The sequence below is a fragment of the Mesobacillus sp. LC4 genome (genome assembly GCF_053543455.1).
In genome coordinates, this window is sequence record NZ_JBGCUB010000005.1 from 287625 (window position 1) to 398904 (window position 111280).

The window sequence follows — 111280 nt, forward strand, 5'->3', positions numbered from 1 at the left end:
ACGGACAAGTAGACGCAGAAACGGTCTTTTTTGAGATCCTTCGTAAATGTGAATCATCCTTCCTGGCTATTGACCTTGAATCCAATAAATATGGCTGGCTGAAGCCGATAAAAGAACGAAAATATGTCTAGTCAACGCAAATAATACGATAGATGACTATCATTAAAGGCTGATTAATACAAAAAGTTTTGAATTTGAATTGTTTTACTAGAGAAAAAAACCTGCAGATATTGTATAATAACTGTTGGTTTAGTACACTGTATGTTAGACAACATGAAGGAGGAAGTTTTATGTGGGAACTAATTCTAGTTGGTATACTGGCATTGGTTGTCGGTGTAGCGCTAGGATTTTTCATTGCTCGTAAATACATGGAGAGCTACTTGAAGAAAAATCCGCCAATCAACGAACAAATGCTTAAAATGATGATGATGCAAATGGGTATGAAACCATCCCAGAAGAAAATCAATCAGATGATGTCAGCAATGAACAAGCAGACAGGCAAATAAAAACGGACAAGCACTCATTTTATGTGAGTGCTTTTCTTATTTGTGAGAACAGGAAATTTAAGAAATAATAGACATTTTGAACTCTGGCTGCACGTAAATTGTCTAAGAAATAGGATTTAATAGACGTTTCAAAGAGCAACCGGGATTGAAATGTCTAACAAACGGACTTTAATGGACAGCTTCAAGTATGGTTGAGTTCAAAATGTCTAATAAACAGGCATTCATGGGCATTTTGGTTTATGGCTGGATACAAAATGTCTAAGAAGAGAGTCTTTATAGACGTTTTGACTTATGGGCGAGTTTAAAATGTCTAATAAGCAGGATTTAATGGGGAATTTTCACTATCGTTAGTCAAAACGTCCAGAAAGAACCAATAACGAAAATGGAGAAAAATAACGCCGGGAAGGGCGTTATTTTTGTTTAAGGGTTTTGTCAGCAGATTTCTCTTTTGTGCCTTGCTGAAAGATGGAATCGAAAAATTCGTCCGCGGTTTCCATGACGCCTCCATGAAGCTGGCCGTCGACACCAACTTTGTTTTTATTCCCTTTAACCGGATTATGGATTCTTACCATAGTAAGCTCACCTCCTATATTTAGGCTTTGTCATCACAGACTAAAATAATCTGATAGCCATTTGTTAAACTATGGCAGGACATCTATTGGCAAATACAGAATAAGAAACCAAAGATATTTAAAAAAGGGGATTATTTAAATGTATCAATACTTCAACGGGCTGGTCATTCGCGAAGGCACAGAAGGGGTACCGGCAGAAAAAGTGGAGAAACTTTTTGAGGATGCAGGATGGGCACGAAACACACCTGAATGGCAAAAGGAAAAGTACTCACTGATGTTCAATAATTCAACCTGGGCTTTTACAGTCTGGGATCAAAACGAAATGGTCGGGATGGTCAGGGTTATCTCGGACAAAATTATGGCTGCGAACATTATGGACCTGGCAGTTTTATCAGATTACCGAGGAAAAGGAATCGGCCAGAAGCTTGTGCAGCTATGCGTACAAAAACTCCCGCATGGAGACTGGTTTGCCCATACATCTGCTAATAATTTCAGCTTTTATGAGAAGTGCGGTTTTGAGGTGAAGGATCTTTCTCAAAATGGAACCTGCGCGTATTATGGGTATATCCAATCCCGTAAAGATGGACATAGATAGGAGAGCTGTAATTGAATAAACAGGAATTTGAAGCAGTCATTCGGCTGCCAGCACCGATTAGGTATGAGTATTTCATCAAAAAAGCAGCAGATTATGAAGAAGTTTGGGGGTTATATAATGAAGGGTGGGCATCTGCACAAGATGCCGAGGGCAATGTTCTGCTGCCTTTTTACCCTAATGAAAAGTTTGCAGAGGCATTCGCTAAAAATGAATGGGAAGGCTGCAGGCCGAAGAAGATTGAGTTGAGAGATTTCCTTGAAAAGTGGCTTCCAGGGATGAAGGTGGATGGATTTAAGCCTTCGATTTTCCCAACCGACACAGATTCTGCTGTAATGGATGTGGATACGCTGTGTGAAGATATAGAAGAGGAGCTGGAGAAGTACTGATTTTTTTAAAGATGAATGGAAACTATACCTAAAGTATACCCGATGTGGTATAATATGAGCATCTTGATTTCAGAAAGTGAGTTTTGAATATGACGCGTCAAAGTGATGAGGCTGCTGCCGTTGAAAGTCAACCGGAGTGGCTGCAAACTTATGTAGAATCACCAGAAAAACAAAAAGCCTTATATAAAAAAACATTATTAATAGTCGTTTTATCACAGATTTTCGGCGGAGCAGGCCTTGCTGCCGGGATAACGGTCGGTGCCTTATTAGCGAAGGATATGCTTGGCACTGACATAGTGGCCGGCTTGCCGACTGCGCTTTTCACATTGGGTTCTGCCGGGGCTGCACTCATTGTCGGACGCCTGTCACAGCGTTATGGCAGGCGCGCAGGTCTTGCCTCGGGATTCTTAACTGGTGGAATCGGTGCAATTGGTGTCATCATAGCTGCAGTGACGAATAATATCTTTTTGCTTTTTGCGTCACTATTGGTCTATGGTGCGGGAAGTGCGACGAATTTACAGGCACGCTATGCAGGAACGGATCTGGCCAGTTCAAAACAGCGTGCGACTGCAGTCAGTATTGCAATGGTTTCGACTACGTTCGGCGCTGTAGCAGGCCCTAACCTTGTAGAGGCAATGGGGCAGTTTGCGCTATCTGTAGGAGTTCCGGCACTGTCTGGACCATTCATTCTCGCAGCTGCTGCCTATATTGTAGCGGGCTTGGTGTTATTGATATTCCTTCGGCCAGATCCATTTGTGGTTGCCAGGGCGATTGCAGTAGCTGAGCGAAATGCCAAAACCAATTCGCCTGATTATGTTGAGGAAACCCTCGTTACGGATAAACGGGGAATCGGAGTGGCCGCACTTATTATGGTACTCACTCAAATGGTGATGGTAGCGATCATGACAATGACTCCGGTCCATATGGGAAGCCATGGGCATGGTTTAAGTGCCGTTGGTATGGTCATTGGATTCCACATCGGAGCAATGTATCTGCCGTCTTTATTAACTGGTGTTCTGGTTGATAAAATCGGGCGTGCGACAATGGCAGCAGCTTCAGGGGTCACACTGCTGATATCAGGTATTATGGCGGCTGTTGCTCCTGGTGAATCTATGTTCTGGATCACCCTCGCTCTCATTCTTCTCGGTCTTGGCTGGAACTTCGGCCTGATCAGCGGAACCGCTCTCCTTGTTGATGCGACAAATCCGACGAACCGTGCAAAAATGCAAGGAACTGTGGATGTGTTAGTCGCGCTGTCAGGGGCAACCGGCGGAATGCTTTCCGGCATGGTTGTGGCGAATTCAAGCTTTGCTTTCTTGTCGCTCGCAGGAGGAGTGCTGTCATTAGTTTTAATACCATTTGTAATATGGTCAAATAAAAAGTAAGTAATGATGAGTCTGAATTATTTCAGGCTCTTTTTTCTTTGGTCAATTTGCCGGTTTTTATAGCGCCCTTGGCGAACTTGTTTTGAAGAAATTTAGCGGAAAGAGATGGTCCTGATGACTAGATTAGTGCTTTTAAGTGATTTGAAAAATCTTAATGGCGATATAAAGAAAAGAATTAAGGAATTAACAAGCCGGAAGCTTTTAAACTGGCTTATATTCCATCGCAAACGGACGAAAATAGATTATATTTTGAAAAAGCCAAGCCGGAGTTTAAGGAATTGGGTATTACGGAATTCTTTTACTTTGACGTAGACCAAGAGTTTGATTGGTCTCAGGTTGAGGAGTTTAAAAGCTGCGACGGCATTTTTCTGTCAGGGGGGAATACGTATCTATTTTTAAAAAAACTGCAGGAAAGAAACATCGTTGGTTTTATAAAGGAAATGGTACTTGAAGGGAAACTTTTAATCGGAGTCAGTGCCGGAAGTGTAATTATGTCAGAAAGCATCAAGATTGCCGAATTCCATGATCTAAATGAGGTTCAGCTAACGGACTTAACTGGTCTAGGGCTGGTGAATTTTGAGTTTATGCCACATTGGGAAAGAGAGCAAGGTCATAAAGATGAACTGTTAAAATATTCGTTTCATCAGGAAGAGAGTATTTATACATGCAATGATGGCGATGGAATCGTCATGGATGGAGATAAGGTCGAGTTTTTTGGGGATATAAATGAAATTCAAAAAGGTGCATGGTTATAAAAATATTTGAATGATAGCTCTATCGGCCAAACGGAAGGTATTAGACCGAAAAAATGTCCGATAAAAAGGCTCTATCTTACAAACAGAAGGCACATGTCGGAAAAAGTGTCCGATAGAGAGGCTCTATCGGACAAACAGAAGGTGTTAGACGGAAAAAGTGATCGATAGAGAGGCTCTATCGGCCAAACAGAAGGTGTTAGGCGGAAAAAGTGTCCGATAGAAGAGCTCTATCGGATAAACAGAAGGTATTAGACCGAAAAAATGTCCGATAGAAAAGCTCTATCGGACAAACAGTAGGCAATTCCGCATAAAGACCTTTAGTTTAAAAGCTCTTTTATTTTCGACACGACTTCTTTTGGGCTGAACGGTTTTAGAATGTATTCGCTGGCTCCCAATTCTTCTCCTCGTTTTAGGTCATGGGCTTCCCCTTTAGCTGAAAGCATGATGACAGGTATGTCTTTTGTTTTCCTGATTTCTTCCAACACAGAAAAACCATTCATTCCAGGCATTAGGATGTCCAGGATAATGACATCAAAGGAATCCTCCATTGCTTTTTCCAAAGCTGCTTCTCCGTTGTCTGCAACTTCAACCACAAACGATTCTCTTTCTAGGTACATTTTTAATAATTGGCTAATTCTTTGTTCATCCTCAGCAACTAGCACTCTCTTTCCCATGTTTTCCCCCTGAAATATCTTTGTTTATTGTAAGTATACACTATTGGTGAGTTGTTTTCTTCATAGATCAGGGAAATTAATGACGATGAAAAAATTGATTTTGAAAAATGAACGTGATAATATGTGACCTATAATGATTTAATTCATACTATACATATAGGAATTATAATAATTAAATCGGAGTGAATGATTATGGGTCGGGAATTTATCCCCTTATTTGACGATTGGGCCGAATTTTACGAGGACACGGTATCAGGACAGGATATTGAATACAAAGAGGTATTTGAAAATTACGAGAAGATTTTACAAACCGTTGCCTTGAAGTCAAAAGGTACAGTTTTAGAGTTTGGTGTCGGTACAGGGAACCTAACCGAAAAGCTATTATCCTTAGGAAGAGTTGTATACGGGGTAGAACCTTCCAAAGTGATGAGAGAAAAAACGAACGCTCGATTCAAAGATTTACAGCTATATGATGGAGATTTCATTACTTTCCCGGAGCTTCCTGGAAAGGTGGATTCAATTGTTAGCACATATGCTTTTCACCATTTAACAGATGAGGAAAAGGATGCAGCTCTTAAAGTTTACAGCACACTATTGGATGACCAAGGAAAGATTGTTTTTGCGGATACTGCTTTTGTGAATGAAGAAAATCGGAAAGAACGGCATAGAATCGTAAAAGAGCAGGGATTTGAAAATCTGCTCGCTGATCTAAAAAGAGAATACTATACAACTCTTGAAAATTTGGAGAGGCTTTTCGCGAAGAACGGATTTCAGGTAACTTTTGAAAAAATGAACTCCTATGTGTGGCTGATGGAAGCTGTTAAAGTGAACAAAAATTAAGATGGAATTGGAGAGTTGAGGCATGAGAGTTGGCATTATCGGTGCAATGGATGAAGAAGTTGATTTACTGCGCAGCAGGCTAGAAGAACGGAATGATACGATTCTAGCTCGAAGTGAATTTTATGAAGGTAAGATTAATAGTTTAGAAGTAGTCCTTTTGAAATCAGGAATCGGAAAAGTGAACGCGGCATTGGGAACGGCTTTGTTAATTGAGAAGTTCAATCCTGATGTCATCATCAATACGGGATCTGCAGGCGGTTTCCACAGGGATCTCAATGTAGGTGATGTCGTCATTTCTACGGAAGTGAGACACCATGATGTGGATGTGACCATTTTTGGTTATGAATATGGCCAGGTACCGAGAATGCCTGCCTACTTTGCTCCGGATGACAGTCTAGTAGATGCGGCAGTTAGAAGTGCTGAAAAAATTAATGGTATACAGGTTGTTAAGGGCTTAATCGCATCTGGAGATTCTTTTATGAATGATGCTGAGAGGGTAGAATTCATCCGGAACAAGTTGCCTGATTTGTTTGCTGCGGAAATGGAAGCAGCCGCAATCGCCCAGGTGGCCCATCAATTTGATAAACCATTTGTCATCATCAGGTCACTCTCCGATATTGCAGGGAAGGAATCCAATATCTCATTTGACCAGTTCTTAGAAACAGCAGCGAAGAATTCCGCAGAATTAATTTTACTAATGTTAGAGGAGTTGAAAAAATAATGGTGAAAAAAATGAATGTTGAAAGCTTTAATTTAGATCATACGAAGGTGGCCGCACCATATATCCGTTTGGCAGGAACAACTCAAGGGGCAAATGGCGATGTCATCCATAAGTATGATATTCGCTTCTGCCAGCCAAACAAAGAGCATATGGAAATGCCGGGCCTTCATTCACTTGAACACTTAATGGCAGAAAATATTCGTAATCACCATGGAAGTGTAGTGGATATTAGTCCTATGGGCTGCCAGACTGGGTTTTACCTGTCGGTGATCAACCATGATGATTATGACAATATTCTTGAAGTGTTGGAAAAGACTCTGAAAGATGTGCTTGAGGCTGATGAAGTGCCAGCCTGCAATGAAATCCAGTGCGGCTGGGCTGCGAGCCACAGTCTTGAGGGAGCAAAAGAAATTGCAGCAAAAATGCTTGCCAAGAAGGACGAGTGGCGTCAGGTATTTGCTGAATAAGGAGAGTAAAATGAGATGACGGTTTACCGCAGTATCCATGAATTGATTGGACATACCCCAATGGTTGAACTTACTCAATTCCAATTGCCTGAGGATGTTCGTTTATATGCCAAGCTGGAATACTTAAACCCAGGAGGCAGTGTAAAAGATCGGCTTGGGTTGGAGTTGCTCGATGAGGCATTCCGTACAGGCAAATTGGCGAAAGGCGGTACATTGATTGAACCTACTGCCGGAAACACGGGAATCGGGCTGGCGCTGGCAGCAATCAACAAAGGTATTGAGGTGATTTTTGTGGTGCCCGAGAAATTCAGCATTGAGAAACAGACGGTGATGAAGGCTCTCGGCGCAAAGATCATACACACACCTACAGCCGAGGGGATGGCAGGCGCAATTAGCCGAACCGAACAATTGCTAAAAGAAATTTCAAACTCCTACTCACCATCCCAATTTTCTAATCCGGCAAATCCGGATACTTATTATAAATCGCTGGGACCTGAGATTTGGGAGGACATGGAAGGACAGATTGATATTTTCGTAGCTGGTGCGGGAACCGGAGGAACCTTCATGGGTACTGCAAAGTTTTTAAAAGAGAAGAATCCAATGGTAAAAACCGTCATTGTTGAACCCGTAGGATCGATATTAAATGGAGGCCAGTCTGGTCCCCATAAAACAGAAGGAATTGGAATGGAGTTCCTGCCGACATATATGGACACTTCTTTATTTGATGGGATCTATACCATTTCCGATGAAAATGCATTCAACGCCGTGAAGGAACTTGCGGCTAGAGAGGGAATACTTGCTGCAAGCTCATCTGGCGCAGCTCTTCACGCAGCTTTGCTAGAAGCACGAAAAGCCCCTCCTGGCACAAACATCGTTACTGTCTTTCCAGACGGAAGTGAACGTTACTTAAGCAAGAAAATCTACGAGGGGGGAATTTAAATGAAACGCAAAACGAAGATGATTCATGCAGGCATTCCTGGCGATAAGGTTACGGGCGCTGTTTCTTTTCCAATTTACCAGGTTAGTACTTACAAGCAGGACGACGTAGGAGTCCATAAAGGGTATGAGTATTCTCGGACAGGCAATCCAACCAGGTTTGCATTAGAAGAATTGATCAAGGATCTGGAAGAAGGGAAAAGAGGTTTTGCCTTTGGTTCCGGAATGGCAGCAATCACGGCTGTGATGATGCTTTTCAACTCTGGTGATCACATCATTTTGACCGATGATGTTTATGGTGGCACATACAGAGTTATGAACAAGGTCCTAAACCGGATTGGTATTGAATCTACATTTGTTGACACAACGGACCTGGATGCGGTAAAGGATGCGATTCAGCCAAATACTAAGGCACTTTATATTGAGACACCAACCAATCCACTTTTAAAAGTAACCGACATTAAAGCTTGTGCGGACTTGGCAAAAGATCATAATTTACTGACAATCGTCGATAATACGTTCAGTACACCATACTGGCAGACACCGCTGACTTTGGGCGCTGATATGGTGCTTCATTCTGCTACAAAGTATCTCGGCGGCCACAGTGATGTAGTCGCAGGGTTGGTCGTCGTGAATGATGATCAGTTGGCTGAAGACCTGCATTTCGTCCAGAATTCCACTGGTGGAATATTAGGGCCTCAGGATTCATGGCTGCTTGTGCGTGGAATTAAAACTCTAGGCCTTCGAATGGAAGCACACGAGGAAAATACGGCGAAAATCGTCGAGTTTCTTACAGGACAAGAAGCAGTGAAGAAGATCTACTATCCAGGCCTTGAAACGCATCCTCAGCATGCAATTGCAAAGGAGCAGGCAGAAGGTTTCGGTGGTATGGTCAGCTTTGATGTAGGAAGCGCAGAAAAAGCGGCTGAAGTGTTAAGTAGGGTAAAATTCTTCACACTTGCTGAGAGTCTCGGAGCGGTGGAAAGCTTAATTTCTGTTCCAGCCAAAATGACCCATGCTTCCATACCGGCTGAGCGCAGGGCGGAATTAGGAATTACAGACGGATTGATCCGTATTTCCGTAGGGATTGAAGATGCAGAAGACTTAATAGAGGATTTGAAGCAGGCTTTGCAATAGAAAGCTTGACTGAATTGGCGGATGAAAAATGGAGATTCACGAAAAAAGGTTACAACGGGGCTGTTGGCGCCCAAAAACTCGAGGTTGACTAAATGAAGCCGATTGGCGCCCAAAAACTCGAGATTTATGAAAAATGGGTCACTAATAGAATAATAGAATGATAATAGGCACCGGGTTCAGCCGGTGCCTATTTTATATTCCTCTATTTAAGAAGCTTTCTGCTCAGCAAAAGAAACTTTATGGTCAGCTTTATTAGATTTAAATACATTAAACACTAAATTCAATCCAATCGCTGTTAAGCTGCCGGCAACGATTCCGTTATCTGTCAGGATTCTGATGCTTGTAGGCATTTGTGAGAATAATTCTGGCACGGCTGTCACACCGAGTCCCATTCCGACTGAGCAAGCAATGATTAATAGATTCTCCTGTGATGCGAAATCTACCTTGCTGAGCATTTTGATTCCATAAGCGACGACCATGCCGAACATCGCAACCATAGCCCCTCCAAGAACAGGGGTTGGAATAATTGTAGTTAAGGCACCAATCTTCGGCATAAGTCCAAGCAGTACAAGGAAGGCACCTGCTGTATAGATGACGTTCTTCGTCTTCACTCCGGACAACTGAAGCAGTCCGACATTTTGTGAATAGGTGGTATAAGGAAATGCATTAAAGAACGCACCAAGTATAATCGCAAGTCCCTCGGCACGATAACCGCTCGCAAGATCTTTCTCTTCAAGCTTTTCTTCACAAATATCCCCAAGAGCAAAGTAAACTCCAGTTGACTCCACCAGGCTGACCATTGCTACAAGGATCATTGTCAGTATAGCTGAAACTTCAAAGGTTGGCAGGCCGAAGTAGAATGGAGCTGGCATGTGAAGCCAGGAAGCCTCCTCAACAGCAGTGAAACTGACCATTCCCATAAAATAAGCAACGACCGTTCCCCCGGCCAATCCCAACAAAATCGCTATTGCTCGAATAAATCCTTTGAAAAAACGGAACAGCACAATAATAAACAGCAAAGTGCCGAAAGCGAGTCCGATATTCGTAAGAGAACCAAAGTCAGGGCTGCCCTGTCCGCCTGCCATGTTATTCATCGCCACAGGAATTAAAGTGATTCCGATGATGGTCACGACAGATCCGGTCACTACTGGAGGGAAAAACCTGACAAGCTTTCCAAAGTACTTAGAAATCGTAACGACAAATATCCCTGAAACAAGGATGGAACCGTAGATTGCTGATATTCCGTATTGTCCGCCAATCGCTATCATCGGCCCAACGGCTGTGAAGGTACAGCCTAGAACCACAGGCAGGCCAATACCGAAGAATTTATTTTTCCATACCTGCAGAAGCGTAGCAATCCCGCACATGAAAATATCAATTGAAACTAAGTAAGTCAACTGTTCTCCTGTTAAACCGAGAGCACCGCCAACGATCAATGGAACAATTACTGCTCCTGCATACATCGCCAGTACATGCTGAATTCCTAATGAAGCTATCTTAAAAGGATTCTGTTTCATCGCGTCAATTCCGCCTTTGTCTCTGTAGTAGGTTGTTCAAATCTGACTAAGCCATTTTCAAGCGAGCTAATAATAGCCAAAGATTCAACGGTGTAGCCTTTATCTCTGAGCAGAGAACCGCCATCCTGGAATCCTTTTTCAATCACAATTCCGATTCCTGCAACGGTGGCTTTTGCTTTGTTGGCTATTTCTGCGAGACCCAATGCTGCTTGTCCATTGGCCAGGAAATCGTCGATGATCAGTACCTTATCTTCTTCCGAAAGGTAATGACTAGAAACGGAAATTTCGCTGTTTTCTTCCTTCGTAAAAGAGTAGATAGATGCTGTGATCAAGTCATTTACAAGAGTCAAAGATTTTCTTTTTCTGGCAAAAACAACTGGTACATTCAGTTTAAGTCCAGTCATGACCGCAGGAGCAATTCCCGATGATTCGATTGTCAGGATTTTAGTAATGCCACAATGAGCAAACCGCCCGGCAAACTCTTTCCCAATCTCATCCATCAGCTGAGGGTCAATCTGGTGGTTAAGGAATGAATCCACCTTTAGCACTGATGATGACAGGACAGTTCCTTCATTCTTGATTTTTTCAATAAGCATTTTCATCGTATTCCTCCTCCTAGATGAGGGCTCAAAAACATAAAAAAGCCCAAAACCTTGCATTCACATCATAAAATGAGTGAAGCAATGGCCTTAGGCTTATCAAAAAGCTACGGGCAAATAAAGGTTGAGTTCAACCTTTGCACTGCTCACTCATAGTCGGATTATTTACGGTAATCCGGTAGAAACTTGCAGGCCATATCCCCGCGATTATATGAGTGAATGTTTAATTTATAGATATTATATCACTATTTTATTTTGATTCAACAGATTATACAGAAAAACCGAACGAATTACCCATCTTTATTTTTATTATTCGTATTATAGTTATTTAGTTATTAAAAATAAAAAATCTTCCCCATTTTACAAATATTTGATAAACTATTTAAGCATTTGAGGGGTTTGGGGGATATACATATGAGCGTATTCAAGGATTTATTATGGTATTTCAAGTCGGAGAAAAAGGCTTATTTGACAGGGATTTCACTACTGTTATTTGTGGCACTCCTGCAGCTTGTTCCGCCGCGGGTCATTGGAATAATAGTAGATGAGATAACAAATGGGACGCTGACGGCCGGGAAACTAGGGAAATGGATTTTAGTGTTAGCGGCATCAGGACTGGCAATGTATTCTCTTCGTTATTATTGGAGAATCATGATTTTTGGTTCCGCGGTAAAGCTGGCGCGATTGTTAAGGAATCGTCTATATGCCCACTTTACGAGTATGTCGCAGTCTTTTTACCAAAAGAGAAGGACAGGGGATCTGATGGCTCATGCCACAAACGATTTATCTGCCATCCAGCAGACAGCAGGTGCTGGTGTCCTGACATTTGTTGACTCTGTCTCCACCGGAGGCTTCGTCATTATCGCGATGGCAGCGACAATCAGCTGGAAACTGACCTTGATCGCTTTGATTCCAATGCCGTTCATGGCTTTGCTGACAAGCTGGTACGGGACAATGCTTCATAAAAGGTTCCATAAAGCCCAGGAAGCATTCTCAGATTTGAATGATAAGACCCAGGAAAGCATCACAGGAATTAAGGTCATTAAGACATTTGGCCAGGAAAAAGAAGATATTGAGGATTTCCGTAAACAATCTGAGGATGTTGTGAATAAGAACATTTCCGTCGCAAAGGTTGATGCTTTATTCGACCCGACGATTTCAATCATTGTCGGAATCTCGTTCTTCTTATCCATTGCTTTTGGAGCAAGGTATGTGTTGAACGGCGAATTGACTATTGGACAACTGGTATCGTTCACTTCCTATCTTGGCTTGCTTGTTTGGCCGATGCTGGCGTTCGGCTGGTTTTTCAATATTGTTGAACGTGGAAGGGCCTCGTATGACCGCGTTTCCGCGTTGCTTGATGAAAAAATCGACATTCAGGACAAACCTGATGCCTTGGATATGGTTCCAAATGGTGACATTAAATATGATATCGAGACTTTCACTTATCCTGGTGATCAGGAAGCTTTATTGCAGGATATCAAGTTTGCACTTGGAAAAGGGCAGACGCTTGGGATCGTTGGAAAGACTGGTGCGGGGAAAACGACTTTATTGAAATTGTTAATCCGGGAATTTGACCTTTCGGAAGGCAGCATCAGCATTGGAGGAAGAAGTATCCTGGACTATAAGATGGATCGATTGAGACAGGCGATTGGATACGTCCCGCAGGATCATTTCCTTTTTTCCGCAACGGTCCGGGATAACATTGCCTTCGCAAATCCTGCTGTCGATGAGGAAGTCATCTATAGTTCTGCCAGAGTGGCGAACATCCATGAGGATATTCTTGAATTTACGGAAGGCTATCAAACGGTTGTCGGAGAGCGAGGGGTTTCACTGTCAGGTGGGCAGAAGCAGCGGATTTCGATTGCCCGTGCACTGGTGATGAATCCCGAGATCCTCATTCTCGACGATTCCCTATCGGCGGTCGATGCGAAAACGGAGGAACAAATACTATCAGCTTTGAAAGAAAATCGAAAAGATAAGACAACCATCATTACGGCACACAGATTGAGTGCAATCCACCATGCCGATTTGATCGTCGTCCTTGAAGATGGCCGAATTGCTGAACGCGGAACTCACGATCAATTGATGGAGCATGACGGTTGGTACAAGGATATGTATTTGAGACAGCAGCTTGAAGAGCTTGTCGAGCAGGGAGGGTGACCAATGGAAAAAACGCCTGTATTAAACGCGAAAGAGCAGCGTTCTGTGCTGTTCCGGCTTCTTGCCTATGGAAAACCGCATCTAAAGATGATTTTTGTCGCCTTCGGATTCTTGCTGCTCGCAACAGTTGGTGATGTGCTAGGACCGATATTGGTGAAAATTTTCATCGATGATTACCTGAGGGAAGGCTACTTGCCTTTCCAGCCATTGTTGATGCTCGGAGCTGCCTATATTGGCATCCAGATTCTCAATGTGCTCGTTTCATATTTTCAGCTTTTGAAGTTCCAGGAGATTGCGCTGAAAATCATCCAGCAAATGAGGATTGATGTTTTTACGAAGGTGCAGCAGCTTGGATTGAAATATTTCGATAAAACCCCTGCTGGCTCACTTGTATCAAGGGTTACGAATGATACCGAAGCGATCAAGGATATGTTCGTCAGCGTCATTGCGACTTTTATCCAAAGCGGATTCCTGCTCTTCGGGATCTTTGTCGCGATGTTCGTCCTGAATGTAAAGCTGGCACTGTTCACGATGCTGATATTACCGTTCATCGTGTTCATCATGAGTTTGTACCGCAAGCTTAGTTCAAGGTTTTACCAGGATATGCGCGAACGCCTGAGCCAGCTGAATGCAAAGCTCAGTGAATCTCTTCAGGGCATGTCGATTATCCAGATGTTCCGACAAGAAGAAAGATTGAAAAAAGAATTCGGAGAAATTAACGACAAGCATTTTGATGCTGGGATGAGAAACATCAAGGCAGATGGACTCCTGCTGCGCCCGGCGGTTGACCTTGTCTATATTTTAGCTTTAATTATCGTGCTCAGCTTTTTCGGCATTACTTCTTTTGACAGTCCAATTGAGATTGGAGTGCTGTATGCATTCATCAATTATCTCGATCGCTTTTTCGAACCGGTCAACAATATGATGATGCGGCTTTCCATGTACCAGCAGGCGATTGTCGCAGCCTCGCGTGTATTCAAACTGCTGGATGAAGAGGAACTGGCTCCGGGACAGACTGGGACGGAAGCCGACAAAATCAATAAAGGTAAAATTGAATTCAAGGATGTCAGTTTTTCATATGATGGCAAAAGGGATGTACTGAAGAACATCAGTTTCACCGTCAACCCAGGGGAAACTCTTGCCTTTGTCGGCCACACTGGAAGCGGGAAAAGCTCGATTATCAATCTGCTGATGCGGTTTTATGAATTTGAACGCGGTGATATTCTTATTGATGACCATTCAATAAAAAGCTATCCGGTAAGAGAGTTGCGGCATAAAATGGGGCTTGTCCTACAGGATCCGTTCTTGTTCTATGGAACAATCGGAGATAATATCAGGCTGCACAACAGCGACCTGACTGAAGAGGATATAAGGAGGGCAGCTGAATTCGTCCAGGCGGATTCCTTCATTGACAAACTGGAAGATGGATACTCACAAAAAGTGACCGAGCGAGGCTCCACTTTTTCAAGCGGTCAGAGGCAATTGATCGCTTTTGCCAGGACAATTGCGGCTAATCCGAAAATCCTTGTGCTGGATGAAGCGACTGCAAACATTGATACAGAAACCGAAGAGGCCATCCAGACGGCGCTTGCCAAGATGCGAAAGGGCAGGACGACAATCGCCATTGCCCATAGACTGTCGACCATCCAGGATGCGGACCAGATTATCGTCCTACATCATGGTGAGATTGTAGAACGCGGTACACATCAGGAACTGCTTGTCCAACAGGGGCTTTACCACAAGATGTATCTCCTGCAGAATGGATCAGTCGAACGATTGGAAGATGTTGTTGGATAAATAATCATATTATGTAAATTGGCGATTAATAAAAAGAATATAAAATAATACCTTACGAATACTCTACAAATGTTATCTCTGCCAGGTGTAGACCACAACAGCTCAATATAATCATATCAGGCAGATATGAAACTTTTCGCCTTAGGAATCGTACTATTATTGGTCATCCATTAATGTAATCGAGGAAGAGGGAAATAAGATGGGATTGAAGGGTATGATAAAGAAGGAGATTAAAAAACAAGTGAAGAAGCAAATAACAAAGAAAGCTGGAAAGAGTGCAGGTAAAATAATCGGAAAAGTTATGAAGAAGTTTTAGATTTTGTGTGAGAAAAATAAAACAGCTATACGCTTATGGCGTTTAGCTGTTTTTTAGTGGGCTGCTATCTTTTTTATATATACCCGGTTATATTCATTGAGTAGTTCATCAAGTTCCTGGCTGTAAGTGATGGCAATGGAGGAATTCAGGCCGTTCTGTGAAGCGATCTGTATCAGCTCTTCGCGTTTCTTTTCAATAAGGGTGATCAGTTGCTCTTTAGACAATGTGAAAATCCTTTCTTGTTTTATCTCTCGGCAGTATATTAAATAAGTTTATGTAAATTCGTTATAAATATAGCAATTATTACAAGTGCTATATTAGTATATAGCATATACTGCCAAATTTCAAAAGAAACATTTGTAAAATATTTTCCTGTAAAAAATATACACCATCATTTATTACCCAGTTTTTTAGAAGGTAAACACCTTTTTAATAGAAATTAATAATTTGTTCACAGTTAAACTATAATAATAGTAAATGGTTTTGTTAGAATGGGACTAACGAATATGGACTGGAGATGGAACGATGACAGATATAAATATTTTCATTGCAATGGGCGCGGGCTTCCTGAGCTTTATTTCTCCATGCTGCTTGCCCCTTTATCCGGCATTTTTATCTTATATTACCGGGATGTCCGTTGGAGAACTGAAGAGCGAAAATGCAATGCTGCAAAAGCGCAGCCTGCTCCATACCTTATTTTTCCTGCTGGGCTTTTCGGTGATTTTCATTGCGATTGGCTTCGGCACTTCATTTGTAGGCCAATTTTTCATTCAGTACCAGGATCTTATCCGTCAGCTCGGTGCGATCTTCATTGTTGCATTCGGGTTAATGGTCATTGGTTTCTTTAAGCCTGAATTTCTGATGAAAGACCGCAAAATAGAATTCAAGAACCGCCCATCAGGTTATTTTGGGTCCTCTTTAATCGGTATGGCATTTGCAGCCGGATGGACGCCATGTACTGGTCCGATCCTTGCTTCGGTCATTCTGCTTGCGAGCTCTAACCCTGGGTCGGGTATGCTGTATATGATCGCCTATACACTTGGTTTTGCGATTCCTTTCTTCATTCTTTCTTTCTTTATCGGAAAAATGCAGTGGATTCGTAAGCATAATGTGAAAATCGTTAAAATCGGCGGCTATATCATGATCGTAGTCGGAATCATGTTGTTCTTCGACTGGATGACAAAGCTGATTTCGATTCTTTCCATGTTTTTTGGCGATTTTACAGGTTTTTAATAGGCATAAATATTATTGAGTTCTGGGGCTATATGAGAGGTTCCTCATAAGTGTTTTTTCGATGTGAGAATTTTGTCGGTGTCTTTACATTGAAAATAATGGTTAAATATAGTTATATAGTAATTGAGGGAAGAACTTAACAGAGTAAGATACTTGTTGTGATTGTCGGGGAGGATACAGCGATGGCCAGAATTTTGATAGTTGACGACGCAAAATTTATGAGAATCACCTTAACCAATATTCTGAAGAAAGCGAATCACGAGATAGTAGGGGAAGCTGAAAATGGAAGAGAAGCAGTCGCGCTGTATCGCGAACTGAAACCCGACCTTGTGACAATGGACATTACGATGCCGGAAATGAGCGGTCTGGATGCTGTAAAAGAAATCAAGAAGGATTTCAAGGATGCAAAAATCATCATGTGCTCAGCCATGGGGCAGCAAAAAATGGTGGTTGATGCAATCGAGGCTGGAGCGAAGGATTTCATCGTTAAGCCATTCGATGATTCACAGGTAGTCGATTCGGTATCAAGAGTATTAAGATAAAAAAAGCCATTTAAGCCTATCTTAAATGGCTTATTTTCATTATAATAATGTGGAAAACTATAATAAGGGATGAAGTAAAAAATGAATTATGTTCTGGCGTCAACCGTAGGGGCAGTTGGCATGGCCATCTTTGTGACATTCATGAGAATGAAGGCTGCCAAAAAGCCTGCCTCAGCCAAGAAAATTATCTTACCGCCAATCTTCATGAGCACTGGTGCGCTCATGTTCATTTTTCCAATGTTCAGGGTACATTCCTTACAGATCATAGAGGCACTAACAGTTGGGATGCTATTTTCGATTCTGCTTATCAAGACCTCTAAATTTGAAGTGCGAGGCAGGGAAATCTTTTTAAAGAGATCCAAGGCATTTGCCTTCATCTTAATCGGTCTGTTAATCGTACGTGTAATCGCTAAACTAGTGCTAAGCAGCTCATTCGATGTCGGTGAACTGGGCGGCATGTTCTGGATTCTCGCATTTGGAATGATCGTTCCTTGGCGAGTCGCGATGTATGTTCAATTTAAAAAGCTTCAAAATGAATTGCATAGTGGAACAAATATGAATTAATCAGAACCCTTGCCAGGCGGCAAGGGTTTTTTGGTTTTCGTTCAGTAATGGAAATTTTGGATATAAATGTATTTTGCTTAATGGTATGATGGAATTAATTGAATTTTAAAAATGTTGTTGCTGGGTAATCGGGTGTTTGTGTTTGAAAGGAGAGATATTGTGTTAGATATCCAGGCTGTTTTTATAGATCGTGACGGAACACTAGGTGGGAGTGACAAAGTGATATATCCTGGGGATTTTGAGTTATTTCCCGGTGTCCAGGTTTCAATCAATCTTTTAAAAGACAACCATATACTAGTCTTTTCTTTTACGAACCAGCCAGGTATTGCGATGGGGGAAGCTACTGTTGATCAGTTTGAATATGAGTTGAATTCTTTTGGGTTCCATAAGTTGTACCTATGTCCTCACCGCCATGATGAAGGATGTGTATGCAGGAAGCCTTCTGCTGGCATGTTGAAAAAAGCTGCTGATGAACATGCCCTTGATTTGGGGCGATGTGTGGTGATTGGGGACCGGTGGACGGACGTGCTGGCTGCTGATGAAGCAGGCTGTTTAAAGATTTTAGTCAAAACGGGCAGCGGACAAAAAGCCTACGATAAATACATAAACAACCAATATTATGGGCGATGGGGTGAAGTTCATCCAGATTTTATTGCCGCGGATTTAAATGAAGCTATAAGCTGGATCATGAGGGAGGGGTAAAAAATGACCGTCATTATAGCCATTCTTTTATTTGGACTTATGGTCGATTTTACTAAGCTCAGGAAACAAAATGAGAAAATGATTGAGCAAAACGAAAAAATGATTTCATTGCTTGAGGAACAAGCGAATAGAGGGAAGGAATGAGCCGGAGGAATATAAGATTGTTGGTGATGATTTTTTCTATCATACTAACCATATTTTTGGTGAGTATTTTTGGAATCCTTAAGCTGTTCCAAAAGGAGCTGAATGCAAGTACAGGAGGAAATGAAACTTTTTATACAACAGCTAAAGCTTTTTTTACTTTAAATTATGACAGTGAGTTAGAGAAGAAACTGAAAGCTGAAAGCATGAAGCGTAAGTACGAACATGTTTCGATATTTTATCAGGAAGAGAATGAGAAGTTGATTCCAATGACAGTTGAAACACTGCAGTGGGCAGAAGAGATGTCTAGTGGATTACTTGGAAGGTACGAAAAAAATCCTATCGATCTGATTTTTATGGATAGAGAGCACTTACAAAAACTTTCGAATTTGGATGGTGTATCCGGATATTATTCCAATTTTGATAAAGTAATGGGGATCCATGTTCATCCTGAAAATGTGGAGAGCATTTTAGAAACACCGCTAAGTTATTTTCAAAGACCGATTCTTCATGAATACGCGCACTATGCTACCTTCAGAAAAATAGAGGAAGCCGGCGCGTTTGCTGATTTGTTTCCGCTATGGTTCATTGAGGGGATAGCAGAATATGTTGCGAGCGATCAGACTGAGGTACATTATGATGTAAACCAATACGAAATCCTGCCTCTTGAAAACATCACCTGGGGAGATGGCTGGAAGGAAGCACGCCAAATCGAAACAGCAGACCCTTATATTCAAAGTTATTTGTCAGTAAACTATTTGATACAGGTGTATGGCAAGGATATATTAGTGGAATTAATCCAGAAGACGAACGATACCAATGGGTTTTACAGAGTATTGGAAAAAGTCACTGAAAAGCCAGTTGCAAAATTTGAACAAGATGTACTTGATTACTATCGTTAGAAGAACTCTACGAAAGATGGCGATTGAGATGGAACAGGCGAGAAAACTCAGAGACATCAGAAAAATAATGGAGAACATCTCAGCGTAAATGAATAGGGAGTGCTCGATGTTCTCAAAAAAATTGGAGGAGCATTCATGTTAAATAAACAAGGATTTGATTTGTGGGCAGACGGCTATGACCAAACAGTCCAGGTTAGTGAAGAAAATGGAGTATACCCATTTGCGGGGTATCGTGCCATCTTGAATACTATTTTTAATGATGTGATGGAAAAGGAAAATGCGAGAGTACTGGATATCGGCTTTGGAACAGGTGTTTTAACATCAAAGCTGTATGAAAATGGCCATCATATCGATGGAATCGATTTTTCAGAGAGAATGATCGCTCTGGCACAGGCAAAAATGCCGAAAGCCAATCTAATAGAATGGGATATTGCTAACGGCTTGCCTGCAGAAATAAAAGGTTTGAAGTATGACTATATTCTAAGTACATATGCACTGCACCATTTAACTGACGAAGAGAAGGTTTCTTTTATTAAGGGATTAATGCCATTGCTAATGGATGACGGCAAAATCCTGATCGGGGACATTGCCTTTGAAACGAGGAAGCTTCTCGAAATCTGTAAAAATGACAGCAAAGAATTCTGGGATGATGATGAGTTTTACTTTGTATTCAATGAGATCTGTTGTGATTTAGAGAATAGCTGCAAACTGGAATTCCTGCCGATTTCCCATTGTGGCGGAGTGATAGAAGTTACGAAGAAATGATTGAATTAGCACTGTTCACGTTAGGCAGTGCTTTTTCTACTTTGAAAAATGGAGGCAGATTGAGGGTGAAAACTAGGCTAATAACTATTTCTTTGGCGGTCATTCTTTTGGCAATTGGGTTAACTACATTCCCAACAGCTAGCCAAGCTTGCAAATGTGTCGAAGAGAAAAGTATTGAAAAAGAATTGAAAGCCTCCAAAGCGGTATTCAGCGGGAAGGTCATTGAAATTAAAACCTCATTTAATAATAGAAAAATATTATTTGAGGTTGAAGAAACGTGGAAAGGCGTATCACAAACAGAAATCATACTGGAAGATGAATGGTCCAGCTGTTCTACTGATTTTTTTGAGGGAGAATCTTACTTGGTGTATGCCCATGAATTCCAGGGTGAATTAACAACGGATATATGTGACCGAACTAGGGAGTTAAGAAGCGCAGAGGGAGATTTAGCAACACTGGGAACAGGGGCAACGCCAACTGAGGAAGTGGATTTAAGAGAACAATTACGAAGCCCAGCCTTCCGCTACATCTATATCTGGCTTCCGTTGGTTAGCTTAATAATTGTGTTCGTCATATTTATTAGAAAACGGTCCGCAAAATGACGTGATGATGGACAGAAATAGTAGGATTGAGGGAGAAAGTGTCCGTCAGATTTTTTTATTTATAGTGATAATACATGAATATTTCAAGAAAGCGGTTTTTAAAAGAAATCGCTTTTAGTTTTGGAAAAAAGAAGGAAATGAACTGCTTCTGTCGAATTTTGTTTAACTAGAAAATTTTACTAATCAGGAGGAACTATGGGATACATAGATGATTTACGGAGGGTTATTGGTCATCAGCCGCTTATCTTGGTTGGGGTCGCAGTAGCAGTTATAAACGAGACAGGAGAATTCTTGTTGCAAAAACGCCAGGATGGAAAATGGGGAGTTCCAGGCGGATTTATTGAGTTAGGCGAATCTACGGAGGATGCAGGCAGAAGGGAAGTCCTTGAAGAAACTGGGCTTGAAATCGGAAAGTTGAATCTGGTTGGTGTTTTTTCGGGTAAGGAACACCATGTCATACTGCCAAATGGGGATGAATTTTATCCAGTTACTGTTGCCTATGTAACAAGGGATATTATTGGGGGAGTGCTTCAGGCGGATGGCGATGAAACTACCGAAGCCCGATTTTTTAATGTGAATGAGTTACCTGAAAATCTTAATCCGTTAATAAAGAACCTAATGAAGCAATTTACGGTCACGTTGTGAGGATTATAAAAAAAGTTCAGAAACAAATATATTTTTTAAGGGGAATGAAAAATGGATGCAACTTTTTACATGGAAAAGGCTGTTTTTAACTATCGGGTAGCGGCAGTTATGATCGTTGATAACCATGTACTGATTCATAAACAAGCGAAAGACGAACACTGGGCATTGCCAGGAGGCAGGGTCGAACTTCAGGAAGATTCACAAACAAGTGTGGTTAGAGAAGTAAAAGAAGAATTAGGAATCGATGTAAAGGTGGACCGTCTGCTCTGGTTTACAGAGAACTTTTTCGACTACAACAATAAAGACTATCATGAAATCGGTCTGTATTATAAAGTTTCCCCTCAACACGGCAGCTTCAACTTCCACAAAGAGGAGTTTTATGGTGAAGAGGGAGAGCGGTTGATCTATCAGTGGGTGCCAATCAGCAGCCTTGAGAAAATTAAACTTTACCCTGAGTTTATCAGGACGTCATTGGAAGATTTGCCAGTGGTGCCACAGCATCTTGTTATTCGAAAATATAGCATATAAAATCGGTGGAATACATAATCTTCACATGATTCGATACACATGTAGCTAGGAAAAATTATGAGGTGAAATCGTATAAATGAATAACCCTTTTGAATAGTTGTATGAGCAGCCACCTCCCACTGGATGCAAGGTGGCTGTCGATTACAAACTTACTTTACCCCTTTTATACGACCAATTTCAAAGCTTCTAAAACTTTAGAAACGTGGAGGTCATCCTTCATTGATTCAAGTGAATGCCATTTTACTTCTTTTAGGGTTTGTTTGTTGCCAAGTTCAGGATCGTAACCGACCGAGGCTTCTTTGTCGTTTAATGTGCGGACTAAAAAACATCTTTCTTCGCCATGGGTGTATTGACCAGTAAATAGATAGTCAACTACCTCCACATCCAAATTTACTTCTTCTTTTACCTCCCGAACGACTGCGTCTTCGAATGTTTCACCTGCTTCAAGACCTCCCCCTGGGAGTGTCCAAAAAGAACCGTCCGGATAGACATGCTTCGTCATAAGTATATAATTGTTTTTGATGATCGCAGCAAACGCTCTTGGTCTAGTCAAAAAATTAAGCACCTCACAAGTAATAATATAGAAATTTTACTATATTTTAACATATTAAAAGAATCTATCGGACAAATAGATGTTGATATCGTATAAGGTGTCCGATAGGTGGTCTCTATCGGACAAACGGAAGGTGGGTACCCGGAAAAATGTCCGATAGAAGGGGTCTATCGGCCAAACGGAAGGTGGCAACCAGGAAAAATGTCCGATAGAAGGGGTCTATCGGCCAAACGGAAGGTGGCAACCAGGAAGATTGTCCGATAGAAGGGGTCTATCGGCCAAACGGAAGGTCGCAACCAGGAAAAATGTCCGATAGAAGGGCTCTATCGGACAGACGGAAGGTGGAAACTGGGAAAAGTGTCCGATAGAAGGGCTCTATCGGCCAAATGGAGGGTGGAAATGGGGGGAAATGTCCGATAGCAAGGCTCTATCGGCCAAACGGAAGGTAGAACCGCAATCTCATTGGAAGGGGCTGGACAGATGGTCAACTCAATAGACAATCCAGATATAGCGATTATCGGTGCTGGCATCGGGGGACTTTCTGCGGCGATTGCCTTGCAGCAGCTTGGCCAAAAGGTCAGAGTTTTTGAAAGAGCTTCGGAACTAATGGAGATGGGGGCGGGAATTGTATTGTCTGCCAACGCAATCAAGGCATTGGAAAAGCTCGGTATTGCGGATCAGGTGCGCGAGGCTGGTTCGCCAGTAAAGAAGGCGGAAATCAGGACTCCGGATGGCCAACTTCTTGTTAATATGCCGGTGCATAAGCAAGCTGAACGATATGGCACTTACAGCTATTTGATTTACCGGCCAGACTTACAGAGAATTTTATACGAAAAATTAGCACCTGATACTGTAATACTTGGTAAAAAGTTTTCTCGACTGGAACAGCATCGGGAGAATATAACTAGTATGTTTGAAGATGGAGAAATAGTATATTCAAAGTTTCTCATCGGAGCGGATGGCGTTCATTCTCGAGTAAGACAAAATATTCTTGGGGACTCTCCGTTACGTTATTCGGGCTTCGCTGCTTTCAGAGGGATCTCCCGCTTTGAAGATGATCGTTTTCCAGTGGAGCTGGGTGGAGGGTTTGAAGCGTGGGGCAATGGAAAGAGATTTGGTTTTTCGCATTTAGGAAAAGGCCGCGTGTTTTGGTTCGCAGCGATCAACACGCCACAAGGGAAACTCCTGGCTGCCCCAAATAAGAAACAAGTGGCTTTGGATCATTTAAAAAGCTGGTGGGGCCCCATCTCTAATGTCATTGATTCTACCGATGAGGAAGATATCCTTGTGCATGAAATATTTGACCGTAAGCCAATCAAGAAATGGCATAAAGGAAGAGTGACACTGTTGGGAGATGCAGCTCATCCGATGCTGCCTAACCTCGGACAGGGTGGAGCCCAGGCGATGGAGGATGCTTTAATGCTCACACGATATCTCAAGAGATTTCCTCAAGATGTAGAGCAGGCATTGAGCCGATATGAGCAAGAAAGAATTCCGCGTGTTACTAAAATTGTACATGGTTCCAGAATGATGGCAAGAATGATGCAACTGGAGAACCCAATGGCAGTCAAAGCCAGAAATCAATTGTTGCGGAAAGTGCCAGATGAATTGAAAATCAAGAGGCTGGACTGGATTCTTGGATACAAAGTGTAGATATCAAACGATAAATTTAATCGTACTTCATGAGTGAGGTGGGATTCTTTTGTTAAAAAGAAGGAATATCGATTGTTTGTACAGAATCCTTCTATAAAAAATCGGAGGGCGTTTATGGATACGAAACATGTACGGACATCCGGGGCTTACATTCTCTATAACGGATTTTTTCCCTTCCAGGTTGGACCAACCCGAATAGGGGATAAACTGGGCGTGGTCAGGCTTGGGGGGCATCGGGAAGGTAATGAAACGGCATCTGATACCGTATTCCGTGAAGTCTATGAAGAATCCAGAATGAAAATAAATATCTTCCACTCTCCCATCACTTTTTTCAAGAAGGATTGGGATGGCGTGGCAAGAAGAGTAACAACAAAAGAAGCCGTTGCACCCATCCTGATAAAAGGGACAGACCCAGAAGGTTCTACAGCAATGTATCTGGCTTATTCAGAAAGTGAACCAGTTCCTTCTGAAGAGACAAAGGGCTTGCTCCTGTTAACTCCAAATGACATTAAACAAATCTGCGAGCAGCAGATCACCTTGAAAGAGTTTATAAAGCATGGCGGTTCCACTTTATTAAAGAAAGAAATGAACCAGGAATTGACACTAAAGCCGTTTCCTCAGTTGTTATTTTTACATGAACTCTTTGAAAAAGAAAAAACTTTCATGGATAGGTTCATGCTTGGAAAATGAATAGTTACCTGGAGCAGAAGGAGGCGGAAAAATGATTTTCGAAATGACCTATCAGGTGCGTGTTCCGCACTTTAAAGAAGGATTAGACTGGTATAGAACCTTCCTGAACAGCGAGCCGGATTTTACTCCACATGATGGATTTGCTGAATGGGAACTGATTCCTGGGGCTTGGCTGCAGTTGGCTGAGGGAACAACAGCGTCTGGGAGCGGTCCCTTGCGTTTGGGGGTCAGGTCGATTGAAGCTGAACGCATCAGATTAGACAGAGAGCTGGATGTTCAATCATTCGAGATTTTTGCAAGAGTGGAAGTCCCTGTAAAGTGGGCGACATTTTCCGATCCATGGGGAAATCAAATTGGCTTGTTCGAATACATTGATAAGACAGAAATGCAGGAGAGAATCACTTCCGTCTTGGGGAGCAAGAGATAAAGGGGTTGCAATAGCTGTTGAAATTCATTGAGGCAGGGATCGGAAACACATGGACGGTAAGGACGGAAATTGAAATGGAGAACGGAAGTGAATATGAGGTCCGAGGAATCCATGGCCCGATACATTTTCATTCAGCCTATATACGATTGTGGATCCGTAAAACAGTAATCATACTCGATTCCAGAGAAGGTTTTAAAAAAGTACATAAGAACCATAAGGATTTCAAACTGCTGCTAGGAATCGTCAGCAAGCAATAAGGCTTGTCTTAAGAATAGAAGGAGAAACCTTCAGATTTGGAATCTGAAGATTGGAATACGGCTTTCAATATCGTCGACTTCTACCTCCGTTATAGAGAATATCAGAAGTTAGAAAAACCCCTACAGGAGGTAAGCCTGCTGTATACATTGGTGCACCAGTCAATACCGTATCAGTCGTGGCAATCCAATTGCCGATTTCCCCGGCTTGCAAGGATGGTGGCTTCATCAGGAACTGTCCGTTTAGCATATGGTGACGGACAAATATACCTGGGTCATCAAAAATACTTATTTGACCTGTGAACGAAGCATAAGGTGAATCGAAGCGAAGTTGATTTGCATTTTCATCCCAGATCCCCTGAATCGGCAGGGGGGTTCCACGGAAATTAGCAGTTCCTGTAAAGCTATTACCTGACAAAGCATTAATGGTAAAGGTACCACGGACAATTGGTTTGCCAGCGATTTGCGCATCAATCCCCCAGCGCGAAGGAACGGGTAAAATCGTTGTTCCATTCTTTCTGATCTGCAACCTGATCTCTCCTTTATTTATAGGTTCATAGCCTAATAAAAAGTATATGCATCATGTGATGAAGTGGGGAATGTAACCTGAGCGAGCAGAACAAAGAAGGCAGTTTTTCCATTAAGAAAACATAACTTTTCTGAAACGAATGAAGGAGTAACTTATGTCAAAAGAAACAGTATCCCTGGAGTTTTATGTACCTGAATTCAAAAATGCCTTATTGGATTATGACTTGCTTAAAGAACAGAGGAGGTTCACTGCTTTTCCTGCAGATGCTCTGGAAAAGTGTAAAGAAGATCCGGAGAGACTCCCTGTTGTCATTCTTTATGGCAATCAGCCAGCTGGTTTTTTTGTGCTTCATGGCTTGTCAGGAGTGAAAGATTACAGTGATAACAAAAATGCAATGCTGTTAAGAGCGTATTCGATTAATCTTTCTTTTCAGGGAAAGGGAATTGCTTCTAAGTCCGTCCTGTTATTGAAGCGCTTTGTAAAGAATCATTTCCCTCTAGTGGACGAAATTATATTGACTGTGAACCAATCAAATATCGTGGCGCAAAATGTTTATAAAAAAGGCGGTTTCGTTGATCAGGGGAAACGCGCTATGGGAAGAGAAGGAGAAATGTATATTTATCATTTGTTCCTAAATGAATTTTCCGGATAAAAATTTAATTTTAAAAGGAGGAGTGGACAATGCCAGAGGTAAAACATTGTACTGAAATAAAACTGGTAGGCATCCGGGTTTTGTGCCCTGGAGATGAGTATCTTAAAGAAATCCCGAAAGCTTCCAGGCAGTTGAGCGAGCGGAGTGACGAAATAAAAAATGTGGTGGACCATTCTTTGCAGCATGGGGCATTTGTAGTGGATAATAGCTCAGATAAAGAAGATGGGTATTGGGTTTGCGTGGAAGTATCCGACTATGAGAATATCCCTGCAGGCATGGTGACCCTGACGATCCCACCACAAAGATATGCTGTATTGCGGCATAAAGGCTCTAATGAAAAAATCAGGGAAGCATATAGCGAGCTTCATCAATGGATTCAAAAACATGGATATAAGAGAGTAACGGACAAATGGCATTTGGAAGTGTTTCAAAATTGGACAGATTCTCAGGACATAGATGTTGAACTTATGGATACTATAGGATAACTTGGAATAATTTGAATCTTTTTCCCATTTTGAACCGTAAAGATATACAGACATTTAGCTTTAATGGGGAGTGGATGAATCATGGTAGAAGCACCAGGAGATTTTATGTTTACATTTGGCCCTATTTTTATGGGAGCAATCTTTTTTTTAGTATTTGGAATCATTATTTTTACAATTAATAAAAGCATAGGGACTTGGAGCAAAAACAACCAGTCGCCGCGTGTGAATTCTTATGCTCAAGTAGTGACAAAAAGAACGAGCGTGCGTGGCGGAGGAGAAACGAATGCCCGCAGTCTGTATTATGCTACATTTGAATTTGATAGTGGAGACCGGCTTGAGCTTCAGGTTGACGGTCAGGAGTATGGCCAGTTGGTTGAGGGAGATTATGGAGAACTGACTTTCCAGGGAACACGTTACTTAGGATTTATAAGGCATCGTTAATGTTCAAAAGACCAAATCATCTTGAGATTTGGTCTTTTTTCTGCCCTAATCCACGGATAAATCATCCTTGTTAATCATACGGATGGCGGAGATAATGCCTCTACAGACTAGCAATTTAATTGCTAAACTGATAAATGAGTGCTGCCAGCTCCAGCCTTTTTTCCAGGTAATTAAATTTGTCTTTTTAGCAGCAAAGGTCTCAACTAACACTTGAGGGATAATGAACGGAAAAAGTTTCAAGATGATCCCGCTAGGTTTGCTATTGAGTGTCCATTGATTGTAATAAAGAAGTATTAAAGGGTAATGGACATAGTCAAAAGGCAAGTGGATCTTAAAATTTCTCCTGAATGGCCGGATATCGTATTTTAAATAGCCTTTCGAGACAAGGTACCGGTCCGCCCATGAGTTGCCAATGATACTGACAAGATAAACAATGATCCAATCCTTGAATGAGCGTTTTACGATTGCAAATGGTAAAAGGAAAATGCCTATGATAGTTAAAATATTAAGAAATCCTACAGATAATGTTCTTCGGTTTTTACGCAAGAGTACCACCTCATCTTTAAAGTGTAACTATGGAGATAATTTATGTATGCCAATCTCTTCAATAAAAAATGTGATTGAGGGAATAATTCATTTATCAGATATAAAAAGAAGGTGAGACCTTGCCGCGAAAAACTACAGATCATCCAGAGGAAAAAGAACAGGTGGGTAATATGCCACAGAATGACCAATCAAAGGAAGAAATCGAAAAATTAAATCATATGTTGGCAGCAGTACTTAACTATATATCCGATGATGAAGTCGAGGTCATTGATATAGAATATTTGCTCAACAACACGGAAGGCCTCAGGGACTGGTGGGATCAATATCGTGAAAGAAACAGAAAAGAAATCGAAGAAGAAATATCAAAAGCACTTGGTGATCTTTCGATTGAGGAGTTAGAAGATCTTAGGGAGAAAATTAAGGGGAAAGACAAAGAGTGAAGGATTCTGCTTATGATCGGACTGCTTTTGTCTGTTGTTTTTTTTAACATCATTGCATTCAAAATAAATAAGAGGCTTACCCTTGTCCAAATTGTGCAAATTTGGACATTCACTATCGCCTTGCAGCTGCTTTTTGACTTGATCATTGAGTTCAAATTTCTAAGCTATTGGTATTTTGGCGAGGGAATTGACTGGAAGGGACTGATTCCCAGAACGGTGCTCATTCCGCCAGTCAATATCATCTTTCTGAATTTATACCCATGGGGCAAAAGTATGATATTGAAAGGTGTTTATGTGATCAGCTTTGTTGCCGTGATCTTAATGTATGAACGTGCGACATTGCTGCCGGCACCCTGGGGTTATTTCCACTATGGATGGTGGAAAATCTGGTATTCAGCACTCATTGACCCGATTCTTTTATACATTTTGCTTGGCTTTTACAAATGGATTCTGTGGTTGGAAAAGAAGGACCGTCGTAACGCACTCCCAAATTAGGGGGTGCTTATTTATTTGGCTAGGAAAACATAGATCATTAAGAAGGTGATTTCCAGAAAATAGAGAATTTTTATAGAGAGGTGAGGCGAATGAAAAACCAAATAATCAGGGTAGGGACCATTTATATACCGGTAGAGGATCCAAAGGAATCGTCGAATTGGTATAGAGAAATGCTAAAAGCTAAGTTGAATTATTTGGATGGAGACAAGGCAATTATGGATATGGCTGATATCAGCCTGTTTTTGGTGAAGTCTCAAGGTCAGACTTCAAATTTCACGGACATTAATGGGGAGGAAAGATTTCTCCTTACCTATGAAGTGGATGGTCTTGAGGTTCTTGAAGCATTACATAAAGAGTTTAAGGATCTCGGAATCAAAGTCGGCAGCATCGAAAACCGTGGGCACGCTGGCCGGAATTTTGTGTTTTATGATCTCGACGGAAATAAGTTCGACGTGTGGAGTGAGCTGAGTCTATTGTACAGAGAAAGACTCGAGGTGGAGTAAGAATGAAGTTTGTTTTAATATTTGGCCCTCAGGCTACAGGGAAGATGACAGTTGGACATGAACTGGAAAAAATAACGGATTTAAAGCTTTTTCATAATCATATGACGATTGAACTGGTTAATCCCTTTTTTGACTACGGTACAAAGGAGGGGAAAAGGCTAGTTCGCTTATTTAGAGAAGAATTATTCAAAGCGATGGCCAAAAGTGACCAGGAAGGAATGATTTTCACCTATGTATGGGCATTTGATATGCAGGAAGACTGGGCGTACGCCGAAAAAGTTTGTGAAATCTTCGAGTCAGAAGGCGGAACGGTATATTTTGTTGAGTTGGAGGCGGATTTGGACAAAAGGCTTGTGCGAAACAGAAGCTCGCATCGACTCCAGCAAAAGCCATCAAAACGAGATCTGGAATGGTCGGAGCAGGAACTGGTGAAGTCCATGGACCAATACCGCCTAAACTCAGATCAAGGTGAGATTGAAAGAGAGAACTATATTCGAATAAATAACAATAATTTAAGCGCAACAGAAGTTGCCAAGCATATCAAGGATTATTTTGATTTGTGATTGAAAGGAGATAGGAAGATTTGAACTTTATCAATCAATTAGAACAGGATATAGAACGCAAAGAGAATGAGTTAATGAAGTTGAAACAAGAGCTGGCTGATTTAAGAAAACAGCTTCCTTCATTTACAGTAGAAGATTACACCTTAACTAATACAGAAGGCGAAAAGGTTCTGTTGAGTGAGCTTTTTGGAGAGAAGGATGAATTGATCGTCATTCATAACATGGGGAAATCCTGCTCATACTGTACTCTTTGGGCTGATGGGTTCAGCGGTTTTACAGGTCACCTTGAGAACAGAGTGGCATTTGTTTTGACAAGTCCGGATGACTACAAGACATTAGCGGATTTTTCAAAGGACCGAGGCTGGGCATTCAAAAGCGTTTCGACAATGGGGACAACTTTTAAAGAGGACCTTGGTTTTAAAAATGTGGAGGGATTCTGGCCAGGAGTTTCGATACTGTTAAAGGAAAAAGACGGAAACATCAAACACTATACTAAAGCTTCTTTCGGACCCGGAGATGATTACTGCAGTATTTGGTCACTTTTTGAGTTACTGCCGGATGGTAGCAAAGGCTGGGGACCAAGACAGAATTATGGACGGTAGGAACGTTTTTCTAGGAGGCTAAATTATGTGCCAGGTTGTGAAAAAAGAATTTAAAATCATAGCAGAGAAACATACAGGTCTTTACAAAGATTATGCAGAGTTAGTCCCGAAGGCAGCGCAACAATTTTTGCGGAGAGCCACAAATCTAGCGGGAACCGAGGTTACCGTGTACGAACCCAAAGCGAGTGAGAGCCATATTGAGGGGGCTTTCTATGTAGGGGTACTGGTCAATAAAGAGATGGATATCTTACCAGAAGGAGCGGTATTTCTGGATATTCAGCATTCATATGGAATGATTCGAGGAAAAGGGACAGAGATGGGTCGTTTATATTCTGCATTGGATCAGTGGATTGATGAAGAAGGGTATAAGAGGGATACCCTGGAGAATTTCATTTTAGAAACCTACCATTCAGTGGAAAATGATGGGGAAGAAGTAGAAATATATATTCCTGTTAAAGTCTAAGACAATCCTTTCTATATATGGTAATATATTTTAGATTTGTCTGTCTTTAGAAGGTGGAGGGGATAGGATGGAATTCAGAGGTGCATCTGTTTATGACGAAGGGGAATTTTACGAGAATTATATGAAGCGGAGAAACAGGCCGGAAAGTCCAAACAACATCATTGAAAAGCCCATTTTACTTGAGTTGATTGGAAATGTGGCTGGAACAAGGATATTAGATTTAGGTTGCGGCGATGCGGAAATTGGGGTTGAGCTATTACAACTAGGTGGAGCTTCTTATCTAGGTGTGGAAGGCTCTAAAAATATGACCGTGGCAGCAGCGGGAAATCTGGAAGGAACTATTGGCCAGGTAATCCACTCTTCAATGGAAGCATGGCAACCGCAGCCAGAACAATACGACCTTGTTCTTTCACGTTTTGCCCTCCATTATTTAGAGGATTTAATGAGCGTCTTCAATAAGGTACACGACTCACTGGCGCCTGGTGGGAAGTTCATATTCACCGTTCAGCATCCCATTCTTACTTCTTCGATAAAAAGTGCAGAAGGTTCAGGCAGGAGGACCGATTGGGTTGTGGATGATTATTTTAACCAGGGAGAACGGGCCGAGCCTTGGATCGGAAAAAAGGTGATTAAATACCATCGGACGGTGGAGGAGTATTTCAGCCTTTTGTTGGCATCCGGTTTTATGGTAGAGGATTTGCGGGAAGGCACCCCGAGACCGGAGAATTTACCTAATCGAGAAGAGTATGAGCGTCGGATGAGGATCCCGCTGGTATTGATGATTTCCAGTACGAAGCGTGGGGAGTGACAGCCAGATGGAAATTCGGCCAGCAAAGCAAGAAGATGTTAAGGAAATTTTATCTATTTTATATGCCGCGTCAATGACTTTACTTGAAAAAGGGATCAACCAGTGGCCCTTTCCCTGGGATGAAGAAACGCTTGTGGAGCAGCTTGTTTTTTTGCATGTGGGCACAGTTGGCGGAAAGGTTATTGTTACATTCGGATAAAAAGATTTAAATGATTGGCATGTTGGAAAGAGCGGAAAGTATCTATATTAAATAGCCATTCATCCGGAGTATCAGGGTAAGGGATATGGGTCTGTGATTACAAGCTGGTCATGTCAATATGCCCGGCAACTGGTTGAAGAACTGTATCTGGATTGTTGGGCAGGAAATGAAAAACTAAAAAACTTTTACAGTGAGAATGGCTTTGAATATGTCGGCGATTTTCCAGAAGAGGATTATTACATAAGCGTTTTCAAATGTAAACTGGAGGGGTAGGCGTGGAAGCCATTTTCAGAGGGGTGTTCATGTTATGCACCATGATTACGCGGGATGGAAGGAAAAGGAAGGCTGGGATGGGGAAACTGGTAGACAGTAACTTAGCTACATATTAATAGAAAAAACGGTAAAAAGTTTACAAAATAGCCGAATTTGATTTATTTCATCTTTACAATACTGTGTTAAAGTATAGATGTAAGGCAACTTATGAATATAAGGAGTGTTGGCGATGGTATACAAAGTCATCATAAATTTCTTATTGGTATGTGCCCACTTCTATCTGCTTTAACATATGTTAAAAAAGTCTTAACAAATCAAGGCAAAGAACTTTATATTTCTCTATTAATATAAATACTAGGCAGGATAGCAAGTGTGGCTATCGAGGCAATCAGCGAAGGTGGGGCTGATTGCTTTTTTTGTTGGTTTCAGTAATAAACTGTAACTGTATAGCTCTATCGGACAAAAAGAAAGCGCGAAGCAAGAAAAGTGTCCGATAGAAGAGCTCTATCGGCCAAACGGAAGGCGCGAAGAAAGAAAAGTGTCCGATAGAAGGGCTCTATCGGACAAAAGGAAGGCGAGAAGAAGGAAAAATGTCCGATAGAAGAGCTCTATCGGCCAAACGGAAGGCGCGAAGCAAGAAAAGTGTCCCATAGAAGACCTCTATCGGCCAAACGGAAGGCGCGAAAAAGAAAAAATGTCCGATAGAAGAGCTCTATCGGCCAAACGGAAGGCGCGAAAAAGAAAAAATGTCCGATAGAAGAGCTCTATCGGACAAAAAAAGTATCTATAAGAAAAGATCAACTGCAAACAGGATGGAATATGAGATTTCATCATTTTTAGTCTCATATAATACAGTGTGGTCTATCTATACTTTGTCCATTTCCTCGATCCATCAATTCGAAGATGTTTTGCGAGTATCCTTCTAATCCTTTTACCATCCTTAATCACCACACAAAATTCCTGGATCGCTGAAGTAGTGATTGCTGTATCGGGGGAAATTAATCTAAACTCTTTTACTGTCCGCATCACAGCAGATTCAATTAGTTCTTTACTTCCACAAACATCACACTCAAGATACTTATGGGTGGCTTCCACCTCAAAAGACTCACATTCCAAACAGGTAATTCCTTTCTTCAATTCATCGTAATGAAAGGTAGGTAGTTTATTAAAGGACGATTCAATCTGGTGGAGGGAGACTAGTTTGGTTGCTAGTTTGTAATGGTTGGTGGAGATGGTTCCCGACTGGTTGTTGAGGTTTTCGTGGAGTCGTTTGATCTGAGTTGGGAATATGAACGGGAGATCTGGTTGTGCGTTATACAGCGTGAACTCGGGGTTAACGAAGACGACTGAGCCTTGTATTTTAAAGTTGTGGCCCAGTTGGTTCAATAGTTTCTTGAAAAGCAGCTTGGTGCGGTTGAGTTGATCGAGGGGATTCTTGATTGTTACTCCGGTTGTTATGGAGGTTAGACCGTCTTGTTTGTAGAGGTAGTCACCCTGGTTAGTCTTTATTTCAAAAAGATATATTGTGCCGGAAAATATGATTAAAGTATCGATTTGAAATGTTGTTCTTTCTACTTCGAGCAGCAGTTCGTTCAAGATTAGACAGTTGCTTGTCAGAGTTTCCGTCATGGCATCGAATTGTAATTCTCCTTTATACCCTTTATCGAGGTATGAAAGGTACCTTTTTTCCTCATCTGAGAGCTCGAGTCTTTTATTCAAGATTCGCAGCTTTGATAAAATAATAGGTTCAGTACGCTCCTTAAAAGCCATAAGCCTCTTCCTTCCGATTGTAGTCTACTTAATCATACTAATTTTACGAAATGAAAATATTGAATTTTTTGTGAATTGCGACAAGCTTGCTTGAATACAATGATAAAACCACTTGATTCAGTCAGGAGGAATAGGGATGTCATTGAAGGTTTATGCAATTTTACTTAAAACCCTGGGCCTTGCCGTTTTCCTTGTGCCAATGTTCATGAAAGGGATGGGATTTATTGCGACCATTTCTCCAGCGGTGATGTTCAGCTTAATCGCTATTGGGGTAGTTTTATTAATCGTCGGAAATATTTTCGAGGCGAAGGCTATGCGTTCCGGGACTTATTTCAGACGGAGAAGATTCAGGAGATGAGGAACGAGTTTCAGCAACTGAAACTCGTTATTTTTTTAACGAAAGAATGAACCACACCAGCAAGTATAGATACCCTGCGATTGTGAAAATAGCCCAGAGTGCTCCTTTTTGGAACTCCCTCGCTAAATATTCGAATTCATTCATCTCCAATGGCCTGCCGATACTATTCATAAGACTGACCATAGGCACCGAAATAATGACGAGGATCGCAATCATCGCCAGTGGAATTTGCTTTTTCTTTATCACACTATAAATAGCCCTGACAAAAATCGTCATTAACAACAAATAATAGATGATCCAAAATAAAACTTCCTTCATAGAAATAACCTCCCTAAGGAATTCTATCATTTTTTTATCTTCGATGCCTGTTAGATTGTGGTAAAATTGCTGAGAGGTGAGTATTTTGATAGTAATCAATATTTGGGTAACGGTGATTCTAGTCATTGCCTTTCTCGCAGCAATCGGAGCCTGGCTCAATACAAGGATCATTTTAAAAGATTTGGCTGTGATAAAAGCGCATCTGGGAATCAAGGACGAGCGCACGCCTTCGGTATTTGATAATGACCTCGATAAAGATTGAATAACAGGGTGAAAGACAATGACGAAGATACATATAATTGGCGGGCCAGGCAGCGGGAAGTCATACATAGCGGCGAAACTTTCGAAAATGCTGGGGCTGCCTACGCATGAATTGGACAACTTTTTTTGGGATCACGAGTCCGAGTATTTCGGTTCGCAAACCCCACCGGTAAAAAGGGCGGAAAAACTGGCGAGAGTCGTGTCACAGGAAAAATGGATCATCGAGGGAGTATATCATAGCTGGATAGAGGACAGTTTCCATCAGGCAGATTATATATTCGTACTCAAGACGAATGTCTATGTACGTGACTGGAGAATAGTGAAAAGGTTTCTCCTAAGAAAAGTGAAACTAGCTTCTTCTCCGCGAAAAGAGAATGTGAAGATGCTAGTCGACTTGCTGAAATGGAATCATCAGTATGACGGGAACAATCTTGTACAAGCAATCAAGATGATGAAGCCCTACAAAGACAAGGTCATCATCCTCACTAAGAATGACGATGTCTTCAAGCTTTTTAAAAAGCGGAAGAAAAAGGCAGGCTAATATTGAAAAAAACTGCCTTTAACCAAAGGCAGTTTTAAAACAAACTCTCATATGGAGCAGTGCTGATTTGCTTTTCAGCAAGCCGCTTTCGTAAAAATTTATGGTCACGTTTTGGCGTTGCAAGGATATAGCCGCGGATGACAAGCTCCTGTGAGATCCTATCCACTTTTTCTTTAAGAGCAAGTTCACCTATTTTACCGGCGATCTTATGCCTTGCCACATCCCTGAATAATTCAGGCACCGGACTTACCAAGTCTTCGAGCAATGCCTTCTGTTCATCCGGCCAGAGATGCCTAGTCTGGTTCACATAATACTCTTCCCAGTCCATATCCGATTTGCCGTCATCCTTTGGCAGCTTTTTCAAAAACTTGCGGAACATAAAGTAACCGCCAATTGCGAATAAACCAACCAAAACAACAATCCAGAACATCATAAACCACAAAAACCAACCTTCAAGCTGATACATAACCCTTCACCCACGCATTTCTAATATCTTTCCTTATTATAGTACCACCTATAAAGGTAAGACAAGTCTTGTGACAATTTGAGTAACACTCTTGTAAAATCGACAGGTTCTAAGTATAATAGACCTTGTTCTTCAAAACGGGGCTGAATGGGGTACTGGTGTCCTCCACGGTCTTCAAAACCGCTTGTGACCTGCGTGCCAGGTCAGGTGGGTTCGATTCCCACGCAGTCCCGCCAACTATACATACTAGAAACCGTTCAGCATGCTGGGCGGTTTTTTTTGTGTGAAAAATAGTTGATCCAAGGATACTTGGAAAGGTTCTACTTGGATCGAAAAGGTACGTCCCTCACCTGCTTTATAGTATAATGAATTAATTGAATATTAATAATATTTGCTGTTAGAAAGGGGTAAAATAATGCAATTTTTCTTTGATCACCTAGTTTGGTTCTTAAAGCAGCCAGAGAAAGCAATTTCTCCTTTAAATGAAAGAGGACTTCATGTTGTGAAGGGTGGTCGTCATGAGTCTTGGGGAACATATAATACCCTAACTTATTTTGGCTTAAATTATATTGAATTTTTAGGAATTGAAAATCTATCAATAGCTGTAAAGCATGATGAAAATCGATTGATTACGCAAATCGTTGAACAGTTAGCAAAAGAAAATCGGGAAGGTCCTGCGACAGTAGCGATCCGAACAAATCAAATAGAAGAACTAGCAATAAAACTTAAGACAGAAGGACTTACAGTATATGGCCCGCTAACTGGGGAAAGAGTTCGGGCTGATGGTCAAGTAATCAGGTGGTCATTGTTATTCCCTGAATACGCGGGAAAAAAGGTTGCTTTACCGTTTTTTATCCAATGGGAAAAATCAGATGAAGAAAGGTATTCGGAATTAGAAGAACAAGGAGTCATAGGATCACACATAGTTGGCCAACCAAAATTAGAAAGTGTCGGATTTGTCGTAGATGATTTGGATAAAACACTAGAAATTTGGAGTGAGTTGTTTGGCCTTAAACAAGGAGAAGAGTATACCGATACGGAACTCAATGCCCGTTGCAGAAGTTTAAAATTGAACGGAACTAATTTATCATTTTTTACACCAATTGGAGATGGACCGGCTACTACAGTATTAAAAGAAAAAGGGGAGACTCCTTTTTTAGTGAACCTGACTGACACAAATCAAAGTCACTTCATTGAAATGCTGGATGGTTATTGGAGGTACAGGTAATTAGTAAAATCCCCGCCCAAATACACAACTTAATAACCGCTCAGAATGCTGGTCGTTCTTTTTGTGTCTAGATATTATCTTTAAATGGTGTTCACTCACTATAAGTTTTACCTCAGTCGGTCAATAAGCAAATGAACAATCTGAATTAGAAAAAAATGAAGATTAATTTTTTTATAGCATTGAGAAGTAGAGAATGGCGACCTCCTTTAGAAAGTACTTTAGAACTGCAGTAAATTTATATTTCGAATAACGAAATTTTTCTCTGGAATTAAAAGGAGATTGTCTCACTTTGTCGAACTAGATACTTTATACGATTACTATACATAAGGAGGATTCTTTCATGCAGTTCAACGATTATCCATACACAAGGCCAAATATGGAAGAGGTGGAGGGGAACTTTCATCAATTACTAGAGAGGTTCCAATCTGCTGAGTCTTTTGAGGTTCAGGACGGAGTAATGAAAGAAATTAATGAGTTACGCTCTGAGTTTGATAGCATGAGACAGATTGTTCAAATCCGTCAGACGATTGATACAACGGATGAGTTTTATAAGAAAGAAAAGGATTTTTTCAATGAAGTAGGACCAGCCTACAAGGGATTGATCACAAAATATTACGAGGCGCTTACAGGTTCTGAATTCCGCTCTCAGTTAGAAGAGAAGTGGGGTAAACAATTATTCTTATTAGCTGACAGTCAATTAAAGACGTTCTCTCCTGATGTGTTAAAAGACATGCAGGAAGAAAACAAGCTAGTTAGTGAGTATGTTGATTTACTTGCTTCAGCTAAAATCCAGTTTGATGGGGAAGTAAAAAATCTTGCTCAATTGGTTCCTTATAACCAATCATCTGACCGTACCATTAGGAAGGAATCAAATGAGGCGAAGTACAGCTTTTTTGTTGAGCATGCCGATCAATTAGATGTTTTATACGACAAGCTTGTAAAAGTACGTACGAGTATTGCTAAGAAGCTAGGATTTACTTCTTATACAGAGTTGGCATATGCCCGTCTTTCTCGTACAGATTATGATGCTGAAATGGTCGCAAAGTTCCGTGACCAGGTGAAAGAGTATATCGTTCCTTTAGCTACGAAACTAAAACAAAGGCAGCAGGAACGGATCGGTGTCGATACATTTAAATATTACGATGACAGCTTCAGCTTTAAGACAGGAAATCCTGATCCTAAAGGAGATGCGGAGTGGATTGTACATCAAGCAAAGAAAATGTACGAAGAAATGTCACCTGAAACGAATGAGTTTTACACATATATGGTAGAAAACAACCTAATGGACCTATTAAGTAAAGCAGGTAAAGCTGGCGGCGGATACTGCACCTATATTAGCAAACATAAGTCACCATACATTTTCGCAAACTTTAATGGAACGAAAGGCGATGTTCGTGTATTAAAGCATGAAGTAGGACATGCATTCCAAGTATTTGAAAGTCGTAGATTTGAAGTGCCTGAGTACGGGTTCCCTACACTGGAAGCGTGTGAAATCCACTCGATGAGTATGGAATTCTTTGCATGGCCTTGGATGGACCTTTTCTTCGAGGAAGATACGGATAAGTACAAGTTCTCTCATTTAAGTGAAGCAGTCCTATTTATTCCTTATGGGGTTGCAGTCGATGAATTCCAGCATTTTGTGTATGCCACCCCGGAAGCAACGCCAGCTGAGCGCAAGCAAGCTTGGAGAGAAATCGAGAAGAAGTACCTGCCGCATCGCGATTATGAAGGAAATGACTTCTTAGAAAACGGTGGTTTCTGGCAGCAGCAGGGACATATTTACAAGGTTCCTTTCTACTATATTGATTATACACTAGCTCAAATTTGTGCGTTGCAATTCTGGAAACGTACGCAGGAAAATAGAGAGGATGCTTGGAAAGATTATCTGCACCTTTGTAAGCAAGGTGGAAGCCAATCATTCACAGAGCTTGTTAAAGAAGCGAACCTCATTTCTCCATTTGAAGATGGTTGTGTGAAATCTGTGATTGATGAGATTGAAGCTTATTTGAATACAGTGGATGATAAGGCTCTTTAATGCAGGTGCCAGCGAACTTCAAAACGGCATGTGGCCTGCGTGCCAGTAAAAGTGGGTTCGATTCCAACGCTACCCCGTTAACTAAATATACTAAAAACCGCACACTTGGTGCGGTTTTTTTGCTCTGCCAAAAACTCCTTTAATGTGTTCTTATTAAGTTCAAAATCCACCTCCAAAACCTCCCCAACCCCATCATAAGTTTCATTCTCAAAGCTGCCATCTTCGGGTAGTCTCAGGGTTTGAATATCACCCGTTTCATTGGTAAGTATGTCTTTTCCGATGGTCAGGAGGGTGGGGGTGTCGAGATTGGTTTCGACGTATGTACTTAATAGGTCTAACAGTTTTGGGAGCTTGGTGACGCTGTTGAGCGATACGGCTTCTTCTTTTAGTTTGGATACGATTTCTTGCTGTCGTTGGACTCGTCCGAAATCGCTTAATCGGTCCTGGCGGAAGCGGACGTAGCCTAGCAATTGTTCGCCATGCAGTTGTTGTGTTCCTTCTTCCAATGTCATTCCGATTCCATCGGACATTTCGTATGGGATGTCTACTTTAATACCATCAGGAACGAGGAGGTCGACGGCTTTTACAAAGCCTTCAAAATCAACAATCGCATAATGGTGAATGTCCAGGCCGAAATTGATTTTGATCGTTTCCCTTAGTAATTCGGGACCTCCGAAGGAATAGGCAGCATTTAATTTCTGCTGTCCGTGTTCTGGGATGGTCACATACATATCGCGCATAAGGGAGATCAGTTTTACTTTATGTGTTTGTGGGTTGTAATGGGCAACCATGATTGAGTCTGTTCGCGCACTTTCTTCTCCGCGTGAGTCGCTGCCTAGTAACAGCACATTCACTGCCTTTGTTGTATTCTTCTCTCCCTGAAACGAATCTGCTTCTGCTTTTTGAAAAGGTTGATTAAGAGCTTTATATGTTCCTTCTATGTAATTAAATACGGTAAAAAGACCAACCATGAAGATTCCAAGGAGGAGCAGGGCGCCGAAAACTCTGCCCCATCTTACTCTTTTGCTTCGCTTTTTTGTCATTTTTACACCACCTAGGTTGAACTTTCATTTTTACCAGAAGTGGTCATTATCCCATAACTTTATTTCAGCTTTTTGTAGAGGAGGTTACAATTGTTTGAAATTCTCTTTACAATGCAAAAAAACCGCACAGCGAGTTTTACTGTTCGGTTAAAGAAATGTGACTTTTCTATATAAAAATGGGCTGCTTCGATAAGCGGAAACCAATCCGATTTCTTTGATTTGATCCTTCTCAACTGCCTTATAGGGTATTGTGACATTGAGCTTTTTTGAAAATGGAGAATGTGAGAGGGAAACAGTTTCTTTATCGAGCCACACTGCATGGATGGTTTGGTCATTCAAAAATGAGAATTTCTGAGGAAAGCCATTTTTGTAAAAATAATGCTCTTGTTCCTTTGGCGTTCCAGGTTCATTCAGGCAAATATACAATGACAGGTTATCGCAGAATTTCAATAGATTTAAATGGAAGGAAAGGACTTTGTCATTCGCAATCCCTAATTCCTTCTGTAACTCTTGCTGTCTTTGCATTTCAGCGACCCAAAAATTCTTCCCAATCGTACTTGTTGCATCTTCAAGGAATGAGCCATAGTGGAGACTGCACAGAAGCCCAGCATATGAATCCATCTGAACAACTTCATCAATCCCCTCTTTGTAAAAGGCAAGCTTAGGGCTTCCAGGATAGTCCATAAAGGAGTAAGGCTGCTGGGTATGTTCGTTCCATAATGGCTCTTCATCCGGCTCTATCCAGCAGCGGTCATGTTCCCGTACGGCGAGTACCACTGAATCTTTCTTTTCTATCCCGGAAAAATAATCATCTCTCCAGCATTGTGCGGCATCCCGGGAAACCAGGGCATGGTCATGCTGGGCAACCATGATGAAATCCTTTTCCCGTTCATGAATGATCATGCTTATTCCCCCGATTTATAAATGTTTAGCATATGAGTGAAAAATGTTATAATTCTAAAGTGATAGCGGACTTTACTAGTAAAGGAAGTTTCAAAATGAATGTAATCCAGAAGCTTTTTTCAAAACCAAAGAAAGCAAAGATCGAATTCTGCCAGCGGAATTTGGAGCAGTTTTTACAAGAAGAGAACTATGCTGCCTATAATGAGTTCTTAAGCCACAAAAATATAGCCTACAAGGAATTCGAATGCCAGAGCAAATGCAAGGAATGCAGGCTGTCACCTTATGCTATCGTCAATGGCGATTTTGTTACCGCAGAGAATTCGGACGAGTTGTTAAAGAAAATGGCAGAATATATAGATTGAAAAGCATCGTGCTCGATGCTTTTTTTATTACTGGCCATCCGTTGGTCCATTTCCGCCTGGAAAAATAAAAGACTTGTCATGAAGGGCTTGATCTTGTTCAATTCGGTGATTTTCTGAATCGAGCTTCGGGTCACCGGTTCCTTTTGTTCTATCCATATAAACAGCTATGAGAACCAAAACAATTAACGGGGAGAATATTATTATCCATAACATTTCATCTCTCCTTTCCTTTATGAACAATCCATATGCAGATTTAAAGTTTAGAAAAATAAGAAAACTTGCTTAAGTTAATTTTAACATAAATATCCATTTAGAATGGCGGAGTTTTAAAAATCCTTCTAGAAACATATTTGTTTTATAGAAGGAGTTGGTGAAAATGAATTTCGACATGCAAAAAGCCAACCTGCTGGCGGAGAATATCAAGGGGTTCGCGGAGTTTGTCCAGAAATGCTACAACCATAAATCAGCTTTGATTTTGAATCATGATAAGCTTTACTTGGTGAAGCTATGGGTCGAGGAATATAAATTTAACCAGATCGCTGACGAGCTAGCTAGAATCAATTTGTTTGAGTGGGATGAAAAATACACATTATTGTTGGTGGAGCGGTTCTCAAAAGGTCTTCGAATTATCGATGATTATGTGGTGTATAACCAGTCTGACTTATTTATCCTGACAGCGAGGATCCATATTCTAAAAAATTTGAGTGCACTTTTCTCTGTGGCTGAATGAGAATTCTGATATTTAAAATGTGTAACAAAGATTACGAATCATCCTTATTACGTAATAATAAATACAGTTTTTACCCTTGTTGGTATGAAGTTTAAAAATAACCCAGACATTAACTAGTGTGATAAGATTGTAAACCTGTTAGCCTAATATAGGGCCTGTTCAGTCTAATAAACCAAACAGGAGGTTTACAATGAAAAAAATAATTATGCTAGTTTCGATCCTTACATTAGTAATTGGTTCATATACAGTTTATGCTGAAACGACAAAAACCAATCAGGCTGATACTTTGAAAACGAAGAAAGTGGATGTTGATTCAAAGGAGTCTTCTGTCACAGATAAACGCTTCATCAAAGAAGAAGAGGTAAAGCTGCTTGCCCGCCTGGTCCATGCGGAAGCGAAAGGTGAGCCTTATGAAGGCAAGGTTGCTGTTGCAGAAGTCGTGTTGAACCGAGTGGAAAACGAACAATTTCCTGATAGTGTCAAGGAAGTTATTTATCAAAAAAATGCATTCCAGCCGGTCCAAAACGGTGCGATCAATAAACCAGCAGGTGAAGAGGCAATCAAAGCCGTTGAAGATGCCCTTGAAAATGAGAATAAGATCGACAGCCTTTATTTCTATAATCCGGATACAGCGACAAGCCAGTGGATCTTCACTCGTGATGTCGTTAAAACGATCGGAAAACATGCATTTGCCATCTAAAAGCGCGTACAGCTTAGAAAGCTGCGCGCTTTTTTGCGTTCATAATGCTGGAGAGCTGACAGCCAGCACATTCGCCACAGTATTATCATTTTTATTCCTGGAGAAATCATTATAAAATAAAGCTTACCAATTAGTGGAACGAGGGTGGTCTGGTGAAGAAGTATTCGGTAAGTTTAACACTGGTGTTTTCAATGCTTTCATTGATATTGATGCTGTTTGGCCTTGGATGGACAGTCCAGAATCAATTTTTCAGCAAGGGAGCAACTGGAGCTGTCGAGCAGGTTAAGCCAGTTGAGAATGAGAGGGAGGATCAAGACGGTAAGGTGGTTGTGGCCCTGGGAGATTCGCTGACTCGCGGAACTGGCGATGATTCAGGCAAAGGCTATATTGGCTATCTCGTTGACGAGCTGGAGGATAAATCGAAAGAAAAAATCAAGATACATAATTTCGGGGTTAAAGGCTACCGTTCGAATCAGCTGTTGGAGCAGCTAAAACAAGGGGAAATCCAGAGAAAAATCCAGAGTGCAGATTATATCTTAATAACAATTGGCGGAAATGATTTGTTCCAGAGCGGTCAAACGTTTTTGCAAATGGATGAGCAGCAAATTGCCCAGGCCAAAGAAAGTTATCTTAAAAACCTTGAATCCATTTTAAAAGAATTACGGACCATTAATGACTCAGCGGTTATTTTCCATATTGGATTGTACAATCCATTCATTGATTTAAATGATTCCGAGCTGACAACGAAAATCGTCCGCGATTGGAATTACGATACCAATCAGCTGCTTGACGAGAATGAAAAGGCCGTCTATGTGCCGACTTTTGATTTATTTCAGCTGAGTGTGAACGATTATTTATACACAGATAAATTCCACCCGAATGCTGAAGGCTACAAGCTGATCGCGGAACGGGTCGCATCTTTGATTACATGGTAAGGGGGGAGAAATATGAGTGAGATTACGCTGTCTGTAAAAGGGCTGAAAAAGACAATTGGCAAAAAGGAGATCATCAAAGGAATAGACTTTGATTTGAAACGAGGCGAAGTCTTTGGCTTCCTTGGTCCGAATGGTGCTGGCAAAACGACGACCATCCGTATGCTTGTAGGGTTGATCAAACCGAGTTCGGGTACGATCGAGATTGGCGGCTACAATGTCCGGAAGAATTTTACGAAAGCGATGGAGCAGATGGGGTGTATCGTTGAAAATCCAGAGCTCTACTCCTATCTGACTGGCTGGGAGAATCTCGAGCATTTTGCGAGAATGCTTCCAGAAGTGGACCGGAAGCATATGGATTATGTGGTGGAGCTTGTTAGATTGGAAGAGCGGATTCATGATCCTGTGAGAACCTATTCTCTTGGGATGCGGCAAAGGTTAGGAATAGCACAGGCGTTGTTAGGGAAGCCCAAGGTACTCATTCTGGATGAGCCGACAAATGGATTGGATCCAATGGGGATTAGGGAGATGCGTAATTTCATTCGTTATCTGGCCGAAGAAGAGGGATTGACCGTACTGGTATCTAGCCATCTCTTGAGTGAAATCCAGCTGATGTGTGACAGGGTTGCAATTATTTCAAAGGGCTCCGTTATCAAAGTGGACTATGTTGAAAACCTTTTGGCGCTGCAGGAAAAATTCATCTGGCAAGCTGAACCAAGGGAAAGGGCAAAGGAGATTTTAGCTGGAGTAACGACAGTCTCGGATGGCCCTGACGATTCATTGGTCACGCCTTATATTGATAAAGAAGCCGCGACTTGGAATAGGATGTTGGTCGAAAGTGGGGTACAGGTGAACGAAATGAACCGAAAGCTGCCTGCACTTGAAGACCTGTTCCTCGAACTGACTGGTGGTGAGTCAATTGATTAACCTTGTCAGGAATGAAATGCTGAAGATTGTCCGCAAAAAAAGAATCCTGGTTGTAGCCGGAATCATTGCGGTGCTCGTAGCGCTTTTTACATACTCTCAATACAGGGAAATTGAAAGAAGGCTGGAACGCTTTGGGGATGTTGATTGGCGGACGACCTTGCAGCAGCAAATCATCGATACCCAAAACCGGATCACAAGCAGCGGTATTTCTGATGAGTGGAAAAGTGAGCTGCAGCTGCGAATCCAACAGCAGCAATATTACCTTGATAACAATGTGAATCCGATGGAGCCGGGTGCGCCAAGCTTTGCGAGGGTGTTTGCAGAGCATTCCATCAACCTGTTCCTGCCCTTGATGATCATGGTCGTTGCGGCCGATATTGTTTCTTCAGAAAGGAGCGCGGGCACGGTAAAACTTTTACTGACACGACCGGTGAAGCGCTGGAAAATCTTGATGAGCAAATACATCACCTTGGTTTTATCCGTCTCGATTATCGTGCTCCTATTTGGGATTCTGTCCTACTTAATCTCAGGAATCATTTTTGGTTACCAAGGATGGTCTGCCCCTGTGATAACCGGATTCAATGTCGAGGGGAATGAACTGAATACAAACGCCGTCCAGATGATTCCACAGTGGCAGTATTTGTTGATGGAGTTCAGCTTGGTGTGGTTTGTCGCACTAATTGTCGGGACGATTACTTTTATGTTATCTGTATTGATTCGGAATACACCAGCAGGAATGGGCGTCATGCTTGCCGCGCTGATTTCAGGAGCCATTCTCAGCAATATGGTATCCTCCTGGGAACAAGCAAAATACTTGTTCATGATTAATCTCAATCTTACAGGCTACCTTTCTGGCCAGGCACCGCCAATTGAAGGAATGACTCTCGAGTTTTCACTCGTGATTTTGACCATTTGGGGATTGGCTGCGTTAATTGTTTCGTTTGCTGTGTTTATCAGGCAGGATATATATTAATAATTTGAACCCTGGCCAGTTTAGCCAGGGTTTTTGATCATTTGAGGGATTTGGGAATCGTTTTAGCAGGTTGGAGAGAGTAAATTAAAGATCGTCTAAGGGTTAGGGAGGATATATTAACGGTTGTGCCAGTTTTTTTAACGGTTGGAGAGAATATATTAACGGTTTCGGCAGATTTATATACGGTTAGGAAGAATTATTTACGGTTGGAGTGAATTTTAGATCGGTAGAAATTTTTTCGGGGGAAAAACAAGGTAATAACAATTTAATACCAGGTGTAGTGGATTTAATATCAATTCCATCGGATTTAATACCAGTTACCATTGAAATCATACCAGTTGGTTTCAATTTCGGATAAAGCATGAAACTTTTTACGGAAAAAAACGTATTTATAACCGAGGTGAGGAGCATGCTCAAAATCAAGCCGCAGTGCTGTGTTTGCAAGAAGGAAATTGAACCTAATGAAGAGGTTTTCGTTAAAATGAGATACCCTGAAACAAAGGGAATGACGGAAATCAAAGCATTTATCCAGTATCAAGGGAAAATAATCTGCAAAGAGTGTATGAATAAGTAATCATACGGGAGGAACCTGGGATGTTTGTAGAAAAACGGTCAGAAAAGAGAAGGAAAAAGAAGTATGATGGCAGCTATACTTTTTGGGATTTCGTTTTTGATATTTTATTCTATATTCCGGAATTGATCGTTCTTCCGTTCAGACTGGTTTTCTATCTTTTCAGGTTCCTTGCGAGGTCAATATTTGACGGCATATAAAAATCCTGCGATGCTAAATTGCAGGATTTTCTGTACCTATAGCTTCCTAGCCCTGAAATTGTTTTGCAGCACGGGCCAATTCTGCGGGAAGGAAGGCCCCAGCACCCAGTAGCTTACACCGCGAAGCCCATACTCTTTTACCGTATCGTATTTGGCCTGGACGCTCCTTGCGTCTTCGTACCATACCTCATGCTGTTGGCCGTCTGAGTCGGTGTAGCGGAAAAATGGTGACTGATAGGTATCATGGTATTGGATGTTGACTCCCTGTTGTGCCGCGAGTTCGACGGCTCCTTTTGGGCTGACGGTCCGGGCGTAGGTACCTTGCACCCATGGTATTCGCCAGTCCCTGCCATATAGCGGAACACCCATCAGGATTTTATCTCGCGGAATGGCTGTTATGGCATAGTCCAATACTTTCCTTACTTCATTTAGCGGTGCGATTGCCCATGGCCTTCCTCCGGACCAGCCCCATTCATATGTCATGATCACGACAAAATCAACGATCTCTCCATGCGCTTCGTAATCGTGTGCCTCATATAGAAGACCTTTCTGATCGGCTCCTTGCTTTGGAGCCAGTGCAGTCGAAACGGTATAGCCTTCCGGATGCATAATGCCAACCGCTTTTCGCAAAAAATTGTTATAGTTTTCGCGGTCCTCAGGATAAACATATTCGAAATCGATATTCAATCCGGTGTAGCCCTTCTCTTCCATTTTAGCGAGGATATTAATTAACAGTGTATCCTGTACACCTGGATTCCTCAGGATGTCGGCTGCTCGGTCTGAGCTGAAAGAGCCATCCGCTTCATTTGTGATTGTCAGCAATGGTGAGGTATTGGTCATGTTTGCGGCCTGAAGGACCAATGTATCCTGAAGGGTAAGGAGTGATCCGTCTTCCCCGACTTTATATGAAAAAGGAGAAAGGTACGTGAAATGGTGTCCTCGTGACAGGACATCTCTTCTGCCTGTTTCACTCATTCTTGTTATATAAGCATTAACTTCAATGGTTGGTTTTGCAGGCGCGGGAATCCGTAAAACAAATCCTGGATAAATGAGAGAAGGATTAGAAATATTATTAGCTTCTGTGATTTGGTTAATACTCACCCCGTAGCGCTGCGAAATCGCCCATAATGTTTCCCCAGAATTAACGGTGTGGCTTAAGTAAGGCAGTTTAAGCATTTGGCCTACGAAAATCATGGCAGGATCAGCAATGTTATTATAGCTTGCAATCTCCTGTACGGTAACTCCATAGCGAGAGGCAATGGCCCATAAACTGTCACCTTGCTGGACGACATATTCCCGGTTATTTTCAGGTATAACGAGCGATTGACCAGCCACCAACACATTTGGATTATCGAGTTCATTCACTAAAATGATTTGGTTGATTGTTGTTTGATTTCCCTGGGCAATTCTCCAAAGAGTATCTCCTATTCTAACAACATGGATTTTCATAGTAAATCAGCCCCTTGTTAATACTACCTCTTAACAACATATGCGGCAAAAAGATGTCCTATTTTCGGCGGATTAAAATTCAGAAAATTAAGAAAAGGGGTATGCATTTTCCCCATTTCGTATATAATAGGTAGAAAACTATAAAGATTAAAGGGGAAAATGGTATGGTTACGTACGGCACTTTTTTACTTTTAGTAGAAGAGGCGGAAAAATTGAACTGCAAAGTAATTTATGACTCTAAGAAGAAAATCAATTTTAACCCAAACATGTCCATAACAATTCCATTATCGACTACGCTGGAAAATGTATATGCCTTTGCTCACGAGATTGGCCATTGTATTGATTTTGTCAATGACGAGCTCGACTATGAAAAATGGCTGAATGACTGGTCTTATCGGATTACGGCAGAAATGAGCGCATGGGTCCATGCCTATAAAATACTTAAGAATTTGAATGTACCACTGGATGGGTGGAAGGATCATGTTGATTCAAAGCTCTCGACTTATTTTAAATATCATGAAGTGATTGCATAGACTGGCTCAGGCCAGTTTTTTTGATGAAAAAATAAATTTCTCTAGTTTGCGAACGTTTGTTCGGGATATAATAACGTTAAATACTCCCGAAAGGATGGTCAGCATGAGAATACGAGACAGAGGAAAGCTGAAATTCATGCCTGCTCACTTTATACCGGAACATCGGGCATTATTGAGGGAACTAGCGCGTGATGAGCTGCGGCAGCCACGACCATTGCTAGACGAATACGAAATTCAGGAAATGGAAAATCAGATTTGTTGCGCTATGGAATATACATACGAAGTGAAAATCACGAAGTGGGATGATGGATTTACATATGAAGAAAAAGGCCATGTCCATTATCTTGATCCAATAAGGAAGGAGGTAAGGATGGTGACAGATGATCGTTCGGTAATTGTATTTAAATTCGAAGACATCATTGCTGTATCAGTTATAGATTAAGTTTTTTCAATAACCATTTCAAAGTTTTGCGGCAATGCTCTTCATTTGAGCGTGCCAAAATTTACGAAGCACCGACTTAAAAATCCTCCTAAAAGGGGAAAATCATCTAAGAGGTGAAATCAATGAATGAAAAGAAAATAGTTGGCGAAAAGGCGGCTGAATACATAAAAGACGGCATGATTGTAGGACTGGGAACAGGATCGACCGCTTATTATACGATCAAAAAATTGGGCGAGTTAGTGAGAAATGGGCTAAACATTAAAGGAATCCCAACATCAGAACAAACCGCTGTATTAGCAATGGAGCATGGTATTCCACTTGCAGATTTTAAGGATGTGAAACGGATAGATGTCGCAATCGATGGAGCGGATCAGGTAGACACTGAATTGAATTTAATTAAAGGTGGTGGGGGAGCACTGCTAAGGGAAAAAATCATTGCCAATGCTGCTTCTGCTTTTATTGTCATTGCAGATTCATCAAAAAGAGCAGAGAGGTTAGGTGCTTACCCGCTTCCGGTTGAGGTCGTAAAGTTCGGAGCAGAATTGACCTCAGAAAGAATCGCAGAGCTTGGCTGCCAACCGAAATTAAGATTAAATGGGGACAAGCCATTCATCACAGACAATGGGAATTATATTCTCGATTGCGATTTTAAGCAGATTGAATCACCTGAGCAACTGGAAAAGCGTCTAAATATGATACCTGGCGTGGTTGATAATGGTTTGTTTGTCAATATGGCGAAAAGACTGATCACGATTGAAAATGATGAGCTTGTTGAAAAAACAAGATGAATTTTTAGCGGTGCTTCTGGTTTTGAAGTACCGTTTTTTCTTTATGGAAAGGGGAATGGTACCAGGTTATAGAATTACTATGTAAATTAATCTTTGGAGGAGCTGTCGAGATTGAGAGATTACAGTATAAAAACATATGAAGAAGCGGTTCAGATTATAGAAGAGGTTGGCTTTCTTCCACTGGCTCCATTGGTACCTGAATACCACGCACTTAATACAATTACTGCTCCGGATTCCTGGCATTCAGATACAGAATATGATCCGTGGATTTGGCGGACAAGATTTGCTGTTGAAGGTGTCGCAGGCTATGGAAAGTTCATTAAGAAAAAATCTGTTTTGATTTCACGTGATTTACTTCCATATTTTAAGGCTGTCCTTGGCAGTTATGAAAAAGTTGAAGTACGATACCAAAAAGGAAATGTATCGAGAGAAGCGTTGGCTCTTTACCGATCCATTAGTGAAGAAGGGGTCATAGATACAAGAGAGTTGAGGACTCTGGCGGGATTAAGGGAGAAAGAGCACAAAAAGGTGTTTGACAATGCTCTATTGGAACTGCAGGGAACGATGGATATTGTCATTTCAGGCACCAAGAAAAAGACAAATGCGGAAGGCGAAAAGAATGGCTGGAGCAGCACATCCTTTGAAACCTACGATTCTTGGGCAAGCAGAAATAAAATTGAAATGATAACGGTGGAAAAGGAAAAGGCAAGAGACTACCTTTTGAATCATTTTCAAGGCGTTGCCAGTGAAAACGCCGTGAAGAAGCTGAAGAAAATACTGGGGGAATGAGAATGGTGAACTCAGCATTAGTAGTCATTGACGTTCAAAACGGAATGTTTATGGAAGGAGAAGCGGTTTTTAATGGTGATGAGCTGCTGAAAGGGATTAAAGCGCTAATAACACAGGCCCGTTCTGCCAAAATACCAGTAGTGTATATCCAACATAATGAATCAGCAGGATATCCCTTGGAAAGCGGAACATATGACTGGGAAATCCATTCAGAAATTTACCCGGTAGAGGGAGATATGATTATTCAAAAAACCACACCGGACGCCTTTTTTAAAACAAGTCTTGAACAAGAGTTGAAAGAAAATGGGATTGAGCACCTCTATCTAGTTGGCATTCAAACGGAAGTTTGTGTAGATACAACATGCAGAAGTGCATTCAGCAAGGGATATAAAGTTACTTTAGTGTCCGATTTACATAGCACTTGGCCAAGCGCCGAACTAACAGCACAGCAAATCATCAACCATCACAATAGAACATTGCGCTGGTTTGCAGATGTGCAATCTAGCATTGAGATTCACTTCACTTGAGTAAAAACTGAATGTACATTTGTGTAACCATTTTAAGGATCTATATTTCCGTGTGGCAAAAGATGAAGCTATATTTGAATTAAAAGCACTTTGTGAAGGAGAGACGAACGTGGAAATACCCCAAAGTCTTAAAATTGATTGCCCAAAAGATTGTGGTAAAGCACCTAAAAAGGTGTTATTAAAAGAACTTACGGTTGCTCTGGCGACGGGAGATTATATTGGCATGAGTGAAAATTTGGCAGATGATATTCGTTGGCAGATTGCTGGCCATAAGAGTTTTTTCGGAAAAGAGGACTTAAAGGAAGCTTTAAATAAAAATACTAGCAAAGAGATGATTCAGCTTCATATTCAAAACATCATCACACATGGTTCGACTGGTGCGGTAAATGGTTTCTTCGTATTTGATGATCATTCCACTCTTTCTTTCTGTGATGTCTATACCTTTTCGAGCGCCGGAAAGAGTGCAAAAGTTAAAGAAATTATGTCATTCAGAGTAGAAGAAAAACTGATGTATTAGTTTTTCTCTTTGATACGGGCTAATAATCCACTATGAGTACTCATACCAACTTATGAAGCAGGTGGACTCATGCAGGCTTAAAGAAATTCTTTAGGCTTTACTCGTGGAAGAATCATTAAGGAAAACCAGGCTTAAAAGCAGAATATATTTCTGAAAAAGGGAGGGGCCGTTGTGAAGAAACAAAATCTTCATCCATTGATGTTCTTTGCGCTCGTTGTCGTCACCACTTTTCTCATGGGCTCTTCTTTTACCGTAGGCAAGATTGGGTTGAACTATGTCTCTCCATTGTTATTGGTTGGTTTAAGATTCTCGATCGCCGGTTTGCTGATGGCGGTACTTGTCAGGAAAAGAATTAGGCCGGATAAACTGGCTGATTGGGGAAGGATTTTCATCATTGGTTTAATGCAGACTGCAGGGGTCATGGGCTGTATTTTCTTAAGTTTACGTACCATTACTGCAGGCGAGTCCTCAATTTTAACTTTTACCAATCCATTGATGGTCGTGATTATGGGGACGGTTTTTCTGGGGATTCGATACAGGCTTCTTCAATGGCTTGGTACGATTATAGGGTTCGCCGGTGTATTCATTACATTAGGTTTCCATCTGCAACTGACAGTTGGTACACTTTTTGGACTGGGGGCAGCTGTGTTTTGGTCCATCGGGACAATCTTGATCAAACAATGGGGAAGCCGCTTCAATGTTTGGGTGCTGACAGCTTATCAAATGCTCTTTGGAGGCATTATCCTCCTACTGATGGGAATTACCCTGGAAACACCGAAGCTGACGATTACTCCGATTTCAATATCGGTTATTTTATGGCTGGCAATCATGGCCTCGATCGTCCAGTTTGCTATTTGGTTTTACTTGATCAATCAGGGAGACCCTGGCAAGACGAGTGCTTTCTTGTTCCTGGCACCATTTTTCGGTGTGCTCACTGGCTGGGTACTGCTTAATGAGGTTGTCGAATGGCATGTTTATGCAGGCGGAGCTCTGATCTTTATGGGGATATTTCTGGTTAACTGGACATTTAAAAAAGCGAATCAGGAGTTTGGTATTGGGAAAGATGCAAAATCAGTAAATGACTAGATTGTATTCGTAAATTTTCCTATTTAATGAGCGGGTCGAGGTGTATTTTGTAAAAATGCTTTTGCTGGCGTTTAAAAGGAGTAATGTTCAGGATGAAAAGAGTCTTTTTATTGTTAGTGACTATGGTGTTAATGGGTTTTGGCTCAATTGAAATGAATAGGCATGTCCCGCCTGAAGTTGTTGAAACTGCAATGAACAATTACCAGGAATTCCTTTCATTTGTGATCAACGATGGAAATCCAAAAGACTGGACAATAGGGCAGTTTGTTGCCGATCATCAGCTAGTGATTGATAACAAGTTGAATCTGGAAATAAGACCTTTAAACCAGTGGGTTGCACCAGTGCTATACAATGGAGTGATCATCGGTCCCATGAGAGTGAATGAATCTTCTGAGGGAAGATATGAAATCGTTGAGTTTGGTTTTTCAAGATCCACTTCACTTTTGCAGTTAAAGCCTTACGAGTATTTTCTTTCCAATATGCAGTATGATCTTGAGTTAGGATATACTCCATCCAGAGATAACATCCGTCCAATTGGCGGAAATGCAACCAGGCTTTTTGATGAGTGGGGAGTCGATCCCGAAGGAATTCCACTAACTGAGTTTGAAGCATTGATCAAGCAGCATTTAAAGAGAACTTATCCTGACCGTTTCCCCGAAAAAAAGCCATTGTCCAGATATTATTTGCTGGCTTTAATACCAATAATTTTAATACCCTTAGCAGTAGTACTAAGAAAAAATAAACAGTCTGAGAAGGCTGGCTAAATTCAATTCCAGCATATGCTAAAGAAAGAATGATAAAAATTTTTGATGGCCGTATCTTTTCTCTCCCTAAATCCGTTTAAGGGGCAGAGAGGTTCAAAGGAGTGAACAGGATGTCGATCGACAAGCTCAGGAAAATGGATATAGCAAAGGATACCGGTGTCATGGACCATTATCAAAATCTTGAGAGATATTGCCGGTTTTTAACGCAGAGCAGCTGGGATGGTGATGACCTTGTGCAGGAAGTGACGGTCAAGGCGATGCGCCATTATGAGCCTTCACAGATCAGCTCGGCATTGTTGAAAAAGATGGCTTACAATCATTGGGTTGATACGGTCAGGAAGCGGAGTCGTGAGGTAACGGGAATACCGGAAAATCTCGCTTCAGTTACTAATGGCAACGTGATCGATACAGTCGAGATGGTTTTGGCCAAATTGACGCCGAAGCAGGCTGTTATTTTAGTTTTGAAGGAAGCATTCCGTTTTCAATCACGCGAAATCGCTGAACTAATGCAGACAACGGAAATGGCTATAAAAGCATCGCTTCACCGGGCCAGGAAACGACTCGAGCGTGATGGAAACCTTCAAGAAGTGGATCAAGAACTCACCGAGGATGAAGAAAAGCTGCTGACAGACTTGCTTTGTGAATCACTTCACTCTGAGGATCCGACTGTGTTGCTTGAAAGCATCCAGGAGATCCCTTCACTTGCTCCTTGTTCACCGGAGATGTCTTTACACTCTCGTTCACCTCTCTCTACTTTCAAAATGGCTGCGTAAGCAGGAAAGGGAGGAACAAATTGAGTAGAATTCCTTATGTCATCGAACAATCAAACCGGGGAGAACGTTCATACGATATTTATTCAAGGCTTTTAAAAGACCGGATTATCATGCTTGGAGATGAAATCAATGACCAGGTGGCAAACAGCGTTATTGCTCAGCTTCTGTTTCTTGAAGCAGATAATCCTGAAAAGGATATCTCGATCTATATTAATAGTCCTGGAGGTTCAACCACAGCAGGATTCGCGATTTTTGATACGATGGAATACATCAAGCCCGACATCAGCACAATCTGCATCGGAATGGCCGCATCTTTTGGAGCCATGTTGCTGCTTGCCGGTACAAAAGGGAAAAGATTTGCATTGCCAAACAGTGAAATCATGATCCATCAGCCTCTCGGCGGTGCAAGAGGCCAGGCGACGGAGATTGAGATCTCGGCTAAAAGAATCCTGAAGCTGCGCGACCATGTGAATCAAATTATTTCCGATAGAACTGGACAGCCGGTTGAAAAAATCGCAAAGGATACAGACCGGGATTATTTTATGAGTGCACAGGAAGCTTTGGAATACGGGATTATTGATAAAATTATTACACGAACATAGGGGCTGCTTAAGCAGTCCTGTTTTTTTTTTGCTAGAAATGACTGGCTGCTCCTGATATAATCGAATTTATATTTTAAAAGATTCTAACAATTCACAGCGTTAAAGAAATAAACAGTAAAGGGGAATATCCATGAATATTTACGGATCAGAAAAGATACGAAAGATGACATCAAGTATTTTTCAGGAAGTGGTTGACCGTAAACAGGCAGCCTTGATGTATGGGAAAGATGTGATTGACTTAAGTATAGGGAGTCCAGATTTTGGCCCGCCTTCTTTTGTCATGGAGGAACTTGCTAAATATTCGATGGATCCAGGGAAATATGGATACACGTTAAAGGGAATCAGTGAATTTAATGAGGCAGTTACATATTTTTATCAACAGCGTTATTCTGTTGAGCTAGAAGCTGAAAGTGAAGTCTTGCAGCTGATGGGCTCGCAGGATGGGCTAGCGCACTTGGCTACTGCAATCATTGACCCTGGGGATTATGTACTTGTTCCGGATCCAGGTTACCCAATCTATGAAGCTAGCGTAACCATTGCCGGTGGGTCGATCTATCCTATGCCTTTGTTGGAGGGAAATCAATATCTGCCGCAGCTGAATGAGATTCCTCTAGAAATCTTAGAAAAGTCGAAGATGATGATCTTGAGTTATCCAGGAAATCCTGTCACCGCGCTGGCGGACAGCAGCTTTTTTGAACAGGTGGTCGAATTCGCTAAAGTACATAACATCCTCGTGGTGCACGACTTCGCCTATTCTGAATTGATTTATGATGAGAATCCGAAAACCAGCTTCCTTTCGGTGGACGGTGCCAAAGACGTAGGGGTAGAGTTTAACTCATTGTCAAAAACCTTCAATATGGCAGGCTGCCGCATTGGCTACGTCGCTGGGAATTCACAGGTGATCAATATTCTTGCTTCCTTCAAATCACATATCGATTACGGTATTTTTTACCCGATTCAAAAAGCAGCAATTGCTGCACTGACCTCAGATTATTCTTTTCTCGGGGATCAGCTGAAGCAGTATGAAGCACGAAGGGATGCTTTGGTTTCAGGATTCAGGAATAGCGGTTGGCAAGTGGCAAATTCTCCGGCAACGATGTTTGTGTGGGCTAAAATTCCTGCCGGCTGGAAATCCCGCGATTTCGCTTTCAAGCTAATTGATGAAGAAGGAATTGCCGTCGTTCCTGGTGATGCTTTTGGAAAACAAGGCGAAGGCTATGTCCGAATTGCCATGGTCCAGCCACCAGATAGACTGATAGAAGCATCTCAAAGGGTAAATAAATTTCTGTCTGGGTTTCCGGTCGGGATATAATAATATTTCGATAAACGAATTGACTTTTGAATGAATTTGGAATATTATCACTTTAACGAACTAAAATTTAATACTTATGTCTTCTTATCAAGAGAGGTGGAGGGAAAGGCCCTGCGAAACCTCGGCAACAGGTTCTGAAAGAATACTGTGCCAATTCCTGCGGACAATTTTGTCTGAAAGATGAGAAGAGAGTATGCTATGGCTCTCTTCTTGAAGAAGGGAGCTTTTTATTTTTAGGAGGCTTATTTATGAGCCTCTAATGTTTTACTTATAAAACCAACTTATCAGGTTGGTTAAGTTGAGATTTTATGAGCAGAGGAGAGATTGAGATGAAATACGGATTTTGGCTGCCTATATTTGGCGGATGGCTTAGGAATGTAGAAGACGAGAACATGCCACCTACCTTTGACTATGCAAAGAAAGTGATTCAATCAGCAGAACAATGGGGCTACTCTACAACATTAATTGCCGAATTATATTTGAATGATATAAAAGGGCCAGAGCGCGATTCCCTTGAAGCATGGACAACTGCTGCCGCACTGGCTTCAGTAACGGAAAAAATTGAAATAATGGCAGCGGTTAGACCGGGCTTCCACAATCCGGCTATCACGGCAAAAATGGCGGCAAATATTGATCAACTCAGCAACGGGCGATTTACGCTTAATGTTGTTTCAGCATGGTGGGAGGAAGAAGCAAGGCAATACGGCGGAGTTTTTACCGAACATGATGAACGATATGACAGGACTACAGAGTTCATAGATGTGCTCAAGGGACTATGGCGTGATGAAACCTTCTCTTATGAAGGCAAGTTTTATCAGCTCAAGGATACGAAGCTGTTCCCGAAACCAGTTCAGCGGCCGAATCCGGTCCTTTATGCCGGCGGAGAAAGTGCAAAGGGAAAACAGACGATTGTTGAAAAATGTGATGCCTATGTCATGCATGGCGGGACAATAGAAGAAATTGAACAGAAAATAACAGACATGAAAGTCCGCAGAGCGGCAACTTCAAATCCAGAATTGTCGGAGTTCGGAATGGCTGCCTATGTCATTTGCCGCGACACCGAGGAAGAAGCAATCGCAGAATTGGAATGCATTACGACTGTAAAAGAATCAAGTGCCTATGCCGGCTTTAAGGATTTCACAAGTAAATCCCAGCTTGAACAGCAAATCCAGCTCCAGGATTACTCGGTATCGAACCGTGGTTTACGGCCGAATTTGATTGGCACTCCTGACCAAATCGCCGAGCGAATTCTTCAGTATGAACAAGCGGGGGTAGGGTTGCTTCTGCTCCAATTTTCACCGCAACTCGAAGAAATGGAACGTTTTTCAAAGCAGGTTATGCCTCTTGTGGAGGCAAAAAGAAAGCAAGTGATTGCTTGAACTACTATAAGGAGATGAGTAAATATGAGCAAGGTATATATTATCCATGAAAATAGTGAATGGACAATTCATTTAACAAAGCGGCTGAAGGAGCTAGGGATTCCATTTGAGGAATGGCATCTCAACGAAGGACTGCTTGATTTATCGAAGGAACCGCCACAAGGAATTTTTTATAGCAGGATGAGCGCTTCGTCTCACACAAGAGGCCATCGATTCGCTCCGGAATATACTGCACAGGTTTTAGCCTGGCTGGAGGCTCACGGATGCAAAGTTTTCAACGGAACACGCGCACTGGAACTGGAAGTTAGCAAGGTCAAGCAATACCTTGAGCTGGCCAAGCAAGGAGTAAAGACTCCGAGAACTATTGCAACTGTCGGTAAAAAACAGCTTTTAGAAGCGGCCAAGGAATTCGAAGGGAAAGCATTTATTACTAAGCATAACCGCGCAGGAAAGGGTCTTGGAGTACAACTTTTTCAATCGGCTGATGCATTGAAGTCATATGTTGATGGCCCTGCATTTGAAGAACCGGTGGATGGTGTCACGCTCATTCAGGAATATATCCAGTCTCCGGAGAGCTATATAACAAGATGTGAATTCGTCGGCGGAGAATTTGTTTATGCAGTGAGGGTCGATACATCTGAAGGTTTTGAATTATGCCCGGCAGATGCCTGCCAGATTGGAGACCTATTCTGTCCAGTCGGAGAAGAGATTGAAGAAAAGCCAAAATTCCAGGTGATTGAAGCGTTCAACGACCCTATTATTGAAAAATATAAGAGAGTGCTAGAAGCAAACAATATTGATGTTGCCGGAATTGAATTTATCAGAAATGAGTCAGGTGAAATCTTTACTTACGATATCAATACAAATACAAACTACAATCCAGATGCTGAAGCAAAAGCTGGGAAATTCGGCATGCTGGAGCTGGCAAGGTTCTTAGGAGAAAAGCTGGCTGCGGAGTATGGAATAGTGACAAGATAAGCAGGGAGTTCCCCTGCTTTTTTGTTTTTTCTCAGGAAAAATATGATAATCTATATTTAACAAAAGATGGAATTATACTACGGGAGATTAAGAGAAATGAATGGTCAAATGTTGCAAAATAAGTTAAGTGCCGATTGCGAAAGTTGCTTTGGTTTATGCTGTGTGGCTTTGCCATATGCGGAATCTGCTGACTTTGCTTTTGATAAGGGGGCAGGGGTGCCTTGTCAGAACTTGCAGAAGGATTACCGTTGTGGGATTCATAACAAACTGAGGGATGAAGGCTTCAAAGGATGTACCGTATACGAATGCTTTGGTGCGGGGCAAAAGGTTTCACAGATTACCTATAGGGGACATGATTGGCGAGACCACCCAGATACAGCGAAAGAAATGTTCGATGTATTCCCGATCATGCAGCAGCTTCATGAAATGCTACTTTACTTGGATGAATCCATGAAATTAGAGGACGCGAAGCCATTATACGGTGGTCTCCGAACAATCTATAAAAAAACAGAACAGCTTACAAACCTTGAATCTGCTGAAATTCTCAAGTTGGATATTCCCGCACATCGAGCAGAGGTTAACGGATTCCTCATAAAAACGAGTGAACTGGTCCGTTCTCGAGTAAAAAGCAGAAAGCAGCCGAGAGGAAAGAACCTGTTTGGTGCCAGGCTAACAGGAGCGGATCTCAGAGGTTCCGATTTACGGGGGACACTGTTGATTGCAGCAAATCTCAAAGGAGCTGACATGAGGGTGTGTGACTTTATCGGTGCCGATTTAAGGGATGCCGACTTAAGCGATGCAAATCTGGAAGGCAGCTTTTTTCTGACTCAGGCTCAGATCAACTCATCAAAAGGTAATGCTGAAACCAAATTACCTTCGACACTAAATAGGCCTACACACTGGTGGTGAATCTGAAGGAGGAGTTAAAATGACGGCATTTGTAATATTGATTGGCAGTATCTTCAGTGTCCTCGCGGTTGGATTTGGAGCAAAAGTTTGGAATGGTAAGAAGTAGTTTTGTTTAGTTCTTGAAAAAATGGTTAAATTTTGAAACTTATTGAATGTTCTTCCGTATTAAATAGTAAAGGGGGAGAGCATATGAAAAAGTTATCATTTATCCCTATAATCTTTCTACTATTGCTTTTCGGCTATCAACAAAAACAAAACGATGTGCTCGATACAAGTAAACTTGAGAAAGTTGAACAAACTGGGAATGCCACTGAGGAACAATTGAAAAGTATTCCGATCCTTTATAATGTACCATCCTTGAAAGTTGGCTTAGATTCTTTGCCATTTGAAGTAATTCTGCCTAAAGATTTTCCTTTTGACGCCATGCCGCTGAAAATGACGATCGAAGATTTCAAGCATGATGGGAAAGATTTACAAGTCAATTTTGACAGTGTTTCAAAAAACAAAGAAGATAACATCATTTTCATGATCACTGTCCATAATTTTAAAATTGAATATCCAGAAGGTCCGGGGGAAGAAGTTAAGCTAGCTGATGGGACGGCAGGAGATTATATGAAAGGAACTCTCGTTTTTGAAAAGGATGGAATTTATTATAGTATTGGCTATTACAATCCTAATATCTCGGATGAGCAATCGAAGAAAGACACTATTGCATTGGCCAATCAAATGTTATAAGTGTTTGAAGAACGCAAAAATTTTGCGTTCTTTTTAAATTGCTGGTAAAGAAAGGATATCAAAGTTCATTTTGGCCAAGACTATAATTGGTGATAGAAATGAAACGTATCTTGATGATAATAATCTGGGGCGGCTGCATTGTTCTTTTGTCTCTTGCCTATGAAGACTACCTTTACTCCCAGTTTGAGGTTCATTCTGTAAAGGGGACCGTTAAGGATAAAGGAGTTACTAATACAACCATGAATACATTTGGCAACTTTACTGAGGAACGGGAATACTGGATACGGCTTAATGGAGAAAAAATTGTCGTGACCAAAGCGATTTACGAGTATGTTCATCAGGACAGGCAAATTAAGCTTATGAGAACTCAGCATGGCATGGTGATTGAATAAAAAAGATGGTCCGCATTATCGGACCATCTTTTTTACCAAGTATCGCCGCGCTCTTTTTTCAGTTCTTTCATTTTTTCTGTCCATTCATCGACTCTTTGTCTGATTTCCTTGCTTTCGGTATCTGCTTTTTCACGATTGGTTTTGCTCATGGAGTAATGGAGTTCCTTCATGGCTTCGCTGCGTTCAAAGCCCCAATCTCTTAACTCGGAATATTGTTCATCAGTGATCCAGCCGTTCTCGGACATGATGGCAGCTGCGTCAATGATCCGGTGTGCTTCTTTTCTTCCAACGGTCCATAATTCAAGAGGATACTTTTCTGCAACTTTGTATTCAGCGACCATATCCCATCCGTCTGGAGCCATCGTAAAAGCAAAGGCCAGGTCGAGAGTGGAAGGGAGCCACTCGTACTGGATTGTATTCTTCAATTCCTCAGGATTATCGGCTTTGAAGTATTCACCGTTTCCGGCTTCAGCAACGGCTTTTAACTGATTTTCCGTTTCCCCATCCACATCAAAACCGATGATGTTCACAGTACTTTCAACATTCTTAGCCACCAGGTCCTTGCTCGCCTGAATTGGATCCCCATCACAGGTTTCAGCTCCGTCACTGACAATGTAAATCGTTGTGTTGCTATCATAGTTGCTGCTCATCTCTGCGGCCTTTTGGATGGCATCTGCAAGTGGTGTCCAGCCTTTGCTATCAAATGAATCGACCGCTCCGTGGAAAGCTTCTTTTTCATAACTTCCCATAGGATATACTTCTTCAATTCCTGAGCAGGAAGCTCCTTTGTCGGCATCTGAATCGGAGCCTTTATGACCGTAGACTATCAATGAAACCTCGCTGGACTGGCCGATTGTTTTGGCAAAGCTTTTTACAGCATCTTTCGCGATTTCCATTTTGACACGGCCGTCTGTCTGTTGAAGCATGCTTGAGCTTGCATCGAGGAGAATGATCGCTTTGTCTGAAGCCTTCGTTTCATCCTCTTCACTTACAGACTTTGTCGGGTCTGGCAGGAATGGTTCTTCGAAATGGGGTTCATAGGCGCTGGCATTCTCGATGATCTTTTTATAATGCGGACTAGCTAATAGCGAAACAAGTCCTTTTTTAATCGTCTCTAAATCATCAGTTTCCTTAGCAAGTTGTTCAAGTTTTGCCGGCAGCTTGTTTTTTAATTCTGGATCCAGTTCTGGTGTGTTGAAACCAATGTCCTCTTTATCTTTTTCGTAGCTCAGGTCTTCCATCATCGAGCCAGGCTCTAAGGCTGTCAGGCTTTCCTCTGTAACCTCTAAACTTATATTCTTCAAGTGTTCAAACTTACTCCGCTTTGTATCTTCCTTTTTGACAACTTCCTTAGCCGGTTGTTCGGCTTCGACTTTTTCATCGGGTTCATCACTGCTGCAAGCGGAAAGAACAAGTGATGTGGATAATAAGAATAACAGCGAATACCGTTTCACAAAAATCCTCCTCATCAAGTTTTCCCCTATGTAAAAACATCTTCATAGAGTTTAACACGATTCGTGAATAGATTTGAAGTAATTTCCATGGAAGAATACGATCATGAGTAAAAATTCCACGAATGAGAAAAAATGAGCAGTGACTAAGGAGGAATTAGGATGAATATAATCGAACTGCCAGCACTGCTTGTCTTGGATGTCCAGAAGGGGTTTGATGATTCCTATTGGGGGAAGCGGAACAACCCAGAAGCGGAAGGGAATATCGCCAGGCTGTTAACCGAATGGCGAAATAGAAAAGGTCAGGTCATCTACACGAAGCATCTGTCGCTTGACCCGGCTTCTCCTTTGCATCACCGAAATCAACTGGGGACTGAAATCAAGGATGTCGTCAAGCCGCTGGATGGGGAAGTTATTTTTACGAAAAACGTGAACAGCGGTTTCATTGGAACCGAGCTGGAATCCTATCTGAAACAAAATAAAATTAAATCAGTGGTGATCACCGGATTATCGACACAGCATTGTGTCTCGACTACCACGAGAATGAGCGGTAATCTCGGTTTCAACAGCTTCCTTGTGTCTGACGCGATTGCAGCTTTTGAAATCACGGACCACAAGGGTGTGAAGCACACTGCGGATTCCATCCAGGAACTTGAACTGGCGATGCTTCAGAAAGAATTTGCCAAAATTGTAACTACCGAAGACTTGATAAAACAATTGAATCAATAGTGAAGCGCAGGAGTTCCCTGCGCTTTATTTATCGATACCGAGGAACTTAAGCACCCGATGATAGGGGCATCTTGACAAAGAAGTATCATCATCACGCAGGAAATACTGCCGCCATTCAAAATTGTCATCTGCTCCATAAGTATTCAGGTCAGGATGGATGGAAATGCGATCATATTCCGCGAGCCTCTTTCTAATCTGAGCCTTAATTCTTTTTGCATAACCTTCGGATTTATTAAATTCCTGCAGAACCCAGCGCGGAGTAATCGCGAGCATCATCATATCAAAATGCCTGCTTTCCCTGTTTTTGTGTGCAGGGGTTGCACAATACATAAAATATTTCTCGCCGTTGAAGCAAAATTCCCAGACTGGGTCGTGCGGGTCTTGAGGGATATCCTGGGGCCATTCAAATTCATCCAGCGCAGTTAACCCTGAAAGATGCGCCCAGAATATTTGTTCATATTCCTCGACAGATGTATTTTTCATAGACTCTGGTGTTTCAAAGAAAATGATCAAAGAAGTATATTTGCCGAACTCCCTTGATTGTTCTGTATAGCTCGTCAATAAGCCAGCGAGCTCTTTGATTGTTGTGTCCCTCCTTAGGCTTCCAATAAAACCATATTTAAGCTGATTCATTGAAAATCCAATTGTTGCCGGGATACAGGGAAAAGGTTTTTCTTTGTCACTCATTTTAGCAAAGAATGAATCAAGAGCATGCTTTTCCCATTCTAGCAACTGATTCCGGGAGGAGGAACCATGCGCATACAAACCATTCATCACAGTCACCTCCTAAAGCTTCTACACTATATTCATCGAATTGAAGTTAGGATAGATGTCCATGGACAAAATGGGCAGGAACCCAGAATAGGGGAATTTCTCACAAAGAGATTGTAAGCATTGCCTTAGAATGCATAAGAAAAAAACAATGCATCAATTGCTTCTTCAGGAATACATGTTAGAGATGGCTCCAATATCAATCTTCTATAAGGAAGATACATATAACCCATTTATCCGCAAAAAATGAGTGTTGTAGCTGGAGGGGATTCTTTGCGCTTATCTAATTTGATCCACAAAGAGCATATGACTGCACCTGTAACTCATGCGAATAATGTGAAATTGATAACGGGGAGTCTGCTGGGAGCGATTGCTGCGATTCTCCAGTCTGCAGGGCTGTTTGGAGGTGTTGGTTACATCTTCAGCATCATGGCCACGGGTCCAATCGTGCTGGCTACGCTCACTTCGCTGCGCATTGGGTTCCTGACTTTTACGGTCACAGGCCTGCTTTTAATGATCATTCAGCCCTCTGAAGTGTTGGTGTTTTTGTTTACGACAGGATTGTTGGGAGTCTCTCTGGGAGCAGGTTTTAGAAAGGCAAAAAAACAAACAACGGTAGTGTTCATTGGCGGGTTAGCCTTGACTACGGGAATCATGGCATTGCTGTATGTATTTCGTTTCCCAGTGTTAGGACCCGGAGTGTCCACAAATATAAATGCAGGCATTCCTGCAGGTATTTTTGTTTTTAGTCTTTTCTACAGCTTTATGTGGATGCGTCTTAGTATGACAGGGATGAAATACTTAAACAAAATTGTCAGTAACAAGTTTTTGGAAGAGAATTAGTGGTGTTACCATCCCTCGTCTTCGGTTAGTTTTGTTTCATTTTTCTCAAAGTGGATAAATGGTAGAATAAAGACATCACCCATACCAATTGAGGAGGGATGAAACTTGCAGCCTGTCATTTTATTTGATGGAGTTTGTAACTTTTGTGATGCGAGTGTCCAATTTATCCTAGACCGTGACGAAAAAGAGCAATTCCGTTTCGCATCGCTCCAGAGTGATGCCGGACAGGAATTGCTGAAAAAATATAAAGTCCCTGATGATGTGGACAGCATGATTTTAATCGAAAATGAGAAGGTGTATTATAAATCATCTGCTGCCCTGAGGATTAGCCGCCATTTGCGAGGAGCATGGAAGCTTCTATATGTGTTCATGATCGTTCCGCCTCCAATCAGGAATGTGGTGTATGATCTAATTGCCAAAAACCGTATCAAATGGTTTGGCCAGAAGGATAGCTGTATGCTGCCGCCGCCGAATGTGCGGAAGAGATTTTTATAAGAAAAGCGGAAGCGCCTTGGTCAGCCCCGACAAGAGTTTGGAGGGCCGACCGGGGAAGTCGCTCTTTGACTTCATTGGCAGGACCGAAATCGAAATGTATAGCCGACTGTCCAGAAACGCAGAAACTGGAGACTCCGACAAAGAAGCGCTTTTTGCTTCTGCCGGCGGAATTGAAGTTTCGGAATTTCTAGGAGGCGACACTGAACAAGCGTCTCGAGGAGTTAGGAGCCGCAGCTAGACAAACGTCTCGAGCTGCTCAAAGCTACCGCTCTTCGCAATATACCGAGGGAGCACTCTCGGGGATGGAACTGGCTAGGCGCTGGAGAGGGACAGTTCTCGAATCTGATATTGTAAGTGAAAGCGGAAAAGCTGGCAGTCAGCTTTTAACGGGTTTACTTCAGAGGTGCAAACAAGTAAAACACAAAGCAAGTCGCACGGATTTTCACATTGAAATTCACCGTGCGATTTTTCTGGTTATATCAATGTTTTTTTGTAATTTAATTTAAAAATCACACATCATTTCACAGGTCATTTCACATTGACGGAAATAATTATTGGAGGGTATGTGATACTGTGGTGATTTGGTAAGTGGATTTTATGGTAATTGTGAAGGTGTTTGGATATTTATGTTAAAATTGAAATAAGACTATCGATGACTTTGTGAAATAATGTACTTATAGTAACGAAGCATAATCTTCAATAGCGATCTAAAATAGTGGAGGTATAATTTAGAACAATGAGTGATGTGTATTTTAAAAATATTGATGAAACTAACGAATACAAAGTTAGAAATATAAGATTAAAATCTGGACAAGAAAAATTTATTGAGACCGTAGATGAATGTTTGAAAGAAGCTAATACTTATCAGGAATGGCATCCAGTAGCTATATATTCTGATGAAGAGATTATTGGGTTTGCTATGTACGGTTCTTTTGGTCCTAATAAAGATACTTGGATTGATAGGATATTGATAGATGAAAAATATCAAGGTAAAGGCTATGGTAAGATGGCGATGAAAAAACTGATCGATTTAGTTTCAAAAGAATATGGTGTAAACGTAATATATTTAAGTATCACAGAGGAAAATAGAACAGCTTATAGCTTATATAAAAGTATAGGGTTCGAGTTTATGAATGAAATAGACCCGAATAATGGAGAACTCTTATTTAAGTTAACAATCAAGTGAGAATCAGTTGGAATTTTTATTGCGTTTACGAAGGCGTGTGTTAAATATGGAATGGCTGCGGTAATCCCGTTTTCTTATTGTACTAAAGGTGCAGTTTTGCTGAAGCAGATTTGGTTTAAAGGGGAAGGTAATTATGAAGTTTACGTCAATGAGAATCTTCTTAATGATTCTTATGATTTTAATATTTTTTGCACACTTTGTTTCTATTTTTAGCACTTCTAAATACACACTTTTTTTGCCACTTCTTGCACTAGTGAGTTTGTTTGGAGTAGTCATTTCAATAAAGCTCACATACAAAACTAAAAATTGGTTATCCTTCATTTTTAACGCTTTACCGCTCTATATACTAGCAGTATCCAGTTTTGGTTATTCTATCTTGGGGTCAAATAATTTCTTTAAAGTTGCTGTCACCCTTATGATAATTTTATATCTGATCCGGCTTGTAAAAATAGGGTGGAAAGATAAAAATTAATAAATCTCCTAGATGGGTTTTTTGTCCCTTGAGATAAAGAATGTAATCTCTTGATGATAAGTAAGAGAAATATTAATTATGGTTCTTCGATACTAATGGTCTTAGCCCTAAGTTTGTGAATAAACATACTTAAACATACGGGTGCTTTAGCACAATAAGATAATATGAAAAAAGGCTTAGAGATGAAAATTTCTCTAAGTCTTTTTGTATTGTGAATAGTGTGGCGGAATCGGTGCGAATTAATATGTGGTTTTGTCTGTGATTTTTCATTTTGCACCTCACAAGTAAACCCGTTAGTCAGCTTTTCCGTTTTTTTAGTTTGTGAATGTAGAGTAGCGCCAGTAATGATTGGCCATTGGATCTGCCATCATTTCGAGACCTTTGCTGTGAGCCTGGTGGATGACTTGCCATTCATCTGCTCCCGGTTCTTTAAGATAAATCTCGTGTTCAGGGGCCTGATCGTGGATGCCGACCAGGTCATATTCGTTATCCATATAGAAGGTTCCGCAAACATGGTAGTCAATGGCAGGGGAGACAACGAGCGGGTTGCTAACAGAATGGTTCAGGTGGAACTTGATTCTGTCATCGTCAGTAAGCACTTTTTCCAATTGAATTCCCTCTTCAGAAGCGCTAGAGGATTCTATAGGTTTCTTTTCTCTGTTGAATGCTTCTGTTATACCGGTAGCCTTGTTTAAAAGAACAGATGGGTTTTCAGTGTCTATAAATACGTCGCCTCTTGTCCTGAATTCAGAGGATTCAGGATCGAATGAGCGGTGGTCGCCTTTGAAAAACTGGTCCTGTGATGCGGCATTTGGATTTTTAAGCCAATCCTCTTTTAAAAATGTTGTGTACCTGAGTTGCCAGTTTCCGGATTTAAGCTTTCTGCCCTGCGGGGATTTCAACAAATCCTTTATTGGCCCAATCTTTTTAATGATGGTAAATTTTTCGTCAGCCGCCATTGCAGTGGAAGAATCATTTTTGATGGCACCAACAGCATTAGCAATAACCGATTTCAGCTCCCACTTTACCTGTTCCGAACGCTGCAAAGGCCGTCTGGCTTCGATTCTGTAACGATGATTCTCGTCATGATCAATCCCTTTATCGGTAAAAGCACAAGAAGTCACTGTTTCCAGCTCAACTCCATTCCTGAAAATAAGATACTCTGTAACACCCTCAATCGGCTCCCATTCAAAACTGATTTGACCAGGAGTCACGATCGTTGTAATGAGTAAATCCTCAAGAATATTCTCTCTTTCCCTGAAATCAACTGCAGTCGTTGTTTGAATCCGCATTCTTTCCATAACATTTCCATGATCATCAAGGGTTTCTATACAGTAGGTGTAAAGTGTCCCTGGAACAAGATTTTGGTCTACGATCTTTGGTTCCACACCTTCGTAAATAAGTTCCTCCCCTCGAAACACACGATAAGGTCTATTCATGCCGTGCCATTCAAGCTTGATCTGTTTGGCATTATGCTCAATATTTTTAAGCATCCTTGAGTGGGAAGAAGCAGCAGTTTTGCGCTGGCGATTCCATTTAACCGCATAAAGTGTTCCGGCAATTCCAAGAGCGGCAATCGGTAACAGCTTTCCAGTGCGATATTGTTTGAGAGTTTGTAGTTGGGTTTGGCTGGTCATGCATCCACCACCTTGAGTTTTTTACTTGCATGACCATTATTTACCCAAAGTACTAACCTTTTAAGAGAAGCCTGGAAGAGATTAGTCTGGTAATATTAGGGTGGACCCAAAAATGAAACGATAGATATGGGTGCTTTTTATGGTAATATAATTTTAATATACTAGTTTTGTAGTCTATATTTACACGGAATCCAAAGAATAGGAGCGCTGGTGATGTTACGTTTAAAGGGGATACTGATGATTGTTATCGGAGCCATGCTCTGGGGAATGACGGGTTCGATCACGGAGTGGGTACTCGCCAATACGGAATTGTCGGTTCCTTTTATCCTGACAATCCGGATGATGATAGCCGGCAGCAGCATCCTGGCATTTCTGGCAATCAAAAAAGAGGATATTTTTACAGTCGTGAAAACACCATACTGGCGGAATCAGCTAGTTGTATTCAGCCTTCTTGGGATGGTCGGATTACAGTACACTTTTACAATGGCCATCGAAACGAGCAATGCGGTAGTGGCAACCTTGCTGCAATTCTCCGCGCCGATTTTCGTTGTACTCTATGTTTCTTTTAATCATAAAAAGTGGCCGCCACGCTATCAGATGCTCGGCATAGCTGGTACATTGGCCGGGCTTTACCTTTTATTGACGAACGGTTCAATGAGCAGTCTGCTGGTTAGTCCAACCGCCTTGCTATGGGGAGTCGCGGTAGGATTGACATTTGCTTTCTATACCCTTTACCCAGCTCGCTTAATGAAGGAATGGAGCGTACTGGCGATTGTAGGGTGGAGCATGCTGTTCGGCGGCATTGTCCTTGGGTTAATCAACCGAGTTTGGACAAGCAGCGAATGGACCATTGTAGCCCAGCCAAAAATGATTTTTATCATGGTCATTTTGATATTCTTTGGCACACTGGCGTTCCTGTTATTCTTGGGAAGCATGAACTATATCACCGCTGTCGAAACGAGTATCCTATCAAGTGTGGAGCCTTTAACCGTCATGGTCATTTCAGTGATTTGGTTTGACACGATGCTCCAAAGCGTCCAGCTAATGGGTGCGATGATCATGCTCATCTTCGTCACCTGGCTGTCGATCGGTGATAAGAAAGCGTCAGTTGAAGGACAAGTTGTTAAGCAAAATAATAGTTAAACCATTAGAGCCGCCAATTTTGGCGGCTTTGTTTTATTGGAGAAATTCAGCTTACTTAATTAGTCGGTAGGACATTGGACAAGTTTAGTGGAAACGCGCGGATAGCTGTCAGAAGTTATGACAGGTTCGGGAGCGAATGGAGAAAAGCTGTCAAAAGATGAGCAAACTTAAGACAGGTTCGGGATCAAATGGGGAAAAGCTGTCAAAAGATGAGCAAACTTAAGACAGGTTTGGGATCAAATGGAGAAAAGCTGTCAGAAGATAAGCAAACTTAAGACAGGTTCGGGATTAAATGGAGAAAAGCTGTCAAAAGGTGAGCAAACTTAAGACAGGTTCGGGATCAAATGGGGAAAAGCTGTCAAAAGATGAGCAAACTTAAGACAGGTTTGGGAGCAAATGGAGAAAAGCTGTCAAAAGATGAGCAAACTTAAGACAGGTTTGGGATCAAATGGAGAAAAGCTGCCAGAAGATAAGCAAACTTAAGACAGGTTCGGGATTAAATGGGGAAAAGCTGTCAAAAGATGAGCAAACTTAAGACAGGTTTGGGATCAAATGAAGAAAAGCTTTCAAAAGATGAGCAAACTTATGACAGGTTCGGGAGCGAATGGAGAAAAGCTGTCAAAAGGTGAGCAAACTTAAGACAGGTTCGGGATCAAATGGAGAAAAGCTGTCAAAAGATGAGCAAACTTAAGACAGGTTTGGGATCAAATGAAGAAAAGCTGTCAAAAGATGAGCAAACTTAAGACAGGTTTGGGATCAAATGGAGAAAAGCTGTCAGAAGATAAGCAAACTTAAGACAGGTTCGGGATTAAATGGAGAAAAGCTGTCAAAAGATGAGCAAACTTAAGACAGGTTTGGGATCAAATGAAGAAAAGCTGTCAAAAGATGAGCAAACTTATGACAGGTTCGGGAGGAAAAGGATAAAAGCTGTCAAAAGATGAGCAAACTTATGACAGGTTCGGGAGCAAAAGGATAAAAGCTGTCAAAAGAAAGCTCAACTTCAGACAGGTTTAGTGTAAAACGAGAGAAAGCTGTCAGAAGTACAGGGAGTTCGGACAGGTTTGGAGGAGATCATCTGAAATCTGTCCTAAACAAGCCCGTGACCAGAAAACGACTTAATCAAAAAAACTCCATATGTCCTTTTTCTTGTTTGTAATAGTCAATTCTGTCTTGCAACGTCCCCGTATGGAACTCGAATTTATGCCCATCTGGGTCCGTAAAGTAAATAGACATTTTATCTTTTTTATCTCTAAGGCGACCCGGAAGTATATTCACTTCTAAATCTCTCAACCTGCTAAACATTTGTTCAAACTCTGCTTCATCTATTGAAAAAGCTATATGTGTATATGATTGGTGTATTTCTTGACGAGGTATGTCTTTCTCAACGTTCAGGGCCAGCCATATGCCATTGAGATCGAAGTAAGCAGTAGTTTTCCCTTTAACTAACAGTTTTGCACCAAATACGTTAATGTAAAAAGCAATTGATCGTTCCAAATCGGAAACAGAAAATAATAAATGGTTAATCCCCTTGACCTTCATTTTTTTCACCTCAGTATTTATTATTCTTTCAGAATAGGCGAATCCCTTTTCATTACCTTGAAAATTTCCTGAAACCGATTAGCACCAGTCAAAAGAGAAGGATTTTCCTCTTTTTATGTGGAAATTAAAGGGAGTGAAAGGTGGAGATAGAGTTGATTTTTAAAAGAAATACCTACATGATCAAACCTGAGAGCCTGGGTGATATCAACAAGTTTTTTCATACACATGTTTACCCAATTCATATTGAAAATGGAGCAAAATTAATTGGTCGCTGGATGAATGAAACGAATGAAGAAATTCTGGTCATCTGGGAATATAACAGCAAGGTGCATTATGAAAGAATCAACAGTCTAATTGAAAATAGTGAAGAGTACCAGTCAGCAATGAAGGAGTTAGGCGAAATTCAGATAGAAACAGACAGAGATTTCTTGTCTTCAACTGCTTCCTATCATCATCCTAAACATATATTGTCTGTTAGCGGATATATCACAAACAAAGATGGCGATGTACTCCTAGTCAGGAATTTACACCGTTCCGATACACTGGAAATGCCTGGTGGACAGGTAGAAGAGGGTGAAACATTAGAAGAGGCAATTCATCGCGAGGTGTTCGAAGAGACGGGAATCAAGGTGAATTTACATGGTATTACCGGCATATACCAAAACGTGACGATCGGGGTTACATGTGTAGTCTTCAGAGGTGAATATCAATCTGGTGAAGCTAGGACAGCAGAAGGAGAAACTTCAGAAGTCTTTTTTACAAAAATAACGAAAGAGAATATTGAGCGACTTATTACAAGAAAACAATTCAGGGACAGAGCCCTTGACGCAATGGATGCAAACTACATTCCTTATGAGGCATTTAAAGCAAGACCCTACGAACTAGTCAGCAGGTTTGAAGTGAAAAAAGAGTATAGTTAATAATTTCATACTAAATCCTTAACTGAGTGTATTGTTACTCTTTCGCGGAGTTTCAGGGTATATTAGAAATGATTAAAGGAATTCCTATTGTAGGGGAGAGTAATATGTCTGTTAAAATCACACCTAAAGGAGAGCAATTGGTTCTTCAGCAAATAGCCCATTTAGAACAAGAGCTAAAACAAGTGCGGATTGATAAAAATATTGCTTTCAATGCTTGCGGCGACGATAAAATTGCCAATCCTAATTTTCACAAATTAGAGCAGGATGAGCGTGTATTGGTTGAACGAATTCAGGAGATTCAGCATTTGTATAAGACAGCTGAAATGATTAGGGTTGATGAGCCTAATACCGAGATAGTAGAAATTGGGTCAATCGTGAAATGCTCGTTTGAGTACACCGATTTTACAGAAGAAGAAGTATATGAAATTGTCGGTTATGGCGAATCGAATGTAGACGAAAACAAAATTTTCTATGACACACCAGTTGCCAAGAAGCTGATAGGGTTAGTGGTTGGTGACGAAACGATTATGTCAGTACCCTCTGGAAAAGTGAAATGCAAGGTATTAAAGTTGTATAGTGGATGGGAAGAAGTTGATGTTTAACTTTTAACTGAGTAGTGGCGTTGGTCCAAAGGATTGACGCTTTTTGTTCGGCAATCTTTGTGATTAAAAACGTAATAAGCGGGCTAAGCTTGGAGCTAACTCCAAGCTTAAATCGCCTGTCAAAAGTACTTTCGATTACTCAAGTGCATCTATTTATTTAGATTTAACCAAATGATAATACTCCCGGTCGAAGATTCGGTAATAAATCCAGGATGGGACTTTGTCGTGATAAGGCTGCACACTTGCTACGGTTTCCCACTGGGTTTCATGTGCAAGCAGTACTTGTTTGCGTGCAGATGCCTCCGAAGCCATTGGGAAGGCGATTGTTGGTTCAGGCAAGCCTTTCTCCCGTGGATAACGCTCTTTGAAAGTAGGAGAGAGCTTGAGTGCTAGATCTATCATTGGCTTTGGAAGAGTGGCGAAGTATAGCCTCTTCACAGTAGAATCTTCTTCTGCCATTTCCTCCGTCACAACTTCTTTTGTCAACTTGCTCATCACTACATGGTCGGGATGTCCGTATAAGCCTACTACATCATCATAGGTAATAACGGTTGTTGGCTCATACTTAATAATTAATTCTCTAATGGTTTGCTTGATTTCCTCGTGATCCGCATCAACAAGTCCGCTGTCAGGAAAATCATAAACTTCTAAATGGTCGATATTAAGGATTTCTGCCGATTTTTCCAATTCTTTAGTCCGTGTTTCGCCCAGTTTTTCCTTAGGCACGAGTCCGCCAGTTCCGCCCGCTTCACCTCTGGTAAAAGTAGCGAGGACAGAGGTAACATCTTTCTCCTTATTCAACTTGTGGTAAGTGCCAGCAATCATGATTTCATCATCCGGATGAGCAAAGATGGCCATGATCCTTTGTGGCGCACCTTCAGGAAAAAGTTCCTCCGAAACAATGATATCCTCATCATTCACATAAAAGTTTGCATACATGACCGCTCCAGTAACCAACACCACCAGCAGACCTACCGTTGAAAGCAGGACAATAAACAAACGTTTCTTCCAGTTTTTCATTTGATTACTCCTTTGGAAAAGACTATTAATCTAGTATATGAGTGCATCTATAATTCATTACTGGAATAGGATGCCTGATTTATATTTGTTATGGACAATAATATCTTTATGTAAACAAACTAATGCAAATGAACAAAAGAGCTATACTAAAATATTGAATATTTTTAAAATTATAAAAACTTGTTGTTAAATGAAAGTGTAGTCCATATAATGGAGGTGTAAATCATCCAGAAATAAACTGGTCTGAACTGGTAGGGACGTCGCAACAAGTAGGGAGGGATGATGATTGGTTGAGATAGATATGGAGAATCCGATTCCTTACCATGTGCAAATTAAAAACTTACTGAGGAAGGAGATTATAGATGGCCGTTACAAAGAAAAAATCCCCAGCGAAAGGGAATTGATGAATCGCTTTTCAGTGAGCAGGACGACAGTAAGAGAGGCAATTACGCACTTAGTTAACGATGGTGTATTGACTAAAGTACATGGAAAAGGCACATATATTTCACCGAAGCGGCCGATTGAGGAGTGGCTTAACTCCTTACATAGTTTAACAGAAACAGTGCGTAAAATGGGGATGAAACCTGGATCGGTCTTGTTGAATAGTGGAGTGATGGCTGAGCCGAGGTACTTTGCAGATAAAATTGGAGAAAAGGAATTTTTTACAATCGAAAGGCTTCGGACAGCAGATGGAGAACCGATTGCAATTGAACGCCACTATTACAGCCCGGAAATTGGACAGCAGCTCTCTAAGCATGATTTAGAGACAGCAGCTATCTATGAACTGATTGAAAAGAAGCTGGGCATTGAACTTCATCAGGCTGAACAGTTCATTTCCTGTAAAAGAATTTCAGATATGGATGCTGAAAATCTAGGGATCCCTAAAGGTATTAATGTTCTTTGTGTCGAGCGCTTGATCAAAGGTGCAGATGGAAAGCCGATTGAATTATACATCAGCTTTTACAAACCAGACATGTATGTTTTTCGGATTAAGACAAAAAGGCAAAAATCTTTGTGATAAAGAATTTTGTAAGCGCTTTATCAGGAGAGGGGGTAGGATATGGTTCAGGAGTTTCATTTACCCGGCAGTATTTATCATGGAGCCGGGAGTTTTGAGAAGCTGGCAGATGCGGCAGCAGGGCTCGGGGCTCTCCACCTTTTTGTCGTGGTTAGTTCAAGTGTGTTGAGAGAGCCGCTGAATCTGAGTGCACGGTTAAGAAGAATGCTGGAGAAGGCAAATCTTGAACTGACAATTTATTCTGGATTAAAAGGTGAGCCAACGACTGAATATGTAGAAGAGGCCGTTAATCGCTGTATGGAAAGCCAGGCTGATTGTATAGTTGCCATTGGCGGAGGAAGCGCAATTGATTTGGCAAAAGCCGTTTCAGTATTCACAGTTAACCCTGATCTGCAATTTAACGAAATCAATAGCTTGAAAGTAATGAAAAGGTTACCTCTTATTGCTGTGCCAACGACTGCAGGAACCGGTTCGGAGGCAACGAAGGTAATGGTTATAACTGATGTTGAAAATGGAACTAAAATGAATCCGGGCCATCGAGGTTTAATTCCTGATATTGCTATATTAGACCCTGAATTGACAGTAACTTTGGCACAATCCTATACGGCTTTTACTGGTATGGATGCCTTAGCACATGCTATGGAAGCCTATGTATCGACAAGGGCAACAGAAATGAGCGACTATTTCGCTTTACAAGCAATTCAGCTTATTAGTAAGGCTTTGCCTATTGCCTTTAATAAAGGAAGTGATTTAGAGGCACGAGAAAAAATGCTGCTTGGCAGCTGCTTTGCCGGGATTGCGTTCTCGAATTCTTCTACCAATCTTGCTCATGCATCAGGAAGGGCTTTGGGGGCAAGATTTCATATGCCGCATGGGTTGAGCGTAGCCTTATTACTTCCGTTTGTTATCGAATATGGCATTAAGGCTTCACAGGAAAAATATGCAATCTTAGGAAAACTACTTAACCCAGAGGCTAACGTTTCTGAGGCGGAGGTGGCACAAGAAGCCCTTAAGATGGTTTTGGATTTAAATGATCAGTTTCATATATGGGAAGCTGGAGCAGATTATATTAATCAAACACATGAAGGTGTAATACCGTTGCTTGTAGAAAATGCGTTAGCGGGAAATGGGATCCTCACCAATCAAGAGGTCCCAGATTGCAATGATATTGATAAAATCTATCAAAAACTATTCAATAAAATATCAGAATATTCAGTATGTTAATGGATGGAGGAGGGTTTTTATGGCTGAAATGACGGGCGGAGAAGTAATTGCAAAGATGTTAAGCATTGAAAATGTGGAGAAGGTTTTTGGCATTATAGATGGGACGTATTTTGGTTTCTATTCTAATCTTCAAAAATATGATATTGATTTGATTTCTCCAAGGCATGAAACAACAGCTGCACACATGGCTGGTGCATATGCTAGGGTGACAGGGAAATTGGGAGTATGCATGGCTAGCAATGGTCCTGGTGTGGCAAATATTCTCCCTGGTTTAGTTGTTGAAGAAGCAGAGGGGAATCGGGTGTTAGTGATTACGAGTGCTAGAAGGACAGGGATCATGTATCCTGATCGCGGAGGAACCTATCAATGCTTCGATCAGACAGGTGTCATTTCTCAGATTGCGAAATGGAGCGAAACGGTACCATCATTTGATCGTATACCAGAAATGATGAGGACAGCATTAAGGAAGTGTTACGAGGGAAGGCCGGGCATTGTCCATATCGATATACCGGAAAATATCCTGAATACGAAAGTGAAATGTGACCTGAGTTTTTGGGAACCGAAACACTACCGTGTGACAGAATTGCCGGGAGCAACAGAAAATCAGCTTGAGGCTGCCTGTGACCTGTTGATTAATGCAGAATTTCCGGTGATTCACGCTGGCAGCGGTGTCATCCATTCCGGAGCTTCTGAGGAGTTAGAAATGGTCGCTGAACTTTTGCAGTCAATGGTGACGACAAGCTGGGCTGCACGAGGAGCCATGTCTGAGAGTAACCGGCTTATGATGCCAATGATCTATTTGCAGACGAATAATAAAATCAGGAACGAAGCAGATGTCGTATTAGTCCTTGGTTCAAGAATTGGGGAAACAGATTGGTGGGGAAAAGCGCCATATTGGGATTCAAACCAAAAAATGATCCAGGTTGACATAGATCACGGGACATTGGGTGCCAATAAACCAGCAGAGCTGGCAATTCAGGCAGACATCAAAACTTTCCTTACACAACTCTACCAAAAGCTTCAGCAGCGCAAAGAATCTATCCATACAACGAATCGAAAAACTTCAATCCAGAAACATATCGCTGAAAAAGAAAAGAATAGAAAGAAGCTTGATCAGCATTTGGAGGACTTCGCTGTGCCAATGAATACAGCGCATGTCCCTGTCATTAGCCAGCAGGTTTTCCCTCCAGGCACTAACCTGGTCATAGATGGCGGGAATACAACGATTTGGACCAATTTCTATTATTCAATCGACAAACCAGGCTCTGTTTTTTCAACCTATAAATTTGGAATGCTTGGAGCAGGTATTGGCCAGGCACTTGGCGTTGCAGCCGCAAATCCAGAACGTCCTGTCTGCTGCATAATTGGTGACGGAGCCATGGGCTTTCACCCGCAGGAGATTGAAACGGCGGTCCGGAACAATTTGCAGGTTATTTATATCGTCGTCTGCGATCGGCAGTGGGGGATGGTAAAAATGAACCAGCATTTCGCTTTGAAACCAATCAAGACGGTTTTGAAAAAGTCATTAAGTGCTGAAGAAAGTATTAATACGGATTTGGGAGAAATCAAGTTTGATATGCTTGCAGAAAGCATGGGGGCGCATGGAGAGCATGTAAACGACCCGAAAGATCTTAAAGGGGCAATAGAGCGGTCCTTGATGACCGGTAAATGTTCGGTTATCCAGGTTGATGTTGACCCGGTAAAACATATGTGGGCTCCGGGGTTGAGGTATTTTAAAGACATGCACCAGGAACCAAAGGGGAAATAAATGGGGATCGATCAAGTAACTCTTAACTTTAACTCCGCCACTCTGACCATTATGAATATATTGATCGGATTTATTATGTTCGGTGTAGCGCTTGATTTGAAAGTGGACGATTTTAAAAGGACACTCTCAACACCTAAACCGGTATTGATCGGGCTCATCGCTCAATTTTTCCTGCTGCCAGCTTTTACTTTCTTGTTGGTGATGATTGTAAAACCATTGCCCAGTATTGCGTTAGGTTTGTTTTTGGTAGCAGCCTGCCCGGGCGGGAATCTATCAAATTTCTTAACGTATTTGGGGAAGGGCAATACACCTTTATCGATTAGTATGTCTGCGATATCAACTGTTTTGGCTATATTCATGACCCCATTTAATACACTGTTTTGGGGCTCATTATATCCAGGAACAAATGCATTGATGCGTTCATTTTCCATCAGTCCGGTAGATATGTTAGTCACGATTTTTATTATGCTGGGTGTACCTCTTGTAGCTGGAATGTATATTGGCTACAAATATCCAGGGTGGGCGAGCAGGACAAATAAATGGATGAAACGGTTTTCGATTATCTTTTTTATCCTGTTCGTGTTAGCATCACTGGCGTCAAACTTTACCTATTTCCTTGATTTTGTTGGCATGGTGGCCATCGTGGTCCTTCTTCATAATCTTGTCGCCATCCTGTTGGGCTATTTTTCTTCCAGGGTTGCCGGGCTTCCTGAAAAAGACAGAAGAGCAATCGCAATCGAAGTTGGCATCCAAAATTCAGGACTGGGATTAATCCTGATCTTTAATTTCTTTGACGGCCTGGGCGGAATGGCCATCGTAGCGGCATGGTGGGCAATCTGGCATATTGTTTCCGGATTGTCACTGGCTACTTTTTGGTCAAAAAGAGAGCCTGAAACTTCAGCGATCAACGGAGGTATACAAGTATGAATATCCTTATCACTGGTGCGGCCGGTTATCTAGGTACACAGCTTGTAAAACGGCTGATCGAAGAGAATAAAACAGCAGGACAGAAGTGGAACATAATCGCGACTGATATTAGGGCTGAATCTACTTTTAATGAGGAAGATGGAATCAGATATATTCAAATGGACGTGCGTTCTACATTGGTCCAGGAAGTGATGAAAGAAAATCAAATTCATACGGTTGTCCACCTTGCGACAATCGTAACTCCTGGTAAAAAAAGCAATCGCGAATTCGAATATTCCGTGGATGTCAAAGGTACGGAAAACATATTAAAGGCATGTGCAGATAATCAGGTGAAAAGAGTCGTGGTAACATCAAGCGGGGCTGCCTATGGTTATCATGCCGATAATCCGGAATGGATCAAAGAGGACGATGCAATCAGGGGGAATGAGGAGTTTTCCTATTCTCATCATAAGCGGCTCGTCGAAGAGCTTATGGCAGATTACCGGGAAAAGCATCCACAACTTGAGCAGGTTATTTTCCGGATTGGGACGATTTTGGGAGACACGGTGAATAACCAGATTACAAACCTTTTCGAAAAAAAGGTTCTTCTAGGGATTAAGGGGTCAAATAGCCCGTTTGTGTTCATCTGGGACCAGGATGTTGTAGGGTGTCTGATCAAAGGAATCAGAGGCAAGGAAACCGGCATTTTTAACGTAGCTGGGGATGGGGCACTGACAATCGATGATATCGGAGAAATACTTGGTAAGCCTGTCATCCGCATACCAGCCTGGCTGATCAAATCAGTCCTTTACATCCTCAAGCGGTTATCCCTGTCACAATACGGTGAAGAACAAGTGAACTTCCTAAGGTACCGACCTGTTTTAGATAACCATAATCTGAAGAATGATTTCCAATACAGGCCAAAAAAGACATCTCGTGAAGTATTTCTCTATTATGTTGAGAAGAAGCATTCAATGGTTAACAGATCAGGAAAAAGTGTGGTCGTTTAAAATCTTCCATAAAGGCTATAACAGAATAAGGAAAGCTGCGTGCCAGAGTCCTTCTGGCACGTTTTGATCAGTGGAGAATACGGTAAAAATATTATGTAAACTAGAATATTTTTTTGCTTTTGGATTATTATAACAACAGACAATAAGTAAAGGAGTTCGTTTATGAAATCATATGAAGTGACAAATTTGATAATTGATGAGGAAACCTATGGTGAGGAACATGTAACAGTTGAAATGACAATGGAGCAAGAAAATTATATCATCACTTTTCAAAAGTCAGACTTAGAATTGATGAATGCATGGAGAGTAGAGGATGGAACGACACTGCCTGCAGACCTTTCTGAGAATCTGCTGGACTCTATAAAAGAAGACATCAAAAAGAAAATCTAGTTCATGACTAGATTTTTCTTTTTGCCGAAACGCCTGCACAGATTAACCCGAAGTATGTTGGTGCTTCATAAGATAGGAATTCGATATGCCTCTCTTCGGGTGGTATTGCACCAGCTAGGATCAGGGTTTGCCAGATTCCGTCTGGTTTAGCGGCTTCGATGAAATCAGCGTCGAAGTCTGCCATTTTTTCAAGTTGATTGGATTTGATCGACTGTACTGCTTGTTCATCTAGTTCTTTGGCTGCAGGGTCAAAGCCATAAGGCCCTTGTTCATCATGAGCATGAGCCCAGTCACAGCTTGCAATTAGTCCGACTTTTTTTTCGTATTGAGCGACTGCTGAACGTAGTGATTGACCAAATTTAAGATGCTCTTGGAAGGAAAGATCTCTAGTAGGGGTGACAACAACTATTGGAACATCTGGCATGAAACGGAGAGGTACCATTGAACCCCAATCAGCGGCAAGCAAGAGATTGGACCAGCAGCAGTTCCAAAATTTATGGTGGAAGATGGCTGTCCATTTTTTATAGCTTCCTCATTGATTTTTCGCGCTAATTCACGTTCTACACTTTTTTTCATAGAAAAAGTTGCCTCGTTCTCACTCCAACTTCCTTCCAAACGTTCAGAATCAGTTATCGAAAAACGTCCATTGACCCTTGTACCGTGAGGACTTAGAACAACGATACAATCTGGGTTGGCAGCTGCCATTTGCTGTCCAAGCTTCTCCAGGCTATTTCGGGTGACGGCCATCCGCTCGGGAATGGAGCCTTGCAGTTCAGGGATAATCTCCCCGCCGTGAGGGGCAATGCATGCAAAAACAAATGGATTCAAGGTTACAACCTCCTTTTTAAGTAATTAATTTGCTATTCAATGTAAAGATTCCTCCTATTTTCCAAATTCTTGCTTGGATAACTGTCGTGATTTAAGGGTAAAGACAGTTATCGAGACAGCAAGGAGGAACACAAATGGGGAAAAGTATCGAGAGAAAAGTGTCATTTGGGCTTGCCATCATCCCGTTGTTAGTAATGGTAGTTTCAATGGCAGTAACAATTGTAAAATTTGAAGGAGACCCGCATATACCGTTGATTATCGGGACAGTTGTCGCAGGTCTTGTAGCCTGGTTCGCAGGCTTTAAATGGAATTTTATCGAGGAAGGTATATATAAAGGCATAAAGATGGCGTTGCCGGCAATTTTGATCATTATTACTGTTGGAATGATCATCGGATCGTGGATTGGCGGCGGAATTGTCGCAACGATGGTCTACTATGGCCTTAAAATCATGAGTCCATCCATGTTCCTTGTATCGATCAGTATCATTACGGCATTGATCACTCTAGCAATTGGAAGTTCATGGTCTACAATGGGGACGATTGGTGTTGCTGGCATGGGCATTGGCATGAGCATGGGAATTCCAGCACCAATGGTAGCAGGAGCGATCATTTCCGGCTCTTATTTTGGTGATAAAATGTCACCATTATCAGATACGACCAATCTGGCGGCAGGGATTACGGGAACGGATCTGTTTGCGCATATTCGCCATATGATTTATACGACGATTCCCGCCTTTTTCATTGCTTTGGGTGTCTACTGGTACCTTGGCAGGGATTTTAGCAATGCAGGGGTAGATAATCAAGAGATCATTGAAATCATGAATGTGATTCAATCAAATTTTATGATATCACCATGGCTATTACTAGTTCCAGCCGCGGTCATTTTACTTGTTGCGTTTAAGGTACCAGCACTACCAGCCCTGATCGTTGGAGTCTTCCTGGGATGGATTGCTCAATTTACCGTGCAAGGCGGCGCGATTGCAGACGCAGTTAATACACTTCAAAACGGTTTTTCGATTGAAACGGGGAACGCTTCTGTCGACGAGCTTTTCAGTCGAGGTGGTATTCAGGATATGATGTATACCGTTTCTCTTGCGCTGATCGCAATGGCTTTTGCAGGTGTTATGGAGCAGACTGGAATGTTAAGTTCAATCGTTGAGAAAATACTCAAACTTGCCCGGTCAGCTCGCAGCCTGGTTGTCTCTACGGTCGCAACCTCGTTTTTAACAAATGTCGCAGCTGGTGAGCAATACTTGTCGGTTCTTTTACCTGGGCGGATGTATAAAAAAGCATATGATGACAAAGGATTACATTCGAAAAATCTATCGCGTGCGATTGAGGATGGCGGTACCGTGACTTCGCCACTGGTACCTTGGAATACATGTGCCGTGTTCATTATCTCTGCTTTGTCTGTCCATCCATTCGAATATGCGCCATATGCTGTACTTAATTTCATAGTTCCGATATTATCGATCATCTTTGCATTATTCGGTTTTAAACTGGAGTATGTCAAGAAAGAGGAATATAAAACGGAAGTTGAGAGGAAAGCTTCTTAGTTACAAGGGCAGTACAGATTGGGTGCTGCTCTTTTTGAAAGGTACAAATTTTGGTTTTGGATAGCACTATGTTTGAAAAAGTTTGGTGCTAGAACCCATAGCAGCAGCCCAAATCAGGACTATTCAATTTGAAATCTTCAAAGATGTCGGGAAGGTTTAGAAAAAGCCGTTTGGATTTATAGTCTAAACGGCATTTTTTGTTGCACCGATATTATTTAATTCCGGCCTGCGCCTCTTTGGAAGGCTCTTAGGTGATTTTTTGAAGCGTTTCCTAATTGGGTGAAAACCAGTTTTGCATCCTCGGGCAGGTTAGGGATTGTTTTTAACTTGTCATACATGGCAATATTGTCAATTTCGGCCTGGACTCCGTCATTAAAGGCTTTTTTTAAAGTATCAGGTGCTGTAACGTATTGTTTTGCCTTGTCTTCGGGAATCTGTTTGTTGTATTTTTGGAATAGAGCAACGAGAGCACTGATATGCTGCTGTTCTGCGGCCTTTATATTGCTGAAAGGCCGGATGTTGCCGAACTTTGCGATGACAGCATCGTAACGAGCCTGGGCAAGGTATTCGTCCTGGATGGCGTATACTAAAGCTTCATCGAATGTAATCGAGCTATCCTTTAGAGCGCCCTTGGCACCAAAGTCAGCAGGCAGCTCTGTCTGCGCATTGACAGCACCAGAGAAACTGATGAGCATAAATAGTGCTACTGCAATGTTAATTATTTTTGATTTCATAGTAAAACACTCCTTATGAAAAATGGTCTACCTTATTATTTTCAAACAAGAGAATTTGATACTAAAAGTGGCTATGGGTTTAATTTGCGATTGTTATCCGATATAATAGACGTAACTTTTTCAATAGGAGAGATACAATGCTTTCAAATATAGGATTTCCAGGGTTAATCTTGATTCTCGTGATTGCACTGATCATTTTTGGGCCTAACAAACTGCCGGAAATCGGACGAGCAGTCGGCAAGTCGATGAAAGAATTCAAGAACGCAACCAGTGGACTTACTGATGACATCAAAAAGGAAATCAGGGAAAACGACCAAGATAAGAAGAGTTGATCAAAGCTGCCACTGGCAGCTTTTTTATTTTTTGCAGGGATTAAAAAGCTGTCCGGCAAAAAATAACCGAACAGCGAGTAATCATTTTCGATAATAAATATGAATTGCGGACAACAAAAGGATCAATCCATTCAATAGATACAACCCAGTAAAAATCACGGTCAGGATTCCTGCACCCCAGCCGCTGTCGTCCCATGTAAAACCGAAGAAAAGGGTGCTGAAAAAAATGACTGGTGTGCACAGGAGAAAAAGGATCCCTGCAATGATCCGCTTTTTTATATTCCTGACGGAGTACTTAACGGCAAAATAATTCCCCAGGCCAAAAAGGGCAATGTTCAAAAGAAGGGTCAGGACCGTACCAACAGAATCGGACATTATTCTCGCACTCCTTTTCGATAAAACCTAAGAGCCAGAGCGAAGAGAAATACAATAATGGTGCAGGCCAAAAATCCGAATGCCAGCATGCCAACACCAATGCCTGCCCACGGATCGACCATGGCAGCTACTACAAAACTGGCTACTATTGCGAGCATTCCGATAGACAGGCTGATGAATGATGGTAATAACACTTTCCCAGGAACAACGTAAATTGTAATCAGCATTAATAGCACCGTATACAAAAGACCAACCGTCCAGCTATTAATCGAGTAATCGAGGGCTTTCATAACAAAGTTGCTGGCTTCTAGTTCCGGCATTTCAAGCGTAACTTCTTTTAGCTTCTGCGTTTCAAGGTTCACTGTCCTCAATTTATAATCCTCTGGTTCTTTTGGCCAATTGATATACTCAAGGAAGAGGATTTCATTTTTATTGTTAAAAAACACCGGTGAAACGACAGATGAATTCAAGTCGGTGAGTCTTTCGGTATTTCCATTTTGCAAATCCTTGAGAAATAAATCGTATTCAAAAAGAGAAGTGTTCTTCGATTCTTCAGCTATTGTTGTAAAAGCAACAGCATTTTTTTCGGGTGATAAAGTAAGGTGGAAAATATCAGCGGGCAATTTTCCGTTGAAATCAGCTGCATATACCCTTTGATCTTCCAAGTTAAAAGCATTTAATTCATCAAAATCCTTGAAGATGATTTCCTTTTTTTCAGCTGAAAAGACAAGGCTCTCCATTGTATAGAAGTCTCTGTCGGTCAACTTCTGCATTGATGTTCCATCAATTTTCACGGAAAAAAGGTCATACCCTTCCTGAGACTCTCCCTCAGACTTCTGAAATTCTTCTGCTGGGGTGCCTGAAAAGAAAATCGTTTCGTTGTCATCAGAAAAAACGGCCTCAGATACGTGCTGTGAGCTTTCTGAAAGTTTTTTAGGATTGGTCCCGTCAACATTGGCCGTGTAAAGGGACTGAATACGATCGCTGTTTCGTGACAAATACAAAATTCTGCTGCCATCCGGCGAAAACTTAGGATTGGTGTGATAAACATGATCAGGGTTGCTAACTCTTTTAACATCTGATCCATCTTGATTGGCCGTGAAAACTGCTGAGCTTCCATTATTGTAATAAGAAAAGGCAATTCGCTGATCATCCTCTGATATCGCTAGCCCGCTACCAAGTCCTGAATAATATTTGTACGCATCCCGATCTCCTAATAACAAATAACCAATACTGGACAATAACAATAAAGCAACGATGCCAATGACTCCCACTAGGATTTTCTTATTTTTCACTAGTCTTCCCCCTTTGAAAAAACTCCTGATTATTTACCATACATACAATATAGTGTAAAATTACACCAATTAAAAGGTTTTTTTAGGAAAAAAATAATAAAAATTTATACAAGCTTTTCCAGAATATAATCAGATGTTCATAATAGGACAATTTTAACCATGGTAAAATAATAGTGAGGAACATTGAATTCAGGGGGTGCAGTGATGGTTTCAAGAGGTCAATCTGGAAAAAAACGTCCATCGAAACGCGTGATTACTGCCAGGAAAGAAATGCGTTCTGCCCACTTACTTCATGAATTTGACGAAGACGATCATGACTGGAAAAAAGAAAGAAAACACAGTATTCACCACTCTCATTCATCAACAGTACATGGCCATGACCATAAACACAGGTTATCTAAACTCAAGAACAGGCAAGCTTATAAAGCTCAACAAGACGAGTATTAATGATTATATAGCTAGGACACCTGCCAGAAATGGCAGCTGTTTTTGTTGAGGAGAATAGCACCAGAGTACGGTCAAGATTGAAAGCGGGTGTTGGGTAGTTGTCAGCATAAGCTGTGACTTCGGACAATTTTGACGGTATATGAGGAAAAGCTGTCAAGAAAACAAAGGAATCATGACAGGTTTGGGTGTATGTGAGATCAACTTGTCAAGAAAACAAAGGAATCATGACAGGTTTGGAAACATATTGAGATGAAACCCATTTTACCCAAATTATTGCAGGCAGGATAGGAAGATTTTCGCTGTACCTTTAAAGCTTGAAAAAGTAGTACCGGCTCAATTTGGTTTTAACAATATAATTCTTTAAATTCAGCTGCCAAGCTTGGCAGTTTTTTTTCTATACTTTCGGGAAAAAGTGGTATAATTGGGAAGTGTGAAAAAAGAGTAGACAAAGGGAAAGCGTGTTCATGAAGTACTGCTTTTTGCCATTGCCTAAATAGCAATTGATTTTCTTACGATATTCATCATCTCAATACAGGGGAAAGGGTCCAGATTCTACATTGCCAGAATGCTTGTAAACGGACAAGTTGTCTGTTTATTTTTTGATTCTGAAAAACAAAAATGTTGAATATTTTCAAGAAAAAATATAGAGTATTATAGTCTCTATCATTTACATATTGGTAAGTTTATCTATTGTCTGTAAAAGGTATATGGAGATGTATGGACATAGAATGACACTCAGTAAAATAAGCAATATTCATGTGGATTGTGTAGAGCTTAATGGGTAATTCTATTGTTAATGAGAAATTTACATAAGCGTTTTGGAAGAGGAAGGAGAGAGGTTTATGGAGTCAATCTGGCTCGAATATGCCTGGGCATTATTGATATTGATTGGTCTTGAAGGTTTGCTATCGGCTGACAATGCACTTGTACTGGCGATCATTGCGAAACATTTACCTGATGATCAAAAGAAAAAGGCAATCACTTATGGAATACTCATGGCGTTTGTTTTCAGATTTGGGGCATTATTTGCGATTTCATTCATTGCAAACGTCTGGCAAGTACAGGCCATCGGTGCGGCTTACCTGCTCTATCTTGGACTGAAGCATGTCATCCAGGCTAAGTTTGGTAAGGAAAATGAAAATATCCGTGAAGAAGAAGAGAAGGAAGCAAGAGGAATGGGCTTCTGGCCGACTGTTGGTAAAATCGGTTTAGCCGACCTGGCGTTTGCGATCGATTCCATTCTTGCAGCGGTTGCACTTGCACTTGGTCTGCCGGATTCACCGCTAGGAGATTTTGGCGGCATGGACGGCGGAAAGTTCATTGTTGTCTTGCTAGGCGGAATTGCTGGTCTGATTCTGATTAAATATGCAGCTACATGGTTCGTTAAGCTGCTTGATCAGCGTCCGGCATTGGAAACAACTGCGTATGCAATCGTTGCATGGGTTGGTGTGAAGCTTGCAGTCATTACACTTGCTCATGAAGACATCGCTGTCTTAGATCACGATTTCCCACATAGTACACTATGGACAACAATCTTCTATGGAGTACTAATAACAATTGCCCTAGTAGGCTGGTTTGCTCCAGCAAAAAAGACTAAGGGTGAAGAAAATTCTTTAGAATAAGCACAAAGTGCGCGCAATCTTTATGGATTGCCGCACTTTTTTTATTGTTTTATCTATTCTCCTAATAGTTTATCTGTACTCCTGAGTGGAATAGTCATTTATAAGAATGATCCCACGTAAAGGAGTGTTTAGATGAATGCAGCAGAATTAATGATCAAATGTTTGGAGCGGGAGGGTGTCGAATATATATTTGGTGTTCCCGGAGAGGAGAACCTTGATATTATGGATGCGCTCCTCGATTCGAGTATTGAATTCGTCGTTACGAGACATGAAACGAATGCCGCTTTTATGGCTGGCACTTACGGAAGATTAACAGGTAAGCCTGGTGTTTGCCTTGCAACGCTTGGGCCAGGCGCGACAAACCTACTAACAGGAGTGGCAAACTCGAATATGGACCACAGCCCGATTGTTGCGATTACTGGACAGGCAGGCTTGGACCGTCAGCATAAAATATCCCATCAATATTATGACCTGGTATCCATTTTCGAGCCGGTAACGAAATGGAATACTCAGGTGAAAAAGGCAGAAATCATTCCTGAGGTTGTCAGGAAAGCATTTAATGTTGCCCAGGGCGAAAAGCCAGGAGCTACTCATATCGATTTACCAGAGGATATTGCTTCAATGGAAGTGGAAGGGAATCCTCTCGAAAAAACGGAACCGACAATCATGGAAGCTGGAGAGCGTGTGATCAAGGATGCAGCTAAGCTGATAGAACAGGCGAAGCACCCGTTGATCCTTGCAGGAATGGGTGTTGAAAGGGGAGAAGCTGAGGAAAGTCTGAGAGCTTTTGCCGAAAAAGCAAACCTGCCCGTCGTTCATACCTTCATGGGGAAAGGTGCGATTTCCTGGAAAAATGACTTAAGTCTGCTGACGGCTGGCATAAGCGGCAAGGACTATATAACTTGTGGATTAGATCAAGCGGACTTGATCATTGCGATAGGCTTTGACATGGCTGAATACCCGCCAAAAAATTGGAACCCAGACGGCCAAAGCCCTATTTTACACATCGATACAATGGAGGCAGAAACAGATGCCAATTATCCTGTAAAGCATAGTGTAATTGGTAATATCGATGAAAATCTCAAACAGTTGGAGAAGGTTATTTCATCAAAGGAAAGGGATAACAACTGGGTAGCAAATGTGAGAGAAAAAACGCTAAATGAATATGAGAGCTATTCTGATGATACTGGCTATCCCGTAAAACCGCAGAAAATCATCCATGATCTCAGGTCTGTGATGAACGAAGAGGATATTGTTATCTCGGATGTCGGGGCTCACAAAATGTGGATGTCGAGAATGTATCATACATTTGAGCCAAACACCTGCCTGATTTCAAACGGATTGGCTTCTATGGGTATTGCAGTCCCTGCAGCCATCTCAGCAAAAATGGTTCACCCGGAACGGAATGTTGTCGCGGTGGTAGGAGACGGTGCATTCCAGATGTCGAGTGCAGAACTTGAAACGGCAATGAGATTGAACTTGCCGATCATCATTCTTTTATGGCGTGATGGCGGCTACGGTCTGATTGAATGGCATCAGATGAAGGAGTTCAACAGATCATCCAATATTAAGTTCGGCAATCCCGATTTTATTCAGCTGGCAAAATCATACGGTTTTGAAGCGATTGGGATAGAAAAAGGTGGAGAACTGAAGGATGCCATCAAGAGAGCGGTCGAGATGAATAAGCCTGTCTTGATCGATTGCCCTGTGGATTATAGCGAAAACATGAAGCTTACCGAAAAGTTAGGTGAAATCTTATGTTAGGAGGGAATGTCATGAAAATGGCTTCAATCATAAACGGTGCTGAAAGGATGGATGGCAGCGGAGAAACAATGGAAGTGAGGAATCCTTACAGCGGAGACCTGGTTGCAGAGATGACTCTTGCTGACGAAAAGCTGATGGAAGAGGCGATTGAGAACAGCCGTCAGGCATTCCAGCAAACAATGAAAAAGATGCCAGCGTATGAACGTTCAGATATTCTTCGCAGAGCATCTGATTTACTGGAGGAAAAGCAGGAGGAGTTCGCCGAAATCGTTGCCAGGGAAGCCGGTAAGCCCATCAAGCATAGCAGGGCGGAAATCAAACGCTCAATCCAGGTTCTGCGTTTCTCGAGCGAACTGTCCAAGCATATAACGGGAGAGGTTTTGCCAATGGATGCAGCTCTTCGTGGTGATAACCGAATGGGAATGGTAAAACGAGTGCCGATGGGTGTAATCGGAGCAATCACTCCTTTCAACTTCCCGTTGAATTTATCGCTCCATAAGATAGCTCCTGCGATTGCTGCGGGCAATACGGTTATCTTTAAGCCGGCTGAGAAAACGCCTTTATCAGCCTATATGCTTGCGAAGCTTTTTCAGGAGGCAGGGCTGCCGGATGGGGTGTTGAATCTAGTGCTAAGTACCGGTAAGGTCGCAGGCTCTACCCTTGTTCCCCACAAGGATGTCCCGAAAATTACCTTTACAGGCAGCCTGACAGTTGGAAAAATCATCCGTGATACAGCTGGTTTCAAAAAGGTGACAATGGAGCTTGGTTCAAACTCACCGAATATTGTCTTTGAGGACGCTGATATCGACGACGCAGTCGAAAGGCTGGTAAACGCTGCCTTTGGTTATTCCGGACAGGTCTGTGTATCAGCGCAAAGAATATATGTTCAGGAAGACGTTTATGATGAATTCCTGAAAAAGTACATTGAGGCAACGAATCAGCTGAGTATCGGCGATCCATTGAAAGAGGAAACGGATTTTGGGCCAATGATCGACGAAAATGCCGCGAAAAGAATCCAGGAATGGGTAGAAGAAGCTAGGAATGAGGGAGCAACTATCGAAACTGGCGGTGACAGAAAGGGCACCATGATGTATCCGACAATCATAACCAACGTCAAAAAGGACATGAAGGTTGTCAAAGAGGAAGCGTTCGCGCCGATTGTGACACTGATGCCGTTCAAAACGGAAGAAGAAGCGGTTGCTAATACAAATGATTCTATTTACGGACTTCAGGCAGGCGTCTTCACAAAAGACATCAGCCGTGCCTATCGAGTTGCTGACAATCTCGAAATGGGAGGAGTCTGGATTAATGAATCGTCCGTCTTCCGTCAGGACAATTATCCATATGGCGGGGTGAAATTAAGCGGGCTTGGCAGAGAAGGCGTCAAGTATGCAATGGAAGAAATGACTGAAATGAAGTTCATCGGGGTTAGGTTATAGCTAAAAAAGGAAGCTCACGGGCTTCCTTTTTATCATGGAAAATAGAATCATTTCACCTTTGCAACTCCTAAAGCAAAGTGGCCAAACAATATATTCTCAACCATCTCGGCTTGAGAATCCTCGCAATCAATAATCATAATCAGTTCAGACTGGAATCCTTTTAACAGCCTTCGTTTTTTCTTTATGATTAATTCCGTAAACAGGCGAATAGCAAATCCGACCAATGCTCCGACAGCTGCACCAATCAAGCCCCAATAAATGGGTCCCCACTCCAGCTTGAATCCGATGCTGGCACCGATTACCGAAAACGCAGTAGCCAGCGCTGCTCCAATATCGATCAGTGATGTTCCATCTGAACGATGGATATTATCAAATACTTTGCGCTGCTCCATTCGATTATCAAGGGGAACTATATAAATATCCTTCTTTTCAATTCCCTTTTTCTCTAAAGTGGCGACAGCCAACTCAATATGTACACTATGCTCAAAAGTTGAAAATATCTGCATTTTTAATTCACCTTTTGTCCTTTCAGTACACGAAACGATGGAGATTGATAATTTTCCCTGAAAAAGGCACGCTGCTCTTTATCGTATAACTTATTATTTTCAACAGTATTGATATAAGAGTCAAAGACAGCAAAGCCATATAAAGAAGGGAAGAACAAAAGCCACTCAGGATTAACAACAGAAGTTGCCTTTTTAATTTCTCCCAAAAATAAAAGTGAAATTGCTTCAAGAGCATGAGAATAATAAAAAAAGACAATGCACCAGATGATGACAAAGAAAGCAGTCACGATACGGTGAATATATAGCTGTCCTAAACCGGGTACAAAAAAGGACCAAAAAATGGCCATTACTGGATTTCTTTTATCAAGGTAATTGATCTCAAGTGCGCCAATACTGAATGAATTAAATTTGTGTTCCTCACGGTCAGCCATTATGAATATTTTGTTCAAATCTACTGTAGTCCGATAACTGTCCCAGATACCAAAGATATAGACTGGAATATAGAGCAACAGCCACCTTGTATCCAAAATTTCCTTTGCTCTATCAATGTCGCCCTGAAAAGAATAGATCATGGCTAAATTAAGGTTTGACTGTATATTGACGACTACTTCCCAGATAAACAGGACAAAACCCCGAAGATACTTAGATAAAAGAAGGTGTCCAAACCCCGGAAAGGCTGCACTCCACCAGGCAATAATATATGGATTTCTAAGATGGATTTGAGTTGTGCCCAAGATGCTGACATGTGCTCTATACCTTCTTGCTGTGTTATCGTTGGTGTAATTATCCATTTTTTCCCCCCGGTCAAGTTCTTTTTGTTATTTTTACCTGAAAATGCTATTACATTCACATTCAGGAAATATGTGTGACCGAAAAGGAAATGAACTAAGATATATGGAAGGTTATCCAAAGTGACGTTTATTGTTAAATGGTGTTGTTAATTGGTTTGAGGGCTAGTAGGGAGGTTTTGTCAGTGGAATCAGGAACCTGCCAGACTTGTCATGGAAGGTTCCATCAAAAGGGAGTTAATTCGTTATAACCTTATCCCATAAAGGTTTAATTTTAGCTGGGTTTGAAAGTTGTGTGAATATCCAATCGGCTTCTCGATTCAATAACTCGCGAAGGTCAATAGCTGCGTTTAGATGGTTCTTAGGAGTGAGGTTTTCCTGGATTTTTTGCACTATATGGACGATATCTTCAGGCAGAGATGTTTCAGCTGTTTTCAATCCTAATTGAGCTCTTTCAGGCTTGTATCTATACAGTAGAGCTCTGGCTAGATGTGTCATGACATGATTCAGCATATTCACAGACCATAAGTCATTGCCTCGTGCAGTCGCTTTTTTATATTGAAAAAGAAACCAGGCAATATCATCGACTGCATCCTGAAATTCGCGTTCCGATAATCTTAGGTTTTGGCTAGCCACGAATTTGGACAGCAATTCATCAGGATCGTAAATGACTTTGAAAAAGTCTTTCTCAATGAACGTTTTCTCTGTCACAGCAAACAAATCCACATGAAGCATGTTTTCATATACAGCGAGAATCTGCGGGGCGATGATGAAAATGTCATCGTGAAAAAGCAATTTTCCATATGACTCCAGATGGCCTATCCTACTCTCAAGGAATCCATCGTGGTCTTTTTCAGCAACAAGGCAGTATAAATCTAAATCAGATTGTTCATCATGCTCACCCCGCCCAACAGATCCTTTTACAAAAATAGCTTTTACTCTGCTGTCTTGTTTAAGGCTGCTCGATAAAACTTGCAGTGCATCTGCGATCAACATCAATAATCTCCCAACCAGTCTTTTAATGACTCGAAACTGTGCTTTGCATCCTCATATCCAACTTCATATAAACGCGTTAGTTTGTCCGGATTGCGCTCAACTCGTCCCACCTTGAGATCCTGCGAGGGCCTGATCACTACAATTTCATTCCTGTCTTCAAGTTCTTCTATGTAATCCAGGGTTTCATTGTACATTTGATACCGTATTTCAAGTGCCTTATGCAGCCCTTTGTAATCTTTATACACATATCTCGGCAGCCAAGAGAAGGAAGATTTTTTCTTGCGGTATCCTTTTGGCTTCGTCAATACAATGACGTTTTTCTGCACACCATCAGTCATAGCTTTTCTTATGGGAATAGGGTCAGAAATGCCGCCATCCATCAAGGTCCTTCCTTGGAACTCGATAGCCGGTGCCATGAATGGCAATGTACTTGAAGCTCTAATGATTTTCAGAAAATCCTCTGGAATATCGTTTTTATCAAAGTACACGGGTTCACCGGTTATGCAATCTGTTGTGCCGACAAGAAACCTTTCCGTTGCACTGTTGAAGGATTCAAAATCAAACGGAACAAGCTCATTTGGCAGCTTATCGAATATGAAATCCATCCCGAAGAGTTCCTTTTTTAAAAATAAGTTTCGGTAGGAAATGTAATCACGATGCTTAACATAATCAATTGTCACTTGCCTGTTGCGGCCCGGCTGCCTGGCCACATAGGAAGATCCCTGACATGCACCAGCAGAAACCCCGATGACATATGGGAAAAATAAATCATTCTCTAAAAAATACTCCAAAACTCCCGCAGTGTAGACACCTCTCATGCCTCCACCTTCAAGAATCAGACCACTGCTAAACACACCGACTCCTCCTTAAATTTATTTCTCTCATTCTCAAGTTGTTTTCTATAAAAATAGTCTATCACAGCATATGTGGATTTGTTCAATTTATGTTTGTGAAAAAGCAATATAATCGAGCTATCCTTTTAAACGTCAGGGACTAAGATTCAATAGTATTTTAGCGGAAAAATAACTACAAAGGCCGATTATGAAAGGAAATTAGCCTTGATCTTCCGTTGAGAATCAATACACCCCCAGAGATTACCGTGTTTATACTGACAGAAGTGTAGGACTAGAGAAGACGTTTATCGCATTTTGTGTCGGGTAACAGATTAATATAAGGCTAAAGCATTAGTTTGCTAATCAAAGTACAAGGAGTGAAGTCATCTATGAAAAAAAGAAATCTACTACTAGCTTTACCTTTAGGAGCAGGTTTGGTTTTGGGAGGCTGTGCAGAGGGTGCACAGGAGGATACAGAGGAGCCTAATACGGAAGAGGTTGAAGTAGAACACAATAAACTAGAATCAGAATCAAATGATACGGAATCGAATGGAGAAGAAGGCAATACAGGAATGGATGAAGAGGAACCAGATTTGGATGAAGAACCATCTGAAGAAGAAGGGAACGCAGGCATGGACGAAGAAGAGCCTGACCTTGATGAGGAACCTTCTGAAGAAGAAAACGGAAATTAATCGTCTAGTCACTTTATAAAATATAAACCAGCGCCTATCGAATCTATAGGCGCTGTAATATTTTTTAGGAACCTAAAAACCTTGAAAAACAAGGAGGCTAAAGCATGAAAAAACAGGTTATTCCCTTTGCAGTCGTTTCAACATTAGTATTTGCTCCGCTGTCTGCGGGTGCAGTTGAATATAATGAGGTAAAAGAACAATATCCAGCAACGACATCCTGGACAGAGATTGACTGGAATAACTATCTTGATGACCATTACGGATCGCAATTAGATGATTATGCCACTCTGAACGAATTAGAAGAAGACATTGGCGAACCAATAGATGTCAACCAACTTGCGGATGGAAATCTTGATCAAAATGTTCTGGACATCATTGAAAGGTACGACATGGATACCAGTGAACTTGCAGCATTTCTAGAAGAATACGATAACCGGGAAAATATTCACTTTGCTGGCGATTTGGTTAAAGCCTTGGATGAGGGTGGAATCGTTGGCGAGAATGGTACAGATGATAGCAATGGGAATGCTGGCTCAGGTAATAATGAGGGCTTAGTTTCAGATAATGACAATGAAGGTAATGATTCAGACCAAAATAGTGAAGGCTCTGTTTCAGCTCCTAGCAATTCAGACAATCCTTCTAATGACGGTGATGCTAACAATCCAAACCAAGGTACAACAGCCAATACTTTGGATGAAGGTCAGCTGGAGGAAACGTATTTAGTACCTCTTGGTTGGACGGTTGATGAATTCAACCAGTATTTAAGTGACAATTACGAAACAGACCTGAATGATTACACTTTGTTTAAAGACCTGGAAGCCGAAGTTGGTCCGTTAATTACCGACGAGAACGAACTAGAAGTAATTGAGGAATACGGGTTGACTCCAGAAGAGTACGAAAGATTGTTGGCTGAATACGGAGAAAGTCCGGATGATTATTATTTTCTTAATGATTTGCGAGAGTCTCTTGACTATTATACCAGTGATGAGCCTGATGAAGCAGGAACCGAAAAAGGCGGTGACATGCCTGATACAGCCACAAACTCACTTGCCTATGTTTTGCTTGGAGCAGGACTCATAACGCTTGGCGGCCTTACTTTGAGAGTGCGTAACCGATACGGTGATAACTAATGAGCAAAGGGGAAAAGAACGGTAAGCGGGACAGGATTGTTCCCGTTCTTGCCTTCTTCCTGATCATATCAGGCATATATTTGGCAGGAACCCACGCATACAGCTGGGCCAAAGGATTTATGGCCGTGGAGAAAGATAGTGATGGAGTAAGCATCAGGAATATGGAACAGCAAATGGACGGCAATACAGGAAGCGGAAACCCTGACAGGCCTGAACAGGGTGAAAAAATCGGGGAAATCTCCATTCCTAAGCTAGGCATGTCTGTTCCGATTTACGAAGGAACCAATGAGGAAGAGCTCGGAAAAGGAGCGGGGCATTATTCAAACAGCGTCATGCCTGGTGAAGACAATAACACGGTCATTTCAGGACATCGGGATACCGTCTTTCGAAGCCTAGAGAAAGTCGGAGAAAATGATTTGATTGAAGTTGAAACCTCCGAAGGAATATTCACATATCGCATCGAAAAAGTCAGGATTGTTGACGCAGAAGATCAAACCGTGATCGTCCCAAAGCCTGATGCTACCTTAACCTTAACAACATGCTATCCATTCACCTTCATTGGTGACGCCCCTGAACGGTATTTACTCGTTGGAAACCTGATAGGCTCATCGGAAAATTAATGAACAAGGAGGCAATTATTTTGAAAAAGAACTTACTGATCGCTGTTCCGCTTGGAATATCCCTTGTTCTCGGAGGATGTTCTGAAGGGCAGGACGAAAGAGTCCATGAAGAAGAACCAGCAGAAGACAGACCAGTAGAAGATACCGATTCTGAATTTAATAATGATGATTATAAACTGGATGAAGAAGAAACAGCCAGTGATGAGGATGAGGAGCTATGACCCCGGTTACAGCTTCTTAAGGTCACCTATCATAACGATTGGTGACCTTTCATTAGTTTGCTAACGCAATTGGGAGGAGATTAGTCCTCCAATAAATGATGGATCATCCTTGGCGTGTCTTCAAAAAATTGCTTCATGATGCGGTAATGATTCGTTTCTTCCAGCTTTCTTTTAAAAATGCCTTCATCACTGAATTCATAGATTGCTGCATCTGGATAGGCCATAATGATCGGGGAGTGCGTGGCGATGATCAGCTGTGAGTTCTCCTTCACTAGATCATGGATGCGAGTCAGCATCGACATTTGCCGCAAAGGGGAAAGCGCTGCTTCAGGTTCATCCAAAATATAAATACCATTGCCCCGAAACCGGTGGAGGAAGGTTGAGAAGAAGGCTTCGCCGTGTGATTGTTCATGTAAAGATTCTCCGCCAAATGAGTCAATGATCCTTGGTCCGAATCCTTCACGATCCAATTCTTCAATATTTGAAGCGACATTGTAAAAACTTTCTGCACGCAGGAAAAATCCATCCTGTGGTCGTTCTATTCCTTTTATAATCCGCAAATAATCCCCTAAATCTGAATGGGAGTCATAGGTGGAAAAATTAAAATTATAAGATCCCCCTTCAGGGTTAAAACCGAGTCCAACTGCAATCGCTTCAAGTAAAGTCGATTTTCCCATTCCATTCTCGCCAATCAAAAAAGTGACCTTTGGATGCAGCGTCAACTCATCCAAAGCTTTAAAGCTCGGGAGATTGAACGGGTACTCCTGAAAGGAAGGCACTTCCTCTCTTTTAAGGCTGACGCTTCTGACAAATTGCCAATTCAACATATTACATACCGCCTGACATTACTTTTCTTTATTCTATCAAATGGAACTGGAAAAAAACCTTTAAAATTTCCAATTCGCTATAAAAAAGAAAAACTCGCTATAAAAACAAGAAACTCGCTATAAAAATAAAAAAGTCGCTATAAAAACGAAAAACTCGCTATAAAAACAAGAAAGTCGCTATAAAAATTTTTTCGTATAAAAAATGAAAAAAATTCACATGAAATTGGATGCGTCACTCAATTAAGAGCGTAAATTTACGATAAAATGCAGATGATAGAGCAATTTGGGAAGTGATATTCATCTTAAATGCGATTATATTATTCCATCAGTGGAAGTATAAGCTCGTAAATATATTGATTGCCTTATATTTAATTGATTTGGCAGCAAGGGCCTTTATTTCATGCCACTTAGATCATAGTCCCATCCTTCGTTTAGCATGAATACCTCCTATCCTGTTTTTTTTAAGTGAAATAGGGGAAAACATAAATATCCCGGAACTTCTATTTTGCATAAATTTAGCATTTCTGGGATAATACATTATAGGGTATAAAAACTTTAAGGAGGCTTTAAGTATGAACGATATCACGGTTTACACTACGAATACTTGACCTTACTGCACAATGATGAAACAATTCCTTGAGGGTCAAGGATTAAACTACAAAGAAGTAAATGTACAATACGATCAAGAGGCTGCGCAGAAACTGGTTGAAGAAACTGGCCAGATGGGTGTTCCGCAAACGAAGGTGAATGGCAACTGGGTTCTTGGTTTTGACCCGGATACACTAATGCAGCATGTCAAAAAATAAATCAACTTACAAAAAAGAGGCTTTGGCCTCTTTTTTTTATTTTGAAGCACTTTATGAAAGGAAAGAAGGATTTCCATTGCTCTTTGTGGAAATAAAAACCATAGAACATTAGAAAGGATGCGGAATATGGTAAAAGAGCGCAGTGAGATTTGGGAATGGGTGAAGGCCTTTCTTATCGCAATAGTATTAGCTTTTGTTGTTCGTAGCTTTTTAATGACCCCGATTGAGGTGAAAGGCGCCTCCATGGAGCCAACCTTGCATAGTCAGGAGAGGATGTTCGTTACAAAACTCGGCGAACCCAAACGATTTGATATCGTTGTTTTCCATGCTACCAAGGACAAGGATTATATCAAACGGGTCATCGGGCTTCCTGGCGATCGGGTAGAATACAAAGACGATGTGTTATATATAAATGGCAAGCCCTATGAAGAACCATACCTGGATGAAAGCAAAAAGCTTATTACCTATGGGCAGCTGACTGGTTCTTTTACATTAAGCGAAACGCCTGTCGGCAGGGATGTTGTTCCAGAGGGGCATGTTTTTGTGTTAGGTGATAATAGGAGAAACAGTAAAGATAGCCGGCATATTGGTGCCGTTCCAATTGATAGTATAGTAGGGACAACAAAGGTTGTTTTTTATCCGTTAAAAGAAATGAAGATTCTTGGTGAATGATTCATATATTAGTCAAGCGCGTTGATTCTGCGGAATCAACGCGTTTTTTATATAATTTGTTTAGTTAGAGTAATCAGGGGTATTGTCTAAAATGTAATACGGAATATTGCAGTTCATTAACTCACTGCCATAACGATTGATTCATACATAATACTTTAAAACAAGCCTGTCTACTATTTCCATACACTGAGGAATTCATCGTCTGTATAAATTTCCCAAGTGGTGAAACGATAATGGTGACGAATTTAAGGAGGTTTTTCAATTTGGCTGAGAACAAAGATAAAAACACTTCGAACGGTGAAGACATGAAGCGCGAGAAGCTGACGACACGCCAGGGACATCCTGTTAGAGATAACCAAAACATCCGTACTGTTGGCAACCGTGGTCCCGCGACTCTTGAGAATTATCATTTTATCGAAAAAATTTCTCACTTTGATCGCGAAGAAGTGCCAGAGCGTGTGGTGCATGCACGTGGTTCTGGCGCGTTCGGTTATTTCGAAACGTACGGAAAAGTGGGAAATGAGCCAGTGGAGAAGTATACTCGTGCGAAAGTCTTTTCAGGTGCGGGGAAAAAGACTCCTCTTATGGTCCGTTTCTCCACAGTTGCCGGAGCGAAGGATTCTCCTGAAACAGCAAGGGATCCCCGTGGTTTTGCCGTTAAAATGTATACGGAAGATGGCAACTGGGATTTAGTCGGAAATAACTTGAAGATTTTCTTTATCCGAGATGCGATGAAGTTTCCTGACATGATTCATGCCTTTAAAGCTGATCCAGCATCCAATGTGCCGAATCCTGAGCGGATGTTTGACTTTGTTTCGAGAACTCCTGAGGCTACACATATGATCACTTTCCTATTTTCACCATGGGGCATTCCAGCTACATACCGCCATATGCAAGGTTCAGGCGTCAACACGTATAAATGGGTGAACGATAAAGGCGAAGCAGTGCTGGTTAAGTATCATTGGGAGCCGAAGCAAGGAATCCGCAACCTGACACAGGAAGAAGCGAATGAAATCCAGGCGAAAAACGTCGGCCATGCAACCCAGGATTTATATGAAGCGATTGAGCGCGGAGACTATCCGGAATGGGAGCTTTTTGTGCAGATCATGGAGGATGATTACCATCCAGAACTTGATTTCGATCCACTCGACGACACGAAACTATGGCCAGAAGATCAATTCCCATGGCTTCCGGTTGGACGTATGGTTCTTGACCGCAATCCAGTGGACTTCCATTCTGAAATAGAACAAGCTGCCTTTGGTACTGGAGTGCTTGTTGATGGAATGGACTTCTCGGATGATAAAATGCTGCAAGGTCGTACTTTCTCTTACTCAGATACACAGCGCTACCGCATTGGCGCCAACTATCTGAAATTACCGGTGAATGCACCGAAAGCGCCTGTACGTACGAACCAGCACCGCGGCCAGATGGATGTGCGTGACCCGAAAGAGTCCGGAGACAATCCGCATATCAATTATGAACCATCTATGCTGGGAGGCTTCGAGGAAACGGGCAATGAAGGCCATCCGCCACATCAGCCATCCTATAATGCAGCGGTGATGAGTGCACCGATTGACCGTCCTAATAACTATGGACAAGCTGGACACACATACCGGAGCTTTGATGACTGGGAGCGCGAAGAGTTAATCCAAAACCTTTCTGAAGCACTTGCCGCGTGCAACAAGAAGATTCAGGATGCAATGATTGAACACTTCACACAAGCGGATGAAGATTATGGCCGCCGTGTGAAGGAAGGCATTGAAATGCGAGTGAAGGAACTGAATGAAATGGCCAGGGAAGATCATGTTCCAGGCAGGGAATCCGGCAACTCGAAGTATGGACAAGGAGGCCAGGGCTCATTATCAGCCAATGAAGCAACAAAAGATGCTGTGAAGAAAAGCCACGAAACGGATCCGTACTAATATTATTTGGCTGCAAAGAGTTTTGTCTCTGTGCAGCCATTTTGTGTTTGTTCACAATTTGACAATATTGGAAGGAATTAAAGTATCATAAGTCGAAATATTGATTGATAAAATCTCAATTTTCTTTTTTAACATAATTCTATTACTAGTAGGTGAATGAAATGGAGATGCAAAAGAGTCTTGTTGTCGGCGGCGTAGATTTAAAATGGGATTTAGAGAGCGGAAAGGTATTGTTTGAGGGAGGGGACGTCGTTTTTTTCTGGGTATCGGCTATGAAAACCTTCTTCGATACAATTCATGAAATCTCAGGAGAAGAAGCTACGAACCTAGTGCTAGAGACAACAGGTTTCCGTCAAGGGATCATTGTTGGCGAAGGGTTCAAGGAAATGAAACAAATCGATACCTCCAATGTAGTCGAGTGGCTATCAAATACATATGTCCCTGCGGGGTGGGGATATGTGAGGATAAATGAAATAGATTACAATATTAATAAATTCACTTTATATATCAAAGATGATTGGGAATATAAAATGAATAACCTCAGTGAACAGCACAAAGATGGAATATTTGTGCCTGCACATTATGCTGGTGTATTTACAGGTTTGTTTGGGATGAACTTCTGGTACAAGATTATCCAGCACCAAAGTGAAAGCAATGAATACACAATTGTGGAATACTTCCCATCTGAAATTGATATCCAGCAAAATATCCGAAACTTGGCGAGGAAAAAAGAGGCTGAAGAGATCATGCAGCTGGAAGCGCTGGTAGAAGAAAAAACGAAAGCACTTCAAACTTTGGTGAAAGAGCTTTCTTCCCCGCTAATCCCAGTACTAGATGGAATTGTCGTGGTTCCCTTGATTGGAAGATATGATGAGGATCGGGCGGAAGACCTCATCCAGAACACCTTGAACAACTTGCCGAATTACCGGGCAAGTTACGTGCTTCTCGACTTAACAGGATTAAATAAAGATATTTCTAGTTACACGGCAGAACTAATTGATAAATTGGGATCAGCTGCACGGCTTCTTGGGGTTGAGGTGATCCTGGTTGGAATTTCGGCAGAACTCGCCATCACAATATCCCAAACACTGACCAACCTAAAAAAATACGAATGCATGCAAACCCTTCAGCATGGTATTTACTATGCCCTAGGTAAAAGCGGCCGAAGAATCGTTTGAGCAAAACTTCCTTTGAATACGCTCAAGGGATTGGAATCTCAGAATAGAAAATAAAATGAAACTAAAAAGAAGCAGTCCTGATTTGAATAACAATTGGGACTGCTTGTTTATGAGAATATTAAAATAGGAATAAAAGGTGAAAGTAGTGCACAAACTTAAAGAATTTTATAGGAGTTTCCTATTCAGGCTATTTAGGATTCAGCATAAAAATTCAGGCTGGACTTCATTTGCTCCTATGAAGATTGTTCCGGAATATATTGTGGACATCGAGGCAGGCAAAGTCACAGGAATTATAAAACATGACGGGAAAATCTATTTCACTGTTATTGTAGATATTCAAAATAAAAAAACAGTAACAAAAGGGAGCCTTAGGAAGATTCGTAAGTACACTCACCCTTTTAAAAAGCACCATTACATAGACATGATAAAAGGCGAGGCGGAATGTTTACTTGAAGAGCAAACATCCCGCTAATCGCCTTTTTTTTAAAATAGCCGAACTTTGTTTCAGCTTTATTTCTGTTTTCTAGGTATGGTCAATAACAAAGCGAGAGGGGTCTTCTTTAATAGGCAACGTGATCGTAACAGTTGTTCCTTCATCAACAATGCTGGAAAAATCGATTTTTCCACCATGGTTTTTGATGATTTTCTGGCAAATCATCAAGCCGAGTCCGGTTCCTTTTTCTTTTGTGCTATAAAAGGGTTCTCCTAGTTTGTTCAGTCGGTCTTCCGGGATTCCAGTGCCCTGGTCGATTACCTTTATGGAAGCATGTTCACAATCTTTTGATATGTCAACGAGGATTTCTCCCGATTTTGTCATGGCCTCGAGAGAATTCTGGATGAGATTGATTAAAACCTGTTTTATTTTATCCGGTTCACACTCCAGGTATATTTCTCGTGTATCCGTTTTAATCTTAATGAAGGCATCTGACAGTGCTGCCTGGGGATTAAGCAAATTCACAACGCCATTTACAAGCGGAATCACATCAACATAAGATAGATTGGAAGCTTGTGGTTTTGCTAGTACAAGCAAGTCGCCAACAATTGACTCTATGCGGGCTAGCTCATCAAGGATGATTTCGGCATAATTCTCTGCTTCTTCTGCCGGATGCTCACTCAAAAGTTGGGTAAAGCCTTTTATTGCAGTCAAAGGATTCCTGATTTCATGAGCAATCCCAGCTGCCATCTGCCCAATCACCGACAGTTTCTCAGCTACCTGCAGCTGATCCTCCGTTTTCCTTTGTTCTGTAATATCCTTGATGATGATAAGGGAAACGTCCCTGTTTTTGAAGACTGTCGGAATAAGCTGCACCTCAGCCCTCTTTGGTTCATTATCTTTTCGGATCAAACTGATTTCAAAGTCGCTGGAGTTCCTCGAATCCAGGCTTTCTTTCAGCAGCTTATAGTCTTGCGGGTCGGTGTAATCATACAAAGATGTACCAATGATTTCATCAAAACTGGTCGCGCCCATCAATTTCTTTCCCTGCTCATTGATATAAGTCCATACTCCGTTTTTTGTAATGATTCCCATCGTATCCTTTGAATGTTCAAGGAATAACCGATCTCTTCTTTGACGTTCTTTTAATTTTTCCTCTCGATTTACACGCTGGGTAACATTTCTGGAAATAAGCACTATTTCGGATTGAGAAGGACCCTTCGTACTGCTTGATTCCAGCCAGAGATAATCTCCTTCTTTTCTTCTGAAACGAAACAAAATCTCTCCAGAATGATAAGAAGAAAAGTACTGTTCCAGCTTTTCCTGATCCAATGGATGACAAAAGCTGAAAATGGACTTTCCATGAAGCTCGGCGGATGTGTATCCGAAAAGAGTCTTACAGGAAGGTGCCGCATAGCTAAAGCTTCCATCCAGATAATGACTGGAGAGAAAATCCTTTGCGTTGGTCAGTGCTAAGCTTATATCATGTATGTCGTTTATATCTGGGTCATAGGCTTGTAGAGTTTCTTCTTTTATCATAATAAAGCCTCCCTAACTATTCATTCTGTATAATATGTAATTGGTATTGCCTCTCTATTTTACAAGACGAAAGAGAGAAGGAACGAATAATATTGCGAAGTTTTTAAAAATTAGAACTTTTATCCTGTTTTATATTCCTAAAACCTTTTTACCAGTGCGTCGTCTATAACTATGAAGGGGGAACAGTTGTGGATGAACTAACAGCAGAGATGAATGAAATTGAAAATGGTGCAGATGCAATTGATGAAATCATGATTAGATATGGGCAAGAGATTCTGCAGCTCTCGTTTTCATATGTGAAAAATAGGCAAATCGCCGAGGATTTAACACAGGAGATTTTCGTGAAATGCTATAAATCTCTTCATACTTACAGCGGCAAATCGAAATTCCGTACCTGGCTTTGGAGAATAGCCTCAAATCACTGCAAGGATTATTTGAAGAGCTGGTACAACAAGAATGTTTTCACGACCGATTATCAGCCTATCTATGATTCCTTCCAGAGTGATAGTGTTGAGCAAACCGTCATACAGGAAGAGCAAGATGATCAGCTGGCATCAGCGGTCATGGAGCTGCCTGTCAATTATCGTGAAGTGATTTACCTGTTCTATTTTGAAGAAATGTCAGTCAAGGAAATTTCCGTCGTGACAGAAGTAAAGGAGAACACTATTAAAACCCGCTTAAAACGTGCAAAAGAACTCCTGAAGGAAAGATTGGAGGAAAAGTAAATGGAAAACCGGTTGAATATGCTCCGAAAATCCATGGAGAAATCTACTTTTAAAGAATTAAGTTTTTCAGAAAAAATGAGAAAAGAGATTCATAAACAAATTAATATGCCAGATGAAAGTGATGAGGTAATCACTTTATCCATCCTTCAGCTGCTCCTGCAAGAAAAAACAGGTTATGAATTGATCGGACTGCTAAGGTCCAGGGGCTTTAAAAAGTTTGAGGACAATGAAGGTTCCTTATATACGATTCTCCACTCGCTTGAACAAAACCGGTTGATTGCTTCTTGCTGGAATAGTGAGGGAACGAAATATTACCAGATCATTGACAAAGGGAGGAAGTATCTCCGCAAGCAGGAGAAAAATTCGGCTGCCGGTCGGATTGTCATGAAAGGATTGCTGGAGGAGTGATAGTGATATGAGTAAAAGATGGAATGGTTTCTTAAGTGAAGTTTCGAATCATATTCACTCGAAGGAAGCGAAGAAGTTTGTATCCTCCGAATTGGAATATCATCTCAACCAGGTGAAGAAAGAATGGATGGGGAAGGGCTTAAGTGAAGCAGAGGCTGAGGAAAAAGCGGTAAGACAAATGGGAAGTCCGTCCAAGCTTGGGCATGAAATGAATAAGCTTCATAAGCCGAGGATTGACTGGTGGCTGATCAGTTTGTTGGCGATTACCATGGCATTGAGTTTTCTGCCGCTGATCACATTGGGTGATGAGTTATCAGATGGCTATTTAGTGATGAAAGCCTTTCATGTTTTACTGGGTGTGATGATTGCAGCCGCTATGATGTTTATTGATTATCGTAAATTTGAAAACAAAGGCTGGGTATTTTATTCCATCGGAGTCATGTTTTTATTCTTGTTATTAACAATCCCAAATACAATCATAAATGGGGTCCCATATTTTATGATTGGCCCGTTCCAGATTGAAAGCCACTATGTACTTCCATTCTTGTTTCTCGGCTGGGCTTCATTTTTCAATAACCCGAGGATCAAGCTTTGGCAGCACTTCGTCTTATTTGCTTTGCCACTGCTCTTATTAATGGCCGTTCCGAATTTGGTGGTTAGTTTCATTTATATTGTGATGGTTTTTGTCATGATGTGGTGGAGTGTCATTAGCAGGAAAGCTGCAGCCATTATAACGCTGTCGTCGATTCTAGCTGCAGGGGCCTTTGGATCATTTGCCTGGTTTACCGTAAAAGAATATCAGCTTGCCAGGATATTAGGGTTTCTCGATCCTGAAAAATACCCGAAAAGCTGGGGCTACACGTATCTTCAGCTGAAAGAACGTTTAGCATCTGCCGGCTGGTTTGGCTCTGCAGCTAAAAGTGAAGCCTTGCCATTTGAACACACCGATTACGCCTTTGTCAATTTGACTTATCACTACGGGTATTTATTTGCGATTGGCCTATTCGTCATTCTTTCCCTGTTTGCAGCGAGGATCGTCATGATTTCCTTTCAAATCAACTCCCGGTTCGGACACCTGTTGCTTGTGGGCGGTGTGACATTATTCCTCGTCCAATTCATCTATAATATTGGAATGATGATCGGACTGCTTCCACTTACGTCCATGTCATTGCCATTCATCAGTTATGGCTTTATTCCGATGCTATTCAATGCATTTATTATGGGAGTCGTACTGAGTGTATATCGGAGGAAGGACTTAATTTTTAATAGAACGGTTTGATGATAGGGAGAGGAACTAGATTCATTTGGTTCCTCTCTTTTTTGTGGGGGCGGGGTTTTATTGGTGACCAATTTTTTTCGTTTCCTTAATATTTAGGTCACCAATAGGGTTCATTGGTGCCTGGTTTTCACAAAAACTGGGTATTTAAGTCACCAATAGAGCTTCTTGTCATCGGTTTTACAGCTATTCTCTTAATTTATGTCACCAATGGCCAATATTAATATGCTCTTGTCCTTCTTCTTCTGATTTTATTAAAGATTAATAATTACATATTTACTAAAATATTCATTTAGTGTAAAATTACACTAAATATAATGTGAGCTTGGGGGTCTATGGTATGAAAAGGGATGTTGGGTTTTTAGCGATTTACTTAATGGTTGTTCCTCTTTTTCTATCTTTTTTGGGGATAGCGGTTTTGCCGATTGAGAAGTTCGGTCCGCTGGTTATGTTAGTGATCATCTCTTTTTCGGCCTTGTATATAGGTTTTCGTTTTGGGAAAAGACCTCAGGCTTCTTCGTTTAACGGTCGGTACCTGCCTGTATATATACCGTTGCTTCTGACGGTGCTTCTTGCTGCGATAGGGATGATTGCTTCCAAGGGCTTTTTCGGGCATCAGGTATGGGGAATTTTCGTATTCGCGCTGTTTCCCTTTTTACCTAATTCCTTTATTTCAGCAATGATGGGTGAATTCATTCTAACATTTGCCGTGCCGTTTGCTTATTATTTATTCTTTATAATCGGGTTCATGATATCCGAACGAAGGACTAAGACGAAAGTTAGCTTCAAAAAGGGGAACCTTTTCGCGGGAATGGGCGTCATCATTCTGTTATTGGCTGTGATGGGTACTATCTATATTGAACGCAGCAAGCATATTCTCCCGCCGTCCTATGGTTTTGACTATGGCAATGGCTTCTCGAGTGTCGATCTTCAACCGTATTATGTGACGAATCCAAATAATATCCTGCCAAAACTGGATGAACAGGCAAGTTTCAGTATTGAATCCCAAGGTGAAATGCCGATTATGGATGGAGCAGAAGCTGCCTATCCCGTTTATGCAGCATTTGCAAATGCGACCTACCAGGATATCAGAAACAAAAACGCGCTGCCGACTGGTGAAGAGATAGTTAGTTTTACGAATACGATTTATGCCTTCGAAAGACTTGTATCAGGAGAGGTGGATATATTTTTCGGAGCCCAGCCTTCTGTTTCGCAACAAAGCCTGGCAGAGAGTAAGGGAAAGGAGCTCGTGCTGACTCCAATAGGAAAAGAAGCATTTGTGTTCTTTGTAAACAAGAAAAACCCTGTTGAAAACTTAACTTCAGATGAACTGAAATCGATTTACTCGGGTAAAACCATTAATTGGAATGAAGTGGGCGGGGAGAATAATAAGATCATGGCTTTCCAGCGACCGGCAGACTCCGGCAGTCAAACGATCATGGAAAAGTTCATGGGTGATACACCTTTAATGCCTGCGCTGAAAGAAGAAGTGGCTGGAATGGGTGATTTGATGGAGGAGGTTGCCAGCTATCGTAATTACAATAATTCTCTCGGGTACTCGTTCCGCTTTTTCACAACTGGCATGAATCCGAATGAAAAAATCAAGCTGATCTCACTCGATGGAGTTGAGCCAACACCTGAAAACATCGCTTCTGGGAAATATCCTTATGTGGTCAATCTATATGCCATCACCGTGAAGGATAATCCGAAAAAATCGTTGCAGCCAATGCTTGAATGGATGCAGGGAGCTCAGGGCCAAAAACTGGTTGAGGAAATTGGATATATTCCAATGAATTGATAAATATCGGAATTAAAAGGCAAAACCAAATCTTGGTTTTGCCTTTCAAATTTATGATGATGACTATAGGTATAAACTTGCAATCCCGCCTACCAAAAGAAGGATTGTTCCTGTTAATAAAGCTATTTTTGCTGTGCGATTGGATTTATGAAACATCCTGAAAAACATACATTAACACCTCACTTACGAAATAGATTAGCTAGCTATATTACGATTTTGAAAATGAAAAGTTTCAACTACCCCATTATTCGGTAAAAAAAGGGAGGTTTCCGTCTCGGAAACCGTCCCTTATTTCATATTGATCAATCACCATCAAGCATTCTGAAGACTCCGCCAAGAACGCTGCCTTCACCTTTGCTTTGGCCTCCACCTTGTGGAGCGGCTGCAAATACTCTGCTGGCGAGGCGGCTGAATGGAAGCGACTGGATCCAAACAGTACCTGGTCCTCTAAGCGTCGCAAAGAAAAGTCCTTCCCCGCCAAATAGTGCTGTTTTAATTCCTTTGACCATTTCAATGTCATAATTCACATTGCTTGTCATGGCCACAAGGCAGCCTGTGTCGACTTTGATGACTTCTCCTGGCTGAAGCTCTCTCTTATGTATCGTTCCTCCTGCATGGACAAATGCCATTCCGTCTCCTTCAAGCTTCTGCATGATAAAGCCTTCTCCACCGAAGAATCCCGCTCCAAGCTTCCTTTGGAATTCAACCCCGACAGAAACGCCTTTGGCTGCAGCTAGGAAAGCGTCTTTTTGGCAAATGATCTTGCCGCCATTCTGGCTTAAATCCATTGGAATGATTTTACCAGGGTAGGGGGATGCAAAGGATACATGCTTCTTATCATGGCCTGTGTTCGTGAAAGTGGTCATGAATAGGCTTTCTCCCGTTAATAACCGCTTTCCAGCGCCAAATAGCTTGCCAACCAAACCGCCGCCGCTACCGGAACCATCACCAAAAATGGTCTCCATCTCGATTTGCTGATCCATCATCATTAAACTGCCGGCTTCAGCTACAACCGTTTCATTTGGATCCAGTTCAACTTCTACAAACTGCATGTCATCGCCGTAGATTTTATAATCAATTTCGTGGTTTCTCATACCTTTCCCTCCAAAACAATTGACTTTACATGTTCATTGTACAACGTTGTGATGAAAGTTGCAGAATAATTTTATAAGCATTATGTGAGCAATTGAGGTTAGCATTGGCTTTTTGTAAACCTGCTTGTAAGGAATATAAGTTACCACCATTTTCTCATCTATATAATCCACCCCTCTAAAATAGGCTTTTGCATATGTGACAATGGCCGTTCCGTTTACATAAATTGTTGAAGAGTATTCATATTAATTTCCTTTGTACTATGTATACAGAAATAAATCCGATATTGCTCGACTTTTGCTACTTGTTTTTGGAGCCCTGTATTTTTCGAGGAGGTAAAGAATATTGATGAATAATTTTCAAAATGAGCTACAAATGCTGAATGTCGGTGATTTCCAGGCAACCCAGCCGGTAACCTGGGACCAGAATCAATACCATACTGGAGATGAGCGTTTTCTAGGCTTAGGCTTGGGTGGTTTTGGCGGTTGTTTCGGATTCTCTTGCTTCTTTAGCTGCTTTGGCTGTGGCGGATGTTTCCGTTGTGGTGGATGTTTCCGCTGCGGAGGCTGCGGACGTTGCGGGCGTTGTGGAGGTTGTGGCCGCTGCCATCGAGGTTAAGTTAGATTTAGCCCTTGCGAATTTTCGCGGGGGCTTTGTTCTTTTAACGGAGACATAAGGGACAAATTGATGTACATACGATGATAATGACAGTCTATGCAGGATAGCAAAGGCATTTGTGCCTGAGGAGGAGTGAGATGGTGAAGCAGGACCCTTCTATGATATTGAAGGTGAAAAGAGATACATTTTATCTCGCAGAACCGAACCGAAGTGTATATTTTAGGAACAATTCATGTTCATTCCGTCTTGAAGGGAATGGAATTGACCAGTGGGTTGAAAAGCTGATGCCGATGTTCAATGGGGAGTACTCGCTTGGAAAGTTGACCGATGGGCTGCCTGAACCTTACAGGGAACGAGTTTATCAAATTGCTGGGGTTTTACTTGAGAATGGTTTTGTCCGGGATATAAGCCAGGATGACAAGCATCAATTATCGGAGCAGGTTATGAAAAGATTCGCTTCGCAAATAGAGTATGCCGATAATTTAGCTGGTTCCGGCGCAGCCAGATTCCAGGCATTCCGCAAGGCAAAGGTACTTGCCGTTGGCTCTGGCCCCATGTTGAATTCACTAGTTTCCACTTTGCTGGAATCGGGTCTTCAGAAACTGTGTGTTTCCGTTACAGAGGAAATCCCCACCAATAGAAAAAGATTAGCTGAAATTGTGAGTCATGCACGTAAAACTGATGCGGAGGTGGAGTACGAGGAGTGCAATAGTACGGATTGGAGGGAAGTCCTGAAGCCTTTCGACTCGGTGCTTTATGTTTCACAAAATGGCAATGTTGAAGAACTGAGGCTTTTGCAATCAATCTGCAAAGAGGAGAGGAAAACATTCATTCCCGCCATCCAGTTCAAACATACAGGCTTGTCCGGTCCAATTTTTGATTCTGATTCAAAGCTTTGCTGGGAATCGGCGTGGAGAAGACTGCATTCTTCCGTTTTGGAAAAAGAACAGAAAGGCTCTCCAGCATCTTTGGCCACTGGCGCTTTGCTGGCGAATGTTAGTACATTTGAATTATTTAAAAAACTTGCGGGCATCTCTACAGCTGAAGAAAGAAACCGGATCTTTTTGCTGAATTTAGAAACTCTAGAGGGGAGCTGGCATAGGGTGTCGCCCCATCCGCTAGTAACTGGAGATTTTTCTTACATGGAAGCAGAGAACATTGAAAATCGGCTTAGTCAGGACATCAGGAAAGCTGAACCGGAAAAGTTCCTGCAGTATTTCAGTTTATTGACTTCAAAAGAGACGGGGATTTTACATGAGTGGGAAGAGGGAGACCTAAAGCAGCTTCCAATGGCACAATGCAAAGTCCAGGCAGTCGATCCACTGTCTGATGGTCCGGCTGAATTACTAGCAACAAGGATTTGTACAGCATTTACCCATGAAGAAGCAAGAACGGAGGCAGCGTTAACGGGGATTGAGGAATATTCTGCCCGATTGGCAGAAGTGATTGAAAACGGCCGGACTTTAGGTGTGGGTACCGGTGAATCTTTTGCGGAAGCAGTTGGGCGAGGGCTGCAAAACTTTCTCGCTAAGGAATTATATGTTCGTAGGCACAGCGAACAAGAGTACATTTCCGTTATAGATCTAAACCAGATTGAAGATAAGCGATGTGCTTACTATTTAAAGGCTCTGACGACGGTTCAGGGAGCACCGCGCGCAGGGATAGGAAAGGAAGTTCATGGTTTCCCTGTTATTTGGATCGGTACGAAGAAAGGATGGTATGGAAGTACTGGTTTGAATGCAACTTTGGCTTTAAGAAGTGCCTTCCAGAATGCGTTATCACATTTTCAAAATGAGTCAGGAGGAGTTAAAGCACAAGTCCTGCA

General features: G+C 41.6%; 135 protein-coding genes, 1 tRNA gene and 2 riboswitches (2 of these 138 only partly in view). Of the genes, 104 read left to right on the forward strand and 32 right to left on the reverse strand.

All coding sequences use genetic code 11. The features are described 5' to 3' along the window. Positions 1-131: the 3' end of a sporulation inhibitor of replication protein SirA gene (sirA, locus tag AB5I83_RS16930; protein WP_448976877.1), read on the forward strand. The gene continues 310 nt to the left of window position 1, outside the view; the window shows 131 of its 441 coding nt (coding positions 311-441); its start codon lies off the left edge, out of view; its stop codon occupies positions 129-131. A gap of 159 nt (positions 132-290) precedes the next feature. Continuing rightward, entirely contained in the window at positions 291-506 is a 216-nt protein-coding gene (locus AB5I83_RS16935; protein WP_448976879.1) for a YneF family protein, read from the forward strand. A 410-nt stretch (positions 507-916) separates the two neighbouring features. Here AB5I83_RS16935 and AB5I83_RS16940 read toward each other — a convergent pair whose 3' ends face one another. Further along, positions 917-1078: a hypothetical protein gene (locus AB5I83_RS16940; protein ID WP_448976881.1), complete on the reverse strand. Its 162-nt coding sequence runs from the start codon at positions 1076-1078 to the stop codon at positions 917-919. 139 nt (positions 1079-1217) lie between these two features. On the opposite strand from AB5I83_RS16940, the gene AB5I83_RS16945 reads away from it, so the two are divergent. From AB5I83_RS16945 to AB5I83_RS16960, 4 genes are all read left to right on the forward strand, one after another. Next, entirely contained in the window at positions 1218-1673 is a 456-nt protein-coding gene (locus AB5I83_RS16945; RefSeq protein ID WP_448976883.1) for a GNAT family N-acetyltransferase, read from the forward strand. A gap of 11 nt (positions 1674-1684) precedes the next feature. After that, on the forward strand, positions 1685-2059 hold the full coding sequence (locus AB5I83_RS16950) for a DUF2750 domain-containing protein (protein ID WP_448976885.1): 375 nt from the start codon (positions 1685-1687) through the stop codon (positions 2057-2059). A gap of 89 nt (positions 2060-2148) precedes the next feature. Continuing rightward, on the forward strand, positions 2149-3444 hold the full coding sequence (locus AB5I83_RS16955) for an MFS transporter (protein ID WP_448976887.1): 1296 nt from the start codon (positions 2149-2151) through the stop codon (positions 3442-3444). A gap of 206 nt (positions 3445-3650) precedes the next feature. Further along, positions 3651-4199: a Type 1 glutamine amidotransferase-like domain-containing protein gene (locus tag AB5I83_RS16960; protein WP_448977161.1), complete on the forward strand. Its 549-nt coding sequence runs from the start codon at positions 3651-3653 to the stop codon at positions 4197-4199. A gap of 317 nt (positions 4200-4516) precedes the next feature. On the opposite strand, the gene AB5I83_RS16965 is transcribed toward AB5I83_RS16960, so the two are convergent. Beyond that, positions 4517-4873, reverse strand: a complete 357-nt coding sequence (locus AB5I83_RS16965; RefSeq protein WP_448976889.1) for a response regulator transcription factor — start codon at positions 4871-4873, stop codon at positions 4517-4519. A gap of 192 nt (positions 4874-5065) precedes the next feature. On the opposite strand from AB5I83_RS16965, the gene AB5I83_RS16970 reads away from it, so the two are divergent. Genes AB5I83_RS16970 through AB5I83_RS16990 form a run of 5 tightly spaced genes read left to right on the forward strand, consistent with a single transcriptional unit; the run spans position 5066 to position 8974 of the window. Then, positions 5066-5713, forward strand: a complete 648-nt coding sequence (locus tag AB5I83_RS16970) for a class I SAM-dependent DNA methyltransferase (protein ID WP_448976891.1) — start codon at positions 5066-5068, stop codon at positions 5711-5713. A gap of 22 nt (positions 5714-5735) precedes the next feature. Continuing rightward, positions 5736-6434, forward strand: coding sequence for a 5'-methylthioadenosine/S-adenosylhomocysteine nucleosidase (mtnN, locus tag AB5I83_RS16975; protein WP_448976893.1), 699 nt, complete (start codon positions 5736-5738; stop codon positions 6432-6434). After that, a complete protein-coding gene (locus AB5I83_RS16980; protein ID WP_102262363.1) occupies positions 6434-6901 on the forward strand; it encodes an S-ribosylhomocysteine lyase in 468 nt (155 codons plus the stop codon). The genes mtnN and AB5I83_RS16980 overlap by 1 nt, the downstream gene beginning before the upstream one ends. A gap of 15 nt (positions 6902-6916) precedes the next feature. Then, entirely contained in the window at positions 6917-7840 is a 924-nt protein-coding gene (locus tag AB5I83_RS16985; RefSeq protein WP_448976895.1) for a PLP-dependent cysteine synthase family protein, read from the forward strand. Further along, positions 7841-8974: a bifunctional cystathionine gamma-lyase/homocysteine desulfhydrase gene (locus AB5I83_RS16990; RefSeq protein ID WP_448976897.1), complete on the forward strand. Its 1134-nt coding sequence runs from the start codon at positions 7841-7843 to the stop codon at positions 8972-8974. A gap of 206 nt (positions 8975-9180) precedes the next feature. Here AB5I83_RS16990 and AB5I83_RS16995 read toward each other — a convergent pair whose 3' ends face one another. Further along, the gene (locus AB5I83_RS16995) at positions 9181-10491 is read right to left on the reverse strand and encodes a nucleobase:cation symporter-2 family protein (RefSeq protein ID WP_448976899.1); all 1311 of its coding nucleotides are present in this window, start codon (positions 10489-10491) and stop codon (positions 9181-9183) included. Then, a complete protein-coding gene (locus AB5I83_RS17000) occupies positions 10488-11093 on the reverse strand; it encodes a xanthine phosphoribosyltransferase (protein WP_226087513.1) in 606 nt (201 codons plus the stop codon). The genes AB5I83_RS16995 and AB5I83_RS17000 overlap by 4 nt, the downstream gene beginning before the upstream one ends. A 130-nt stretch (positions 11094-11223) precedes the next feature. After that, positions 11224-11325, reverse strand: a riboswitch (purine riboswitch). 179 nt (positions 11326-11504) lie between these two features. On the opposite strand from AB5I83_RS17000, the gene AB5I83_RS17005 reads away from it, so the two are divergent. Beyond that, entirely contained in the window at positions 11505-13253 is a 1749-nt protein-coding gene (locus AB5I83_RS17005; RefSeq protein WP_448976902.1) for an ABC transporter ATP-binding protein, read from the forward strand. A gap of 3 nt (positions 13254-13256) precedes the next feature. Then, positions 13257-15050, forward strand: coding sequence for an ABC transporter ATP-binding protein (locus AB5I83_RS17010; RefSeq protein ID WP_448976904.1), 1794 nt, complete (start codon positions 13257-13259; stop codon positions 15048-15050). A gap of 369 nt (positions 15051-15419) precedes the next feature. On the opposite strand, the gene AB5I83_RS17015 is transcribed toward AB5I83_RS17010, so the two are convergent. Continuing rightward, positions 15420-15590, reverse strand: a complete 171-nt coding sequence (locus AB5I83_RS17015; RefSeq protein ID WP_167832994.1) for an aspartyl-phosphate phosphatase Spo0E family protein — start codon at positions 15588-15590, stop codon at positions 15420-15422. 301 nt (positions 15591-15891) lie between these two features. Between AB5I83_RS17015 and AB5I83_RS17020 the strand changes: the two genes are divergently transcribed. The 10 genes from AB5I83_RS17020 (at position 15892) to AB5I83_RS17065 (ending at position 21990) form a co-directional block, all read left to right on the forward strand. After that, positions 15892-16599, forward strand: coding sequence for a cytochrome c biogenesis CcdA family protein (locus AB5I83_RS17020; protein WP_167832995.1), 708 nt, complete (start codon positions 15892-15894; stop codon positions 16597-16599). Between the two features lie 182 nt (positions 16600-16781). After that, the gene (locus tag AB5I83_RS17025) at positions 16782-17141 is read left to right on the forward strand and encodes a response regulator (protein ID WP_167832996.1); all 360 of its coding nucleotides are present in this window, start codon (positions 16782-16784) and stop codon (positions 17139-17141) included. An 81-nt stretch (positions 17142-17222) separates the two neighbouring features. Beyond that, positions 17223-17705 carry a CcdC family protein gene (locus AB5I83_RS17030; protein ID WP_226087516.1) on the forward strand — a complete coding sequence of 161 codons (483 nt, stop codon included), beginning with the start codon at positions 17223-17225 and terminating at the stop codon, positions 17703-17705. A gap of 159 nt (positions 17706-17864) precedes the next feature. Further along, positions 17865-18407, forward strand: coding sequence for an HAD-IIIA family hydrolase (locus AB5I83_RS17035; protein ID WP_448976906.1), 543 nt, complete (start codon positions 17865-17867; stop codon positions 18405-18407). A 3-nt stretch (positions 18408-18410) separates the two neighbouring features. After that, positions 18411-18551 (forward strand): hypothetical protein, encoded by a 141-nt coding sequence (locus AB5I83_RS17040; RefSeq protein ID WP_167832999.1) that lies wholly within the window; start codon positions 18411-18413, stop codon positions 18549-18551. Between the two features lie 26 nt (positions 18552-18577). After that, positions 18578-19450 (forward strand): collagenase, encoded by an 873-nt coding sequence (locus AB5I83_RS17045; RefSeq protein WP_448977163.1) that lies wholly within the window; start codon positions 18578-18580, stop codon positions 19448-19450. A 135-nt stretch (positions 19451-19585) separates the two neighbouring features. Beyond that, positions 19586-20215, forward strand: coding sequence for a class I SAM-dependent methyltransferase (locus tag AB5I83_RS17050; protein ID WP_448976907.1), 630 nt, complete (start codon positions 19586-19588; stop codon positions 20213-20215). Next, positions 20212-20817: a hypothetical protein gene (locus AB5I83_RS17055; RefSeq protein WP_448976908.1), complete on the forward strand. Its 606-nt coding sequence runs from the start codon at positions 20212-20214 to the stop codon at positions 20815-20817. The genes AB5I83_RS17050 and AB5I83_RS17055 overlap by 4 nt, the downstream gene beginning before the upstream one ends. 195 nt (positions 20818-21012) lie before the next feature. Next, entirely contained in the window at positions 21013-21462 is a 450-nt protein-coding gene (locus tag AB5I83_RS17060; RefSeq protein ID WP_448976909.1) for an NUDIX hydrolase, read from the forward strand. A gap of 51 nt (positions 21463-21513) precedes the next feature. After that, positions 21514-21990, forward strand: a complete 477-nt coding sequence (locus AB5I83_RS17065; protein ID WP_448976910.1) for an NUDIX hydrolase — start codon at positions 21514-21516, stop codon at positions 21988-21990. Between the two features lie 163 nt (positions 21991-22153). Here the strand turns inward: AB5I83_RS17065 and AB5I83_RS17070 are convergent, their stop codons facing one another. After that, entirely contained in the window at positions 22154-22543 is a 390-nt protein-coding gene (locus AB5I83_RS17070; RefSeq protein WP_448976911.1) for an NUDIX domain-containing protein, read from the reverse strand. A gap of 480 nt (positions 22544-23023) precedes the next feature. On the opposite strand from AB5I83_RS17070, the gene AB5I83_RS17075 reads away from it, so the two are divergent. From AB5I83_RS17075 to AB5I83_RS17090, 4 genes are all read left to right on the forward strand, one after another. Further along, positions 23024-24196, forward strand: a complete 1173-nt coding sequence (locus tag AB5I83_RS17075; RefSeq protein WP_448976912.1) for an FAD-dependent monooxygenase — start codon at positions 23024-23026, stop codon at positions 24194-24196. 114 nt (positions 24197-24310) lie between these two features. After that, positions 24311-24886, forward strand: a complete 576-nt coding sequence (locus tag AB5I83_RS17080) for an NUDIX hydrolase (protein ID WP_448976913.1) — start codon at positions 24311-24313, stop codon at positions 24884-24886. Positions 24887-24917: 31 nt separating this feature from the next. After that, positions 24918-25313: a VOC family protein gene (locus tag AB5I83_RS17085; RefSeq protein WP_448976915.1), complete on the forward strand. Its 396-nt coding sequence runs from the start codon at positions 24918-24920 to the stop codon at positions 25311-25313. 17 nt (positions 25314-25330) lie between these two features. After that, entirely contained in the window at positions 25331-25570 is a 240-nt protein-coding gene (locus tag AB5I83_RS17090) for a DUF3977 family protein (RefSeq protein ID WP_167833008.1), read from the forward strand. A 64-nt stretch (positions 25571-25634) separates the two neighbouring features. Here AB5I83_RS17090 and AB5I83_RS17095 read toward each other — a convergent pair whose 3' ends face one another. Further along, the gene (locus AB5I83_RS17095) at positions 25635-26096 is read right to left on the reverse strand and encodes a hypothetical protein (RefSeq protein ID WP_448976917.1); all 462 of its coding nucleotides are present in this window, start codon (positions 26094-26096) and stop codon (positions 25635-25637) included. A gap of 154 nt (positions 26097-26250) precedes the next feature. Here AB5I83_RS17095 and AB5I83_RS17100 point away from each other — a divergent pair, with 154 nt between their 5' ends. The 3 genes from AB5I83_RS17100 (at position 26251) to AB5I83_RS17110 (ending at position 27674) form a co-directional block, all read left to right on the forward strand. After that, complete coding sequence (locus AB5I83_RS17100; RefSeq protein ID WP_448976919.1) at positions 26251-26748, forward strand: GNAT family N-acetyltransferase; 498 nt, start codon at positions 26251-26253, stop codon at positions 26746-26748. A gap of 29 nt (positions 26749-26777) precedes the next feature. Further along, on the forward strand, positions 26778-27233 hold the full coding sequence (locus tag AB5I83_RS17105) for a GyrI-like domain-containing protein (RefSeq protein WP_448976921.1): 456 nt from the start codon (positions 26778-26780) through the stop codon (positions 27231-27233). Positions 27234-27314: 81 nt separating this feature from the next. Beyond that, positions 27315-27674 carry a DUF2500 domain-containing protein gene (locus tag AB5I83_RS17110; RefSeq protein ID WP_448976923.1) on the forward strand — a complete coding sequence of 120 codons (360 nt, stop codon included), beginning with the start codon at positions 27315-27317 and terminating at the stop codon, positions 27672-27674. 45 nt (positions 27675-27719) lie between these two features. Here the strand turns inward: AB5I83_RS17110 and AB5I83_RS17115 are convergent, their stop codons facing one another. Next, entirely contained in the window at positions 27720-28220 is a 501-nt protein-coding gene (locus tag AB5I83_RS17115) for a CBO0543 family protein (protein WP_448976925.1), read from the reverse strand. Positions 28221-28339: 119 nt separating this feature from the next. Here AB5I83_RS17115 and AB5I83_RS17120 point away from each other — a divergent pair, with 119 nt between their 5' ends. From AB5I83_RS17120 to AB5I83_RS17160, 9 genes are all read left to right on the forward strand, one after another. After that, on the forward strand, positions 28340-28660 hold the full coding sequence (locus tag AB5I83_RS17120; RefSeq protein ID WP_448976926.1) for a hypothetical protein: 321 nt from the start codon (positions 28340-28342) through the stop codon (positions 28658-28660). A gap of 12 nt (positions 28661-28672) precedes the next feature. Next, positions 28673-29155 carry a hypothetical protein gene (locus AB5I83_RS17125; protein ID WP_448976928.1) on the forward strand — a complete coding sequence of 161 codons (483 nt, stop codon included), beginning with the start codon at positions 28673-28675 and terminating at the stop codon, positions 29153-29155. A gap of 89 nt (positions 29156-29244) precedes the next feature. Beyond that, positions 29245-29658 (forward strand): VOC family protein, encoded by a 414-nt coding sequence (locus AB5I83_RS17130; protein ID WP_448976930.1) that lies wholly within the window; start codon positions 29245-29247, stop codon positions 29656-29658. Positions 29659-29660: 2 nt separating this feature from the next. Then, positions 29661-30221, forward strand: a complete 561-nt coding sequence (locus AB5I83_RS17135) for a shikimate kinase (RefSeq protein WP_448976932.1) — start codon at positions 29661-29663, stop codon at positions 30219-30221. 20 nt (positions 30222-30241) lie between these two features. After that, positions 30242-30823: a DUF899 family protein gene (locus AB5I83_RS17140; RefSeq protein ID WP_448976934.1), complete on the forward strand. Its 582-nt coding sequence runs from the start codon at positions 30242-30244 to the stop codon at positions 30821-30823. A 25-nt stretch (positions 30824-30848) separates the two neighbouring features. Beyond that, positions 30849-31286 carry a GyrI-like domain-containing protein gene (locus tag AB5I83_RS17145; protein ID WP_448976935.1) on the forward strand — a complete coding sequence of 146 codons (438 nt, stop codon included), beginning with the start codon at positions 30849-30851 and terminating at the stop codon, positions 31284-31286. A 67-nt stretch (positions 31287-31353) separates the two neighbouring features. After that, entirely contained in the window at positions 31354-32094 is a 741-nt protein-coding gene (locus tag AB5I83_RS17150; RefSeq protein WP_448976937.1) for a class I SAM-dependent DNA methyltransferase, read from the forward strand. A gap of 7 nt (positions 32095-32101) precedes the next feature. Continuing rightward, a complete protein-coding gene (locus tag AB5I83_RS17155) occupies positions 32102-32293 on the forward strand; it encodes a hypothetical protein (protein WP_448976939.1) in 192 nt (63 codons plus the stop codon). A 57-nt stretch (positions 32294-32350) separates the two neighbouring features. Further along, positions 32351-32566, forward strand: coding sequence for a GNAT family N-acetyltransferase (locus AB5I83_RS17160; RefSeq protein ID WP_448977165.1), 216 nt, complete (start codon positions 32351-32353; stop codon positions 32564-32566). Between the two features lie 861 nt (positions 32567-33427). On the opposite strand, the gene AB5I83_RS17165 is transcribed toward AB5I83_RS17160, so the two are convergent. Beyond that, positions 33428-34336, reverse strand: a complete 909-nt coding sequence (locus AB5I83_RS17165; protein WP_448976941.1) for a nuclease-related domain-containing protein — start codon at positions 34334-34336, stop codon at positions 33428-33430. Positions 34337-34472: 136 nt separating this feature from the next. Between AB5I83_RS17165 and AB5I83_RS17170 the strand changes: the two genes are divergently transcribed. Further along, positions 34473-34694, forward strand: a complete 222-nt coding sequence (locus AB5I83_RS17170; protein ID WP_448976943.1) for a hypothetical protein — start codon at positions 34473-34475, stop codon at positions 34692-34694. A gap of 27 nt (positions 34695-34721) precedes the next feature. Here AB5I83_RS17170 and AB5I83_RS17175 read toward each other — a convergent pair whose 3' ends face one another. Beyond that, positions 34722-35012 (reverse strand): hypothetical protein, encoded by a 291-nt coding sequence (locus AB5I83_RS17175; RefSeq protein ID WP_448976945.1) that lies wholly within the window; start codon positions 35010-35012, stop codon positions 34722-34724. Positions 35013-35097: 85 nt separating this feature from the next. On the opposite strand from AB5I83_RS17175, the gene AB5I83_RS17180 reads away from it, so the two are divergent. Next, positions 35098-35274: a hypothetical protein gene (locus tag AB5I83_RS17180; RefSeq protein WP_448976947.1), complete on the forward strand. Its 177-nt coding sequence runs from the start codon at positions 35098-35100 to the stop codon at positions 35272-35274. Positions 35275-35292: 18 nt separating this feature from the next. After that, positions 35293-35814, forward strand: coding sequence for a hypothetical protein (locus AB5I83_RS17185; protein WP_448976949.1), 522 nt, complete (start codon positions 35293-35295; stop codon positions 35812-35814). A 34-nt stretch (positions 35815-35848) separates the two neighbouring features. Here the strand turns inward: AB5I83_RS17185 and AB5I83_RS17190 are convergent, their stop codons facing one another. After that, entirely contained in the window at positions 35849-36280 is a 432-nt protein-coding gene (locus AB5I83_RS17190; RefSeq protein WP_167833025.1) for a DUF2621 domain-containing protein, read from the reverse strand. A gap of 139 nt (positions 36281-36419) precedes the next feature. On the opposite strand from AB5I83_RS17190, the gene AB5I83_RS17195 reads away from it, so the two are divergent. The 3 genes from AB5I83_RS17195 to AB5I83_RS17205 all read left to right on the forward strand — a co-directional run bounded on the left by AB5I83_RS17195 (position 36420) and on the right by AB5I83_RS17205 (position 39543). Then, positions 36420-36516, forward strand: a tRNA-Sec gene (locus AB5I83_RS17195). Between the two features lie 179 nt (positions 36517-36695). Beyond that, positions 36696-37508, forward strand: coding sequence for a VOC family protein (locus AB5I83_RS17200; protein ID WP_448976951.1), 813 nt, complete (start codon positions 36696-36698; stop codon positions 37506-37508). A 340-nt stretch (positions 37509-37848) separates the two neighbouring features. Then, a complete protein-coding gene (locus AB5I83_RS17205) occupies positions 37849-39543 on the forward strand; it encodes a M3 family oligoendopeptidase (RefSeq protein WP_448976953.1) in 1695 nt (564 codons plus the stop codon). Positions 39544-39620: 77 nt separating this feature from the next. On the opposite strand, the gene AB5I83_RS17210 is transcribed toward AB5I83_RS17205, so the two are convergent. Both AB5I83_RS17210 and AB5I83_RS17215 read right to left on the reverse strand, forming a co-directional pair. Then, on the reverse strand, positions 39621-40586 hold the full coding sequence (locus AB5I83_RS17210; RefSeq protein WP_448976955.1) for an LCP family protein: 966 nt from the start codon (positions 40584-40586) through the stop codon (positions 39621-39623). A 147-nt stretch (positions 40587-40733) separates the two neighbouring features. Continuing rightward, positions 40734-41489: a DUF3891 family protein gene (locus tag AB5I83_RS17215; protein WP_448976957.1), complete on the reverse strand. Its 756-nt coding sequence runs from the start codon at positions 41487-41489 to the stop codon at positions 40734-40736. Between the two features lie 95 nt (positions 41490-41584). Here AB5I83_RS17215 and AB5I83_RS17220 point away from each other — a divergent pair, with 95 nt between their 5' ends. Further along, entirely contained in the window at positions 41585-41851 is a 267-nt protein-coding gene (locus AB5I83_RS17220; protein WP_448976959.1) for a DUF1450 domain-containing protein, read from the forward strand. A 27-nt stretch (positions 41852-41878) separates the two neighbouring features. Here the strand turns inward: AB5I83_RS17220 and AB5I83_RS17225 are convergent, their stop codons facing one another. Further along, positions 41879-42064, reverse strand: coding sequence for a hypothetical protein (locus AB5I83_RS17225; RefSeq protein WP_448976961.1), 186 nt, complete (start codon positions 42062-42064; stop codon positions 41879-41881). A 163-nt stretch (positions 42065-42227) separates the two neighbouring features. Between AB5I83_RS17225 and AB5I83_RS17230 the strand changes: the two genes are divergently transcribed. The 7 genes from AB5I83_RS17230 (at position 42228) to AB5I83_RS17260 (ending at position 46884) form a co-directional block, all read left to right on the forward strand. Beyond that, complete coding sequence (locus AB5I83_RS17230; RefSeq protein ID WP_448976963.1) at positions 42228-42581, forward strand: hypothetical protein; 354 nt, start codon at positions 42228-42230, stop codon at positions 42579-42581. Positions 42582-42771: 190 nt separating this feature from the next. Beyond that, positions 42772-43281, forward strand: coding sequence for a cell wall hydrolase (locus AB5I83_RS17235; protein ID WP_448976965.1), 510 nt, complete (start codon positions 42772-42774; stop codon positions 43279-43281). 152 nt (positions 43282-43433) lie between these two features. Then, positions 43434-44216, forward strand: coding sequence for an SGNH/GDSL hydrolase family protein (locus AB5I83_RS17240; protein WP_448976967.1), 783 nt, complete (start codon positions 43434-43436; stop codon positions 44214-44216). Positions 44217-44228: 12 nt separating this feature from the next. Then, positions 44229-45140, forward strand: a complete 912-nt coding sequence (locus AB5I83_RS17245; RefSeq protein ID WP_448976969.1) for an ABC transporter ATP-binding protein — start codon at positions 44229-44231, stop codon at positions 45138-45140. Then, entirely contained in the window at positions 45133-46113 is a 981-nt protein-coding gene (locus AB5I83_RS17250) for an ABC transporter permease subunit (protein ID WP_448976970.1), read from the forward strand. The genes AB5I83_RS17245 and AB5I83_RS17250 overlap by 8 nt, the downstream gene beginning before the upstream one ends. 409 nt (positions 46114-46522) lie before the next feature. Then, positions 46523-46687 (forward strand): Fe3+ hydroxamate ABC transporter substrate-binding protein, encoded by a 165-nt coding sequence (locus AB5I83_RS17255; protein ID WP_448976972.1) that lies wholly within the window; start codon positions 46523-46525, stop codon positions 46685-46687. A gap of 20 nt (positions 46688-46707) precedes the next feature. Continuing rightward, entirely contained in the window at positions 46708-46884 is a 177-nt protein-coding gene (locus AB5I83_RS17260; RefSeq protein WP_448976974.1) for a hypothetical protein, read from the forward strand. Positions 46885-46920: 36 nt separating this feature from the next. Here AB5I83_RS17260 and AB5I83_RS17265 read toward each other — a convergent pair whose 3' ends face one another. Next, complete coding sequence (locus AB5I83_RS17265; protein ID WP_448976976.1) at positions 46921-48333, reverse strand: LysM peptidoglycan-binding domain-containing protein; 1413 nt, start codon at positions 48331-48333, stop codon at positions 46921-46923. A 164-nt stretch (positions 48334-48497) separates the two neighbouring features. Here AB5I83_RS17265 and AB5I83_RS17270 point away from each other — a divergent pair, with 164 nt between their 5' ends. From AB5I83_RS17270 to AB5I83_RS17345, 16 genes are all read left to right on the forward strand, one after another. Further along, on the forward strand, positions 48498-48866 hold the full coding sequence (locus AB5I83_RS17270; protein ID WP_311075650.1) for a hypothetical protein: 369 nt from the start codon (positions 48498-48500) through the stop codon (positions 48864-48866). 103 nt (positions 48867-48969) lie between these two features. After that, positions 48970-49308: a YolD-like family protein gene (locus AB5I83_RS17275; protein ID WP_448976978.1), complete on the forward strand. Its 339-nt coding sequence runs from the start codon at positions 48970-48972 to the stop codon at positions 49306-49308. A 122-nt stretch (positions 49309-49430) separates the two neighbouring features. Beyond that, entirely contained in the window at positions 49431-50096 is a 666-nt protein-coding gene (gene rpiA, locus AB5I83_RS17280) for a ribose-5-phosphate isomerase RpiA (RefSeq protein WP_448976980.1), read from the forward strand. 111 nt (positions 50097-50207) lie between these two features. Further along, the gene (locus tag AB5I83_RS17285; RefSeq protein ID WP_448976982.1) at positions 50208-50885 is read left to right on the forward strand and encodes an AlkZ-related protein; all 678 of its coding nucleotides are present in this window, start codon (positions 50208-50210) and stop codon (positions 50883-50885) included. 2 nt (positions 50886-50887) lie between these two features. Continuing rightward, positions 50888-51412, forward strand: a complete 525-nt coding sequence (locus tag AB5I83_RS17290; RefSeq protein WP_448976984.1) for a cysteine hydrolase family protein — start codon at positions 50888-50890, stop codon at positions 51410-51412. A 52-nt stretch (positions 51413-51464) separates the two neighbouring features. After that, positions 51465-51929 carry a nuclear transport factor 2 family protein gene (locus tag AB5I83_RS17295; RefSeq protein WP_448976986.1) on the forward strand — a complete coding sequence of 155 codons (465 nt, stop codon included), beginning with the start codon at positions 51465-51467 and terminating at the stop codon, positions 51927-51929. A 198-nt stretch (positions 51930-52127) separates the two neighbouring features. Next, positions 52128-53015 carry a DMT family transporter gene (locus AB5I83_RS17300; RefSeq protein ID WP_448977167.1) on the forward strand — a complete coding sequence of 296 codons (888 nt, stop codon included), beginning with the start codon at positions 52128-52130 and terminating at the stop codon, positions 53013-53015. A 92-nt stretch (positions 53016-53107) separates the two neighbouring features. Beyond that, positions 53108-53779, forward strand: a complete 672-nt coding sequence (locus AB5I83_RS17305; RefSeq protein WP_448976988.1) for a hypothetical protein — start codon at positions 53108-53110, stop codon at positions 53777-53779. Between the two features lie 110 nt (positions 53780-53889). Then, complete coding sequence (locus tag AB5I83_RS17310; protein ID WP_448976990.1) at positions 53890-54552, forward strand: sigma-70 family RNA polymerase sigma factor; 663 nt, start codon at positions 53890-53892, stop codon at positions 54550-54552. A 20-nt stretch (positions 54553-54572) separates the two neighbouring features. Continuing rightward, on the forward strand, positions 54573-55154 hold the full coding sequence (gene clpP, locus AB5I83_RS17315; RefSeq protein WP_448976991.1) for an ATP-dependent Clp endopeptidase proteolytic subunit ClpP: 582 nt from the start codon (positions 54573-54575) through the stop codon (positions 55152-55154). A gap of 130 nt (positions 55155-55284) precedes the next feature. Continuing rightward, complete coding sequence (locus AB5I83_RS17320; RefSeq protein ID WP_448976992.1) at positions 55285-56466, forward strand: LL-diaminopimelate aminotransferase; 1182 nt, start codon at positions 55285-55287, stop codon at positions 56464-56466. Positions 56467-56547: 81 nt separating this feature from the next. Beyond that, positions 56548-56653: riboswitch (SAM riboswitch) on the forward strand. A 142-nt stretch (positions 56654-56795) separates the two neighbouring features. Next, a complete protein-coding gene (locus tag AB5I83_RS17325; RefSeq protein ID WP_448976994.1) occupies positions 56796-57845 on the forward strand; it encodes an LLM class flavin-dependent oxidoreductase in 1050 nt (349 codons plus the stop codon). A 24-nt stretch (positions 57846-57869) separates the two neighbouring features. Continuing rightward, positions 57870-58823 carry an ATP-grasp domain-containing protein gene (locus AB5I83_RS17330; protein ID WP_448976996.1) on the forward strand — a complete coding sequence of 318 codons (954 nt, stop codon included), beginning with the start codon at positions 57870-57872 and terminating at the stop codon, positions 58821-58823. Positions 58824-58919: 96 nt separating this feature from the next. Continuing rightward, positions 58920-59732 (forward strand): pentapeptide repeat-containing protein, encoded by an 813-nt coding sequence (locus AB5I83_RS17335; protein ID WP_448976998.1) that lies wholly within the window; start codon positions 58920-58922, stop codon positions 59730-59732. Positions 59733-59921: 189 nt separating this feature from the next. Next, on the forward strand, positions 59922-60467 hold the full coding sequence (locus tag AB5I83_RS17340) for a hypothetical protein (RefSeq protein ID WP_448977000.1): 546 nt from the start codon (positions 59922-59924) through the stop codon (positions 60465-60467). Between the two features lie 98 nt (positions 60468-60565). After that, positions 60566-60859: a hypothetical protein gene (locus AB5I83_RS17345; RefSeq protein ID WP_448977002.1), complete on the forward strand. Its 294-nt coding sequence runs from the start codon at positions 60566-60568 to the stop codon at positions 60857-60859. Between the two features lie 32 nt (positions 60860-60891). Here the strand turns inward: AB5I83_RS17345 and AB5I83_RS17350 are convergent, their stop codons facing one another. After that, a complete protein-coding gene (locus AB5I83_RS17350) occupies positions 60892-62313 on the reverse strand; it encodes a vWA domain-containing protein (RefSeq protein ID WP_448977004.1) in 1422 nt (473 codons plus the stop codon). A 159-nt stretch (positions 62314-62472) separates the two neighbouring features. Between AB5I83_RS17350 and AB5I83_RS17355 the strand changes: the two genes are divergently transcribed. After that, the gene (locus tag AB5I83_RS17355; RefSeq protein ID WP_448977006.1) at positions 62473-63039 is read left to right on the forward strand and encodes a cysteine hydrolase family protein; all 567 of its coding nucleotides are present in this window, start codon (positions 62473-62475) and stop codon (positions 63037-63039) included. Positions 63040-63063: 24 nt separating this feature from the next. On the opposite strand, the gene AB5I83_RS17360 is transcribed toward AB5I83_RS17355, so the two are convergent. Then, positions 63064-63813 (reverse strand): YqcI/YcgG family protein, encoded by a 750-nt coding sequence (locus tag AB5I83_RS17360; RefSeq protein WP_448977007.1) that lies wholly within the window; start codon positions 63811-63813, stop codon positions 63064-63066. A 270-nt stretch (positions 63814-64083) separates the two neighbouring features. Here AB5I83_RS17360 and AB5I83_RS17365 point away from each other — a divergent pair, with 270 nt between their 5' ends. From AB5I83_RS17365 to AB5I83_RS17380, 4 genes are all read left to right on the forward strand, one after another. Further along, positions 64084-64653 (forward strand): hypothetical protein, encoded by a 570-nt coding sequence (locus AB5I83_RS17365; RefSeq protein ID WP_448977009.1) that lies wholly within the window; start codon positions 64084-64086, stop codon positions 64651-64653. Positions 64654-64758: 105 nt separating this feature from the next. Continuing rightward, positions 64759-65148, forward strand: a complete 390-nt coding sequence (locus AB5I83_RS17370; protein WP_167833058.1) for a thiol-disulfide oxidoreductase DCC family protein — start codon at positions 64759-64761, stop codon at positions 65146-65148. 16 nt (positions 65149-65164) lie between these two features. Further along, complete coding sequence (locus AB5I83_RS17375) at positions 65165-65386, forward strand: hypothetical protein (protein WP_448977011.1); 222 nt, start codon at positions 65165-65167, stop codon at positions 65384-65386. 498 nt (positions 65387-65884) lie between these two features. Further along, positions 65885-66334 carry a GNAT family N-acetyltransferase gene (locus tag AB5I83_RS17380; protein WP_448977013.1) on the forward strand — a complete coding sequence of 150 codons (450 nt, stop codon included), beginning with the start codon at positions 65885-65887 and terminating at the stop codon, positions 66332-66334. 786 nt (positions 66335-67120) lie between these two features. On the opposite strand, the gene AB5I83_RS17385 is transcribed toward AB5I83_RS17380, so the two are convergent. Next, positions 67121-68443 (reverse strand): DUF3238 domain-containing protein, encoded by a 1323-nt coding sequence (locus tag AB5I83_RS17385; protein WP_448977015.1) that lies wholly within the window; start codon positions 68441-68443, stop codon positions 67121-67123. Positions 68444-68656: 213 nt separating this feature from the next. Between AB5I83_RS17385 and AB5I83_RS17390 the strand changes: the two genes are divergently transcribed. After that, a complete protein-coding gene (locus AB5I83_RS17390) occupies positions 68657-69586 on the forward strand; it encodes a DMT family transporter (RefSeq protein WP_448977017.1) in 930 nt (309 codons plus the stop codon). Between the two features lie 1119 nt (positions 69587-70705). Here the strand turns inward: AB5I83_RS17390 and fosM are convergent. Next, positions 70706-71125 (reverse strand): FosM family fosfomycin resistance protein, encoded by a 420-nt coding sequence (fosM, locus tag AB5I83_RS17395; RefSeq protein WP_448977019.1) that lies wholly within the window; start codon positions 71123-71125, stop codon positions 70706-70708. A 152-nt stretch (positions 71126-71277) separates the two neighbouring features. Here fosM and AB5I83_RS17400 point away from each other — a divergent pair, with 152 nt between their 5' ends. Together AB5I83_RS17400 and AB5I83_RS17405 are read left to right on the forward strand one after the other, a co-directional pair. Further along, positions 71278-72045 (forward strand): NUDIX hydrolase, encoded by a 768-nt coding sequence (locus tag AB5I83_RS17400; protein WP_448977020.1) that lies wholly within the window; start codon positions 71278-71280, stop codon positions 72043-72045. A 68-nt stretch (positions 72046-72113) separates the two neighbouring features. Next, positions 72114-72647 (forward strand): GreA/GreB family elongation factor, encoded by a 534-nt coding sequence (locus AB5I83_RS17405; protein WP_448977022.1) that lies wholly within the window; start codon positions 72114-72116, stop codon positions 72645-72647. Positions 72648-72800: 153 nt separating this feature from the next. On the opposite strand, the gene AB5I83_RS17410 is transcribed toward AB5I83_RS17405, so the two are convergent. Beyond that, on the reverse strand, positions 72801-73667 hold the full coding sequence (locus AB5I83_RS17410; RefSeq protein WP_448977024.1) for a PIG-L deacetylase family protein: 867 nt from the start codon (positions 73665-73667) through the stop codon (positions 72801-72803). A 286-nt stretch (positions 73668-73953) separates the two neighbouring features. On the opposite strand from AB5I83_RS17410, the gene AB5I83_RS17415 reads away from it, so the two are divergent. The 6 genes from AB5I83_RS17415 (at position 73954) to AB5I83_RS17440 (ending at position 79983) form a co-directional block, all read left to right on the forward strand. Further along, on the forward strand, positions 73954-74685 hold the full coding sequence (locus tag AB5I83_RS17415; protein ID WP_448977026.1) for a GntR family transcriptional regulator: 732 nt from the start codon (positions 73954-73956) through the stop codon (positions 74683-74685). Between the two features lie 42 nt (positions 74686-74727). Beyond that, complete coding sequence (locus AB5I83_RS17420; RefSeq protein ID WP_448977028.1) at positions 74728-75909, forward strand: iron-containing alcohol dehydrogenase family protein; 1182 nt, start codon at positions 74728-74730, stop codon at positions 75907-75909. A 19-nt stretch (positions 75910-75928) separates the two neighbouring features. Beyond that, positions 75929-77677 carry a thiamine pyrophosphate-binding protein gene (locus AB5I83_RS17425; RefSeq protein ID WP_448977030.1) on the forward strand — a complete coding sequence of 583 codons (1749 nt, stop codon included), beginning with the start codon at positions 75929-75931 and terminating at the stop codon, positions 77675-77677. Continuing rightward, positions 77678-78604 (forward strand): bile acid:sodium symporter family protein, encoded by a 927-nt coding sequence (locus AB5I83_RS17430; RefSeq protein WP_448977032.1) that lies wholly within the window; start codon positions 77678-77680, stop codon positions 78602-78604. After that, positions 78601-79593: an SDR family oxidoreductase gene (locus tag AB5I83_RS17435; protein ID WP_448977034.1), complete on the forward strand. Its 993-nt coding sequence runs from the start codon at positions 78601-78603 to the stop codon at positions 79591-79593. Before AB5I83_RS17430 ends, AB5I83_RS17435 begins: the two co-directional genes overlap by 4 nt. Before the next feature lie 162 nt (positions 79594-79755). Further along, positions 79756-79983, forward strand: coding sequence for a hypothetical protein (locus AB5I83_RS17440; RefSeq protein ID WP_448977036.1), 228 nt, complete (start codon positions 79756-79758; stop codon positions 79981-79983). A 7-nt stretch (positions 79984-79990) separates the two neighbouring features. Here the strand turns inward: AB5I83_RS17440 and AB5I83_RS17445 are convergent, their stop codons facing one another. Next, the gene (locus AB5I83_RS17445) at positions 79991-80425 is read right to left on the reverse strand and encodes a DODA-type extradiol aromatic ring-opening family dioxygenase (RefSeq protein WP_448977038.1); all 435 of its coding nucleotides are present in this window, start codon (positions 80423-80425) and stop codon (positions 79991-79993) included. After that, complete coding sequence (locus tag AB5I83_RS17450; RefSeq protein ID WP_448977040.1) at positions 80389-80811, reverse strand: DODA-type extradiol aromatic ring-opening family dioxygenase; 423 nt, start codon at positions 80809-80811, stop codon at positions 80389-80391. Before AB5I83_RS17450 ends, AB5I83_RS17445 begins: the two co-directional genes overlap by 37 nt. 146 nt (positions 80812-80957) lie before the next feature. Between AB5I83_RS17450 and nhaC the strand changes: the two genes are divergently transcribed. After that, positions 80958-82367, forward strand: a complete 1410-nt coding sequence (gene nhaC, locus AB5I83_RS17455) for a Na+/H+ antiporter NhaC (protein ID WP_448977169.1) — start codon at positions 80958-80960, stop codon at positions 82365-82367. 215 nt (positions 82368-82582) lie between these two features. On the opposite strand, the gene AB5I83_RS17460 is transcribed toward nhaC, so the two are convergent. Beyond that, complete coding sequence (locus AB5I83_RS17460; protein WP_448977042.1) at positions 82583-83101, reverse strand: DUF2202 domain-containing protein; 519 nt, start codon at positions 83099-83101, stop codon at positions 82583-82585. Positions 83102-83238: 137 nt separating this feature from the next. Here AB5I83_RS17460 and tatA point away from each other — a divergent pair, with 137 nt between their 5' ends. Beyond that, positions 83239-83433, forward strand: a complete 195-nt coding sequence (tatA, locus tag AB5I83_RS17465) for a twin-arginine translocase TatA/TatE family subunit (RefSeq protein WP_448977044.1) — start codon at positions 83239-83241, stop codon at positions 83431-83433. Between the two features lie 81 nt (positions 83434-83514). On the opposite strand, the gene AB5I83_RS17470 is transcribed toward tatA, so the two are convergent. After that, positions 83515-83808 (reverse strand): hypothetical protein, encoded by a 294-nt coding sequence (locus AB5I83_RS17470; RefSeq protein ID WP_448977046.1) that lies wholly within the window; start codon positions 83806-83808, stop codon positions 83515-83517. After that, on the reverse strand, positions 83808-85103 hold the full coding sequence (locus AB5I83_RS17475; RefSeq protein ID WP_448977048.1) for a TolB family protein: 1296 nt from the start codon (positions 85101-85103) through the stop codon (positions 83808-83810). The genes AB5I83_RS17470 and AB5I83_RS17475 overlap by 1 nt, the downstream gene beginning before the upstream one ends. A 204-nt stretch (positions 85104-85307) precedes the next feature. On the opposite strand from AB5I83_RS17475, the gene AB5I83_RS17480 reads away from it, so the two are divergent. The 4 genes from AB5I83_RS17480 (at position 85308) to AB5I83_RS17495 (ending at position 90375) form a co-directional block, all read left to right on the forward strand. Further along, positions 85308-85550 carry a hypothetical protein gene (locus AB5I83_RS17480; RefSeq protein WP_448977050.1) on the forward strand — a complete coding sequence of 81 codons (243 nt, stop codon included), beginning with the start codon at positions 85308-85310 and terminating at the stop codon, positions 85548-85550. Positions 85551-86392: 842 nt separating this feature from the next. Beyond that, the gene (locus AB5I83_RS17485; protein WP_448977051.1) at positions 86393-87172 is read left to right on the forward strand and encodes a TerC family protein; all 780 of its coding nucleotides are present in this window, start codon (positions 86393-86395) and stop codon (positions 87170-87172) included. Positions 87173-87304: 132 nt separating this feature from the next. Beyond that, entirely contained in the window at positions 87305-88936 is a 1632-nt protein-coding gene (locus AB5I83_RS17490) for an acetolactate synthase large subunit (RefSeq protein ID WP_448977053.1), read from the forward strand. 11 nt (positions 88937-88947) lie between these two features. Beyond that, positions 88948-90375, forward strand: a complete 1428-nt coding sequence (locus AB5I83_RS17495) for an aldehyde dehydrogenase family protein (RefSeq protein ID WP_448977055.1) — start codon at positions 88948-88950, stop codon at positions 90373-90375. A 47-nt stretch (positions 90376-90422) separates the two neighbouring features. On the opposite strand, the gene AB5I83_RS17500 is transcribed toward AB5I83_RS17495, so the two are convergent. From AB5I83_RS17500 to AB5I83_RS17515, 4 genes are all read right to left on the reverse strand, one after another. Then, positions 90423-90881 carry a hypothetical protein gene (locus tag AB5I83_RS17500; protein WP_448977057.1) on the reverse strand — a complete coding sequence of 153 codons (459 nt, stop codon included), beginning with the start codon at positions 90879-90881 and terminating at the stop codon, positions 90423-90425. Between the two features lie 2 nt (positions 90882-90883). Next, positions 90884-91672, reverse strand: a complete 789-nt coding sequence (locus tag AB5I83_RS17505) for a hypothetical protein (RefSeq protein WP_448977059.1) — start codon at positions 91670-91672, stop codon at positions 90884-90886. Between the two features lie 234 nt (positions 91673-91906). After that, complete coding sequence (locus tag AB5I83_RS17510) at positions 91907-92665, reverse strand: nucleotidyltransferase domain-containing protein (RefSeq protein ID WP_448977061.1); 759 nt, start codon at positions 92663-92665, stop codon at positions 91907-91909. Then, positions 92665-93519 (reverse strand): patatin-like phospholipase family protein, encoded by an 855-nt coding sequence (locus AB5I83_RS17515; protein ID WP_448977063.1) that lies wholly within the window; start codon positions 93517-93519, stop codon positions 92665-92667. The genes AB5I83_RS17510 and AB5I83_RS17515 overlap by 1 nt, the downstream gene beginning before the upstream one ends. Positions 93520-93887: 368 nt before the next feature. Here AB5I83_RS17515 and AB5I83_RS17520 point away from each other — a divergent pair, with 368 nt between their 5' ends. The 4 genes from AB5I83_RS17520 to AB5I83_RS17535 all read left to right on the forward strand — a co-directional run bounded on the left by AB5I83_RS17520 (position 93888) and on the right by AB5I83_RS17535 (position 96161). Further along, complete coding sequence (locus tag AB5I83_RS17520; RefSeq protein ID WP_448977065.1) at positions 93888-94190, forward strand: hypothetical protein; 303 nt, start codon at positions 93888-93890, stop codon at positions 94188-94190. Between the two features lie 104 nt (positions 94191-94294). Next, positions 94295-95320, forward strand: coding sequence for a processed acidic surface protein (locus AB5I83_RS17525; protein WP_448977067.1), 1026 nt, complete (start codon positions 94295-94297; stop codon positions 95318-95320). Beyond that, the gene (locus tag AB5I83_RS17530) at positions 95320-95940 is read left to right on the forward strand and encodes a class D sortase (RefSeq protein WP_448977069.1); all 621 of its coding nucleotides are present in this window, start codon (positions 95320-95322) and stop codon (positions 95938-95940) included. The genes AB5I83_RS17525 and AB5I83_RS17530 overlap by 1 nt, the downstream gene beginning before the upstream one ends. Before the next feature lie 20 nt (positions 95941-95960). Beyond that, entirely contained in the window at positions 95961-96161 is a 201-nt protein-coding gene (locus AB5I83_RS17535) for a hypothetical protein (protein WP_448977071.1), read from the forward strand. A gap of 80 nt (positions 96162-96241) precedes the next feature. Here AB5I83_RS17535 and AB5I83_RS17540 read toward each other — a convergent pair whose 3' ends face one another. Continuing rightward, positions 96242-96988 carry an AAA family ATPase gene (locus tag AB5I83_RS17540; RefSeq protein ID WP_448977073.1) on the reverse strand — a complete coding sequence of 249 codons (747 nt, stop codon included), beginning with the start codon at positions 96986-96988 and terminating at the stop codon, positions 96242-96244. A gap of 572 nt (positions 96989-97560) precedes the next feature. On the opposite strand from AB5I83_RS17540, the gene AB5I83_RS17545 reads away from it, so the two are divergent. The 5 genes from AB5I83_RS17545 (at position 97561) to AB5I83_RS17565 (ending at position 102038) form a co-directional block, all read left to right on the forward strand. Continuing rightward, a complete protein-coding gene (locus tag AB5I83_RS17545) occupies positions 97561-97794 on the forward strand; it encodes a glutaredoxin family protein (protein WP_084135358.1) in 234 nt (77 codons plus the stop codon). 126 nt (positions 97795-97920) lie between these two features. Next, positions 97921-98466 (forward strand): signal peptidase I, encoded by a 546-nt coding sequence (lepB, locus tag AB5I83_RS17550; RefSeq protein WP_448977075.1) that lies wholly within the window; start codon positions 97921-97923, stop codon positions 98464-98466. A gap of 263 nt (positions 98467-98729) precedes the next feature. Continuing rightward, on the forward strand, positions 98730-100388 hold the full coding sequence (locus tag AB5I83_RS17555) for a catalase (protein ID WP_448977077.1): 1659 nt from the start codon (positions 98730-98732) through the stop codon (positions 100386-100388). Positions 100389-100549: 161 nt separating this feature from the next. Then, positions 100550-101566: an STAS domain-containing protein gene (locus tag AB5I83_RS17560; RefSeq protein ID WP_448977079.1), complete on the forward strand. Its 1017-nt coding sequence runs from the start codon at positions 100550-100552 to the stop codon at positions 101564-101566. A 145-nt stretch (positions 101567-101711) separates the two neighbouring features. After that, positions 101712-102038, forward strand: a complete 327-nt coding sequence (locus AB5I83_RS17565; RefSeq protein ID WP_448977081.1) for a hypothetical protein — start codon at positions 101712-101714, stop codon at positions 102036-102038. A 51-nt stretch (positions 102039-102089) separates the two neighbouring features. On the opposite strand, the gene AB5I83_RS17570 is transcribed toward AB5I83_RS17565, so the two are convergent. Further along, positions 102090-103538: an ATP-binding protein gene (locus tag AB5I83_RS17570; protein WP_448977083.1), complete on the reverse strand. Its 1449-nt coding sequence runs from the start codon at positions 103536-103538 to the stop codon at positions 102090-102092. A gap of 188 nt (positions 103539-103726) precedes the next feature. Here AB5I83_RS17570 and AB5I83_RS17575 point away from each other — a divergent pair, with 188 nt between their 5' ends. The 4 genes from AB5I83_RS17575 to AB5I83_RS17590 all read left to right on the forward strand — a co-directional run bounded on the left by AB5I83_RS17575 (position 103727) and on the right by AB5I83_RS17590 (position 107745). Beyond that, positions 103727-104263 carry a sigma-70 family RNA polymerase sigma factor gene (locus tag AB5I83_RS17575; protein ID WP_448977085.1) on the forward strand — a complete coding sequence of 179 codons (537 nt, stop codon included), beginning with the start codon at positions 103727-103729 and terminating at the stop codon, positions 104261-104263. After that, positions 104264-104671, forward strand: coding sequence for a PadR family transcriptional regulator (locus tag AB5I83_RS17580; RefSeq protein WP_448977087.1), 408 nt, complete (start codon positions 104264-104266; stop codon positions 104669-104671). Between the two features lie 7 nt (positions 104672-104678). After that, the gene (locus tag AB5I83_RS17585) at positions 104679-105950 is read left to right on the forward strand and encodes an FtsW/RodA/SpoVE family cell cycle protein (RefSeq protein WP_448977089.1); all 1272 of its coding nucleotides are present in this window, start codon (positions 104679-104681) and stop codon (positions 105948-105950) included. 337 nt (positions 105951-106287) lie between these two features. Next, on the forward strand, positions 106288-107745 hold the full coding sequence (locus AB5I83_RS17590) for a PstS family phosphate ABC transporter substrate-binding protein (protein ID WP_448977091.1): 1458 nt from the start codon (positions 106288-106290) through the stop codon (positions 107743-107745). 302 nt (positions 107746-108047) lie between these two features. On the opposite strand, the gene AB5I83_RS17595 is transcribed toward AB5I83_RS17590, so the two are convergent. Then, positions 108048-108839, reverse strand: coding sequence for a TIGR00266 family protein (locus tag AB5I83_RS17595; RefSeq protein ID WP_448977093.1), 792 nt, complete (start codon positions 108837-108839; stop codon positions 108048-108050). Between the two features lie 373 nt (positions 108840-109212). Here AB5I83_RS17595 and AB5I83_RS17600 point away from each other — a divergent pair, with 373 nt between their 5' ends. Then, on the forward strand, positions 109213-109455 hold the full coding sequence (locus AB5I83_RS17600) for a heterocycloanthracin/sonorensin family bacteriocin (protein ID WP_319005624.1): 243 nt from the start codon (positions 109213-109215) through the stop codon (positions 109453-109455). Between the two features lie 137 nt (positions 109456-109592). After that, positions 109593-111280: the 5' portion of a putative thiazole-containing bacteriocin maturation protein gene (locus AB5I83_RS17605; protein ID WP_448977094.1), read on the forward strand. Its footprint extends 217 nt past the window's final position; the window shows 1688 of its 1905 coding nt (coding positions 1-1688); it begins with the start codon at positions 109593-109595; its stop codon lies beyond the right edge, outside the window.

Bases quoted from the DNA above. Each gene is read 5' to 3' on its own strand.
- AB5I83_RS16935 (WP_448976879.1), top strand. From the start codon at position 291: ATGTGGGAACTAATTCTAGTTGGTATACTGGCATTGGTTGTCGGTGTA.
- AB5I83_RS16940 (WP_448976881.1), bottom strand. From the start codon at position 1,078: ATGGTAAGAATCCATAATCCGGTTAAAGGGAATAAAAACAAAGTTGGT.
- AB5I83_RS16945 (WP_448976883.1), top strand. From the start codon at position 1,218: ATGTATCAATACTTCAACGGGCTGGTCATTCGCGAAGGCACAGAAGGG.
- AB5I83_RS16955 (WP_448976887.1), top strand. From the start codon at position 2,149: ATGACGCGTCAAAGTGATGAGGCTGCTGCCGTTGAAAGTCAACCGGAG.
- AB5I83_RS16965 (WP_448976889.1), bottom strand. From the start codon at position 4,873: ATGGGAAAGAGAGTGCTAGTTGCTGAGGATGAACAAAGAATTAGCCAA.
- AB5I83_RS16970 (WP_448976891.1), top strand. From the start codon at position 5,066: ATGGGTCGGGAATTTATCCCCTTATTTGACGATTGGGCCGAATTTTAC.
- mtnN (WP_448976893.1), top strand. From the start codon at position 5,736: ATGAGAGTTGGCATTATCGGTGCAATGGATGAAGAAGTTGATTTACTG.
- AB5I83_RS16980 (WP_102262363.1), top strand. From the start codon at position 6,434: ATGGTGAAAAAAATGAATGTTGAAAGCTTTAATTTAGATCATACGAAG.
- AB5I83_RS16985 (WP_448976895.1), top strand. From the start codon at position 6,917: ATGACGGTTTACCGCAGTATCCATGAATTGATTGGACATACCCCAATG.
- AB5I83_RS16990 (WP_448976897.1), top strand. From the start codon at position 7,841: ATGAAACGCAAAACGAAGATGATTCATGCAGGCATTCCTGGCGATAAG.
- AB5I83_RS16995 (WP_448976899.1), bottom strand. From the start codon at position 10,491: ATGAAACAGAATCCTTTTAAGATAGCTTCATTAGGAATTCAGCATGTA.
- AB5I83_RS17000 (WP_226087513.1), bottom strand. From the start codon at position 11,093: ATGAAAATGCTTATTGAAAAAATCAAGAATGAAGGAACTGTCCTGTCA.
- AB5I83_RS17005 (WP_448976902.1), top strand. From the start codon at position 11,505: ATGAGCGTATTCAAGGATTTATTATGGTATTTCAAGTCGGAGAAAAAG.
- AB5I83_RS17010 (WP_448976904.1), top strand. From the start codon at position 13,257: ATGGAAAAAACGCCTGTATTAAACGCGAAAGAGCAGCGTTCTGTGCTG.
- AB5I83_RS17020 (WP_167832995.1), top strand. From the start codon at position 15,892: ATGACAGATATAAATATTTTCATTGCAATGGGCGCGGGCTTCCTGAGC.
- AB5I83_RS17025 (WP_167832996.1), top strand. From the start codon at position 16,782: ATGGCCAGAATTTTGATAGTTGACGACGCAAAATTTATGAGAATCACC.
- AB5I83_RS17030 (WP_226087516.1), top strand. From the start codon at position 17,223: ATGAATTATGTTCTGGCGTCAACCGTAGGGGCAGTTGGCATGGCCATC.
- AB5I83_RS17040 (WP_167832999.1), top strand. From the start codon at position 18,411: ATGACCGTCATTATAGCCATTCTTTTATTTGGACTTATGGTCGATTTT.
- AB5I83_RS17045 (WP_448977163.1), top strand. From the start codon at position 18,578: ATGATTTTTTCTATCATACTAACCATATTTTTGGTGAGTATTTTTGGA.
- AB5I83_RS17050 (WP_448976907.1), top strand. From the start codon at position 19,586: ATGTTAAATAAACAAGGATTTGATTTGTGGGCAGACGGCTATGACCAA.
- AB5I83_RS17055 (WP_448976908.1), top strand. From the start codon at position 20,212: ATGATTGAATTAGCACTGTTCACGTTAGGCAGTGCTTTTTCTACTTTG.
- AB5I83_RS17060 (WP_448976909.1), top strand. From the start codon at position 21,013: ATGGGATACATAGATGATTTACGGAGGGTTATTGGTCATCAGCCGCTT.
- AB5I83_RS17065 (WP_448976910.1), top strand. From the start codon at position 21,514: ATGGATGCAACTTTTTACATGGAAAAGGCTGTTTTTAACTATCGGGTA.
- AB5I83_RS17075 (WP_448976912.1), top strand. From the start codon at position 23,024: ATGGTCAACTCAATAGACAATCCAGATATAGCGATTATCGGTGCTGGC.
- AB5I83_RS17080 (WP_448976913.1), top strand. From the start codon at position 24,311: ATGGATACGAAACATGTACGGACATCCGGGGCTTACATTCTCTATAAC.
- AB5I83_RS17085 (WP_448976915.1), top strand. From the start codon at position 24,918: ATGATTTTCGAAATGACCTATCAGGTGCGTGTTCCGCACTTTAAAGAA.
- AB5I83_RS17100 (WP_448976919.1), top strand. From the start codon at position 26,251: ATGTCAAAAGAAACAGTATCCCTGGAGTTTTATGTACCTGAATTCAAA.
- AB5I83_RS17105 (WP_448976921.1), top strand. From the start codon at position 26,778: ATGCCAGAGGTAAAACATTGTACTGAAATAAAACTGGTAGGCATCCGG.
- AB5I83_RS17110 (WP_448976923.1), top strand. From the start codon at position 27,315: ATGGTAGAAGCACCAGGAGATTTTATGTTTACATTTGGCCCTATTTTT.
- AB5I83_RS17125 (WP_448976928.1), top strand. From the start codon at position 28,673: ATGATCGGACTGCTTTTGTCTGTTGTTTTTTTTAACATCATTGCATTC.
- AB5I83_RS17130 (WP_448976930.1), top strand. From the start codon at position 29,245: ATGAAAAACCAAATAATCAGGGTAGGGACCATTTATATACCGGTAGAG.
- AB5I83_RS17135 (WP_448976932.1), top strand. From the start codon at position 29,661: ATGAAGTTTGTTTTAATATTTGGCCCTCAGGCTACAGGGAAGATGACA.
- AB5I83_RS17145 (WP_448976935.1), top strand. From the start codon at position 30,849: ATGTGCCAGGTTGTGAAAAAAGAATTTAAAATCATAGCAGAGAAACAT.
- AB5I83_RS17150 (WP_448976937.1), top strand. From the start codon at position 31,354: ATGGAATTCAGAGGTGCATCTGTTTATGACGAAGGGGAATTTTACGAG.
- AB5I83_RS17155 (WP_448976939.1), top strand. From the start codon at position 32,102: ATGGAAATTCGGCCAGCAAAGCAAGAAGATGTTAAGGAAATTTTATCT.
- AB5I83_RS17165 (WP_448976941.1), bottom strand. From the start codon at position 34,336: ATGGCTTTTAAGGAGCGTACTGAACCTATTATTTTATCAAAGCTGCGA.
- AB5I83_RS17170 (WP_448976943.1), top strand. From the start codon at position 34,473: ATGTCATTGAAGGTTTATGCAATTTTACTTAAAACCCTGGGCCTTGCC.
- AB5I83_RS17175 (WP_448976945.1), bottom strand. From the start codon at position 35,012: ATGAAGGAAGTTTTATTTTGGATCATCTATTATTTGTTGTTAATGACG.
- AB5I83_RS17185 (WP_448976949.1), top strand. From the start codon at position 35,293: ATGACGAAGATACATATAATTGGCGGGCCAGGCAGCGGGAAGTCATAC.
- AB5I83_RS17190 (WP_167833025.1), bottom strand. From the start codon at position 36,280: ATGTATCAGCTTGAAGGTTGGTTTTTGTGGTTTATGATGTTCTGGATT.
- AB5I83_RS17200 (WP_448976951.1), top strand. From the start codon at position 36,696: ATGCAATTTTTCTTTGATCACCTAGTTTGGTTCTTAAAGCAGCCAGAG.
- AB5I83_RS17205 (WP_448976953.1), top strand. From the start codon at position 37,849: ATGCAGTTCAACGATTATCCATACACAAGGCCAAATATGGAAGAGGTG.
- AB5I83_RS17210 (WP_448976955.1), bottom strand. From the start codon at position 40,586: ATGACAAAAAAGCGAAGCAAAAGAGTAAGATGGGGCAGAGTTTTCGGC.
- AB5I83_RS17215 (WP_448976957.1), bottom strand. From the start codon at position 41,489: ATGATCATTCATGAACGGGAAAAGGATTTCATCATGGTTGCCCAGCAT.
- AB5I83_RS17220 (WP_448976959.1), top strand. From the start codon at position 41,585: ATGAATGTAATCCAGAAGCTTTTTTCAAAACCAAAGAAAGCAAAGATC.
- AB5I83_RS17225 (WP_448976961.1), bottom strand. From the start codon at position 42,064: ATGTTATGGATAATAATATTCTCCCCGTTAATTGTTTTGGTTCTCATA.
- AB5I83_RS17230 (WP_448976963.1), top strand. From the start codon at position 42,228: ATGAATTTCGACATGCAAAAAGCCAACCTGCTGGCGGAGAATATCAAG.
- AB5I83_RS17235 (WP_448976965.1), top strand. From the start codon at position 42,772: ATGAAAAAAATAATTATGCTAGTTTCGATCCTTACATTAGTAATTGGT.
- AB5I83_RS17245 (WP_448976969.1), top strand. From the start codon at position 44,229: ATGAGTGAGATTACGCTGTCTGTAAAAGGGCTGAAAAAGACAATTGGC.
- AB5I83_RS17255 (WP_448976972.1), top strand. From the start codon at position 46,523: ATGCTCAAAATCAAGCCGCAGTGCTGTGTTTGCAAGAAGGAAATTGAA.
- AB5I83_RS17260 (WP_448976974.1), top strand. From the start codon at position 46,708: ATGTTTGTAGAAAAACGGTCAGAAAAGAGAAGGAAAAAGAAGTATGAT.
- AB5I83_RS17265 (WP_448976976.1), bottom strand. From the start codon at position 48,333: ATGAAAATCCATGTTGTTAGAATAGGAGATACTCTTTGGAGAATTGCC.
- AB5I83_RS17270 (WP_311075650.1), top strand. From the start codon at position 48,498: ATGGTTACGTACGGCACTTTTTTACTTTTAGTAGAAGAGGCGGAAAAA.
- AB5I83_RS17275 (WP_448976978.1), top strand. From the start codon at position 48,970: ATGAGAATACGAGACAGAGGAAAGCTGAAATTCATGCCTGCTCACTTT.
- rpiA (WP_448976980.1), top strand. From the start codon at position 49,431: ATGAATGAAAAGAAAATAGTTGGCGAAAAGGCGGCTGAATACATAAAA.
- AB5I83_RS17290 (WP_448976984.1), top strand. From the start codon at position 50,888: ATGGTGAACTCAGCATTAGTAGTCATTGACGTTCAAAACGGAATGTTT.
- AB5I83_RS17300 (WP_448977167.1), top strand. From the start codon at position 52,128: ATGTTCTTTGCGCTCGTTGTCGTCACCACTTTTCTCATGGGCTCTTCT.
- AB5I83_RS17305 (WP_448976988.1), top strand. From the start codon at position 53,108: ATGAAAAGAGTCTTTTTATTGTTAGTGACTATGGTGTTAATGGGTTTT.
- AB5I83_RS17310 (WP_448976990.1), top strand. From the start codon at position 53,890: ATGTCGATCGACAAGCTCAGGAAAATGGATATAGCAAAGGATACCGGT.
- AB5I83_RS17320 (WP_448976992.1), top strand. From the start codon at position 55,285: ATGAATATTTACGGATCAGAAAAGATACGAAAGATGACATCAAGTATT.
- AB5I83_RS17325 (WP_448976994.1), top strand. From the start codon at position 56,796: ATGAAATACGGATTTTGGCTGCCTATATTTGGCGGATGGCTTAGGAAT.
- AB5I83_RS17330 (WP_448976996.1), top strand. From the start codon at position 57,870: ATGAGCAAGGTATATATTATCCATGAAAATAGTGAATGGACAATTCAT.
- AB5I83_RS17335 (WP_448976998.1), top strand. From the start codon at position 58,920: ATGAATGGTCAAATGTTGCAAAATAAGTTAAGTGCCGATTGCGAAAGT.
- AB5I83_RS17340 (WP_448977000.1), top strand. From the start codon at position 59,922: ATGAAAAAGTTATCATTTATCCCTATAATCTTTCTACTATTGCTTTTC.
- AB5I83_RS17345 (WP_448977002.1), top strand. From the start codon at position 60,566: ATGAAACGTATCTTGATGATAATAATCTGGGGCGGCTGCATTGTTCTT.
- AB5I83_RS17355 (WP_448977006.1), top strand. From the start codon at position 62,473: ATGAATATAATCGAACTGCCAGCACTGCTTGTCTTGGATGTCCAGAAG.
- AB5I83_RS17360 (WP_448977007.1), bottom strand. From the start codon at position 63,813: ATGAATGGTTTGTATGCGCATGGTTCCTCCTCCCGGAATCAGTTGCTA.
- AB5I83_RS17380 (WP_448977013.1), top strand. From the start codon at position 65,885: ATGAGTGATGTGTATTTTAAAAATATTGATGAAACTAACGAATACAAA.
- AB5I83_RS17385 (WP_448977015.1), bottom strand. From the start codon at position 68,443: ATGACCAGCCAAACCCAACTACAAACTCTCAAACAATATCGCACTGGA.
- AB5I83_RS17390 (WP_448977017.1), top strand. From the start codon at position 68,657: ATGTTACGTTTAAAGGGGATACTGATGATTGTTATCGGAGCCATGCTC.
- fosM (WP_448977019.1), bottom strand. From the start codon at position 71,125: ATGAAGGTCAAGGGGATTAACCATTTATTATTTTCTGTTTCCGATTTG.
- AB5I83_RS17405 (WP_448977022.1), top strand. From the start codon at position 72,114: ATGATTAAAGGAATTCCTATTGTAGGGGAGAGTAATATGTCTGTTAAA.
- AB5I83_RS17410 (WP_448977024.1), bottom strand. From the start codon at position 73,667: ATGAAAAACTGGAAGAAACGTTTGTTTATTGTCCTGCTTTCAACGGTA.
- AB5I83_RS17420 (WP_448977028.1), top strand. From the start codon at position 74,728: ATGGTTCAGGAGTTTCATTTACCCGGCAGTATTTATCATGGAGCCGGG.
- AB5I83_RS17425 (WP_448977030.1), top strand. From the start codon at position 75,929: ATGGCTGAAATGACGGGCGGAGAAGTAATTGCAAAGATGTTAAGCATT.
- AB5I83_RS17430 (WP_448977032.1), top strand. From the start codon at position 77,678: ATGGGGATCGATCAAGTAACTCTTAACTTTAACTCCGCCACTCTGACC.
- AB5I83_RS17435 (WP_448977034.1), top strand. From the start codon at position 78,601: ATGAATATCCTTATCACTGGTGCGGCCGGTTATCTAGGTACACAGCTT.
- AB5I83_RS17440 (WP_448977036.1), top strand. From the start codon at position 79,756: ATGAAATCATATGAAGTGACAAATTTGATAATTGATGAGGAAACCTAT.
- AB5I83_RS17445 (WP_448977038.1), bottom strand. From the start codon at position 80,425: ATGGTACCTCTCCGTTTCATGCCAGATGTTCCAATAGTTGTTGTCACC.
- AB5I83_RS17460 (WP_448977042.1), bottom strand. From the start codon at position 83,101: ATGAAATCAAAAATAATTAACATTGCAGTAGCACTATTTATGCTCATC.
- tatA (WP_448977044.1), top strand. From the start codon at position 83,239: ATGCTTTCAAATATAGGATTTCCAGGGTTAATCTTGATTCTCGTGATT.
- AB5I83_RS17470 (WP_448977046.1), bottom strand. From the start codon at position 83,808: ATGTCCGATTCTGTTGGTACGGTCCTGACCCTTCTTTTGAACATTGCC.
- AB5I83_RS17480 (WP_448977050.1), top strand. From the start codon at position 85,308: ATGGTTTCAAGAGGTCAATCTGGAAAAAAACGTCCATCGAAACGCGTG.
- AB5I83_RS17485 (WP_448977051.1), top strand. From the start codon at position 86,393: ATGGAGTCAATCTGGCTCGAATATGCCTGGGCATTATTGATATTGATT.
- AB5I83_RS17490 (WP_448977053.1), top strand. From the start codon at position 87,305: ATGAATGCAGCAGAATTAATGATCAAATGTTTGGAGCGGGAGGGTGTC.
- AB5I83_RS17495 (WP_448977055.1), top strand. From the start codon at position 88,948: ATGAAAATGGCTTCAATCATAAACGGTGCTGAAAGGATGGATGGCAGC.
- AB5I83_RS17500 (WP_448977057.1), bottom strand. From the start codon at position 90,881: ATGCAGATATTTTCAACTTTTGAGCATAGTGTACATATTGAGTTGGCT.
- AB5I83_RS17505 (WP_448977059.1), bottom strand. From the start codon at position 91,672: ATGGATAATTACACCAACGATAACACAGCAAGAAGGTATAGAGCACAT.
- AB5I83_RS17510 (WP_448977061.1), bottom strand. From the start codon at position 92,665: ATGTTGATCGCAGATGCACTGCAAGTTTTATCGAGCAGCCTTAAACAA.
- AB5I83_RS17520 (WP_448977065.1), top strand. From the start codon at position 93,888: ATGAAAAAAAGAAATCTACTACTAGCTTTACCTTTAGGAGCAGGTTTG.
- AB5I83_RS17525 (WP_448977067.1), top strand. From the start codon at position 94,295: ATGAAAAAACAGGTTATTCCCTTTGCAGTCGTTTCAACATTAGTATTT.
- AB5I83_RS17530 (WP_448977069.1), top strand. From the start codon at position 95,320: ATGAGCAAAGGGGAAAAGAACGGTAAGCGGGACAGGATTGTTCCCGTT.
- AB5I83_RS17540 (WP_448977073.1), bottom strand. From the start codon at position 96,988: ATGTTGAATTGGCAATTTGTCAGAAGCGTCAGCCTTAAAAGAGAGGAA.
- lepB (WP_448977075.1), top strand. From the start codon at position 97,921: ATGGTAAAAGAGCGCAGTGAGATTTGGGAATGGGTGAAGGCCTTTCTT.
- AB5I83_RS17560 (WP_448977079.1), top strand. From the start codon at position 100,550: ATGGAGATGCAAAAGAGTCTTGTTGTCGGCGGCGTAGATTTAAAATGG.
- AB5I83_RS17570 (WP_448977083.1), bottom strand. From the start codon at position 103,538: ATGATAAAAGAAGAAACTCTACAAGCCTATGACCCAGATATAAACGAC.
- AB5I83_RS17580 (WP_448977087.1), top strand. From the start codon at position 104,264: ATGGAAAACCGGTTGAATATGCTCCGAAAATCCATGGAGAAATCTACT.
- AB5I83_RS17585 (WP_448977089.1), top strand. From the start codon at position 104,679: ATGAGTAAAAGATGGAATGGTTTCTTAAGTGAAGTTTCGAATCATATT.
- AB5I83_RS17590 (WP_448977091.1), top strand. From the start codon at position 106,288: ATGAAAAGGGATGTTGGGTTTTTAGCGATTTACTTAATGGTTGTTCCT.
- AB5I83_RS17595 (WP_448977093.1), bottom strand. From the start codon at position 108,839: ATGAGAAACCACGAAATTGATTATAAAATCTACGGCGATGACATGCAG.
- AB5I83_RS17600 (WP_319005624.1), top strand. From the start codon at position 109,213: ATGCTGAATGTCGGTGATTTCCAGGCAACCCAGCCGGTAACCTGGGAC.